105 protein-coding genes (2 of these 105 running past the window's edge) are annotated in these 114,806 nt (G+C 71.2%); 61 read left to right on the plus strand and 44 right to left on the minus strand.

The window, feature by feature from the left end; translation table 11 throughout:
• From FHX45_RS20995 to FHX45_RS21010, 4 genes are all read right to left on the minus strand, one after another.
• On the minus strand, positions 1–438 hold the 5' portion of the coding sequence (locus tag FHX45_RS20995) for an ABC transporter ATP-binding protein (RefSeq protein WP_167104681.1). The gene continues 648 nt to the left of window position 1, outside the view; the window shows 438 of its 1,086 coding nt (coding positions 1–438); its start codon is at positions 436–438; its stop codon lies off the left edge, out of view.
• The gene (locus tag FHX45_RS21000; RefSeq protein WP_167104684.1) at positions 435–1,376 is read right to left on the minus strand and encodes an ABC transporter permease; all 942 of its coding nucleotides are present in this window, start codon (positions 1,374–1,376) and stop codon (positions 435–437) included. Before FHX45_RS21000 ends, FHX45_RS20995 begins: the two co-directional genes overlap by 4 nt.
• Entirely contained in the window at positions 1,369–2,349 is a 981-nt protein-coding gene (locus FHX45_RS21005) for an ABC transporter permease (protein WP_167104687.1), read from the minus strand. The genes FHX45_RS21000 and FHX45_RS21005 overlap by 8 nt, the downstream gene beginning before the upstream one ends.
• Before the next feature lie 169 nt (positions 2,350–2,518).
• On the minus strand, positions 2,519–4,270 hold the full coding sequence (locus FHX45_RS21010) for an ABC transporter family substrate-binding protein (RefSeq protein WP_167104690.1): 1,752 nt from the start codon (positions 4,268–4,270) through the stop codon (positions 2,519–2,521).
• 385 nt (positions 4,271–4,655) lie between these two features.
• Between FHX45_RS21010 and mshB the strand changes: the two genes are divergently transcribed.
• The 3 genes from mshB to FHX45_RS21025 are packed head-to-tail and all read left to right on the plus strand — an operon-like array spanning position 4,656 to position 6,561.
• On the plus strand, positions 4,656–5,486 hold the full coding sequence (mshB, locus tag FHX45_RS21015) for an N-acetyl-1-D-myo-inositol-2-amino-2-deoxy-alpha-D-glucopyranoside deacetylase (protein WP_167104695.1): 831 nt from the start codon (positions 4,656–4,658) through the stop codon (positions 5,484–5,486).
• Complete coding sequence (locus tag FHX45_RS21020) at positions 5,487–5,858, plus strand: hypothetical protein (RefSeq protein WP_167104698.1); 372 nt, start codon at positions 5,487–5,489, stop codon at positions 5,856–5,858.
• Positions 5,851–6,561, plus strand: coding sequence for a hypothetical protein (locus tag FHX45_RS21025; RefSeq protein ID WP_341771554.1), 711 nt, complete (start codon positions 5,851–5,853; stop codon positions 6,559–6,561). The genes FHX45_RS21020 and FHX45_RS21025 overlap by 8 nt, the downstream gene beginning before the upstream one ends.
• Before the next feature lie 3 nt (positions 6,562–6,564).
• On the opposite strand, the gene FHX45_RS21030 is transcribed toward FHX45_RS21025, so the two are convergent.
• The gene (locus tag FHX45_RS21030) at positions 6,565–7,326 is read right to left on the minus strand and encodes a zinc metalloprotease (protein WP_167104704.1); all 762 of its coding nucleotides are present in this window, start codon (positions 7,324–7,326) and stop codon (positions 6,565–6,567) included.
• A 213-nt stretch (positions 7,327–7,539) separates the two neighbouring features.
• Between FHX45_RS21030 and FHX45_RS21035 the strand changes: the two genes are divergently transcribed.
• Positions 7,540–7,863: a WhiB family transcriptional regulator gene (locus FHX45_RS21035; protein ID WP_167104707.1), complete on the plus strand. Its 324-nt coding sequence runs from the start codon at positions 7,540–7,542 to the stop codon at positions 7,861–7,863.
• 134 nt (positions 7,864–7,997) lie between these two features.
• Positions 7,998–9,935: a hypothetical protein gene (locus FHX45_RS21040; RefSeq protein ID WP_167104710.1), complete on the plus strand. Its 1,938-nt coding sequence runs from the start codon at positions 7,998–8,000 to the stop codon at positions 9,933–9,935.
• A 10-nt stretch (positions 9,936–9,945) separates the two neighbouring features.
• Here FHX45_RS21040 and FHX45_RS21045 read toward each other — a convergent pair whose 3' ends face one another.
• On the minus strand, positions 9,946–10,404 hold the full coding sequence (locus FHX45_RS21045) for a metallopeptidase family protein (protein ID WP_167104713.1): 459 nt from the start codon (positions 10,402–10,404) through the stop codon (positions 9,946–9,948).
• A 96-nt stretch (positions 10,405–10,500) separates the two neighbouring features.
• On the opposite strand from FHX45_RS21045, the gene FHX45_RS21050 reads away from it, so the two are divergent.
• The 5 genes from FHX45_RS21050 (at position 10,501) to manA (ending at position 14,885) form a co-directional block, all read left to right on the plus strand.
• Complete coding sequence (locus tag FHX45_RS21050) at positions 10,501–10,857, plus strand: DUF3499 family protein (RefSeq protein WP_167104716.1); 357 nt, start codon at positions 10,501–10,503, stop codon at positions 10,855–10,857.
• A gap of 79 nt (positions 10,858–10,936) precedes the next feature.
• Positions 10,937–12,292, plus strand: coding sequence for a phosphomannomutase/phosphoglucomutase (locus FHX45_RS21055; protein WP_167104719.1), 1,356 nt, complete (start codon positions 10,937–10,939; stop codon positions 12,290–12,292).
• A gap of 12 nt (positions 12,293–12,304) precedes the next feature.
• Complete coding sequence (locus FHX45_RS21060) at positions 12,305–12,517, plus strand: Trm112 family protein (protein WP_167104722.1); 213 nt, start codon at positions 12,305–12,307, stop codon at positions 12,515–12,517.
• Positions 12,507–13,595, plus strand: a complete 1,089-nt coding sequence (locus tag FHX45_RS21065) for a hypothetical protein (RefSeq protein ID WP_167109272.1) — start codon at positions 12,507–12,509, stop codon at positions 13,593–13,595. Before FHX45_RS21060 ends, FHX45_RS21065 begins: the two co-directional genes overlap by 11 nt.
• Before the next feature lie 66 nt (positions 13,596–13,661).
• Entirely contained in the window at positions 13,662–14,885 is a 1,224-nt protein-coding gene (gene manA / locus FHX45_RS21070; RefSeq protein ID WP_167104725.1) for a mannose-6-phosphate isomerase, class I, read from the plus strand.
• Positions 14,886–14,906: 21 nt separating this feature from the next.
• Here the strand turns inward: manA and FHX45_RS21075 are convergent, their stop codons facing one another.
• A complete protein-coding gene (locus FHX45_RS21075; protein WP_167104728.1) occupies positions 14,907–15,359 on the minus strand; it encodes an Lrp/AsnC family transcriptional regulator in 453 nt (150 codons plus the stop codon).
• An 80-nt stretch (positions 15,360–15,439) separates the two neighbouring features.
• On the opposite strand from FHX45_RS21075, the gene FHX45_RS21080 reads away from it, so the two are divergent.
• The 4 genes from FHX45_RS21080 to FHX45_RS21095 all read left to right on the plus strand — a co-directional run bounded on the left by FHX45_RS21080 (position 15,440) and on the right by FHX45_RS21095 (position 19,445).
• Complete coding sequence (locus FHX45_RS21080) at positions 15,440–15,898, plus strand: DUF2000 domain-containing protein (protein WP_167104731.1); 459 nt, start codon at positions 15,440–15,442, stop codon at positions 15,896–15,898.
• 80 nt (positions 15,899–15,978) lie between these two features.
• Positions 15,979–16,905 (plus strand): cation diffusion facilitator family transporter, encoded by a 927-nt coding sequence (locus FHX45_RS21085; RefSeq protein ID WP_167104734.1) that lies wholly within the window; start codon positions 15,979–15,981, stop codon positions 16,903–16,905.
• A 71-nt stretch (positions 16,906–16,976) separates the two neighbouring features.
• Complete coding sequence (locus tag FHX45_RS21090; protein WP_167104737.1) at positions 16,977–18,512, plus strand: APC family permease; 1,536 nt, start codon at positions 16,977–16,979, stop codon at positions 18,510–18,512.
• Between the two features lie 60 nt (positions 18,513–18,572).
• Positions 18,573–19,445 carry a hypothetical protein gene (locus FHX45_RS21095; protein ID WP_167104740.1) on the plus strand — a complete coding sequence of 291 codons (873 nt, stop codon included), beginning with the start codon at positions 18,573–18,575 and terminating at the stop codon, positions 19,443–19,445.
• On the opposite strand, the gene FHX45_RS21100 is transcribed toward FHX45_RS21095, so the two are convergent.
• Positions 19,434–21,740: a hypothetical protein gene (locus FHX45_RS21100; protein WP_167104743.1), complete on the minus strand. Its 2,307-nt coding sequence runs from the start codon at positions 21,738–21,740 to the stop codon at positions 19,434–19,436. The two genes, FHX45_RS21095 and FHX45_RS21100, sit on opposite strands and share 12 nt — an antisense overlap.
• Positions 21,741–21,825: 85 nt before the next feature.
• Between FHX45_RS21100 and ahcY the strand changes: the two genes are divergently transcribed.
• The 7 genes from ahcY to FHX45_RS21135 all read left to right on the plus strand — a co-directional run bounded on the left by ahcY (position 21,826) and on the right by FHX45_RS21135 (position 28,954).
• Positions 21,826–23,298, plus strand: coding sequence for an adenosylhomocysteinase (gene ahcY, locus FHX45_RS21105; protein WP_167104745.1), 1,473 nt, complete (start codon positions 21,826–21,828; stop codon positions 23,296–23,298).
• A gap of 58 nt (positions 23,299–23,356) precedes the next feature.
• Positions 23,357–23,647 (plus strand): toxin-antitoxin system HicB family antitoxin, encoded by a 291-nt coding sequence (locus tag FHX45_RS21110; protein WP_167104748.1) that lies wholly within the window; start codon positions 23,357–23,359, stop codon positions 23,645–23,647.
• A complete protein-coding gene (locus FHX45_RS21115; RefSeq protein ID WP_341771555.1) occupies positions 23,644–24,087 on the plus strand; it encodes a type II toxin-antitoxin system VapC family toxin in 444 nt (147 codons plus the stop codon). The genes FHX45_RS21110 and FHX45_RS21115 overlap by 4 nt, the downstream gene beginning before the upstream one ends.
• Before the next feature lie 23 nt (positions 24,088–24,110).
• Positions 24,111–24,758: a dTMP kinase gene (locus tag FHX45_RS21120; RefSeq protein ID WP_167104754.1), complete on the plus strand. Its 648-nt coding sequence runs from the start codon at positions 24,111–24,113 to the stop codon at positions 24,756–24,758.
• A gap of 74 nt (positions 24,759–24,832) precedes the next feature.
• Positions 24,833–25,510, plus strand: a complete 678-nt coding sequence (gene mtrA, locus FHX45_RS21125) for an MtrAB system response regulator MtrA (RefSeq protein ID WP_167104757.1) — start codon at positions 24,833–24,835, stop codon at positions 25,508–25,510.
• 7 nt (positions 25,511–25,517) lie between these two features.
• Positions 25,518–27,212, plus strand: coding sequence for an MtrAB system histidine kinase MtrB (mtrB, locus tag FHX45_RS21130; protein ID WP_208406029.1), 1,695 nt, complete (start codon positions 25,518–25,520; stop codon positions 27,210–27,212).
• On the plus strand, positions 27,209–28,954 hold the full coding sequence (locus tag FHX45_RS21135; protein WP_167104760.1) for an LpqB family beta-propeller domain-containing protein: 1,746 nt from the start codon (positions 27,209–27,211) through the stop codon (positions 28,952–28,954). The genes mtrB and FHX45_RS21135 overlap by 4 nt, the downstream gene beginning before the upstream one ends.
• A 25-nt stretch (positions 28,955–28,979) precedes the next feature.
• Here the strand turns inward: FHX45_RS21135 and FHX45_RS21140 are convergent, their stop codons facing one another.
• The 3 genes from FHX45_RS21140 to FHX45_RS21150 are packed head-to-tail and all read right to left on the minus strand — an operon-like array spanning position 28,980 to position 32,013.
• Positions 28,980–30,194 carry a metal-dependent hydrolase family protein gene (locus FHX45_RS21140; protein ID WP_167104763.1) on the minus strand — a complete coding sequence of 405 codons (1,215 nt, stop codon included), beginning with the start codon at positions 30,192–30,194 and terminating at the stop codon, positions 28,980–28,982.
• Entirely contained in the window at positions 30,191–30,625 is a 435-nt protein-coding gene (locus FHX45_RS21145) for a GAF domain-containing protein (protein ID WP_167104766.1), read from the minus strand. The genes FHX45_RS21140 and FHX45_RS21145 overlap by 4 nt, the downstream gene beginning before the upstream one ends.
• Entirely contained in the window at positions 30,622–32,013 is a 1,392-nt protein-coding gene (locus tag FHX45_RS21150; RefSeq protein ID WP_167104768.1) for an MFS transporter, read from the minus strand. Before FHX45_RS21150 ends, FHX45_RS21145 begins: the two co-directional genes overlap by 4 nt.
• A gap of 168 nt (positions 32,014–32,181) precedes the next feature.
• Here FHX45_RS21150 and FHX45_RS21155 point away from each other — a divergent pair, with 168 nt between their 5' ends.
• Complete coding sequence (locus FHX45_RS21155; RefSeq protein WP_167109276.1) at positions 32,182–33,078, plus strand: MurR/RpiR family transcriptional regulator; 897 nt, start codon at positions 32,182–32,184, stop codon at positions 33,076–33,078.
• 328 nt (positions 33,079–33,406) lie between these two features.
• Here FHX45_RS21155 and FHX45_RS21160 read toward each other — a convergent pair whose 3' ends face one another.
• On the minus strand, positions 33,407–34,069 hold the full coding sequence (locus FHX45_RS21160; RefSeq protein WP_167104771.1) for a ComF family protein: 663 nt from the start codon (positions 34,067–34,069) through the stop codon (positions 33,407–33,409).
• Positions 34,070–34,685: 616 nt separating this feature from the next.
• Here FHX45_RS21160 and hpf point away from each other — a divergent pair.
• The gene (gene hpf / locus FHX45_RS21165) at positions 34,686–35,369 is read left to right on the plus strand and encodes a ribosome hibernation-promoting factor, HPF/YfiA family (protein ID WP_167104774.1); all 684 of its coding nucleotides are present in this window, start codon (positions 34,686–34,688) and stop codon (positions 35,367–35,369) included.
• A 201-nt stretch (positions 35,370–35,570) separates the two neighbouring features.
• The gene (gene secA, locus FHX45_RS21170) at positions 35,571–38,372 is read left to right on the plus strand and encodes a preprotein translocase subunit SecA (RefSeq protein WP_167104777.1); all 2,802 of its coding nucleotides are present in this window, start codon (positions 35,571–35,573) and stop codon (positions 38,370–38,372) included.
• 72 nt (positions 38,373–38,444) lie between these two features.
• On the opposite strand, the gene FHX45_RS21175 is transcribed toward secA, so the two are convergent.
• Positions 38,445–38,885 (minus strand): Rv3235 family protein, encoded by a 441-nt coding sequence (locus FHX45_RS21175; RefSeq protein ID WP_243869166.1) that lies wholly within the window; start codon positions 38,883–38,885, stop codon positions 38,445–38,447.
• Between the two features lie 102 nt (positions 38,886–38,987).
• On the opposite strand from FHX45_RS21175, the gene FHX45_RS21180 reads away from it, so the two are divergent.
• Complete coding sequence (locus FHX45_RS21180) at positions 38,988–39,368, plus strand: HAD-IA family hydrolase (protein ID WP_167104780.1); 381 nt, start codon at positions 38,988–38,990, stop codon at positions 39,366–39,368.
• Here the strand turns inward: FHX45_RS21180 and FHX45_RS21185 are convergent.
• Positions 39,346–40,113, minus strand: coding sequence for a TrmH family RNA methyltransferase (locus FHX45_RS21185; RefSeq protein WP_167104783.1), 768 nt, complete (start codon positions 40,111–40,113; stop codon positions 39,346–39,348). The genes FHX45_RS21180 and FHX45_RS21185 overlap by 23 nt on opposite strands.
• A gap of 79 nt (positions 40,114–40,192) precedes the next feature.
• Here FHX45_RS21185 and FHX45_RS21190 point away from each other — a divergent pair, with 79 nt between their 5' ends.
• From FHX45_RS21190 to pruA, 3 genes are read left to right on the plus strand one after another with little or no spacing between them, the layout of a single operon-like run.
• Positions 40,193–41,635 (plus strand): WS/DGAT/MGAT family O-acyltransferase, encoded by a 1,443-nt coding sequence (locus FHX45_RS21190; RefSeq protein WP_167104786.1) that lies wholly within the window; start codon positions 40,193–40,195, stop codon positions 41,633–41,635.
• Complete coding sequence (locus FHX45_RS21195; RefSeq protein WP_167104789.1) at positions 41,632–42,141, plus strand: DUF6912 family protein; 510 nt, start codon at positions 41,632–41,634, stop codon at positions 42,139–42,141. Before FHX45_RS21190 ends, FHX45_RS21195 begins: the two co-directional genes overlap by 4 nt.
• 41 nt (positions 42,142–42,182) lie before the next feature.
• Positions 42,183–43,811: an L-glutamate gamma-semialdehyde dehydrogenase gene (gene pruA / locus FHX45_RS21200; RefSeq protein WP_167104793.1), complete on the plus strand. Its 1,629-nt coding sequence runs from the start codon at positions 42,183–42,185 to the stop codon at positions 43,809–43,811.
• A 61-nt stretch (positions 43,812–43,872) separates the two neighbouring features.
• Here pruA and FHX45_RS21205 read toward each other — a convergent pair whose 3' ends face one another.
• The 3 genes from FHX45_RS21205 to rsgA form a co-directional block, all read right to left on the minus strand.
• Positions 43,873–44,700, minus strand: a complete 828-nt coding sequence (locus FHX45_RS21205) for an SCO4651 family lipoprotein (protein ID WP_167104796.1) — start codon at positions 44,698–44,700, stop codon at positions 43,873–43,875.
• An 80-nt stretch (positions 44,701–44,780) separates the two neighbouring features.
• Positions 44,781–44,975, minus strand: coding sequence for a hypothetical protein (locus FHX45_RS21210; RefSeq protein WP_167104799.1), 195 nt, complete (start codon positions 44,973–44,975; stop codon positions 44,781–44,783).
• A gap of 134 nt (positions 44,976–45,109) precedes the next feature.
• A complete protein-coding gene (rsgA, locus tag FHX45_RS21215; RefSeq protein WP_167104802.1) occupies positions 45,110–46,099 on the minus strand; it encodes a ribosome small subunit-dependent GTPase A in 990 nt (329 codons plus the stop codon).
• A gap of 108 nt (positions 46,100–46,207) precedes the next feature.
• Between rsgA and FHX45_RS21220 the strand changes: the two genes are divergently transcribed.
• Positions 46,208–46,984 carry an SOS response-associated peptidase gene (locus tag FHX45_RS21220; RefSeq protein ID WP_167104805.1) on the plus strand — a complete coding sequence of 259 codons (777 nt, stop codon included), beginning with the start codon at positions 46,208–46,210 and terminating at the stop codon, positions 46,982–46,984.
• The gene (locus FHX45_RS21225; RefSeq protein WP_167104808.1) at positions 46,981–47,598 is read left to right on the plus strand and encodes an alpha/beta hydrolase family protein; all 618 of its coding nucleotides are present in this window, start codon (positions 46,981–46,983) and stop codon (positions 47,596–47,598) included. The genes FHX45_RS21220 and FHX45_RS21225 overlap by 4 nt, the downstream gene beginning before the upstream one ends.
• Before the next feature lie 29 nt (positions 47,599–47,627).
• On the opposite strand, the gene ybaK is transcribed toward FHX45_RS21225, so the two are convergent.
• Complete coding sequence (ybaK, locus tag FHX45_RS21230) at positions 47,628–48,104, minus strand: Cys-tRNA(Pro) deacylase (protein WP_167104811.1); 477 nt, start codon at positions 48,102–48,104, stop codon at positions 47,628–47,630.
• Positions 48,105–48,346: 242 nt separating this feature from the next.
• Between ybaK and FHX45_RS21235 the strand changes: the two genes are divergently transcribed.
• Together FHX45_RS21235 and rsrA are read left to right on the plus strand one after the other, a co-directional pair.
• Positions 48,347–48,982, plus strand: a complete 636-nt coding sequence (locus tag FHX45_RS21235) for a sigma-70 family RNA polymerase sigma factor (RefSeq protein WP_167104814.1) — start codon at positions 48,347–48,349, stop codon at positions 48,980–48,982.
• Positions 48,979–49,299: a mycothiol system anti-sigma-R factor gene (rsrA, locus tag FHX45_RS21240; RefSeq protein WP_167104817.1), complete on the plus strand. Its 321-nt coding sequence runs from the start codon at positions 48,979–48,981 to the stop codon at positions 49,297–49,299. The genes FHX45_RS21235 and rsrA overlap by 4 nt, the downstream gene beginning before the upstream one ends.
• A 56-nt stretch (positions 49,300–49,355) precedes the next feature.
• On the opposite strand, the gene FHX45_RS28750 is transcribed toward rsrA, so the two are convergent.
• Positions 49,356–49,430, minus strand: a complete 75-nt coding sequence (locus FHX45_RS28750) for a 50S ribosomal protein bL37 (RefSeq protein WP_370876672.1) — start codon at positions 49,428–49,430, stop codon at positions 49,356–49,358.
• Between the two features lie 113 nt (positions 49,431–49,543).
• Between FHX45_RS28750 and FHX45_RS21245 the strand changes: the two genes are divergently transcribed.
• Positions 49,544–51,049, plus strand: a complete 1,506-nt coding sequence (locus FHX45_RS21245) for a histidine kinase N-terminal domain-containing protein (RefSeq protein WP_167104820.1) — start codon at positions 49,544–49,546, stop codon at positions 51,047–51,049.
• Between the two features lie 181 nt (positions 51,050–51,230).
• Here the strand turns inward: FHX45_RS21245 and FHX45_RS21250 are convergent, their stop codons facing one another.
• Both FHX45_RS21250 and FHX45_RS21255 read right to left on the minus strand, forming a co-directional pair.
• Positions 51,231–51,482 (minus strand): WhiB family transcriptional regulator, encoded by a 252-nt coding sequence (locus tag FHX45_RS21250; RefSeq protein WP_094008969.1) that lies wholly within the window; start codon positions 51,480–51,482, stop codon positions 51,231–51,233.
• Positions 51,483–51,747: 265 nt separating this feature from the next.
• Positions 51,748–52,659, minus strand: a complete 912-nt coding sequence (locus tag FHX45_RS21255) for a diacylglycerol/lipid kinase family protein (protein WP_167104823.1) — start codon at positions 52,657–52,659, stop codon at positions 51,748–51,750.
• Between the two features lie 266 nt (positions 52,660–52,925).
• Here FHX45_RS21255 and FHX45_RS21260 point away from each other — a divergent pair, with 266 nt between their 5' ends.
• Complete coding sequence (locus FHX45_RS21260; protein WP_208406030.1) at positions 52,926–53,396, plus strand: hypothetical protein; 471 nt, start codon at positions 52,926–52,928, stop codon at positions 53,394–53,396.
• A gap of 25 nt (positions 53,397–53,421) precedes the next feature.
• Here FHX45_RS21260 and FHX45_RS21265 read toward each other — a convergent pair whose 3' ends face one another.
• Together FHX45_RS21265 and FHX45_RS21270 are read right to left on the minus strand one after the other, a co-directional pair.
• Complete coding sequence (locus FHX45_RS21265) at positions 53,422–53,913, minus strand: GNAT family N-acetyltransferase (RefSeq protein ID WP_167104826.1); 492 nt, start codon at positions 53,911–53,913, stop codon at positions 53,422–53,424.
• Positions 53,914–53,963: 50 nt separating this feature from the next.
• Positions 53,964–55,070 carry a cobalamin-independent methionine synthase II family protein gene (locus FHX45_RS21270; RefSeq protein ID WP_167104829.1) on the minus strand — a complete coding sequence of 369 codons (1,107 nt, stop codon included), beginning with the start codon at positions 55,068–55,070 and terminating at the stop codon, positions 53,964–53,966.
• Positions 55,071–55,404: 334 nt separating this feature from the next.
• Between FHX45_RS21270 and FHX45_RS21275 the strand changes: the two genes are divergently transcribed.
• Entirely contained in the window at positions 55,405–56,289 is an 885-nt protein-coding gene (locus tag FHX45_RS21275; RefSeq protein WP_167104832.1) for a hypothetical protein, read from the plus strand.
• 80 nt (positions 56,290–56,369) lie between these two features.
• Here FHX45_RS21275 and FHX45_RS21280 read toward each other — a convergent pair whose 3' ends face one another.
• Positions 56,370–56,951: an acid phosphatase gene (locus FHX45_RS21280; RefSeq protein WP_167104834.1), complete on the minus strand. Its 582-nt coding sequence runs from the start codon at positions 56,949–56,951 to the stop codon at positions 56,370–56,372.
• Between the two features lie 58 nt (positions 56,952–57,009).
• Between FHX45_RS21280 and FHX45_RS21285 the strand changes: the two genes are divergently transcribed.
• On the plus strand, positions 57,010–57,477 hold the full coding sequence (locus tag FHX45_RS21285) for a DUF4442 domain-containing protein (RefSeq protein ID WP_167104837.1): 468 nt from the start codon (positions 57,010–57,012) through the stop codon (positions 57,475–57,477).
• On the opposite strand, the gene FHX45_RS21290 is transcribed toward FHX45_RS21285, so the two are convergent.
• A complete protein-coding gene (locus tag FHX45_RS21290; protein WP_167104840.1) occupies positions 57,471–58,121 on the minus strand; it encodes a hypothetical protein in 651 nt (216 codons plus the stop codon). The genes FHX45_RS21285 and FHX45_RS21290 overlap by 7 nt on opposite strands.
• Before the next feature lie 123 nt (positions 58,122–58,244).
• On the opposite strand from FHX45_RS21290, the gene FHX45_RS21295 reads away from it, so the two are divergent.
• Positions 58,245–59,846 (plus strand): GMC oxidoreductase, encoded by a 1,602-nt coding sequence (locus tag FHX45_RS21295; protein ID WP_167104843.1) that lies wholly within the window; start codon positions 58,245–58,247, stop codon positions 59,844–59,846.
• Here FHX45_RS21295 and FHX45_RS21300 read toward each other — a convergent pair.
• Entirely contained in the window at positions 59,843–60,445 is a 603-nt protein-coding gene (locus tag FHX45_RS21300) for a dTDP-4-dehydrorhamnose 3,5-epimerase family protein (protein WP_167104846.1), read from the minus strand. The genes FHX45_RS21295 and FHX45_RS21300 overlap by 4 nt on opposite strands.
• Before the next feature lie 448 nt (positions 60,446–60,893).
• Between FHX45_RS21300 and FHX45_RS21305 the strand changes: the two genes are divergently transcribed.
• Complete coding sequence (locus tag FHX45_RS21305) at positions 60,894–62,045, plus strand: NAD(P)-dependent malic enzyme (RefSeq protein ID WP_424923841.1); 1,152 nt, start codon at positions 60,894–60,896, stop codon at positions 62,043–62,045.
• A gap of 61 nt (positions 62,046–62,106) precedes the next feature.
• Positions 62,107–63,210 carry an ATP-binding cassette domain-containing protein gene (locus FHX45_RS21310; RefSeq protein ID WP_167104852.1) on the plus strand — a complete coding sequence of 368 codons (1,104 nt, stop codon included), beginning with the start codon at positions 62,107–62,109 and terminating at the stop codon, positions 63,208–63,210.
• 99 nt (positions 63,211–63,309) lie between these two features.
• Here FHX45_RS21310 and FHX45_RS21315 read toward each other — a convergent pair whose 3' ends face one another.
• Positions 63,310–67,023, minus strand: a complete 3,714-nt coding sequence (locus FHX45_RS21315) for a multifunctional oxoglutarate decarboxylase/oxoglutarate dehydrogenase thiamine pyrophosphate-binding subunit/dihydrolipoyllysine-residue succinyltransferase subunit (RefSeq protein ID WP_167104855.1) — start codon at positions 67,021–67,023, stop codon at positions 63,310–63,312.
• 559 nt (positions 67,024–67,582) lie between these two features.
• Between FHX45_RS21315 and FHX45_RS21320 the strand changes: the two genes are divergently transcribed.
• A complete protein-coding gene (locus tag FHX45_RS21320; RefSeq protein WP_167104858.1) occupies positions 67,583–68,962 on the plus strand; it encodes an FAD-binding oxidoreductase in 1,380 nt (459 codons plus the stop codon).
• A gap of 84 nt (positions 68,963–69,046) precedes the next feature.
• Here FHX45_RS21320 and FHX45_RS21325 read toward each other — a convergent pair whose 3' ends face one another.
• The 4 genes from FHX45_RS21325 to ald form a co-directional block, all read right to left on the minus strand.
• Complete coding sequence (locus FHX45_RS21325; protein WP_341771556.1) at positions 69,047–72,784, minus strand: ABC transporter ATP-binding protein; 3,738 nt, start codon at positions 72,782–72,784, stop codon at positions 69,047–69,049.
• A gap of 23 nt (positions 72,785–72,807) precedes the next feature.
• Positions 72,808–73,689 (minus strand): ABC transporter permease, encoded by an 882-nt coding sequence (locus tag FHX45_RS21330; protein WP_167104864.1) that lies wholly within the window; start codon positions 73,687–73,689, stop codon positions 72,808–72,810.
• Positions 73,689–74,738 carry an ABC transporter ATP-binding protein gene (locus FHX45_RS21335; RefSeq protein ID WP_167109282.1) on the minus strand — a complete coding sequence of 350 codons (1,050 nt, stop codon included), beginning with the start codon at positions 74,736–74,738 and terminating at the stop codon, positions 73,689–73,691. The genes FHX45_RS21330 and FHX45_RS21335 overlap by 1 nt, the downstream gene beginning before the upstream one ends.
• Before the next feature lie 280 nt (positions 74,739–75,018).
• Positions 75,019–76,134 (minus strand): alanine dehydrogenase, encoded by a 1,116-nt coding sequence (gene ald / locus FHX45_RS21340; protein WP_167104867.1) that lies wholly within the window; start codon positions 76,132–76,134, stop codon positions 75,019–75,021.
• Between the two features lie 156 nt (positions 76,135–76,290).
• Here ald and FHX45_RS21345 point away from each other — a divergent pair, with 156 nt between their 5' ends.
• Positions 76,291–77,223 (plus strand): zinc-binding dehydrogenase, encoded by a 933-nt coding sequence (locus tag FHX45_RS21345; RefSeq protein ID WP_167104870.1) that lies wholly within the window; start codon positions 76,291–76,293, stop codon positions 77,221–77,223.
• Positions 77,224–77,266: 43 nt separating this feature from the next.
• Here the strand turns inward: FHX45_RS21345 and FHX45_RS21350 are convergent, their stop codons facing one another.
• From FHX45_RS21350 to rdmE, 3 genes are read right to left on the minus strand one after another with little or no spacing between them, the layout of a single operon-like run.
• Positions 77,267–77,989 carry an MOSC domain-containing protein gene (locus FHX45_RS21350; RefSeq protein ID WP_167104873.1) on the minus strand — a complete coding sequence of 241 codons (723 nt, stop codon included), beginning with the start codon at positions 77,987–77,989 and terminating at the stop codon, positions 77,267–77,269.
• Positions 77,990–77,997: 8 nt separating this feature from the next.
• Entirely contained in the window at positions 77,998–79,515 is a 1,518-nt protein-coding gene (locus tag FHX45_RS21355) for a PucR family transcriptional regulator (protein WP_167104876.1), read from the minus strand.
• Positions 79,516–79,531: 16 nt separating this feature from the next.
• Positions 79,532–81,118, minus strand: a complete 1,587-nt coding sequence (rdmE, locus tag FHX45_RS21360) for an aklavinone 12-hydroxylase RdmE (protein WP_167104879.1) — start codon at positions 81,116–81,118, stop codon at positions 79,532–79,534.
• 170 nt (positions 81,119–81,288) lie between these two features.
• Here rdmE and FHX45_RS21365 point away from each other — a divergent pair, with 170 nt between their 5' ends.
• Together FHX45_RS21365 and metX are read left to right on the plus strand one after the other, a co-directional pair.
• Positions 81,289–82,593 carry a bifunctional o-acetylhomoserine/o-acetylserine sulfhydrylase gene (locus FHX45_RS21365; protein ID WP_167104882.1) on the plus strand — a complete coding sequence of 435 codons (1,305 nt, stop codon included), beginning with the start codon at positions 81,289–81,291 and terminating at the stop codon, positions 82,591–82,593.
• Between the two features lie 14 nt (positions 82,594–82,607).
• Positions 82,608–83,729, plus strand: coding sequence for a homoserine O-acetyltransferase MetX (gene metX, locus FHX45_RS21370; protein WP_167104885.1), 1,122 nt, complete (start codon positions 82,608–82,610; stop codon positions 83,727–83,729).
• Positions 83,730–83,782: 53 nt separating this feature from the next.
• Here the strand turns inward: metX and FHX45_RS21375 are convergent, their stop codons facing one another.
• Positions 83,783–84,193: a hypothetical protein gene (locus FHX45_RS21375; RefSeq protein ID WP_243870012.1), complete on the minus strand. Its 411-nt coding sequence runs from the start codon at positions 84,191–84,193 to the stop codon at positions 83,783–83,785.
• A gap of 115 nt (positions 84,194–84,308) precedes the next feature.
• Complete coding sequence (locus tag FHX45_RS21380; protein WP_167104888.1) at positions 84,309–84,899, minus strand: SACE_7040 family transcriptional regulator; 591 nt, start codon at positions 84,897–84,899, stop codon at positions 84,309–84,311.
• 151 nt (positions 84,900–85,050) lie between these two features.
• Between FHX45_RS21380 and FHX45_RS21385 the strand changes: the two genes are divergently transcribed.
• From FHX45_RS21385 to FHX45_RS21425, 9 genes are all read left to right on the plus strand, one after another.
• Positions 85,051–85,842 carry a GDSL-type esterase/lipase family protein gene (locus FHX45_RS21385; RefSeq protein WP_167104891.1) on the plus strand — a complete coding sequence of 264 codons (792 nt, stop codon included), beginning with the start codon at positions 85,051–85,053 and terminating at the stop codon, positions 85,840–85,842.
• A gap of 69 nt (positions 85,843–85,911) precedes the next feature.
• Positions 85,912–86,700, plus strand: coding sequence for a hypothetical protein (locus FHX45_RS21390; protein ID WP_167104894.1), 789 nt, complete (start codon positions 85,912–85,914; stop codon positions 86,698–86,700).
• 115 nt (positions 86,701–86,815) lie between these two features.
• Complete coding sequence (locus FHX45_RS21395; RefSeq protein ID WP_167104897.1) at positions 86,816–88,429, plus strand: carboxyl transferase domain-containing protein; 1,614 nt, start codon at positions 86,816–86,818, stop codon at positions 88,427–88,429.
• Positions 88,430–88,434: 5 nt separating this feature from the next.
• The gene (locus FHX45_RS21400; protein WP_167104900.1) at positions 88,435–90,396 is read left to right on the plus strand and encodes an acetyl-CoA carboxylase biotin carboxylase subunit; all 1,962 of its coding nucleotides are present in this window, start codon (positions 88,435–88,437) and stop codon (positions 90,394–90,396) included.
• Positions 90,393–91,547, plus strand: a complete 1,155-nt coding sequence (locus FHX45_RS21405) for an acyl-CoA dehydrogenase family protein (protein ID WP_167104903.1) — start codon at positions 90,393–90,395, stop codon at positions 91,545–91,547. Before FHX45_RS21400 ends, FHX45_RS21405 begins: the two co-directional genes overlap by 4 nt.
• A gap of 82 nt (positions 91,548–91,629) precedes the next feature.
• On the plus strand, positions 91,630–92,115 hold the full coding sequence (locus FHX45_RS21410) for a SigE family RNA polymerase sigma factor (protein ID WP_167104905.1): 486 nt from the start codon (positions 91,630–91,632) through the stop codon (positions 92,113–92,115).
• Positions 92,112–92,954: a hypothetical protein gene (locus FHX45_RS21415; RefSeq protein WP_167104907.1), complete on the plus strand. Its 843-nt coding sequence runs from the start codon at positions 92,112–92,114 to the stop codon at positions 92,952–92,954. Before FHX45_RS21410 ends, FHX45_RS21415 begins: the two co-directional genes overlap by 4 nt.
• A gap of 49 nt (positions 92,955–93,003) precedes the next feature.
• A complete protein-coding gene (locus FHX45_RS21420; protein WP_424923819.1) occupies positions 93,004–93,837 on the plus strand; it encodes an SDR family oxidoreductase in 834 nt (277 codons plus the stop codon).
• A gap of 55 nt (positions 93,838–93,892) precedes the next feature.
• Positions 93,893–94,933 carry an alpha/beta fold hydrolase gene (locus tag FHX45_RS21425; RefSeq protein ID WP_167104910.1) on the plus strand — a complete coding sequence of 347 codons (1,041 nt, stop codon included), beginning with the start codon at positions 93,893–93,895 and terminating at the stop codon, positions 94,931–94,933.
• A gap of 84 nt (positions 94,934–95,017) precedes the next feature.
• Here the strand turns inward: FHX45_RS21425 and FHX45_RS21430 are convergent, their stop codons facing one another.
• Together FHX45_RS21430 and FHX45_RS21435 are read right to left on the minus strand one after the other, a co-directional pair.
• Positions 95,018–96,226, minus strand: a complete 1,209-nt coding sequence (locus tag FHX45_RS21430; RefSeq protein WP_167104912.1) for an acyl-CoA dehydrogenase family protein — start codon at positions 96,224–96,226, stop codon at positions 95,018–95,020.
• Between the two features lie 19 nt (positions 96,227–96,245).
• Positions 96,246–97,544 (minus strand): acyl-CoA dehydrogenase family protein, encoded by a 1,299-nt coding sequence (locus FHX45_RS21435; protein ID WP_167109286.1) that lies wholly within the window; start codon positions 97,542–97,544, stop codon positions 96,246–96,248.
• 96 nt (positions 97,545–97,640) lie between these two features.
• On the opposite strand from FHX45_RS21435, the gene FHX45_RS21440 reads away from it, so the two are divergent.
• The 4 genes from FHX45_RS21440 to FHX45_RS21455 all read left to right on the plus strand — a co-directional run bounded on the left by FHX45_RS21440 (position 97,641) and on the right by FHX45_RS21455 (position 99,840).
• Positions 97,641–98,171 (plus strand): hypothetical protein, encoded by a 531-nt coding sequence (locus FHX45_RS21440; RefSeq protein WP_167104914.1) that lies wholly within the window; start codon positions 97,641–97,643, stop codon positions 98,169–98,171.
• A 70-nt stretch (positions 98,172–98,241) separates the two neighbouring features.
• Complete coding sequence (locus FHX45_RS21445) at positions 98,242–98,706, plus strand: hypothetical protein (RefSeq protein ID WP_167104916.1); 465 nt, start codon at positions 98,242–98,244, stop codon at positions 98,704–98,706.
• 6 nt (positions 98,707–98,712) lie between these two features.
• On the plus strand, positions 98,713–99,237 hold the full coding sequence (locus FHX45_RS21450) for a DUF3558 domain-containing protein (protein ID WP_167104918.1): 525 nt from the start codon (positions 98,713–98,715) through the stop codon (positions 99,235–99,237).
• 90 nt (positions 99,238–99,327) lie between these two features.
• The gene (locus FHX45_RS21455) at positions 99,328–99,840 is read left to right on the plus strand and encodes a hypothetical protein (protein ID WP_341771557.1); all 513 of its coding nucleotides are present in this window, start codon (positions 99,328–99,330) and stop codon (positions 99,838–99,840) included.
• Between the two features lie 436 nt (positions 99,841–100,276).
• On the opposite strand, the gene FHX45_RS21465 is transcribed toward FHX45_RS21455, so the two are convergent.
• A complete protein-coding gene (locus FHX45_RS21465; protein WP_167104921.1) occupies positions 100,277–101,578 on the minus strand; it encodes a glycosyltransferase 87 family protein in 1,302 nt (433 codons plus the stop codon).
• 80 nt (positions 101,579–101,658) lie between these two features.
• Positions 101,659–102,834, minus strand: a complete 1,176-nt coding sequence (locus FHX45_RS21470; protein ID WP_167104923.1) for a TetR/AcrR family transcriptional regulator — start codon at positions 102,832–102,834, stop codon at positions 101,659–101,661.
• A gap of 127 nt (positions 102,835–102,961) precedes the next feature.
• On the opposite strand from FHX45_RS21470, the gene FHX45_RS21475 reads away from it, so the two are divergent.
• Positions 102,962–104,173 carry an acetyl-CoA C-acetyltransferase gene (locus tag FHX45_RS21475; protein ID WP_167104926.1) on the plus strand — a complete coding sequence of 404 codons (1,212 nt, stop codon included), beginning with the start codon at positions 102,962–102,964 and terminating at the stop codon, positions 104,171–104,173.
• A 2-nt stretch (positions 104,174–104,175) separates the two neighbouring features.
• The gene (locus FHX45_RS21480) at positions 104,176–106,338 is read left to right on the plus strand and encodes a 3-hydroxyacyl-CoA dehydrogenase NAD-binding domain-containing protein (protein ID WP_167104929.1); all 2,163 of its coding nucleotides are present in this window, start codon (positions 104,176–104,178) and stop codon (positions 106,336–106,338) included.
• Positions 106,339–106,402: 64 nt separating this feature from the next.
• Here FHX45_RS21480 and FHX45_RS21485 read toward each other — a convergent pair whose 3' ends face one another.
• The 4 genes from FHX45_RS21485 to FHX45_RS21500 form a co-directional block, all read right to left on the minus strand.
• Positions 106,403–107,956: an acetolactate synthase large subunit gene (locus tag FHX45_RS21485; protein WP_167104932.1), complete on the minus strand. Its 1,554-nt coding sequence runs from the start codon at positions 107,954–107,956 to the stop codon at positions 106,403–106,405.
• Positions 107,953–109,338 carry an FAD-binding oxidoreductase gene (locus FHX45_RS21490; protein WP_167104935.1) on the minus strand — a complete coding sequence of 462 codons (1,386 nt, stop codon included), beginning with the start codon at positions 109,336–109,338 and terminating at the stop codon, positions 107,953–107,955. Before FHX45_RS21490 ends, FHX45_RS21485 begins: the two co-directional genes overlap by 4 nt.
• A gap of 629 nt (positions 109,339–109,967) precedes the next feature.
• Positions 109,968–110,468, minus strand: a complete 501-nt coding sequence (locus FHX45_RS21495) for a DUF3830 family protein (protein ID WP_167104938.1) — start codon at positions 110,466–110,468, stop codon at positions 109,968–109,970.
• Between the two features lie 11 nt (positions 110,469–110,479).
• Positions 110,480–111,739: an aspartate aminotransferase family protein gene (locus FHX45_RS21500; RefSeq protein WP_167104941.1), complete on the minus strand. Its 1,260-nt coding sequence runs from the start codon at positions 111,737–111,739 to the stop codon at positions 110,480–110,482.
• 95 nt (positions 111,740–111,834) lie between these two features.
• On the opposite strand from FHX45_RS21500, the gene FHX45_RS21505 reads away from it, so the two are divergent.
• The 3 genes from FHX45_RS21505 to FHX45_RS21515 all read left to right on the plus strand — a co-directional run.
• Positions 111,835–113,298 carry an NAD-dependent succinate-semialdehyde dehydrogenase gene (locus FHX45_RS21505; RefSeq protein WP_167104944.1) on the plus strand — a complete coding sequence of 488 codons (1,464 nt, stop codon included), beginning with the start codon at positions 111,835–111,837 and terminating at the stop codon, positions 113,296–113,298.
• Complete coding sequence (locus FHX45_RS21510) at positions 113,295–114,353, plus strand: tartrate dehydrogenase (RefSeq protein WP_167104947.1); 1,059 nt, start codon at positions 113,295–113,297, stop codon at positions 114,351–114,353. Before FHX45_RS21505 ends, FHX45_RS21510 begins: the two co-directional genes overlap by 4 nt.
• 234 nt (positions 114,354–114,587) lie before the next feature.
• Positions 114,588–114,806: the beginning of an HAD-IC family P-type ATPase gene (locus FHX45_RS21515; protein WP_167104950.1), read on the plus strand. It continues 4,083 nt past the right edge of the window; only the first 219 of its 4,302 coding nucleotides appear in the window; it begins with the start codon at positions 114,588–114,590; its stop codon lies off the right edge, out of view.

The following is a 114,806-nucleotide window of genomic DNA, read 5'->3' on the forward strand; positions in this document are numbered from 1 at the left end:
CAGGTCGAGCAGCTCCACGGCCTGCTTGCGGGCCCGGTCCTTGCGCACGTCGTGGTGCGCGGTGATGGCTTCGGCGATCTGGTCGCCCACCGGGTACACCGGGTTCAGCGATGTCATCGGGTCCTGGAAGACCATCGCGATACCGCTGCCGCGGACCCGGGTCATCTCCTTCTCGGAGAGCGCGAGCAGGTTCCGGCCCTTGAAGTCGATCCGGCCCTCGACCCGCGCGGTGCGGGGCAGCAGGCCCATGATCGCCATCGAGGTCACCGACTTGCCGGAACCGGACTCACCGACCACGCCCAGCACCTCACCGCGGCCGAGCTGGTAGCTCACGCCGCGGACGGCCTGCACCGGGCCGTCGTCGCTGGGGAACGTAACGGACAGGTCCTCCACCGAGAGGACGGGGTCGGCCGTCGTCCTGGAGTCGAACGAAGTCATGCGCGCACCTTCGTCTGCTGGGGGTCGAACGCGTCGCGGAGCCCGTCCCCGATGAAGTTGATCGTCAGCGCGATCAGGATGATGAACAGGCCCGGGAAGTAGAACAGCCACGGGCGGGTGTCGACCGCGGTCTGCGCGGCGCTCACGAGCAGGCCGAGCGAGGTGTCCGGCGGCCGCACGCCGAAGCCGAGGAACGACAGCGCGGTCTCCAGCAGGATGCCGATGGACACCAGGATCGTCGCGTTCACGATCACCGAGCCCAGTGCATTGGGCACGAGGTGCCGGAAGATGATCCGGGCGTCGCCGGCGCCGAGCGCGCGGGCCGCCTCGACGAACTCCTTCTCCCGCAGCGACAGCACCACGCCACGGGCGACCCGGGACACGTAGGCCCAGTACAGGCCGGCGATGACGACCGCGATCAGCCACCAGCTGCCGCCCACGTTGTGCGCGAGCACGGCGGCGACGGCGAGCAGCGGCAGCGTGAGCACCAGGTCGGAGATGCGCATCAGCACGGTGTCGATCCAGCCGCGGTAGTACCCGGCGACCGCGCCCCAGATGGTGCCGACGACCGTCGAGAAGATCGCCACCAGCACGGAGATCTGCAGCGAGATCTGGGTTCCGCGCAGGACGTTCGCGAGCATGTCCTTGCCGACCGCATCGGTGCCGAACGGGTGCGCCCCCGACGGCGGCTGCGAGTTGTCGGGTGTGATGTCGTCCGGTCCGTACTTCCACAGCCAGCCGCCGACGTAGGCCAGCAGCACGATCAGCAGCAGGAGGACGAGGCTGGCCACCGCCAGCCGGTGCTGCAGGAACCGGCGCAGGACGAGCTGGAACTGGCCGCGTTCCCGGACGGTGAACTCGCGCTCGACCTGCGGTTTCGGTGCGTTGTCCGCGAGCTGGGCGGTCGCGGCGGTCTCGGTCGTTGAGCGCTCAGGCATGGCGGATCCTCGGGTCGAGCACGCCGTACAGCAGGTCGGCGACAAGGTTGAACAGGATGACGAAGGTCGCCGAGATGAGCAGCCACGCTTCGACGGCGTACACGTCGCTCTGGGAGATGGCGTCGAGCAGGAAACTGCCCGCGCCCTGCCACTGGAACACCTTCTCGGTCACCACGGCGCCGGAGATGATGGACGCCAGGTCGAGCGCGGTGACCGTGGTCAGCGGGATGAGGGCGTTGCGGAGCGCGTGCCGCCGCATCACCACGCCACTCGGCAGGCCCTTGGCGCGGGCGAGCCGCACGTAGTCGCTGTTGAGCACCTCGAGCATGGAGCCGCGCTGGAACCGGCTCCACGACGCGTAGGAGATCAGCGCCAGCGAGATGGTCGGCAGGATCATGTGCCCCAGCACGTCGCCGAGATGGGCCCAGAAGCCACCCTGCACGTAGATCGAGCTCGCGCCGATCGTGTAGAAGACCTGGCCACCGGTGCTGTTGTTGATCGAGATCCCGGCCTGCTTGAGGAGCACCGCGAGCCAGAACGCGGGCATCGACAGGAAGAGGAAGCCGAAGAAGGTGGCGGTGTAGTCCAGCTTCGAGTACTGCTTCACGGCGCTCACGGCACCGACGACGATCGCCAGGATCAGCGCGATGATCATCGCGAGGAAGATCAGGCGGAAGGTGACGCCGAAGCGGGAGAGGATCTCGTGCCCGATGTTCATCGTGGAGTTCACGGACGGGCCGAAGTCGCCGCGGAAGATGCCGGTGATCCAGTTCCAGTAGCGCTCCATGAGCGGCTGGTCCAGGTGCAGCCGGTGGGCCTCGGCGGCGAGGGTCTGCGGTGGTGGGGGTGGGTTCCGCGTGATGAGGGGATCGAGCGGGTTGGCCGACAGCGACACCATCACGAAGACGAGGAACGTCGACAGGACGAGGATCGGCACCGACACGAGCAGCCGGCGCAAGGCGAAGGCGAGCATGGAGGTCTTCCTGCTGAAGTGCGACCAGCACGCCGCTCGTGACGGCGGAACCGGGCGGCGCGATCTGTCGAGTTGTGGTGGTTGAGTGCGGGGCGGGGGGTGGGGGAGACCGGCGCCGCCGGCCTCCCCCACGACATTACTTCTCGGTAATGTACTCCCGTCCAGGCGATCAGCCCTTCCGGATGCCCCATTCCTGCATGTTGTAGACCGGCCCGTCGAGGGTCGAGTTGTTGCGGACGTTGGCGATGTTGTCGTACAACGCGATGAAGGTCGGCTTCTGGTACAGCGGAAGCACGTAGGCGTCCTGGGTCATCAGCTGGTCGGACTGGTTGAGCTCGTCCGTCGCCTTGGCCTGGTCGGTCTCGGTGTTGGCCTGCGCGATGAGGTTGTCGACCTGCGGGCTGCTGTACTTGCCGTAGTTGCTGGCGGAGTTCGAGACCCAGTTCTGCGCGGCGTTGCCGAACGGGAACGGCGAGGCGACCCACGCGAACACGATCACGTCGAAGTCGCCGCTGCTGGTCGTCTTGCCCAGGGAGTCGGTCGGCACGATGTCGACCTTGACGCCCAGCTGGCTCGCGGCCTGCTGGAACAGCTCGCACTCGTTCTGGCGGATCTGGTTGCCCACCGTGTAGCGCATGCGCAGGGTCGGAATGGGCGCACCGCTGGGGTCGATCAGCTGGTTGCCCTGCAGCTTGTATCCGGCGCTGGTGAGGATCTGCTTCGCCTTGTTGATGTCACCGGAGCCCTGGCCGGTGGCGGACACGACGTCCTTGTAACCGTCCTGGCCCGGCACGAAGTTGTGGCTCCCCAGCGGCTTCACCTTGTTGGTGAACTGGCCGACGGTCTTGTTGATCATGGCCTGGACATCGACCGCGGTGAACAGCGCCTCGCGCAGTGGCTTGTTGGCCAGCGCCGGGTTCTTCAGGTTGAAGTCGATGTGCTCCCAGGTCAGGCCGAGGCCGATGTAGGAGGACACGTTCGGGATGTTGCGCACCTGGTTGACCAGGTCGACCTGCGGCTGCGGGTACAGGACCTGCACCTCGTGGTTCTGCAGGGCCGTCGGCTCCTGCGAGGCGTCGGTGATGATCCGGAAGATCACGCGCGACAGGTGCGGCTTGGCGCCCCACCAGGCCGGGTTCGGCACCACCGTCAGCGACACGTTGTTCTGGAAGTTGTCCACCTTCCAGGGGCCGCCGGACCACGTCGGGACGGTCTCGCCGAACCACTTGTAAGCCGCGGCCAGGCCGGCCGGGCTGTTCAGGTCACCGTGCTGGGCGGCCAGGTGCGCGGGGTACATCGCACCGCTCGAGCTCCACAGGTTCTTCCAGTCGGTGTACGGCTTGGCGAAGGTCACGGTGACCGTCTTGCCGTTGTCCGAGCCGACCACCGAGGAGATCTGCTCGTAACCGGAGGTGTTGGCGGGCGCGCAGTCCGGGCAGTCCTTGCCGTTCTGGACCTTCCAGTTGTAGATGAAGTCGTCGGCGTTGATCGGGGTGCCGTCCGACCAGACCGCCTTCGGGTTGATCTTGTAGACCACCGTCTGCGGGTTAGTGCTGGTGATGTCCGCCGAGGTCACGAAGTCCTGGTTGAGGGCCGGCTTGAGGTCCGGGGTCGTGTAGAAGGCGTAGGGCAGGAAACCCTTGGTCACCAGCCCGGTCTCGAGGACGTTGCCTTCGGCCGAGGTCACGTTCCAGTTCGCGATGTTCTTCTCGATCGCCATCGTGACGTCACCGCCGTCCTGCAACTGGTCGGCGGCGGCCGAGTTGCAGGTGTTCGGGCTGGAGTCGCACTGGGCGAAGGTCTGCCCGGTCTGCACGCCGCTGTTGCCCCCACCGCCACCGCCGCACGCGGCGAGGACCAGCGCTGCGGTCGCGGCCAGCGCGCCGATACCGGCGGCGCGTGACTTCGTCTTCCCTAACATTCATTCTCCTTGCTCGACGCCGTCGTGGGTTCCGAGGCGGCCTCGTCCTGTGGCGGCGAACTGTCGAGGTGATCGAGTTTGCTCACCGTAGTCGTGCAACGTAGGCAGAGGAACAGCTCGAGCGGCCACTCAGCGTGAGATTGTGATGGAACAGTGACGCGCGGTCTCTCACTCGAACGGGTGACGGAGGCCACCGCTCGTGGTTGCCGGACCTGCCCCCCGGAACTCGGCGCACGGCCACCCCTTCGTGGATATCCCCTGCTACGGCGCGGTGCGTAGCTCGGGGGAGAATAACCGACGGATCCCACTTTGTGGACCCCCGCGAAAGGACTAGTCACAAGCCTGTGACCACAACGCCACACAATCGCCGAATTAACCTGATCCCGTGACCGCTACTGCTGACCGCCGGCTTCTCCTCGTGCACGCCCACCCCGACGACGAGAGCATCACCACCGGTGGGACCATCGCCCGCTACGCCGCCGAAGGGGTCGACGTGACCCTGGTGACCTGCACACTTGGCGAGGAGGGGGAGATCATTCCGAAGGGTCTGGACCAGCTTGGCGCGTGGGCGGGGGACCAGCTGGGCGGCTACCGCTCCGGCGAGCTGGCGGCGGCCGGCCGGGCGCTGGGGTTGACCCGGCAGTGTTTTCTGGGGGGTATCGGCCGGTGGCGTGATTCGGGCATGGCGGGCACGCCGTCGGCGGAGCACCCGCGTGCCTTTTCCGGAGGAGATCCACATGCGCAGGCGGCCCAGTTGCGGGCCGTTCTGGACGAGGTGCGGCCCCAGGTGGTCGTCACCTACGACGCCGTCGGCGGGTACGGGCACCCGGACCACATCCGGGCACACGCAGTAACCATGATCGCGGTCGGGGATGCCCCGTACGTGCGACGCGTCTTCCACATCGCCGCCTCCCGCGAGGCGCTCGCCCGCGGCGTCGCGCGGTTGCGCGCGGAGCACGGCCTGTCGTGGCGGTTGCCGGCCGAGGGCGAGCTGCCCACCACCCCGGACGAGGAGATCACCACCGCGATCGACGTGCGCGACCACCTCGATGCCAAGATCGCCGCACTGGCGGCGCACGAGACGCAGGTCAGCGTGCGCCCGCCGGCGTTCGCGCTGTCCAACGGCATCGCGCAGCCGATCGGCGAGGTCGAGCACTACGTCCTCGTGCACGGCCCGGCCGAAGGTGCCGGGCACGACCTGTTCGGAGGGCTGTAGGTGTCCAGGCTGGTGCTCGTGCTGCTGGTGATCGACGCGGCGCTGCTGGCGGTGCTCGAGCTGTTCTTCCTGCCGCTCCGCATCGCCGGGACGATCCCGTTCCCGGTCACCGCGCTGGTCGCGGCGGTCACCACCCCGCTGCTGGTGCGGCTCGCCGGACGGCTCGTCGCGCCACGCGCGGCGTTTGCACCGCTTGTCGTGTGGGTACTGGTGGTGGTGATCGTCGGGTTGTTCGGGCCCGGCGGTGATCTCGTGCTGCTGCAGGACTGGCGGGCGTTGCTGCTCATCGCCGGCGGGGCACTCCCCGCGGCCATGAGCCTGGGCGGCGTGCTCGCCCTCCCGTCGAAGAGAGGTGCTGCCGGTCGTGGGTGAAGCGATATCCGATCGCCAGGTCGTCGCCGTACTGCGCCCGGTCGTGCGTGCGTCCGGTCCCGTGCTGCACGCGTTGCGCACGCCCGGCCGCCTGGAAGGACTGGCGTCGGTCCGGGTACCGGGATCGGCCGCGTGGGAGGCGACGGACCGCGCGGGGCACGTGGACTGGTGGGTCAACCGGCTGGGCCGGCTGACCGCGCTGGTCACCGCGATCCCCGGGCTCGGCGGCGCGCTCGCCGACCGGCTGCCGGTGCAGGACGCGCTCGGCACGGCCGCGCAGGCGCTGCTGCTCACCGCGATCGCGGAGGAGTACGGCGTGCGCGACATCGGTGACAAGGTGCGGCTGGTCGCGTGGGTGCTGTTCGGCCGGGACATCGACGCGGCGCTGGCCGCGGGCAAGCACGACGAGTACGACCCGGCCGAGGAGGACGCCGAGACCGCGAAGCTGGCCGGCGAGTTCTCGCAGATGGAGCACCGGCCGCGGCGGATCTCGCTCAAGTCGGCGGGCAAGACGCTGTGGCGGATGGGCCGCGCGCTCATGGCGATCACCGGCGAGCTGGAGAAGCGCCCGCACGGCCGGTTCTACCACCGCGCCGTGGGGATGCTGCCGGTGGTCGGTGTGGTCGGGGACTACCTGGGCGAGCGCAGCGGGCTCAAACGGGTCCGCCGCCGCGCGGACGACTGGCTGGCCCGCGCGGCCTGACGCCTACCGCCAGAACTGGAAGGTCTGGCCGCCGAGCCGTGCCATGTAGGCGTTGCCGCCGCACACCCCGTAGAGCCAGTACACGACTTCCCAGAACGTGGCGCCGACGGTGGGTACCGCGAACAGCAGGGCGAACAGGATCAGCGGAGCCCAGGGGCGGGCCTTCGCGCCGAACTCGCGCGCGTCGGGGGACAGGTAGGGCTCGATCGCGCCGTACCCGTCCAGGCCCGGCACCGGCAGGATGTTCAGCACGAACGTCGCGATCTGCAGCAGGGACAGGAACGACAGTCCGATGAACAGGGTGACCGGCATCGGCACCAGCTGCACCACCACGGCCAGCGCGATGCCGAACAGCAGGTTCGTCAGGGGGCCGGCCAGCGAGGTCCAGGACGCGAACGCGCGGTTGCGCAGTGCCCACCGGTTGATCCACACCGCGCCGCCGGGGAGCGGGATCCCGCCGATGAGGAGGAAGAGCAGCGGCAGCAGCAGGGACAGGACCGGGTCGGTGTAACGGCGGACGTCCATGTTCAGGTAGCCCTTGGAAACGACCTCGTAGTCACCCCCTTTGTAGGCCACGAAGGCGTGCCCGAACTCGTGCAGCGTGAGGGACAGCGCCCATCCGCCGACGACGAGGATGAAGACGCCCGCCACCGTCATGGTGTCGTCGGTGCGGGGCTCGCCGAACGCCGCGAGTAGGCCACCCACCACGGTGAGTGCGAGAATGCCGAAGAAGACGGGACTGGGTCGGACCGCGGATCGTTGCACGTGGTCCAGTCTCCCGCATCCCGGCGAGTTGATGTTCGGCGTGTCCGCTTGCGCACCGGGCGGGAAGCATCCCCCAACCTCGCTACTCCGCTTGACCTAGCCTCATTACACGGGTGTAATCACAGTGCTGTTATTCGTTGCTGCAAGGGGGCGACGGGTACGGCGATGCAAGACCGCCAGCCTGGGGAGTGCGTGGAAGCAGAGGAGGCGGACGTGCGGTTGGAATCCGGCGGAAGGGATTGGGGGAACGTCGTGGAGTGGCGAGAAGGCCCAGAGGTGGAGCTGGGCGAGCTCGTCGACCTCTTCGACAACGACGAGCCCCCCGAGTGGCAGGACCGCGCCCTGTGCGCGCAAACCGACCCGGAGGCGTTCTTCCCGGAGAAGGGCGGCTCGACCCGTGAGGCGAAGCGAATCTGCCAGGGCTGCGAAGTGAAGGGCGAATGCCTGGAGTACGCGCTGGCCCACGACGAGCGCTTCGGCATCTGGGGCGGTCTGTCCGAACGGGAGCGTCGCAAGCTCAAAAAGCGGGCCGTCTAAAGGGATTTCACGCCTGCTTCACAACGGGGTGGCAGGTCTGTGGCTGCTCGTGCAGTGCGCGGGGTGACTCCCGGCTCGGCTAGGCTGGCGCGGCAGAAGATCCGCATCGGTCGCCGCCGCCCACTGGAGAAGCCTTGCCCGACAACGTGAATGTCCCGGACAAGACCTCGGCGGTGGCCAGGAACGCCCCTGTGGCGGGCGTTTTCGTGGTGCTCGCCGCGCTGGCACTGTCGGTGAACGCGGGACGGCTCGGGTTGGACCTCGCCGGCGGACGGCTGTTGCCGGCCGGTTCGCTGAGCGAGGTCTGGTCGGCCTACCTCGCGAACTGGCACCCCGTCGGCGGCGGCACCGCGAGTGCGCCACCTGCCGCGCTGGCGGTGCTCGGGATCTTCGGCGCGCTCTGCACCCCGCACGGTTTCGTGTCCGTGCTGATGATCGCCGACGCTCCGCTCGCCGGGGTGTCGTCGTACTTCGCGACGCGCCGGCTGCCGGTGCAGCCGTGGGTGCGGGCGGTGGCCGCCGGTGCCTACGGGCTGCTGCCGGCCGCGACCGCCGCGGTCGCGCAGGGCCGGCTCGACGTCGTGGCGGCCCACATCCTGCTGCCGCCGGTGATCGCCGGGATCGCCGGTGTACTGGCCGGTCCGGGGCAGCGCTGGCTGCATTCGTCGTCGTTGTGCGCGCTCGGCCTCGCCGCGCTCGGCGCGTTCTCGCCGCTGGCGCACCTGCTGGCGCTCACCGGTCTGGTCGCCGGGTTCGTGGTGCTGCCCTCGGCCGCGCCGTTGGTCAAGCGGGCCGCGGCGGTGGTCATCGTGGTGCTGGTGCCGCTGGCGCTGCTGATGCCGTGGCCGACCGTGCTGGTCAACCACCCGGCGCTGGTGCTGCACGGGCTGAGCGGCCCCGGTGATCCGGTCACCGCGGGCGAACTGGCCGGGCTGGACCCGGGCGGCGCCGGGGCGTGGCCGGCCGGGCTCGCCGTGCTGCTGGCCGCCGTGATCGCGTTCGCGGTGCGGCCCGGGCGCGCGGCCGCGGCGGGTCTTGCGGTGGTGGTGCTGGGGATCGCGGGCCTGGCGCTGGTGCGGCTGGTCGCCGTGACGCCCCTGCAGGGCGGGCCGGTGTCGGCGGGGTTCGCCGGGGTGCCGCTGCTGGTCGTCGGGGCCGGGCTGCTGTGGATCGTGCTGTCCGCCTGCCGTGGCGACCTGGGTAAACCCGTGCTGGCCGGTGGGGCGGTGCTGGTCGTCGCGCTGGCCGTGGGCGTCGTGGTGGCCGGCAGCGGTGGGCCGCTGCGGTCCGGCGGTCCGGCGCTGGCCCCGGACCAGGCCGACGAGCTGGCGCGCACCGGCCGGTCGGTCCTGGTCCTCGGCGGGGGTGGGACACCCGCGATGCAGACGGGCGGCCGGATGCCCCGGTTCGGCGACGAGCAGCTGGCGGTGAGCCCGGCAACGCCCGCGCGCCTCGCGGACTGGCAGGAAGCGCTGACGGCTGCGGATCCGGGACGCATCCGGGCGGCGCTGTCCGGCGCCGCGGCGTCCGGCGCGTTGTTCGTGGTGCTCCCGGCGGGCACGGAGCCCGGCCCGATCGTGGCGAGCGCCCCCGCCCTCGCGTCCGCGGTCGCGCCGGCCAGCGACGGCCGGGCCGTGCTGCGGTTGCTGGAGCCCGCTGGCCAGGTCGTGCTGATCCCGCCCGGGGTGGCCCGGCAGGCGGTGACGTCCCAGGCCCCGGCGAGCACCCTGGGCGTGACACCGGTGGACGCGCGGCTGCCCGACGTGCGGGTGCGCGTATCGGACGGGGTGCCCGGACGGCTGCTGGTGCTGGCCGCCGAGTACGAGGACGGCTGGCGCGCCCGGGTCGACGGCCGCGCGGTGCCGGTCGTGCCGGCGTGGGGGCACCAGGTGGCGGTCGCGGTGCCGACCGCGCAGGCGGACGTGACCGTGGAGCACCCCGCCACCCTGCGGGACGTGCTGTTGCTGGTCCAGGTAGCGGCTGCGTTGTTCACCCTGCTCACCGCGGTGCCGACCGGGATCGGTGCGGCTCGCCCGCGGCGGCCGCAGCCGGTGGGGACGGCCGGATCGTGAGCGGCGGGAGCTACTCGCCCTCGATGACGTCCGGTTCGACGCCCAGGTAACCCGCCACCTGCTCGACCAGCACGTCGTGCACCAGGTCCGCCAGTTCGCCCGGGTCCTTGGCGCGCGCCTCGAGGGGCCGGCGGTACAGCACGATCCGCGCGCGCGTCGGCAGGCCCGTCCGGTCGACACCCGCCGGGACCAGCCGGGACAGCGGCACGGCCCCGTCGTGCAGCACCCCGTCGTCCTCGGGGGCACCGCCGCCGCGGATCTCCGGGACGTCGTCGACCGCGACGTCGAGCTTCGTCAGCTGGTCCCGCCACCGGGCCTCGATCGGCTCCAGCGCGTCGAGCACGAGCTGGTCGAACTTCTCCGCACGGCTGGCCGCGGCGGGCAGGCTCGCCGGGTACAGCGGCCCGCGCAGCCCGCGACCGTGCCGGTCCCGGCGGACACGCCGCCGATGCCGGGAACTTCGAGCCATGGACACATCCGGAAGGTTACGCGTTGGCCTCGGCCCGTGGCGTCCACCGGTGCGCCTGCGCGCAGTTGCCGGGGGGAAGCGCTATCGTCTGCGATCGTGTCGAGCGTACGAAAGTGTTCGCGAACGGGGTGCCTGAACCCGGCCGTCGCCACGCTTACCTACGCCTACAGCGATTCGACCGCGGTGGTCGGTCCCCTCGCGACGGCGTCCGAGCCGCATTCCTACGACCTGTGCGAGGAACACGCGCTCCGGCTGACCGCACCCCGGGGCTGGGAGGTCGTCCGGCACGAGGGCGAGTTCGCCGCGCCGGACCGCTCCGACGACGAGCTCACGGCGCTGGCCGAGGCCGTCCGTGAGGCGGGCCGGTCCGACAGACCCGCCCCACCACCGGAACCGGAGAGCTCCTCCGGTCGGCGTGGGCACCTGCGGGTGCTGCCCGACCCGATCTCGTAGGTCACGCCGCATCCGCCCCGTGTTCCCCCGGTAGGCTCTCGGGTATCCGCAGTCCATGGACAACTCCCGGGGAGAGCGCGTGTCAGACCTGTCGGCCATCGTCAAGGCCTACGACATCCGTGGCGTCGTCGGCGAGCAACTCGACGCCGGCCTGGTTCGGGACTTCGGCGCCGCCTTCGCGTTGCTGATCAAGCCCGAGTCGCCGTCGGTGGTGATCGGCCACGACATGCGCGAGTCTTCGCCGGGGCTGGCCGCCGCGTTCGCCGAGGGTGTCACCTCGCAGGGGCTCGACGTCGTGTCGATCGGCCTGTGCAGCACCGACGAGCTCTACTTCGCCTCCGGCTCGCTCAACCTGCCCGGCGCGATGTTCACGGCCAGCCACAACCCGGCCAAGTACAACGGCATCAAGCTCTGCCGCGCGGGCGCCGCCCCGGTGGGGCAGGAGTCCGGGCTCGCCGAGATCCGCGACACCGTCGAGCAGGGCGTGCCGGAGTTCGCCGGGCAGCCCGGCAGCGTCACCGAGCGGGACGTGCTGCCGGACTACGCCGCCTACCTGCGCCGGCTCGTCGACCTCTCCGGCAGCCGTCCGCTGAAGATCGCCGTGGACGCCGGCAACGGCATGGGCGGGCACACGGTTCCGACGGTCTTCGAGGGCCTGCCCATCGAGATCGTGCCGATGTACTTCGAGCTCGACGGCAGCTTCCCCAACCACGAGGCCAACCCGCTGGACCCGAAGAACCTGGTCGACCTGCAGGCCAAGGTGCGCGAGGTGGGCGCGGACGCCGGGCTGGCGTTCGACGGTGACGCCGACCGCTGCTTCGTCGTCGACGAGAACGGCGACCCGGTGTCGCCGAGCGCCATCACCGCCCTGGTCGCGGTGCGCGAGCTGGCCAAGGAGCCGGGCGCCACGATCATCCACAATCTGATCACCTCGCAGGCGGTGCCGGAGATCGTCGCCGAGAACGGCGGCAAGCCCGTGCGCACCCGGGTGGGGCACTCGTTCATCAAGCAGGAGATGGCCACGACCGGCGCGATCTTCGGCGGCGAGCACTCCGCCCACTACTACTTCCGCGACTTCTGGCGCGCCGACACCGGGATGCTAGCCGCCCTGCACGTGCTGGCCGCGCTCGGCGAGCAGGACGGGCCGCTGTCCGAGCTGACCGCGGAGTACTCGCGGTACGCGGCCTCCGGCGAGATCAACTCGACCGTGGACGACCAGGTCGCCAAGCAGCTCGCGGTCAAGGACGCGTTCGCGCGCCGTCCGGGCGCCGAGATCGACGAGATGGACGGCCTGACGGTGAAGCTGCCCGGCAAGGCGTGGTTCAACCTGCGCCCGTCCAACACCGAGCCGCTGCTGCGGCTCAACGTCGAGGCCGCCGATGCCGACGCGGTCCGCGCGCTGACCGACGAAGTCCTCGCGATCGTTCGCAGCTAGGGAGGTTCCCCCATGGCAGTCGCGCTCGATGCCCAGTTGCTGGAGATCCTGGCGTGCCCGTCGGACGACCACGCGCCGCTGCGGCCGGGAACGGCGAGCGACCCGGAGGCCGACGCGTTGACGTGCACCTCCTGCGGCCGCGAGTTCCCGGTCCGGGACGGCATCCCCGTCCTGCTGCTCGACGAGGCCACACTTCCAGGTGAGTCCCGTGCCGATGGTGCTTGACGACACGCTCCTGGACGACCCCGCGCGCCTGGCGGAGGCCGACACGGCAGGACTGCTCAGGGCCGCGGCGATGGCGGGCGCCCAGGTGCGCTCCACCGCCGAAGCCGCCGCTGACGCGGAACTGGCCGACCGGCTGGACCTGGGCCGCCCGCGCGCGCTCGTCCTCGTCGTCCGCCCCGGGGTGAGCCGCAGCGTGGCGCGTCTGCTGTACGCCCTGCTGGCGCCGGCCTGCCCGGTGCCGGTCCTCGTCAGTGAGGCGGTGCCGCCGTGGATCGGGGCGCTGGACGTCGTCTTCGCGCACACCGACGACCCGTTCGACCGGGAGCTGGCCGCCGGTATCGAGCGGGCCGCCCGCTACGGCGCCACCGTCGTGCTGTCCGGGCCCAGCGAGGGCCCGGTCGGAGCCTCGCTCGCCGGGAAGGGCATCCAGCTCGTCCCCCGGGTCGCGGTGCCGCCGGAACTGACCTTCGCCCGCGGCCTCGCCGCCGGGCTGCTCACCGCGAACGCCCTCGGCCTGCTGGTCGCCGACGTGCAGCTGCTCGCCGACCAGCTCGACTCCGAGGCGGAGCGCGCCCACCTCGGCCGCGACTCCTTCGCCAATCCCGCCAAGGCGCTCGCGCTGCGCCTCGCGGACCGGATCCCGCTGCTGTGGGGGCTGGACCCGATCGCGGTCTCGGTCGCCCAGCACGCCGGCTACGCGCTGGGTGCGTTCGCGGGGATCGTCGCCGACATCGCCGATTACCGTCAGGCGCTCACCCGTCGCGCCCTGCGTCAGGCGGCGGCCAGCAGCTCCGGCGAGCGGGACATCTTCGCCGACCCCGATTTCGACACCGACCTGCCGAACTACCGGGTGCTGCTGCTCGCGGTGCACAGCGGTCCGGCAGCCGACGCCGCGCGCCACGAGGCTTCGAATACGCTTCCCGGGGCCGGGGTGGTGGCACCCGCGGACGAGATCGTCGGTGACGAGCCCGTGCGCGCCGGGGTGCTCGCGCTACGGTTCGAGCTGGCCGCGGTCTACCTCGGGCTGGCGACCGCCACGACGGGTGGCGGCGGGCACTACGAACCCGCGTCCGCCTGACGCCGGTTCGCGCCCGATCCCGTGGATCGGGCGAGGGGTTGGAAGAGCCAAGGAGTTGAGAACACGGTGGAGCTGCTGCGCAATGCGGTGCGGCCCTACGCCTGGGGGTCCCGGACGACCATCCCCGAGCTGCTGGGCCGTCAGGTGCCCGCGCCGCATCCGGAGGCGGAGCTGTGGATGGGCGCCCACCCCGGCGACCCCTCCCGGATCCTGGGCCCGGACGGTGACGAGCGCACTCTGCTGGAACTCGTCGAGGCCGATCCACTCGGTCAGCTGGGCCGGGAGTGCGCCGAGCACTGGGGCAACCGGCTGCCGTTCCTGCTGAAGATCCTCGCGGTCGAGGAGCCGCTGTCGATGCAGGCGCATCCGTCGGCCGAGCAGTCGGCCGAGGGGTACGCCCGCGAGGAGGCCGCCGGCATTCCGCGGGACGCGCCGAACCGGAACTACCCGGATCCGACCGCCAAGCCGGAGCTGGTGTGCGCGCTGACCGAGTTCCACGCGCTGGCCGGGTTCCGCAAGCCGGAGCGCACGGTCGAGCTGCTGCGCGCCATCGAGACGCCGGGTCTGGCCAAGTACACCGAGCTGCTGGCCGCCCAGCCGGACTCGAACGGCCTGCGGGCGCTGTTCACCACCTGGATCACGCTGCCGCAGCCGGTGCTGGACGAGCTGCTGCCCGAGGTGCTCGACGCGTGCGTGCTGCACGTGAAGGACCACGGCGAGTTCGACGTCGAGTGCCGCACCATCCTGGAGCTGGGCGAGGCGCACCCGCGGGACGCGGGCGTGCTGGCCGCGTTGCTGCTCAACCGGCTCACGCTCAGCGCCGGCGAGGCCATCTACCTGCCGGCCGGGAACCTGCACCTGTACCTGCACGGCACGGCGGTGGAGATCCTGGCCAACTCGGACAACATCCTGCGCTGCGGGCTGACCCCCAAGCACGTGGACGTGCCCGAGCTGCTCCGCGTGGTCGACTTCACCTGCGCGGACATGCCGATCCTGCGTGGCGAGCCGTCCGCGTGCGGCGAGGTGTACACGACCGATGCGCCGGAGTTCGAGTTGTCCCGTTGCGAGTGGGACGCCGGCGAGACCGGCGCGGTCCGCGTCGGCAACGGCAAGCCCCAGATCCTGCTGTGCACGCAGGGCTCGGTGCGGGTCAAGGCGGAGAGCGGTCAGGAGCTGGAGCTGCGCCGCGGCCAGTCGATGTGGGTGCCGGCCTCGGACCCGGCGGTCGCGGTCCACCCGGCCGAGGCCGGCCGGACGCAGCTGTTCCGCGCCACCTCGGGCTGCCTGTAGCGATCACCGGCCGGCGCGGCCTCAGGCGGGGTCGATCACCGCGTTGCGGATGTGTTCGTAGATGACGTTGGTGCGGACGTCGGCGACCTCCTGGCGCTGGGTGAGCCGGTCGATGACGAACGCGTAGAGGCTGTCGTTGTCCGCGACGGCCACGTGCACCAGGAAGTCCTCGCCGCCGGTCACCACGAACACGCCCAGTGTCTCCGGCTGCCGCGTCACCCATTCCCGGAAGGCATCGATGACCCGGCGGGATGGCGGCCGCACCCGGATCGCGATGAGCGCCTGCACGCGGCGACCGATCTTCGCCAGGTCCAGGTCGACGTGGTAGCCGCGGATCACGCCCCGCTCACGCAGGGCGCGGACGCGTTCCAGCGACGTGGAGGGGGAGACGCCGGTGGCGGCGGCCAGTTCCCGGTTGGTTCGCCGTCCGTCGCGCTGCAGTTCCCGCAGCAATGCCTGATCAAGTTCGTCCAACCCGGCCAATACCGGCCTCCTGTCGAATTTAGTTCGGCGATGCTGGACTAGTGTCGCATCTCTACCTAGCGTGCCGCACTATGACCACAGATGATCAGGTAGAGGTCCAGCTCGACGCCACCACTCGCACCGCCAAGGTGAAGTGGGTGATCGTCGCCGACCCGTCGCTCGGCCCGGGTCTCGTCGCCAACGCGACCGCCTGCCTCGGCGCCGCGGTCGGCAAGGTCCTGCCGTCGCTGGTCGGCCCCGAGGTCGCCGACGCCTCGGGCCGTCGGCACGCCGGGCTGCCGTGGACCGGCTGCTCGATCCTCGCGGCCGACGCGGCCAAGCTGCTGGAGATCCGCACCAAGGCGGCGAACCGCGAGGGCATCTTCGTCGCCGACATGTCCAAGCACGCTCAGGCCAGCCGCTCCCACGACGAGTACACGGCCGCGATGGCCGGCACCGACGAGGCGGCCTTCGAGTACCACGCCGTCGGTCTGGTGGGCCCGCGCAACAAGATCGACAAGCTGGTCGGGGGGCTGCCGTTGCTGCGCTGAACGGGCGGTGCGCGCGGGGCGCCGGACCGGGGGATCTAGGCTCACTCCCGGCAAAACGGAAGACTCAGCAGGGGGTCAGCGTGTCGGCAAGTGGCGGAACCAAGGCGATCCTCGCGGCACTGGGCGCCAACGCCGGGATCGCCGTGGCGAAGTTCGCCGGATTCCTGGTCACCGGATCGTCGTCGATGCTCGCCGAGTCGGTGCACTCGCTCGCCGACACGTCCAACCAGGGCCTGCTCCTGCTGGGGCAGCGCCAGTCCCGCCGTCGCGCCACCCGGGAGCACCCGTTCGGCTTCGGGCGGGAGCGGTACTTCTACTCGTTCGTGGTCGCCCTGATGCTGTTCACGCTCGGCTCGGTGTTCGCGCTCTACGAGGGCATCCACAAGATCGAGCACCCGGAGCCGCTGACCAGCCCGCTGGTCGCGGTGATCATCCTGGTGGTCGCGATCTGCCTGGAGGGCTACTCCTTCCTCACCGCGATGAGGGAGTCGCGCACGATCAAGGGGGAGGCGACCTGGTGGCGGTTCATCCGCCAGTCCCGCACCCCGGAGCTGCCGGTGGTGTTGCTGGAGGACAGTGGCGCGCTGCTCGGCCTGGTGTTCGCGCTGGCCGGTGTCGGGCTGTCCGAGCTGACCGGCGACCCGGTGTGGGACGGCATCGGCACCGTGATGATCGGTGCCCTGCTCGGGATCATCGCGATCATCCTCATCGTCGAGATGAAGAGCCTGCTGATCGGCGAGGGTGCCACCGACCGCGAGCTGGACAGCATCTGCGGCGCGCTGGCCGGCGGGCGGGTCGAACGGGTGATCCACATCCGCACCCAGTACCTGGGACCCGACGAGCTGCTCGTCGCCGCGAAGCTGGCGCTCGCGCCGCGGCTGGAGTTGTCGGAGGTGGCGAGCGAGATCGACGCCGCGGAGGCCAGGGTGCGTGAGCGGGTGCCCGCGGCGCGGCTCATCTACCTGGAACCGGACCTGGATCGGGCAGCTGGTGTGACCTACGGCTAGCTCCGATCACCCGATCGCGTTAGGGTGACCAACCGTACCTGAGATCCAGGACACGGCGGGAGGAGACACCCTTGCCAGGTAACGGGCTGTGGCGCACTAAGTCCATCGAGCAGTCCATTCAGGACACCGACGAGCCGGGCACCAGGTTGCGACGCAACCTGTCGGCCTGGGACCTCACGGTGTTCGGGGTGGCGGTGGTGATCGGCGCCGGCATCTTCACGCTGACCGCACGCACCGCCGGCGACTACGCGGGACCGTCGGTGTCGCTGGCGTTCGTGTTCGCCGCGATCGCCTGCGGCCTGGCCGCGCTGTGTTATGCCGAGTTCGCCTCGACCGTGCCGGTCGCGGGCAGTGCGTACACGTTCTCGTACGCCACCTTCGGCGAGTTCGTGGCCTGGATCATCGGCTGGGACCTGGTGCTGGAACTGGCCGTGGGTGCGGCCGCGGTGGCCAAGGGCTGGTCGGTGTACCTGGAGACGGTGCTCGGCTACATCTTCGGCAAGGGCACCAAGACCACCTTCGAGATCGGTTCGCTCACCATCGACTGGGGAGCGCTCGTCCTGGTGGCCGTGCTGGCGATGGTGCTCGCGTTCGGCACGAAGCTGTCCTCGCGCGTCTCGATGGTGATCACCGCGATCAAGGTCGGCATCGTGCTGTTCGTCATCGTGCTCGGGCTGTTCTACATCAAGGGTGCCAACTACTCGCCCTACGTCCCGCCGGCCTCCACGGGCGGGTCCGGGCAGAGTGGTGTGGACCAGTCGCTGTTCTCGCTGATCGCGGGCGGGGCGAACAGCTCGTTCGGCTGGTTCGGCCTGCTGGCCGCTGCCTCACTGGTGTTCTTCGCGTTCATCGGGTTCGACATCGTGGCCACCACCGCGGAGGAGACGAAGAACCCGCAGCGCTCGGTGCCGCGCGGCATCTTCGGCGCGCTGGCGATCGTCACCGTGCTGTACGTGGCGGTGTCGCTGGTGGTCGTCGGCATGGTGCCCTACGGCGACCTGGCCACCGCCGCGGGCGACGGCAGCCACAAGACGCTGGCGACCGCGTTCGCCGCCAACGGGGTGAACTGGGCGGCGAACATCATCTCGATCGGCGCCCTGGCCGGTCTGACCACCGTGGTGATGGTGCTGATCCTCGGCCAGACCCGGGTGCTGTACGCGATGTCGCGGGACGGTCTGCTGCCGCGGTCGCTGGCCCGCACGAGCGAGCGCGGCACCCCGGCCCGGGCGACGGTGCTGGTCGCGGTGATGATCGGGGTGGCGGCGACGTTCTTCCCGGCGGACAAGCTGGAGGAGATGGTCAACGTCGGGACGCTGTTCGCGTTCATCCTGGTCTCGGCGGGCGTGCTGGTGCTGCGGCGGACCCGCCCGGACCTGCCGCGCGCGTTCCGGGTGCCGGGCGTGCCGGTGGTGCCGATCCTCGCGATCCTGGCCTGCCTGTGGCTGATGCTGAACCTGACTGTGCTGACCTGGCTGCGGTTCCTGGCCTGGATGGTCGTCGGCGTCGTCATCTACTTCACCTACAGCCGCCGGAACTCGCTGCTCGGCAAGCGTGGAGCGACGGAGCCCCCGCTGGCGGTGGGAGGCGCCGATCCGACGCGGCCCTGAGGGCCTGATCGGGGAAAGTCCCGGATCCCGCCGGCCCGGCGCTCGGCTAGCGTCGGGCCGGTGATCCGGAGATTGCTACTCGTCTTCCTGGGGGCTGCGGCGGTCTGCCTGGTGCCCTGGGTCCTCTACCTCGCCAACACGTTGCCCGACCAGTTCGACACCGCGCAGTGGCGGGTGGCGTGGGTGGGGTTCGACGTGGCGCTGGTGTGGTGTTTCGCCGCCGCCACCTGGCTGGGGCTGCGCCGGCACCGGGCGGCGGTGCCGCTGCTGGCGGCCACCGCGGCCCTGCTGGTGTGTGACGCCTGGTTCGACGTCGTGCTCGACTGGGCGTCCGCCGACCGGACCGCGAGCCTGGCGCTCGCCCTGTGCGCCGAGCTGCCGATCGCCGTGCTGCTCGTGCTGACCGCGCGCAAGCTGCTGAGCGGCGACATGCGGCCGCGCCCGCTCACGCTCCGCGACATCGAGATCCGCAGCGACCCGGGCTACGAGCGGGTGCTGCGCGAGCTGCCCGCCACCGCGGGCGAACTGACGCGCCGCCTCGGTGCCGAGGCAGTCGTGCGCGTCGCCGTGCTGACCGAAGCCGGGTACGTCCGGCGGCGGTGGGACGGCCGGTGGCACGCGCTCCCGCAGAACACGAGGGAGCCGCGGCCCGCGGAATTCACCGGGACCCACCAGCAGCAGGTCACCGAGTACCTCGAGGCCAAGTACGACCGTGAGCTCGAACTGCTGTCCTGGGCCGCGCGCAACCGGGACGAGTTCGGCTCGTGGGCCACGGCCTGGCGGGGCCAGGCCTGGTTGACCGAACCGGAGCTGCGCCGTCTGGAGGCGGAGTACCAGGACCTGGTGGCCCGGTACTGCCGGATGCGCCCCGCCCCGGCACCCGGGTCGCGAGAGCTCGCGGTACGGCTCTACACGTTCCCGCTACCCGGCTGACGGAGCCTTCAGGTGGAACCGGGGCAAATCGGGGAACAGCGGGACCTGCTCCGCCTCGTCGCCAGCAGGCCGGCCGGGCGTCTCCAGGCCGGCGGCGATCGCCACCGCCTGGTCCCACTCCGGATCCACCAGGTAGTCCGCCTGCCCGAGCACCCCGGCGCGCCACCGGTGCGCGCCCGGGGACGGGTGCACCGGATCGGGGAGCCAGTGGTCACCGCCGAGCACCAGCGCACCGGTCGCGCCCTGGGCCGCCGGTGGGAGCGCGCCCCAGCCGCCCTCGGGCAGGAAGCCTTCGCCGGTCAGCTTGCCGCCGTCCACCCGGTGCCGCCAGGTCGTGACGCCACCGCCGAAGATGTCCGTCCCGCGGGCCAGCCCGCGCCACCGGCCCCCCAGCGACTCGTGCAGCGCGGTGAGGGCGCTGTGCGGCAGGACGGCCGGGAACGCGCGCTGGTATCCCCACTGCAAGGGTGACCCGGCGCTGAGCAGGCCCACGCGTTCGCGGTCGGCCGGCGACAGGGTGTGCACCAGCCGCGCGGCCGCGATCACCGTCAGCACGCTGCCCAGCTTCTCCCCGCTCAGTACGACCCGCGTGTTCGGCTCGGCCAGGTGCTCCCGCGCGCGGGCCGCTAGGTCCGGCACCACCTTCAGCGCGTAGCACGGCGGGATCGCTGGGTGCGCCGCGCGCGGCCAGAAGCACACCAGATCCGCCAGTGCGCCGAGGTGCCGGTTGCGGCCCGGCTTGGTCGCCGCGGTGTAGACCACGCGCAGCAGCCCCACGGCCAGGAAGCCGAGCCCGAGCACCCCGGCCGCGGACAACGGGTCGAGCCAGCCCGGCAGCGTGTGGAAGCCGTACCGGGCGACCAGGAGCGCGGCCGCGCCCAGCGACAGCCCGGCGACGACCCCGAGCGCGAGGTGGTGCAGGTGCCGTCGTTCCCAGGCCGACCGCGCCCACGCGGCGGCCGCGGCCCGCTCGTCCGGCGGCGACTGGAGCATCCGCACGATCTCCGGCACCCCGCGTGCGCGGCGCCGCAGCGGCACCCCGACGGCGAACCCGAGCACGCCGAGCACTACCGCCAGCACCAGGCCGCCGCCCCACAGCGCGGTCACCAGGCGGTAGCTGTCCGGCAGGCGGAGGTCGCCGGCCCCGGCCAGCCGCCGCAGCCCGATCGCCAGCCCTGCCCCGAACCCGCCGCCGAGCAGCACGGCGAGCGCCAGCACGGGCGCGGCCGCCCAGCCGCCGGCCCACGGGCGCAGCCGAGTGGGCAACTCCCGCCAGGTGCGGCGGGCCAGCAGCGCCGCCGGGATCAGCAGCAGCGCGAACAGCAGCCACGCGCCGAGCAGGGCCGCGCCGATGGCTTCCACGGCCGGGTCCGACCCGGCCGGCACCCCGCCCCGGACGGCGGTCGCGACCAGCAGCGCGACCGCCACGGACAGCAGCCCGGCGCGTGCCCACCGCGGCAGGTGCCGCGCGCCGGACGCCGAGGTGACCAGCGCGACGCCGGTCAGCACCAGCGCGGCGGCCCAGAGCAGCCGCCCGGGGACGTCGGCCGGCACGTCCAGCGGGCCGCCCACGGCGACCAGGACCACCGTGCCCAGCGCGGCGACCGCGTGCACGCACCGCAGCACGGGCGAATCCGTGTCGCCGCGCAGGACGTCGCCCGGGAGCGCGTCGCCGGGCGGGGGTGGCGGGTGCGCGCGGACGGTCCAGTTCGTCCCGGACACCCGGTGCAGCACGAAGACCACCGCGGCGACCGGAACCAGCCCGGCGGTCAGCCGGAGCTGCCCGACGTCCCGCAGCCGGTCCGGCAGCCCGGGCAGGCAGTGCCGGCCGGGCGCCAGGCACTGGGCGGCGAACAGGTCGAGCGTGACGACCGCGATCTGCGCGACGAGCAGCATCGTCAGCACCAGCGCGGCGATGCGCAGCACACCCCGGCAGAGCGCGCCCAGCACGGCGGCGGTGCGGCTGCCGTCCGGCACCGGCGGTAGCATCCAGTGCGCCACGTTGGCCAGCGAGAACGGGAAGAGCAACGCCCACGTGGCCTTCGCCGCGCCACCGGAGGTCATGCCGCCCCACAGGTAACCCTCCAGCGTGCGGGGCACCGAGCGGCCGAGCGCCGGCAGCACCGGGCCGGGCGCCGGGCGCCGCAGCCGGTCGGCGGGGCGGACGACCCGGCCCACCCCGTCCCCGGCGACCTCCACCGTGCCGGCCGCGTCCAGCAGGTCCTCGCCGGTTGTGCCGGACAGGCCGGGTACGCGTAGTTCGACCACTCGGGTGTCGGGACCAGGAAGCGGCACGTGGCTGTCTCCTTTTCCGGGTGTTCCGCGATGAACGGACAACGGTACTGTTCAGGTGGAGTCGATCGTTGGAGGAAATGCCGCTATGACCCCCGAAAGCGTTGCGAAGTGGCACGACACCCGCAACGGGGTGGAATTCGCCGTCGCGGATCTCGAGCTGGCCGAATTCGGCCGCAAGGAGATCCGGCTGGCCGAGCACGAGATGCCGGGGCTGATGGCGCTGCGCCGTGAGTACGCGGAGGCGTACCCGCTGCGCGGGGCGCGGGTGTCGGGCTCGCTGCACATGACCGTGCAGACGGCGGTGCTCATCGAGACCCTGGTGGCGCTCGGGGCGGAGGTGCGCTGGGCCTCCTGCAACATCTTCTCCACCCAGGACCACGCGGCGGCGGCCGTCGTGGTCGGCCCGCACGGGACGCCGGAGGCGCCGCAGGGGGTGCCGGTGTTCGCCTGGAAGGGCGAGACGCTGGAGGAGTACTGGTGGTGCACCGAGCGCATGCTGACCTGGGACGGTGCTGGTCCCAACATGATCCTCGACGACGGCGGCGACGCGACGATGCTGGTGCACAAGGGCACCCAGTACGAGGCCGCCGGGGTGGTGCCGCAACCCGACGACAACGACTCCGACGAGTGGAAGGTCGTGCTCGGGCTGCTCCGGGAGTCGCTGGCCGCCGACGGGCAGAAGTGGACGCGCATCGGCCAGGGCGTCCGCGGCGTGACCGAGGAGACCACCACCGGCGTGCTGCGGCTGTACCAGCTGGCGGCGGCCGGTGACCTGCTGTTCCCGGCGATCAACGTCAACGACTCGGTGACGAAGTCCAAGTTCGACAACCGCTACGGCATCCGGCACTCGCTGATCGACGGCATCAACCGCGGCACCGACGTGCTGATCGGCGGCAAGGTCGCGGTGGTCTGCGGCTACGGCGACGTCGGCAAGGGCGCGGCGGAGTCGCTGTCCGGGCAGGGCGCGCGGGTGATCGTCACCGAGATCGACCCGATCTGCGCACTGCAGGCGGCCATGGACGGCTACCAGGTCAAGACGCTGGAGAACGCGCTGCCGGAAGCCGACATCGTGATCACCACGACCGGCAACAAGGACGTGGTGATGGCCGAGCACATGGCCCGCATGAAGCACCAGACGATCGTGGGCAACATCGGCCACTTCGACAACGAGATCGACATGGCCGGGCTCGCCCGCTATCCCGGTGTCCGGCGCATCAACATCAAGCCGCAGGTCGACGAGTGGGTGTTCCCGGACGGCCACTCGATCATCGTGCTGAGCGAGGGCCGGCTGCTGAACCTGGGCAACGCGACCGGGCACCCGAGCTTCGTGATGTCCAACAGCTTCTCCAACCAGGTCATCGCGCAGGTCGAGTTGTTCACCAAGCACGAGGAGTACGACAACGAGGTCTACCGCCTGCCCAAGAAGCTGGACGAGAAGGTGGCCCGCATCCACCTGCAGGCACTGGGCGGGGAGCTGACCAAGCTGACCAAGGACCAGGCCGAGTACATCGACGTCGACGTCGAGGGCCCGTTCAAGTCGGAGCACTACCGCTACTGACCCCGCCCGGCCGCTCCGTGGTGCTATCATCGGTTTCATCCTGTGATAGCATCACGGGGTGAAACAGCAGCTGATCCTTCGCATCGACCGGGAGCTGCACGCCCGGTTGAAGGCGCGGGCGGAGGTGGAGGGGCGGAGCGTCAACGAGCTCGCCACCGAGTGGCTTCGCGCCGGGGTCGGGCACGAAGAAACGCCGCAGGAGTGGCACCGGCGGCTGATGGCCGACGGCCGGCTCGTCGCGTTCGAACCCGACGGACCCGCGCCGGGACACGACGAACTCGAGCGCATTTCGGCAGGCTGGGGTACCGCGGTGAGCGAAGCGCTGGACTGTACGCGTGGTGAGTGGTGACCGTCCTCTACGCGGACACGAGCGCCGCCGTCGGCGCGTACCTGGCGGACGAGCCCGATCACGCCGGACTCCGGGAGTTGCTGTTGTCCGGACGGTGCCGGGTGCTGACGAGCGAGCTCACGCGGGTCGAGTTCGCCAGCGCGATGACAGCCGCCAAGCGGGTGGGCCGCATCCCGGATGGACGTCAGTTCCTGAACCAGTTCGACGAGGACGCCCGGAACGGGTTGCTGGGCATGATCCCGCTGGCACCCGCGCGGATCCTGCCCGCGGCGCGGCGGCTGGTGACCGAGAACCATCCGTTGCGGACCCTCGAGGCGATTCACCTCGCGGTTGCCTTGACCGACACCGCGGCTCTCACCGGTGGCGAGCCCGTCGTGATGGTGACCCGCGACCAGCGCCAGGCCGAGGCCGCCAAGGCGCACGGCCTGGAGGTGCGCTGACCACCGCCGGATAGCCTGTGCCCGTGGGACGGCTGGTGGTCATCGAGGGGCTGGACGGCGCGGGCAAGCGCACGCTGACCGACGGCCTCACCAAGGCACTGCACGACCAGGGCCGCACGGTCGCCACGCACGCGTTCCCGCGCTACGGCCGCAGCGTCCACGCCGACCTGGTACGCGAGGGCCTGCACCGCCGCCACGGCGACCTCACCGACTCCGTCTACGGCATGGGCCTGCTCTACGCCCTCGACCGCCGGGGCGCGGCCGGCGACATCCGCCGCGACCTGGCCGCCCACGACGTCGTCCTGCTGGACCGGTACGTCGCCTCCAACGCCGCCTACGGCGCGGCCCGCCTCCGGCAGCACGCCGACGGCGCGTTCGTGCGCTGGGTGCGGGAGATCGAGATCGACCGGTTCGGGCTGCCGCTGCCGGACGCCCAGATCCTGCTGCGCGTCCCGCCCGCCGTGGCCGCCGAGCGGGCCGACCGGCGCGCCTCCGCCGACGCCGGCCGTGCCAAGGACGCGTTCGAGTCCGACGACGATCTGCAGGCCCGCTGCGCCGCGGTCTACGACGAGCTGGCGGCGATGTCGTGGTTGTCCGGTTGGCACGTGGTGGACGGCGCGGCGGGTGTCGACCACGCCGAGCTCGTCGCCCGGCTGGTCCATCCGGGCTAACGTGCCTGGTCACTTCCCGGGGCGTTCGCAGGGTCGCGCGTCACGAACGGTCTCCGTAGTGCGAATATGTGGTCATGAAGGCACGTGTGTTGGTCGTCGACGACGACCCCGCTCTTGCGGAGATGCTCACCATCGTGCTGCGCGGCGAGGGGTTCGACACCGCGGTGGTGGCGGACGGCTCCCGGGCGCTCCCCGCGCTGCGGGAGCTCAAGCCCGATCTCGTGCTGCTCGACCTGATGCTGCCCGGCATGAACGGCATCGACGTCTGCAAGGCGATCCGGGCCGAGTCGGGTGTGCCGATCGTCATGCTCACCGCGAAGAGCGACACGGTCGACATCGTGCTGGGCCTGGAGTCCGGCGCCGACGACTACGTGGTCAAGCCGTTCAAGCCGAAGGAGCTCGTCGCGCGCGTGCGGGCGCGGCTGCGGCGCACCGAGGCCGAGCCCGCCGAGACGCTCACCATCGGTGACCTGGCCATCGACGTGCCCGGCCACGAGGTGACCCGGGACGGCAAGGCCATCCCGCTCACCCCGCTGGAGTTCGACCTGCTGGTCGCCCTGGCCCGGAAACCGCGCCAGGTGTTCACCCGCGAGGTCCTGCTCGAGCAGGTGTGGGGGTACCGGCACGCGGCCGACACCCGCCTGGTCAACGTGCACGTCCAGCGGTTGCGCTCGAAGGTCGAGAAGGACCCCGAGCACCCCGAGGTCGTCCTGACCGTCCGCGGCGTCGGCTACAAGGCGGGTCCGCCGTAACAGTCACATGAAGCGAAGAGTTCCGGCCTTCGTCCGCGCGGTGCTGCGGCTGGCCCCCCGCGCGGGCGCCTACCTGCGCGGCCGTGTGGTCGCGTTCGGCGTGTTGTGGCGGCGGTCGCTGCAGTTCAAGGTGACCGTCTCGACGCTCGCGTTGTCCTCGGCGGTCGGGCTGGTCCTGGGCATGGTGCTGCAGAACCAGATCACCCAGCGCCTCACCGACACCAAACGGCAGGCCGCCGTCGCGCAGACCCTGCAGGTCGTGCGCACGGCCGAGAACGAGCTGATTGGCATCAGCGACCAGGACGCGCTGGCCGACCGGCTGCAGAACGCCCTGAAGAAGATCACCAGCAGTTCCTCGGAGGACCAGGGCACGGCCGCGTCGGCGGCCGGCGCGTTCGAACCCGTGCTGACCGCGGGCGGCGACGACTCCACCGACTCCGCCGGACCCATCACCAAGGTGCCCGAGGGCCTGCAACGGTTCGTGGAGAGCAACCAGGTCGCCTGGCAGATCAACACCGACACCGACCCGGACGGCACCCGCACCACGCACCTGATCGTCGGCGCCCCGGTCACCAGCACCGGTCGTCCCGTCCAGCTGTACCTGCTGTTCCCGATGACCGCGGAGCAGAACACCGTCCAGACCGTGCAGAACACGCTGCTGGTGGGTGGTCTCGTGCTGCTCGTGCTGCTGGCCGGCATCACGAACCTGGTCACCCGGCAGGTGGTGCGCCCGGTGCGGCAGGCGGCGGCCGCCGCGGCCCGGTTCGCCGGGGGTGAGCTGGACGAGCGCCTGCCGGTCACCGGCGAGGACGACCTGTCCAAGCTGGCCGTGTCGTACAACGAGATGGCCGCGAGCATCCAGCACCAGATCCGGCAGCTGGAGGAGTTCGGCACGCTGCAGCGCCGGTTCACCTCGGACGTCTCGCACGAGCTGCGCACCCCGCTGACCACCGTCCGGATGGCCGCGGACGTGCTGCACGCCTCGCGCGAGCAGTTCCCGGCCGGGCTGGCGCGGTCCACCGAGCTGCTGGTCGACGAGCTGGACCGGTTCGAGGCGCTGCTCGGCGACCTGCTGGAGATCAGCAGGCTGGACGCCGGGGTGGAGGAGCTGGCGGCCGAGTTCATCGACGTCTCCTCCATCGCCCGCCGGGCGGTCGAGCAGGTGCGGGTCATCGCGGGCAACGCCGAGACCGAGATCGAGCTGGACCTGCCGGAGGAGGAGACGCTCGCCGAGATCGACGCGCGGCGCGTCGAGCGGATCCTGCGCAACCTGCTGGCCAACGCGGTCGACCACAGCGAGGGCAACCCGATCCGGCTCACGCTGGCCGCGAACGAGCACGCGGTCGCGATCACGGTCCGGGACCACGGTGTCGGCCTGCGCCCGGGTGAGGCCGATCTGGTGTTCAACCGGTTCTGGCGCGCCGACCCGTCCCGCAACCGCCGCACCGGCGGCACCGGGCTGGGGCTGGCGATCAGCCACGAGGACGCCCGGCTGCACGGCGGGCAGCTGGAAGCGTGGGGTGCGCCCGGGCACGGTGCGTGCTTCCGCCTGACGCTGCCGCGCACCCAGGGCGAGCCGATCGAGGAGAGCCCGCTGCCGCTGGTGCCCGACGACGCCCCGGCCACCAACGGGCACCTGCAGATCGGCCTGCCCACCGAGTACACGCTCACGATAGGTGAGATGCGCAAGGAGGACGCGTGAAGCTCCTGGCGCGACTGTGCGCGTTGCTGTCCTGCCTGGTGTTCGCGGTGGGCTGCGCGAACGTGCCCGAGGAATCGCAACCGGTCGCCGTTCCGCAGCAGGAGCTGGGGCAGCCGGTCAACCCGGACGTGCCGCAGCCGGCGAAGGACCTGGACGCGCTGACCGTCGTCCGCGATTTCGTGCGGGCGAGCGCCCAGCCGATCAGCAACAACGCGGCCGCCCGCATGTACCTCGACGACGCGGCCGGCAAGGCGTGGACCCCGGGCAAGGTCATCACGATCATCGACGACGTGTTCGCGACCGTGCCGGCGACGGGCGCCGACACCACGGCCAACCCGAACGAGGTCAACGTCGTGTTGCGCGGCGTGAGCGTGGGTTCGCTGCGCGAGGACGGCGCGTTCATCTCGCTACGGGCGCCGGTGGAGCTGAAGCTGCTGGTGCGGCGTCAGTCGGACGGGCAGTGGCGGGTCACCAACCCGCCACCGAACCTGGTGATGCCCTACAGCGACTTCACCGCGAACTACGTGCGGGTGCAGGCGTTCTTCTTCGCGCAGGACTCGAACACGGTGGTGCCGGACCTGCGGTACGTGGCCGGGAAACCGCAGTCCGGCCTGGCCGGGCGCGTGGTGGGGTTGCTGCTCGCCGGACCGTCGACGAGCCTGGTCGGCGCGGTGCGGAACCTCCTCCCCGAGGGCGCGAACACCGAGGGCAACGTGACGACCGCGCCGGATGGCGCGCTGGTGGTGCCGCTGACCGGGGTGGCGGACCAGACGGCGGACGTGCGGCGGTTGATCGCGGCGCAGATCGTGCTGTCGTTGCAGTCGGTGACGACGAACCGGGTGCGGCTGCTGTCCGACGGCGCGCCGCTGGTGGACGGGCACGAGGACTGGGTGCCGAGTGACCTGCCGTCCTACACCACGCTGGCCTCGCCGAGCGCGGACCAGCCGGGACTGCTGACGGTGAACGGCCGGGTGCGCTCGCTGGGCGACGGATCGCTGATCGCCGGCCCGGCCGGCCAGAGCGGCGGGTACCAGGTGGCCAGCGCGGCGCAGTCGATCGACGGCAAGCAGCTGGCGATCGTGGAGTTCGCCGACGGGCGGCAGCGGTTGCGGGTCGGCCCGTTCGGCAAGGACGCGGCCCCGGTGGACCTGGCCGGCGCGACGATGACCCGGCCGACCTGGCGGCCGACCGCGACCGCGGACGGTTCCGGCGAGGTGTGGACCGTCGTGGACGGGCAGACGGTGGTGCGGACGCTGCGCACACCGGACGGCGGCTGGGTGCCGCAGGTGGTCAACGCCGACGAGATCCTGCAGGTCGGGGCGATCAGCGTGCTCCGGTTGTCCCGGGACGGCGCGCGGGCCGCGGTGGTGGCCGGCGGTCAGCTGCTGGTGGCGTCGGTGGTGCGTGCCCAGGACTCGGTGACGCTGCGTGCGCCGCGGATCCTGCAGGGCGGCACGCTCGGCGGTGTGGTGGACGTGGACTGGCTCAGCCAGGACACACTGGTCGCCGCGACGACCATGCCGTCGCAACCGGTGGTGAAGATCCCGATCGACGGCCTGCGGCTGGACCCGTTCAACATCTCCAACCTGACGCTGCCGGTGCACGCGATCACCGCCGCGCCCGGCCGGTCGATCGTCGTGGCGGACGACGGTGGATTGTGGACCGCTGCCGACGTGGGCGAGGTGTGGCGGCCGCACCCGCACAGCTTCGGCGGCAACGCGTCGCCGTTCTACCCGGGCTGAGCAGCACGGGTAGCACGGCCGGCGCTCAGCCCGCGACGACCTCGCCGCTCTGCACGACGTACCGGAAGCGCCCGGGCTCGGCCAGCACGCCGACGTCGGCGAGCGGGTCACCGTCGACCACCAGCAGGTCGGCGTGCGCACCCGGCCGGAGCGTGCCGATCTCGCCCGCCAGGTTCACCAGCTCGGCGGCGACCGTGGTGGCGGACCGGATGATCTCCAGCGGCGGCTGCACCTCGGCCCGCAGGCGGAACTCATGGTTCTGGTGCCGGTGCATCCCGCCCAGCAGGTCGGTGCCGTACACGATCCGCACGCCGCCGCGCGCGGCCCGTTCCAGCGCCGCCAGCCCGGCGCCGAGCACCTCGTCGACCTTGCGCCAGCTCGCCTCCGGCAACCCGAACTCGCGGCCCTCCTGCTTGAGCGCCCAGTACGTCACCAGCGTCGGCACCAGGAACGCGTCGTGCTCGCGGAAGAGCTCCACACTGCGATCGTCGATCAGGTTGCCGTGCTCGATCGACCGCACCCCCAGCTCCAGCGCCCGGTTGACGGCCCGTGCCGTGTAGGCGTGGGCGGCGACGTACCGGTTCGCCGCCTCCGCCTCCTCCACGATGGCCCGCAGCTCGTCCGCCGAGTACTGGGTCGAGTCGATGCGATCGGTGGGCGAGGCGACCCCGCCGGAGGCCATCACCTTGATGTGGTGCGCACCCTTGCGCAGCTCGTCGCGCGCGGCCTCGCGCACCGCGTCCACACCGTCGGCGATCCGGCCGAGGCCGGCGCAGCACGGGTGGTCGTCGTGCACGCGGGTGCCGCGGTTGCGGTTGTCGCCGTGGCCGCCGGTCTGGCTCAGCGCCCGCCCGCAGAACAGCAGCCGCGGCCCGCGGAACAGGCCCTCCGCCTGCGCGTCGGCCAGGCCGTAGTCGGCGCCGGAGGCGTCCCGGACCGTGGTGAACCCGCGGGCCAGCATCCGGCTCATGGTCCGCGCGCTGCGCAGGGCCACGTAGGACGGTGCGGTGGACGGCAGCGACCCCAGGTCCGCGGTCGATGCGGTGACGTGCACGTGCGCGTCGATCAGACCTGGCATCACCACGGCGCCGCGCACGTCCTCGACCCGGCCGTCGCCGGCGGCCAGGCCGCGGCCGGTCTCCACGATCCGCCCGTCCGCGCACCGCAGATCGCCCTCGCTGTACTCGCCGGTCTCCGGGTCGAGCAGGGTCGCGTTGCGCAGCACCAGGTCGCCGCTCATCGGGCGTCCACCACCTTCCGCAGGGCCGGAACGGCCAGCGGCGCCAGCTCCACCGCTGCGGCCACCGACGTGTCGTCGTAACTGCCTTCCGCGTCGAGGATGTTCAGCGCGCCCAGCGTGCGGCCGTCGTCGACCACGGGCACGTTGATCACCGCGCCGCAGCCGAGTGAGCCGATCAGCTCGGCGTCGGCGAACACCGCACGCACCGCCTCCCGGTCCGCGCCCAGGTAGGGCTGTTGTTTCTCGATGCACTGCTCGAGCCAGCCGGCGGCGATCTCGACGGTCTTCTCGCCGCCCACCGGGTACTGCTCCGGGTGACTGCTGTACACGCGGCGCATCGCGCGGCGCTCCGGGATCCAGGCGAGCACGGTGAACAGCCGGACCCCGATCGCCGCGGACACCTTCGATTCCACTTCGGACAGGTCGGTCACGTGGTCATCTCCTTGGTGGCGGCGACGGGAGCGCCGTTCTCGGTCAGTTCCTCCAGCGAGCGCCCGGCCGTGGACAGGCCGAACACCAGCACGCACAGCACCCCGATCGCGAGCACCGCGGTGGTCAGGCCGAACACGCCGGCGAAACCGAGGCTCGCCGCGAACACGCCGATGATCGTCGGGGCGAGGATGCTGCCGACGCGGCCGAACGCGCTCGACAGTCCGGTGCCGGTGGCACGGATCCAGGTCGGGAACACCTCGGGGGTGTAGGAGTAGACGCCCGCGTAGGTGCCGTTGAGGAAGAAGGACAGCACGGCGCCGGCGAGCGTGATCGACCACGGCGCGTTCATCTGGCTGAGCCAGAACGCGCTCACCGCCGAGCCGGTCAGGTACAGCGCGATGGTGTGCTTGCGGTCCAGCCGCTCGGACAGCCAGGCCGCGGAGAAGTACCCCGGCACCTGGGCGAGGTAGATGATGATCGAGAACTCGAAGCTCTTGGTCACCGTGATGCCGCGTTCGATCAGCAGTGTCGGGATCCACGAGAAGAAGCCGTAGTACGAGAACGTGATCACGAACCACACCGCCCAGATGACCGCGGTGCGGCGGGCCATCTTGCGGCTCCACAGGAATTTCAGTGCGGTGAGCAGTCCGACCTTCGGGGTCCTGGTCAGTGGTTCGGTCACCGATTCCGGGACCGGCGGCAGCGGCCGGCCGGTCGCCCTCTCGACGTCCCGCTCGATCTTCGCCACCACGCGTTCGGCCTCGTCCCGGCGGCCCTGGGTGAGCAGGAACCGCGGTGACTCGGGCAGTGAGCGGCGCCACCACAGCAGCAGCACGATCGGCAGTGCCGTGAGCACCTGCGCGATCCGCCAGCCTTCGGGCAGGGCGGACACCACGAACCGGCCGAGGAGCGCCGCCGCCACGAACCCGAAGGAGAAGAACCCGGCGAGGGCGCCGACGAACCAGCCGCGCCGCTTGGCCGGCACGAACTCGGACAGGAACGGCGCGATGATCGCGCTCTCCGCGCCCGCGCCGGCCCCGGCGAGGACCCGTGCGCCCAGGAAGACCTCGTAGTTGGGGGCGAACGCGGCCACCACGGAGAAGAGCGCGTAGAAGGCGAGTGCGTACATCATGACCTTCTTGCGGCCGATGCGGTCGCCGAGCAGCCCGGCCGCGATCGCGCCGAAGAGGAACCCGAACGGGGTGGCCGAGCCGATGAGGCCGAGCTGGCCGTTGGTCAGGCCCCAGACGGTCTTCGCGCTGGGCAGGAGGAACGCGACGACGGCGGAGTCCATGCCGTCGAAGGTGTAGCCGAGGCCGCCGATCAGGAGGAGGAGGTAGTGCGGCCGGCTCAGCGGGAGCCGGTCGAGTCGTGCCAGGAGGGTCATGACACGCCTTCCGTCGAGGAGGGGAATGGTTCGGTCAACATAAACTGCAAATCGGCGCAACTGCAATACGCTTTGCATGTCTGTGACACGAGGCCGTGGGATACGGTGAGCGCGGCAGGAGGGCGTGCGGTGGCGGACGAGGGTTTCGAGGAGTGGCTGCGCGAGCGGATGCCGGCGCGGGGGTTGCGGCCCAAGTCGGCGGCGGTGGTCGACGTGCTGGTCTCGCAGCCCCGGCAGGCTTCGTTCGGTTCGACGGGTGACCTGGCCCGTCTCGCGGGCGTGAACGTCGCGACCGTGACCCGGACGGCGCAGGCGCTCGGGTTCGCCGGGTGGCCCGCGTTGCAACAGGAGCTGCGGGCCCGGTACCTGTCGTCGCTGAGCGCGCCGCAGGTCGCCGAGGAGCACCACAGCGCGGGGTCGCCGGCGTCCGCGTCGTTGCGGCGGGATCTGGACAGCCTGGCACTGGTGAACCGGCGGTTCGACGAGGCCGAGGTGCGGGCCGTGGCCGAGGCCGTGGCTGCGGCCCGCCGGACGACCGTCATCGCCGACGGCAGCTACGCCGCCGTCGGGATCGCCTTCGCCCACAATGCGCGCCTGGCCGGCTACGACGTCCACGCGGTCACCGCGGGGGACGCCGAACTGGCGAACGCCACGGCGAAGATCACCGGGGACGACGTCCTGGTGGCGATCAGCTTCTGGCGGCTGTACGAGAGCACGGTGCGCGCCGCGAACGAGGCGCACTCCCGGGGTGCGCGGGTGTTCGCGATCAGCGATGCCGCGAGCCCGGCGCTGGCGGGTGCCGCGGAGCGGGTGCTGATGGTTCCGGCCGAGGGCGTCACCTTCTTTCCGTCGTTGACCGCCGGGATGGCGCTGGTCCAGGCGATCGTGGCGCAGCTCGCCGCGGTCGACCCCGTGCGCACGAACCGGTCCATCGAGGCCGCCGAGGCCATGTGGTCCCGGTTCGAGCTGCTCCACCGCCGCCCCACCGGCTCGGCCGCCCGGGGGCGGACCGAGTCCGGATCGGCCGGGGCGGGCCTGGGCGGCGAGGGGCCGGGCGAGCCCTGACTCGAGCGTCGGCCTTGCTGAGTGGTGTTGCGCCGAACCGAGCAGGGCTGCGCCGGGGTGGGTCGGCCGTCCCGGCCCGGCTGCGTGCGGTCGTTCGGGTGCGGTCGCGTTCGGACTGACTGGCGGGTGCGGGCGTGCGGGGCCCGGGTCCGGGCCTGGGTGGCCTGGGCGCCGCTGAACCGGGCGCAGCTCTCCGCAGCCTGGGTCCGCGGTCCGCGCGTGGCCTCGGCCGAGGTTTGCCCAGGCGTTCGGCACACGGCCAAGCCCGCGCGGATCTCTCCGGTGCCCGCCACCAACGGCGAAGCGAGCGCCGGGCGGGGTGCGGTGATCAGCCCGCCGCGGTCAGCACCAGCGCTGCGCTCACCTCCCATCCCGCTCCGGCGAGCGTCCGGGTGCAGGCGGCGATCGTCGCGCCGGTGGTGATCACGTCGTCGAGCAGGACGACGGGGCTGCCGGACGGTGGGTGGCCGCGGAGGTCGAGCCGGAGCCGGCCGGCGAGGTTCGCGGCTCGCTGGTCGCGGTCGAGGCCCACCGCGTCCCGGGCGCGGGACGACAGCGCCAGCGCCGGGGCGACCGCCGCCGCGTGACCGGCCCGGGCGAGGTGGACGGCGCAGCGCCGGGCCAGCCGCTGAAGGTGCGCCCCGCCACGCCGCCGCGATGCCGCTCGGCGCGACGGCGCGGGCACCAGCCACCACGTCCCGTCCGGCGCCGCTCGGGCCTCCGGCAGGTGGAGCACGGCGGTGGCCAGCGCGCGGCCCAGCGGATCCGCCAGGTCGCGCCGGCCGCGTTCCTTGTAGGCCAGCACCAGGCGGCGCGCGGTGCCGTCGTAGCGGGCCAGCGCGTGCACGGGCACGTCGACCGCCGCGCGGGGCGCCGGGTGCGGCCGGGCCAGTTCCAGCAGGCAGGCCGTGCAGCAGGCGGCGCCGGCCGCGCCGCAGCCTGCGCACCGGGCGGGCAGGAGCAGGTCCAGGGAGAGCGATCCGAGGTTCATGCGAAGAGTGTGCGGACGGGCACCGACAGTTTCGGGTGTCCGGCCGGCCGGGGTGCCGCTCGTTTAGATCAGATGGAGCAGCGGCCTACCGCTCGGGCTCGGATCTAGCCGCCGGACACCGTCCGAAGCCTGTCACCCATCCGGGCGCATCTTCCCGGGAACGCGAGTGAGTCCGCGGCCGTTGTCCGGACATGAGGCCCTGGAACGCCGGAGCGGGTCGCCCGCAAACACCCAGGGGAGTGCTGCGGCTGTCGCGGTGTCCCGTCACCCAGGGACCGGCACGCCGGATAACGCCGGAATGTCAAGGTGAAAACCAGCCTGGTGCCTTGATCCGAACGGAGCAGCAGGTCACCGGGTCTGGACCCGTTCAGACGCGCACCGTCACCGGTTCCCAGCCCGTGACATCCCCCGGCCCGGGGGGTTTTGTGATCCGGATTACCGCGCTAGCGTGCTGCGCTATAGCAAGTCCCGCCGGCAGGGAGGTGAACAGCCGATGACCCTGGCGCCGACGGAAGATTGACCCCCCGGTTTGCGATCAGACCGGTTCGGGCGGGAGCGGCGTCGGCGCCGATCCATGAGAGCTCTCGAACTCATTCCGCAATGAGGGAGGTCGTGTATGGAAATCGTCGTCAAAGGCCGTAACGTCGAGGTGCCGGATCACTACCGCACACACGTCGGTGACAAGCTCGAGCGCCTGGAGCGCTACGACAAGAAGGTCTTCCGCTACGAGGTCGAGCTGTTCCACGAGCCCAACCGCCGGCAGCTGAAGAACTGCCAGCGCGTGGAGATCACCGGCCGCGGCAAGGGTCCGGTCGTGCGCGCCGAGGCCTGTGCGGGGGACTTCTACGCCGCTCTCGACACCGCCCTGAGCAAGATCGAGAGCCGCCTGCGCAAGATGCACGACCGCCGGCGCGTCCACTACGGACGCCGCTGCCCGGAATCCGTCGCGGAAGCGACGTCGAGCGCCCTCGCGGCGGGAGCGACGCCGGCCACCAGCCGCGCGTCGACCGCGGTGATCGAGGCGCCCGCTCCCGCGGCCGAAGAGGTCGGGACTGCCCTTCCGGAGGACATCGAGCTGCCCACCCAGCAGCGCGGGGACGACGAGGCCGAACACCTCCCCGGCCAGATCGTCCGGGAGAAGCACCACTCCGCCAAACCCATGACCATCGACCAGGCCCTCTCCGAGATGGAGCTGGTCGGACACGACTTCTACCTCTTCAACGACGTCGAGGCCGGCGTCCCGAGCGTCGTTTACCGGCGCAAGGGCTTCGCCTACGGCGTCATCCGCCTCGACCAGTAGCGGCGTCCGCGAACGGCCCGCGCGCCACCCGCGCGCGGGCCGTTTCGCGCGCGTATGCACGGTGCGTGCGCGCACGCGGGCTCCTTCCCTACGATGGAGGGTGCGCAACGACCCGCACCCACGGGTCGGACAGGGTTCGGACATGGCGCGGTCCCGGGACAGAGCCTGGGTGCGTCCCAAACAGCTAGTGAGGTCGACCGGATGGTTCTCAACCGCCTGCTGCGCGCGGGCGAGGGCAAGATGATCAAGCGGCTGCGCAACATCGCCGATCACATCAACACCCTCGAAGACGAGGTGAAGGACCTCACCGACGACGAGCTGCGCGCCAAGACCGCCGAGTTCCGCAAGCGGCACGACGGTGGCGACGGCGAGTCGCTGGACGACCTGCTGCCCGAGGCGTTCGCCGTCGCCCGCGAAGCGGCCCTGCGCGTGCTCGGCCAGCGCCCCTACGACGTCCAGCTGATGGGTGGCGCGGCCCTGCACCTCGGCCAGGTCGCCGAGATGAAGACCGGTGAGGGCAAGACCCTGACCTCGGTCCTGCCGGTGTACCTGAACGCGATCTCCGGCAAGGGTGTCCACGTCGTCACCACGAACGACTACCTGGCCAAGCGCGACTCGGAGTGGATGGGCCGGATCCACCGCTTCCTGGGCCTCGAGGTCGGCGCGATCCTGTCCGAGATGACCCCGGTGGAGCGCCGCAAGGCGTACCACGCCGACATCACCTACGGCACGAACAACGAGTTCGGCTTCGACTACCTGCGCGACAACATGGCGTGGACCCTGGAGGACTGCGTCCAGCGCGGCCACAACTACGCCATGGTCGACGAGGTCGACTCGATCCTGATCGACGAGGCGCGGACACCGCTGATCATCTCCGGCCCCGCCGAGCAGTCGGCCCGCTGGTACGTCGAGTTCGCGCGCATGGCGCCGCTGATGAAGCGCGACACCCACTACGAGGTCGACGAGCGCAAGCGCACCGTCGGTGTCACCGAGAAGGGCGTCGCGTTCATCGAGGACCAGCTCGGCATCGACAACCTGTACGAGTCGGCGAACACGCCCCTGGTCGGTTACCTGAACAACGCGCTCAAGGCCAAGGAGCTGTACAAGCGCGACAAGGACTACATCGTCCGCGGCGGCGAGGTCCTCATCGTCGACGAGTTCACCGGCCGGATCCTGGCCGGCCGCCGGTACAACGAGGGCATGCACCAGGCGATCGAGGCCAAGGAAGGCGTCGAGATCAAGGCCGAGAACCAGACGCTGGCCACGATCACGCTGCAGAACTACTTCCGCCTCTACGACCGGCTGGCCGGCATGACCGGTACCGCCGAGACCGAGGCCGCGGAGTTCCACCAGACCTACAAGCTGGGTGTGGTGCCGATCCCGACCAACCGCCCGATGGTCCGCAGGGACCAGCCGGACCTGATCTACAAGACCGAGGAGGCGAAGTTCGAGGCGGTCGCCGAGGACATCGCCGAGCGGCACGCCAAGGGCCAGCCGGTGCTGGTCGGCACCACCAGCGTCGAGAAGTCCGAGTACCTGTCGAAGCTGCTGGTCAAGCTGAAGGTCCCGCACGAGGTGCTGAACGCCAAGTACCACGACCGCGAGGCGCTGATCGTGGCGCGCGCGGGCCGCAAGGGCGCGGTCACGGTCGCCACGAACATGGCCGGCCGTGGTACCGACATCGTCCTGGGCGGCAACCCGGACATCATCGCCGACGAGCGGCTGCGGGAGCGCGGCCTGGACCCGGTGGAGAACTCCGCGGAGTACGAGGCCCTGTGGCCGAAGGTGCTCGAGGAGGTCAAGGCCGAGGCCAAGGCGGAGGCCGAGGAGGTCCGCGAGGCCGGTGGCCTGTACGTGCTGGGCACCGAGCGGCACGAGTCGCGCCGCATCGACAACCAGCTGCGTGGTCGCTCGGGCCGCCAGGGCGACCCCGGCGAGTCGCGGTTCTACCTGTCGCTCGGTGACGAGCTGATGCGCCGGTTCAACGCCGTGATGGTCGAGCGGGTCATGACCACCATGCGCCTGCCGGACGACATGCCGATCGAGCACAAGATGGTCTCGCGGGCCATCAAGAGCGCTCAGACGCAGGTCGAGCAGCAGAACATGGAGATCCGCAAGAACGTCCTCAAGTACGACGAGGTGATGAACCAGCAGCGCAAGGTCATCTACGCCGAGCGCCGCCGGGTCCTCGAGGGCGAGGATCTGTCCGAGCAGATGCAGCACATGCTGGTCGACGTGCTCACCGCCTACGTGGACGGTGCCACCTCGGAGGGCTACGCCGAGGACTGGGACCACGAGAAGCTGTGGACCGCGCTCAAGCAGCTCTACCCGGTGTCGATCACCTGGGAGGAGCTGTTCGAGGAGCACGAGGACCTCAGCCCCGAGGTCCTGCGCGACGCGTTGATCGAGGACGCGAAGGAGGCCTACGCCCGGCGCGAGGCCGAGATCGACGGCCGGGTCGGCGAGGGCGCGATGCGGCAGCTGGAGCGGCAGGTGCTGCTGTCGGTGCTGGACCGGAAGTGGCGCGAGCACCTCTACGAGATGGACTACCTCAAGGAGGGCATCGGCCTGCGGGCCATGGCGCAGCGCGACCCGCTGATCGAGTACCAGCGCGAGGGCTTCGACATGTTCAACGCGATGCTGGACTCGTTGAAGGAGGAGGCCGTCGGCTTCCTGTTCAACCTGCAGGTCGAGGCTGCGCAACCGCAGGAGGAGGCCGCGCCCGCGGCCGCCGCGCCGGCGCCCAACGGCCGGCACGCCCAGCCGGTGCCGGACCAGCCGGAGCCGGAGCGGCCGGCGGTGCCGAACGCGCTGCGCGGCAAGGGGCTGGGTGGCGACGGCGAGCAGCAGGGCCTGACGTTCTCCGGCCCGGCGGAGCAGGGCGGCGTGCAGTCGCGTGGCACGACCGCGACGTCGGCCGGGGACGGAGCGGCCGGCGGTACGCGGCGGGAACGCCGGGCGGCGGCGCGGACGCAGGCGAAGCAGTCGAAGAAGCGTCGCTGAGGTGAGCTCGTGCAGGGCCGGCGCCGGGTGGCGCCGGCCCTGCGGCTTTGGACGGGTCGCGGTCGGTCCGGGTCAGCGCCGTGGTTGTGGCTGCACGAGTACGAAGAACCCGCACCGCCAGCCGGTCTCGGAGTGGTCGAAGCGCGCCATCACCGCGGACGCCCGCTGGTGCGCGTGGGCGGTGCCGCAGATTTCGATCGTGCGCGGACCGCTCCGGCTCGCCCGGACCGACCTGACGGTGTACCGCGGGCCGGGTGTGGCCGGTGCGGTTCGCAGGTGGTGGTACATCCGCGGGGTGAGGACCGGGCGCAGCTGGCTCGGCGACCGCCGGCCCGAGCGGACCTCCAGGATGGCCGTCAGGACGGCTCGCGCGTGCCGCAGTTCGAGCGGCTCGCCGGGGCGTCCGCGCAGCCGGGTGAGCGGCGAACCGCCCTGTTCCGGGATGGGCACCGGCGGTTCCGCGCCCCGGTTCGGTTCGCTGGGGTGCAGCGCTTGCAGAAAGGTGTCGGTCAAGGTTCCCCCTCGTCGAGTTGTACCGCTCCCTAGAGCGGTCCTCCCCGCCGGTCCGGACAGCGGGCGCCCGATGGAGTGATCCGGGCGGATAGGGTCACCACCGTGCTGCGCGGGCTGGTATTCGACTACGCCGGAGTGCTCACCGATCCGGACGCCGGTGACCTGCTCACCGCCGTCGGCCGGCTGCGCGCACGTGGCATCCGCACCGCGCTCCTGTCCAATGCGGACGGTGGCGCGGGCCGGGGACGGCTCGCCCGGTACTTCGACGTGTTCGTGTTCTCCGGGGAGGTCGGCCTCGCCAAGCCGGACCCCCGCGTCTTCCACCTCACCGCCGGACGACTGGGCCTGCCCGCGTCCGCGTGCGTCATGGTGGACGACTCGCGCCGGAACATCGACGGCGCCACCGCCGCCGGCATGACCGGTGTCCACCACACCTCGGTGGCGGACACCCTGGCCGAGCTCAGCGCGTTGTTCCCCGCCTGACCAGTTCGAAGCACAACACCGCGGCGGCCGCCGAGACGTTCAACGACTCGACCTCGCCGGGCATCGGGATCGACAACCACCCGGTCACCAGCTCGGCGACCTCGTCGCTCACGCCCGCCGTCTCGCCGCCGAGCACGAATGCCGCGCGCTCCGGCAGCGGCGCTTCGAACAGCGACGGACCACCCTGGGCACCCAGTGCGTACAGCCCGTACCCCGCATCGGCCAGCATCGAGGCGGCTTCGGCCGCGGTCGCGCAGCGCAGCACCGGTGCGCGGAACGCCACCCCCGCCGACGCCTTCACCACCAGCGGGTCCAGCGCGGCCACGCCGCGCCGGGGCACCACGATCCCGCCCAGCCCGGCCGCCGTGGCCGTGCGCAGGATCATGCCGACGTTCGCCGGGGTCGTGATGCCGTCCAGCAGCAGCACCCGGGCAGGTGGTTCGGCCAGCGCGGCGCTCAGCGGGCGCATCCGGGGCGCCACGACGTCCGCGAGCACCCCCTGGTCCTGCTTGCCGTTGCCGGCCAGCACCTTCACCCGGTGCGCGCTCGCGCGCTGCACGGGCACGCCTGCCGCCCGCGCCGCGCGCTCGATCTCGGCGGCCGCCGGGCCGCGCGCGGTGTCGGCGAGGATGACCTTGTCCACCCGCAGCTCCGGGTCGTCCAGCGCTTCCAGGACCGGTTTGCGCCCGTAGACGGTCAGGAACCGGTCCTTCGGGGAGACGGTGGTGTCAGTGGCGTCACGCACCCGGCAAGCCTAGTTTCCGGCGCGGGGGGCGGTGGGCCGGCGGGTGGGGTAGCGGAGGTGTTTGTGTCAGGATCGCGTCATGCCCGACCGTCTTTCCGCCCTCGACGCGTCGTTCCTCTACCTGGAGGACGCGACGACGCCGATGCACGTGGGCGGCGTCGCGGTCTTCGAGCGGCCCCGGGACGGGTTCGGCCACGAGCAGGTCCGGTGCCTGATCCGGCAGCGGCTGGCCTACCTGCCGCGCTACCGGCAGCGGGTCCGCAACGTGCCCGGTCACCTGGCGCGACCGGTCTGGGTGGACGACGTCGACTTCGATCTCAACTACCACGTCCGCCGGTCGGCGCTGCCCGCGCCGGGCACCGACGGCCAGCTGTACGAGCTCGTCGCCCGCCTGATGGCCCGCCCGATGGACCACGAGCGGCCGCTGTGGGAGGCGTACTTCGTCGAGGGGCTGGAGGGTGACCGCTTCGCGCTGGTGACCAAGACGCACCAGTCCGTCGTGGACGGCAGCGGAACCGTCGAGCTGGGACAGCTCATCCTCGACCCCGAGCCGCAGCCGTGCACGGACACCGACGGCACCGGGGACGCCGAAGGCGCCGGGGAGGCTGCCGACCCCTGGGTGCCGCGCCCCCTGCCCAGCGCCGCGCAGCTGGTGCTGGACGCTGTCGGCGAGACCGTCCGCCGGCCGGGCGAACTGCTCGAGAACGTGCGCGACGTGCTGAGCGACGTCACGGCGACCGCGGACAAGGTCACCGACGCGCTCGGCGGGGTCGCCGCCGCGCTGCACCGGGTGGTCTCGCCCGCGCCGTCCGGGCCGCTGAACCGGCACGTCTCCGGTGGCCGGGTGTTCGCCGTGGTCCGCACGCGCCTGGCGGACTACCGGAAGGTCCGTGCCGAGCACGGCGTCACGGTCAACGACATCGTGCTCGCGGCGATCACCGGCGCGCTGCGGGATTGGCTGCTCTCCCGCGGCGAGGGGGTGTCCGAGGCGACCAGCGTGCGCGCGCTGGTGCCGCTGGCCGTGCTCGAACCGGACACGGTCGAGTTCTCCCCGGCCGGACTGGTCAACAACCGGGTGGAGCCGTACCTGGTGGACCTGCCCGTCGGGGAGCCGAACCCGGCGCTGCGGCTGCACCACATCAGCCACACGCTGCGCGCGCACGCCGACGCCGGTCGCTCGGTCGCCGCGCGCGCCATGCTGAGGGTGGGCGGGTTCGCCCCCGCGACGATGCACGCGCTCGCCGCGCGCGCGGCGGGGTCGTTCTCCGGCCGGATCTTCAACCTGCTGGTCATCAACTCACCGGGGCCGCAGGTGCCGCTGTACGCCGGGCAGGCGAGGATGACCGAGATGTACCCGGTGATCCCGCTGGCGCGCAACCAGGCGCTGGCCATCGGGGTGACGTCGTACGACGGTGGCGTCTACTTCGGACTGAACGGCGATCGCAAGGCGCTGTCCGATGTGGACGTGCTCGCCGGCATGATCGAGGATTCACTGGAAGAGCTGAAGGGTGCGAGCTGGTGAGGGTCTACCTTCCGGGCACGATCGGAATGTTGCGCAGGCTGGTGGCGGACGGCAGTCTGCGACCGCCCGGCGGGACGGGGTTCGCGCTCACCCCGGCGCTGCGCGAGTCCTACGTCAGCGGTGACACCGAGGAGCTGGAGTACGCCGCACTGCTGGACGCCGCACGCGCGTCGCTGCGGCTCCTCGGTGCGGCCGAACACGACGCGGGCGATGGCAAGGAGCCGTGGCGCCGCGTGGTGATCGCGGTCGACGTCGAGGACGCGAAGCCGCGCCCGGACCTGGACGCGCCGGTGGTGAAGCTGTCCGGGCCGATCAGCTACGAGGACGTGGCCGCGGTGCACGTGGACACGGAGGAGGCGGAGGAGGCCGTGCGCGCGGCCGCCCGCGTCATCGACGCCGCCGATCTGGGTGATCCGGACGCGGAGTTCGTGCTCGGGGAGGCCGAGGACCACGAACTGGCCTGGTACGCGCCTGGCGAGCTGCCGTTCCTCCTCGACCTGCTCTAGCGTGGGGGACAGGCCACGAGCCCTGTCTGGAGGAGGTAGGCATGGACGCCATCACGAACGTGCCCGTCCCGGTCAACGAGCCCGTCCGGACCTACGCGCCGGGCAGCGCCGAGCGGGAATCCCTGCAACGGCGGATCGCCGAGCTGGAAGGCGACAAGCACGAGCTGCCGCAGACGATCGGCGGCCGGAAGCGGCTCGCCGGCGGCGACACCTTCGACGTGGTCCAGCCGCACGACCACGCCCACGTGCTGGGCACGTCCGCGCAGGCCACGCCCGCGGACGTCGCCGACGCGGTGACGGCGGCGAAACAGGCCGCGCGGGAGTGGCGGGAGACGCCGTTCGACGAGCGCGCCGCGGTGTTCCTGCGCGCTGCGGACCTGATGGCCGGCCGGTACCGGGACACGCTCAACGCGGCGACCATCCTCGGGCAGTCGAAGTCGGTGCAGCAGGCCGAGATCGACGCCGCGTGCGAGCTGATCGACTTCCTGCGCTTCAACGTGCACTACGCGCGCCGGATCCTCGCCGAGCAGCCGAACTCGGTGCCGGGTGCGTGGAACCGGATGGACTACCGGCCGCTGGACGGGTTCGTCGTGGCGATCACCCCGTTCAACTTCACCGCGATCGCCGGGAACCTGCCCAGCGCGCCCGCGCTGATGGGCAACACGGTCGTGTGGAAGCCCACGCCGACGCAGCAGCTGGCCGCGCACTACACGATGGAGGTGTTCGAGGAGGCCGGCCTGCCGCCGGGCGTGATCAACCTGGTCACCGGCGACGGGCACGCGGTCAGCGAGGTCGCGCTGGCCGATCCCGGGTTCGCCGGCCTGCACTTCACCGGGTCGACCGCGACGTTCAAGTTCCTGTGGCGGCGGATCGCGGAGAACCTCGACTCCTACGGCAGCTACCCGCGGATCGTGGGCGAGACGGGCGGCAAGGACTTCCTCGTCGCGCACGCCTCGGCGAACCGGGAGAAGCTGGTGGCCGCCCTGGTGCGGGGCGCGTTCGAGTACCAGGGGCAGAAGTGCTCGGCCGCCTCTCGTGCGTACCTGCCGCGGTCCTTGTGGGAGAGCGGTCTGCGCGACGACCTGGCCGACCTGACGCGCACCGTGAAGTACGGCGACGTCACGGACTTCTCGGTGTTCGGCGGCGCCGTGATCGACGCGCGCGCGTTCGCCAAGCACCGGGAGCTGCTGGACAGCGTCAGCGGAGACACCGAGCTGGACGTCCTGGTCGGCGGCCACTGCGACGACTCGATCGGGTACTTCGTGGAGCCGACCGTGCTGGTGTCCGGCGACCCGGCGCACACCGCGTTCGCGACGGAGTACTTCGGGCCGATCCTGGCGGTGCACGTCTACGACGACGCCGCCTACGGCGAGATCCTGGAGCTGGTCGACCGCACCTCGCCGTACGGGCTGACGGGCGCGGTCTTCGCCGACGACCGCGCGGCGGTGCAGCAGGCGCACCAGGCGCTGCGGTTCGCGGCGGGAAACTTCTACGTCAACGACAAGCCGACCGGGTCGATCGTGAGCCAGCAGCCCTTCGGCGGCTCGCGTGGCTCGGGGACCAACGACAAGGCCGGCTCGATGTTCAACCTGCTGCGCTGGACCAGCCCCCGGTCGATCAAGGAGACCTTCGACGCGCCCACCGGAATCGCCTACCCGCACATGGGGTAGCGGACGCGGAACGGCGCGGCCCCGGAAGCCGGGACCGCGCCGCTGCCGTGCCGTTGGGGAATCAGCCGTTGAGCTTGAGCTCGCCCACCTGGTCGGCGGGCGGGGCGGTGACGGTGACCGGGGCACCCCAGTCGGTGTACTTCATCTTGACGGTGGCCTGCTGGCTTTCCGCCGGGGCACCCACGGCCTTCATCATCGGGCTCAGGTCCTCGGTGACCTGCACCGGCAGCTGGTCGTTGTTGAGCCACAGCTCCAGCGGGAACGTGACGCCGTTCATCGACTTGAGCCGGTCGAGCGTCTCCGCGGGCATGCCCGTGCCGGCCAGCTGGTCAGCGGCCTTCGCCACGTCGATGTTCACCCAGTAGTGGCTGACCTGCTGGCCGTCCAGCACGGTCTGCTCGCTGCGGGTGATGGTGCCGGCCTTCTGGATCTGCTCCAGCGACTGCGCCGGGTTGTTCGACTCGGCCTGGTCCAGGCTCGCGCCGAGCGCCTTCGCCGCCTCGCTGCCCTGCGGGAGCTTGGCCCACGGCTTGCCACCGGTGGCGGCCTGCGCGTTGCTCGGCAGCTTGAGGTACATGACCTTGTCGACGATCCGCATCTCCTGCGTCCGCCCGCCGGCGTTCATCGTCATGGCCATCGTGGTGTCCGGGCCGGCGAACCGGCCCTCACCGGACCCGGTGATCTCCTGGCCGCCCATCGACATCGTCATGGTGAACTTCGCCGACTGCGCCTGGCTGGTCTTGGCCGAGGCCGCGCGGACGAGGTCCTGTGCGTTGCCGAACAACGACGGGCCGGCGGCGTTCCCGCCGCCGGTGGCCGCCTGCCCGCCACACGCGGACAGGCCGACCACGAGCGCCAGGGCGCCGGAGACCAGAGCGGTCTTCTTCATGCGGGAGGTCCCCCTCGAATCGGTTCACCCTGACGGGTGAGTACTAACACATGTCCGAACGGGACCCCCGCATTACGGCGTCAGCGCCCCGACTTGAGCACACCCAGCTGATCCGCGGGTGGCGCGGCGACGCCGACCGGGTCGCCCCAGTCGGTGTATTTCATGGTCATGCTAGCGTTCTGCGCTTCGGCGGCGGCGTCGGCTGCCTCCATGAGCAGGCCGAGGTCCTGCGTGACCGGGACCGGGAGCTGGGCGCGGTCGAGTGACAGCTCCATCGGGATGACCCCCCGGAGCTCCTCGGTCTGTCGAGCACGTCACCCGGTAGTGGCTGACCTGCTGCCTGTCGAGCGCGGACTGTTCACTGCGGGTGATCGTCACGGCCTGCTTGATCGCGCGCACCGCGCGGAGATCACACCTCGAGCCCGGCGCGTGAGGCCAGCAGGCGGCGCAGTGACGCCAGCCGGCGCTGGTCGGGGACCTCGTCCAGCATGCAGTCCGGGTCCTCCGGCGGACCGAGGTGGCCGCATCCGGGCGGGCACTCCTCGGCGGCCTCGGCGAACTCGTCGAAGGAGGCGACGATGTCGTTCGCGGTGACGTGGGCCAGGCCGAACGAGCGCACGCCGGGCGTGTCGATGACCCAGCCGCCCCCGGGCAGCGGCAACGCGACGGCCGCGACCGAGGTGTGCCGTCCCTTGCCGATCGCGCTGACCTCGCCGGTGGCCAGCTCCGCGTCCGGCACCAGCCGGTTCACCAGTGTCGACTTGCCGACCCCGGAATGGCCGACGAGCGCGGACACCCGGCCGCGCACGGTACCGGCCAGCGGCAGCGAATCCTCGTCGTGGCGGGTCACCACGGACGGCACGTCCAGCTCGGCGTAGCGCGCCAGCAGCTCGTCCGGGCTCGCCAGGTCCGCCTTCGTCAGGCACAGCACCGGCTGCAGGCCCCCCGCGAAGCAGGCCACCAGGCACCGGTCGATGAACCCGGTACGCGGTGGCGGATCGGCCAGCGCGGTGACGATGAGCAGCTGCTCGGCGTTCGCCACGACCACCCGCTCGTACGGATCGGTGTCGTCCGCCGTGCGGCGCAGCAGGCTGGAGCGGTCGTCGACGCGGACGATGCGCGCGAGCGTGCCGGGCTCCCCGCTGGTGTCACCCACCAGCCCCACCTGGTCGCCGACGACGACCGGCGTGCGCCCCAGCTCCCGCGCGCGCATGGCGGTGACCAGCCGGTCCGGGTCGCTGTCGATCGCGCAGGTCCAGCGGCCGCGGTCCACCGCGATGACCATGGCCTGGGTGGCGTCGGCATGGGTCGGCCGGCGCTTGCTGCGCGGGCGCGAACCCTTCCCCGGGCGCACGCGGACATCACTTTCGTCCAGATCGCGCCAGTTCCTGCCGGCCAAGCTCACGCCTCCTTCCGAGCACAGATGATCCCCCATCCCGCTCGCCAGCGGCGCGTCACCCGTGTCACGATGGGTTCACCGGCAGCCGGTTCGAAGGAGTTGGGCGACATGTGCGGCCGTTACGCCGCGAAGAAGAACCCGGCCGATCTGGCCCAGGAGTTCGACGCCGTGGACGAGACCGACGGCAAGGCCCGCGAGGCCGACTACAACGTCGCGCCGACGAAGAACGTGGTGACCGTCGTGCAGCGGCACCCGCGGGACGCCGAGGGGCAGGTCCTGGAGGACGAGCCGAGCGTGCGCAGCCTGCGGGTCATGCGCTGGGGGCTGGTGCCGTTCTGGGCCAAGGACATCTCGGTCGGCAACCGGATGATCAACACGCGCGCCGAGACCGCATCGGAGAAGCCGGCGTTCAAAAAGCCCCTCGCGCGGCGGCGCTGCCTGGTGCCCGCCGACGGCTGGTTCGAGTGGCGGCGCACGGGCAAGCAGAAGGAACCGTTCTTCATGACCCGCCCGGACGGCCGTTCGCTGTCCCTCGCCGGGATTTGGGACACCTGGCGCGACCCGAAGAACCCGGACGAACCCCAGCTGATCACGTTCTCGATCATCACGACGAACGCCGCCGGGCGGCTCACCGAGGTGCACGACCGGATGCCGCTGGTCATCGACGAGCGCAACTGGGCGGACTGGCTCGACCCGGACCGCACCGACGTCGGGGACCTGCTCGCGCCGCCGCTGGACCTGATGGACACGATCGAGCTGCGTCCGGTGTCGGACCGCGTCAACAACGTCCGCAACAACGGGCCGGAGCTGATCGAGCGGGTCGAGCAGGCGACCGACCTCGACCGCGCCGGCAGTGCGGCACTGTTCGACCTGCCCCAGCCATGACCCGCATCGAGATCCCGACACCGCACGGCCCGGCCAGGGCGGAGCTGCACTGCGCCCCGGACGGCACGGCGGTGCTGATGCTCGGCCACGGTGCCGGCGGCGGGATCGCGGCGAAGGACCTGGTGGCCGCCGCCCGCGCCGCCCAGGCGGCCGGTGTGCACGTCGCCCTGGTCGAACAGCCCTACCGGGTGGCCGGCCGCCGCGCACCCGCGCCGGCGAAGCAGCTGGACACGGCGTGGCTCGCGGTCGCCGAGGAACTGTGCGTCCGCTTCGACGAGCTGCCCGTGGTGTTCGGCGGGCGTTCGTCCGGAGCGCGGGTCGCGTGCCGGACCGCGGCCGCCGGGCAGGCGGTGGGCGTGCTGTGCCTCGCGTTCCCCGAGCACCCCCCGGGGAGGCCGGAGAAGAGCCGGCAGGCCGAGCTGGACGCCGTGCAGGTGCCGACACTGGTCGTGCAGGGCGAGACCGACCCGTTCGGCTGCCCGAAGGCGGGTCCGCACCACGAGGTGGTCGTGATCCGCGGCACGCACTCCCTGGACGCCGACCTGGAGTCGCTGCACCGGACCGTGCACGAGTGGCTGGCGAAGGTGCTGCGGCCGCTGACCTTGAGTGAGTGACCGGCCCTGCGCGGGTGGTCCCGGCTCGGTCAGCCCCGGATCGGTGCGACCGTCGCGGACGTGAGACGCACCAGGTCGGCCGGGGCCAGCTCGACCTCCAGACCGCGCCGGCCCGCCGAACAGTAGATCGTGTCGAACTTCTCCGCGGACGCGTCGATGACCACGGGCAGCCGGGAGCGCTGCCCCAGCGGTGAGATGCCGCCCAGGACGTATCCCGTGGCGCGCTGGGCGGCGGCTGCCTCGGCCATCCTCGCGCGTTTGCCGCCGGCCGCCGCGGCCAGTGCCTTGAGGTCGAGCTGCCCGGTGACCGGCACCACGCCCACGGTCAGCTTCCCGTCCACCTCGGCCACGAGCGTCTTGAACACCCGGTCCGGTTCGACGCCCAGCGCCTCGGCCGCTTCCAGCCCGTACGAGTCGTGCTTCGGGTCGTGGTCGTAGGCGTGCAGCTGGTGCGCGACCTTCTGCTTGGTGAGCAGCGCGGTCGCCGGCGTTCCCTTCCCGGCCATGGCCAGCACCGTAACCGCAGGGCGCAAGTGCTTTTCCGGCAGCGGGGAATGCGCGTGGATCGTGGGGTGTTGTCAGGAGCGTGCCGTCAAAGCTTGCTGATCGCCGAGCCCGAGTGCAGGCCGTCACCCGCCCGGCCGGTGTGCCCGGCCCGGGCAAGCCCGCCCGCGTATCCTCGAAGCTGTCGCATGCGTACCCGGCCACGGGTGCGGACCGCTTCGACGCGGATGGGAAAGGGAACGGTTTGCCGAGCACGCAGAACTCCGCGGTGCCCGAATCCGGCTCCGAGCAGGAGCCGGTCGAAGAGCGCGCCGAGCGCTTCGAGCGCGACGCGATGCCGTTGCTGGACCAGTTGTACTCGGCCGCACTGCGTATGACGAGGAACCCGGCGGATGCCGAGGACCTCGTCCAGGAGACCTACCTCAAGGCCTACGGTGCGTTCGCCTCCTTCAAGGCGGGCACCAACCTCAAGGCCTGGATGTACCGGATCCTCACCAACACCTACATCAACGGGTACCGGAAGCGCCAGCGCCAGCCGGTGCAGCAGCCCACCGAGGAGATCACCGACTGGCAGATCGCCCAGGCGGAGAGCCACACCTCGAGCGGACTGCGGTCGGCCGAGGTCGAAGCGATGGACCGGCTGCCGGACAGCGACGTCAAGGACGCGCTGCAGCAGCTGCCCGAGGAGTTCCGGCTCGCCGTGTACCTCGCCGACGTCGAGGGCTTCGCCTACAAGGAAATCGCCGAGATCATGGACACGCCGATCGGGACCGTGATGTCCCGCCTGCACCGTGGCCGCGCCCAGCTGCGCAACCTGCTCGCCGGCGTCGCGCGTGAGCGCGGCTTCATCCGCGGTGCTCAGCAGGAGGCAGTGCGATGACCACCGGTCGTGAGCCGCAGAAGGACGACGTCCGCTGTTCCGAGGCGCTCGCCGAGATCTTCCTGTTGCTGGATCGCGAGTGCAGCCCGGAGCGCGACGCGCAGCTGCGCAAGCACATCGAGGAGTGCCCGCCGTGCCTCGAGGAGTACGGCATCGACGAGCAGCTCAAGAAGCTGCTGCACCGCAAGTGCGGCGGCGACACCGCCCCGGACGAGTTCAAGCAGAAGCTGCGTGCCTCGATCTACAAGACCGTGCAGCAGCACGGCGACCTGACGGTCGAGCACACCCAGGTCCGGCTCGAGCAGAACGCGGAATAGGCGCGGCTACGACGAAGGCCCCGGTGCTCGCGCACCGGGGCCTTTTCGTGCCCTGCTCAGCAGTTGGGCTTCTTGCCGTGGTTCGCGCCGTTCTTCCGGCGGTCGCGGCGCTTGCGGGCTCGCTTCGACATGCCTGCTCCTTCCCGTGTCGCGATCTGCCCACCAGTGTCTCAGGCCCGGCCCGGCGGGTGCCGGGAAGGTCCCGCTCTGGTTCACTTGAGCTGCCCCGAGGAGGAGTACGAGCGTGACGACACTTTCCGACCTGCTGGCCGAGAACACCGGCCTGTCCGGCGAAGCCGCCGACCACCTGCAGGCCGTGGTGGCCGAATGGCAGCTGCTCGCCGACCTGTCCTTCGCCGACTTCCTGCTGTGGGTGCCGGTCTCCCCCGAGCACAACGACAAGGGCGGCGACTTCGTGTGCGTCGCGCAGGCCCGCCCGACCACCGCTCCGACCGCGCACCCGGAGGACGTGGTCGGCGCCCGGTTCACGGTGGCGGAACACCCGCAGCTCGCGCGCGCGATGCGGGAGGTGCGGATCTGCCGCGAGGAGGACCCGCACTGGTACCGCGACCTGCCGATGCGGCGCGAGGCGATCCCCGTCACGTTCGGCTCGACCGTCATCGCCGCGCTGTCCCGCGAGACGAACCTGGCCGCGCCGCGGGTGCCGAGCCCGCTCGAGGTCGCCTACCTCGGCAGTGCCGGCGACCTGTGCCAGATGATCGTGGACGGCACCTTCCCGCACGTCGACAGCCAGACCGACGTGCACACCAGCCCGCGGGTGGGGGACGGGCTGATCCGCCTGGACGCGGCGGGCAACGTCGTGTTCGCCAGCCCGAACGGGCTGTCCGCGTACCACCGCATGGGGCACGAGGCGGACCTGGTGGGTACCAGGCTGGCGCCGTTGACACGGTCGCTGATCCGGGACCCGTTCGACGCGACCGAGGTCGCCCACCGCATCCTCGACGCGCTGGACGGCAAGCCCGGCAGCCGCACCGAGGCGGAGTCGCGGCGCGGCGCGGTGGTGCTGTTCCGGGCGTTGCCGCTGCGGCCGCACGGTCAGCCGGCGGGGGCGCTGGTGCTGTGCCGGGACGTGACCGAGGTCAAACGACGGGACCGCGCGCTGCTGTCGAAGGACGCGACGATCCGGGAGATCCACCACCGGGTCAAGAACAACCTGCAGACGGTCGCCGCGTTGCTGCGGTTGCAGTCGCGGCGCACGTCGAACGCGGAGGCACGGCAGGCGCTGACGGAGTCGGTGCGGCGCGTCGCGTCGATCGCGATGGTGCACGAGGCGTTGTCGGTGTCGGTCGACGAGCGGGTGGATCTGGACAAACTGCTCGACAACGTGCTGCCCATGGTCGGCGAAGTGGCCACCGCGGAGTCGCGGGTGGGCATCAGCCGGTCCGGTTCGTTCGGGATCGTGGTCGCGGAGATCGCGACGCCGCTGGTGATGGTGCTGGCGGAGCTGGTGCAGAACGCCGTGGAACACGCTTTCCCCGACGGCCGGCCCGGCAAGGTGGAGATCGTGGTGAGCCGTTCGGCGCGCTGGCTGGACGTGCTCATCCGCGACAACGGGCGCGGTTTGCCGTCCGGTTTCTCCCTGGAGCGCGCCGACGGGCTCGGGCTGCAGATCGTGCGCACCCTGGTGGAGTCCGAGCTGCGGGGATCGCTGTCACTGCGCAAGCCCCGGGACGGCGCGGGCCACGGCACGGAGGCCGCGCTGAGGTTGCCACTCGGACGGCGGCCCTGAGCCCGCCCCGGGGCGGAGGCCGGTGGCTGAAAAGACCAGCTCAAGACGTTCAAAGGCCCGGTACCCGCGGGAGGTGGGTACCGGGCCTTCGAACGTTAGGTGGGGGCGTGTGAACCCCTGCGTCAGGTCCCGCGTACTCTCGTAAGAGACGCGTTAAGCGACGCCGCAGCGCGTAGGAAGGTCAGGCGGTGCGCATGCCGATGTGAGCACGACGGCGCTTGAGGGCGCGTCGCTCGTCCTCGCTCATTCCGCCCCAGACACCGGCGTCCTGGCCGCTGGCCAAAGCCCAGGCCAGGCACTCGGACGCCACGGTGCAGCGGTGGCATACGGCTTTCGCCTCGGCGATCTGCAGCACCGCAGGACCGCTGTTCCCGACAGGGAAGAACAGCTCGGGGTCCTCGTCGCGGCAGGCAGCGTCGTGGCGCCAGTCCATTTCTGTGAGCTCCTTCTCGGGGCGCAGAGCATGCTGCGCCACAGGTCGTCATGGCGGATCGTTTCTTGGGGTGCTTGTGAATGCTTTCACGAAGCACCGCTTTCGACAAGTGTTTTCGCGACATCGGTGAGTCAGCTCACCTGGTCAGGCGACCCCGCTGACCTGCGGTTTCTCTCCGAAACGGCCTTCCTGACGGAAGGGCGATGCGGTGAGTGGACCGTGTGCGTCGACGAGCGGCACGGTGCAGATCGCCGGGACTGATCACTCACGCCAGCACGGTCAGCACGTCGGGCACGCTCGTGAAATCCACCTGCGTCCGACGGCCGATCAGGTCGCCGTCCACCTGGAAGTTTACCGGCTCCGCGGCCGACACGCTCAGTTTTGCCAGGTCGTCGTACCGGACGAGGGCCTTGCCGTGGTGCTCGGCCTCCGCGCGCAGGGCCTGGCGCGCGTGCCGGAAGACGACCGGCAACGTCAGCTTGCGCAGGGCGAACAACCCGAGACCGCGTTCGAACGAGCTGCCGGTGTTCAGCCGCACCGGTCGTTCTCCCAGGTAGCTCCACGGATCGGTGTTGGAGACGAACGCCATCCGCACCTCGGCCGGCTCCTCGCCGGGCACGTGCACGGTGAGCGGCAGGCGCGGTGACCGCGGTCGGAAGTAACACGTCACCGCCGCCCGCATGTACAGCAGCGCGTTCGTCTGCTTGCCGCGCCGGTCCGCCACCGTCGCGACCACGTCGGCGTCCCAGCCGAGGCCGGCGTTGAAGGTGAACCAGTGCCCGTCGGCGAGACCGAGCCCCACCCGCCGGCTCCGTCCGGCCTCGATGGCCGACAACAACTGGTGCGTGGCCTCCACCGGGTCCCGGGAGACGCCCAGCGCGCGGGCGAACACGTTGGCCGACCCGCCGGGCACGACACCGAGCGCGGGCAGCGAACCGCCGGGACCGTCCGCGAGCAAGCCGTTGACGACCTCGTTGACCGTGCCGTCACCGCCGTGGGCGACCAGCAGGTCGACCCCGTCGCGAGCCGCGTCCCGCGCCACCGCCAGCGCGTGCCCGCGGTAGTCGGTCTCCACGACCTCCAGCTTCACCTGGCTGGCCAGCGCGTGCGCGAGCACGTCCCGCCCACCGGCCGTGGTGGACGTGGCCTGTGGGTTGACCACCAGTATCGCGCGCATGCTCGCAGGGTAGGCCACGGAACGGCCTCCCCGCGGCGAGCGCGAACCTCGTCACTCCCGAAACGACTGCCGCTTGACCTCCCGTCGTCCGGCGTGGTCCGTTCGTCGTGACAAGTGCACCCCGGGCATCCGCCGGCTCATCGACGACAATCGAATCTTGGCCCCGGCGGCGGCCGTTCGAAAACGGCCGACCGGGTGGCTTAGTATCGAAGGCGTTCACGTACGGTCACCCGTGCCGCATATCCGCTGGTGGAAGGCCCTTCGCGATGCCGCTCGCCGACAAGATTTCACCCGCTCCGCGCGAGGTCAGGGCGGCGGGCGCGCTGACCGTCCTGCCGGGGGCCGGGCTGCTGGTCTTCGGTGTCCTGCTGTTCACCTCGCCCGGCGACAGCATGCCGCTGACCAGCGTGCTCGCCGAGGCCGCGTTCTACGTGCTGTTCGCACTGGCGGTCGCCGGTTGCGGCGTCGGGCTGCTGTTCGGGCACACCTGGGCGCGCTCGCCGGGCCTGGTGCTGGCGCTCATCACCGCCGGGGTCGGCTGGTACCTGGCCGGACCGTCCGGACGGCCCGGGTTCGGGGTGCCGGTCATCATCCTCGGGGTGGTGATCATCGTGCTGCTGTTCCGCCAGCCGTCGCGGGCGTGGGCGCTCGGGCAGCACGAGGACGAGACCGAGGAGGAGGCCGCCGAACGCGGCGGCATGGCGGGCCGCCGCCGCGAGCGCGGCGAGGACGACTGAGGCCAGGTCCCTCAGCCGCTCGCGCCTAGCCGAGCTTGGCGAGGTTGTCCAGCGCGGTGTCGGTCAGCCGGTAGACCGTCCACTCGTCCATCGGGATCGCGCCGAGCGACTTGTAGAAGCCGGTCGCGGGGTTCCAGTCCAGAACCGACCACTCCAGCCGCGCGAACCCGCGGTCGACGCACTCCTTCGCGAGCGTCGCCAGCAGCGCCTTGCCCAGCCCGGACCCGCGCAGCTCGGCCTTCACGAACAGGTCTTCCAGGTAGATGCCGTGCACCCCGCGCCAGGTGGAGAAGTTCAGGAACCACAGCGCGAAGCCGACGATCTCGCCGTCCTGCTCGGCGACGTGCCCGAACACGGCGGGCTCGTCGGCGAACAACGCGGCACGCAGCCGCCCGGCCGTCAGGTGGCACTCCTGTGGCGCCTTCTCGTAGGCGGCCAGCTCGTGCACCAGCTGCGCGACCTCGTCCACGTCGGACTCGCGGATTCGGCGGATACGGCGGATACGGCTGTCAGGCATGGGGGACCCCCGGGGATCGAGCGGGTGAGCTGTCCCCGATCCTGCCAGAGTCAGACCGTGCCCCAGACCCGCTCCGCCACGGTGGCGGTCAGGTCGAGCTTGCGCCGCTGCTCGTCCCAGGTCAGCGGGTTGCCCTGAACCTCGGAGGCGAACCCGCACTGGGGGCTGACCGCCAGTGAGTCCAGCGGCACGATCCGCGCCGCCTCGTCCACCCGGCGCGCCAGCTCGTCCGGGTCCTCCAGCTCGCCGGTCTTGGTCGTGATGAGCCCGAGCACCACACCGGTACCGGCCGGCACGTGCTGCAGCGGTTCGAACGTCCCGGCCCGTTCGGTGTCGTACTCCAGCAGCCAGTGGTCCACCGGCACGCCGCCGAAGACGTCCGCCGCGATGTCGTCGTAGAAACCCTCGTTGAACCACTGGCCGCGGTAGTTGCCGCGGCAGATGTGCATGCCGACGCGGACCCCGCGCTCGGTCAGCAGCCGGACGACGGCGGCGTCGGCCTCGATGCACCGCCGCAGCAGCTCCCGCGGGTCGATGCCCTCCGACTCCAGTAGCGCGAGGATCCGCGGGTTGGCGAAGGCGATGAAGCACGGGGCATCGATCTGCACGTGCTGGACGCCGTCCGCGGCGAGCGCCGCCGCCTCCTGCTGCAGGACGGCCGAGAGGTCCTCGACGATGTCGCCGCGGGTCGGGTAGTGCGGGCCGCTGACCTGCGCGTCCCAGTTCGCGACCACGAAGTTGGTGACCTCGGGCAGGCTGATCTTGTACGGGCCGGGCGCGTGCGTGGCGAGCAGTGCGGCCTCGCGGTCGGTGAACCGCTCGCGGTAGGTCAGTTTGCCGCCGATCAGCCGGAGGATGCTGCTGTCCTCCTCGGCCTGGTCGCCGGACTGCCACTCCAGCGACGGCGCCTGCTCGGCGAACCCGTCCACGTGCTCGGTGAGCCGGCTCATGAAGTCCGTGCGGAGGTACTCGCCGTCGGTGTACGGGCCGATGCCGCTGTCCCGCTGCACCGCCAGCGCCTCGAGGATCGACTCCTGCTCGATGACCCGCAGTTCCGGTTCGGTGAGCCGGCCCGCGGCGTGCTCGGCCCGCGCCTGGAGCAACCGGGGCGGCCGCAGGAGGCTGCCGACGTGGGTGGCCCGCGCGAAGGTCGTCATGGTGATCACGCTAGGGCGGGCGGATGACCACCCGCTGTCCTCGTTGACCCGCTTTTCCGGTGATCAGCGTTGTGCGGTGCGGGAGCGGTACGGCCCGACTCCCCGTTACGCCCGCACCTCGTCCTCTTCCCGCTCACGGGCCTCGCGGGTGCACACGTCGCCGTGCGCGGCACCCCTCCTGCTGTTGCCGGCCTGACCGGGAACCGTAGCTGTTCCGGACCGGGACGGCCGGCCGGGAAGCCGGCTCCTCGTGCGGGCACGGGATCGTCAGCGCGCGCGGGTAAGGTCACCGCGCGTGGATGGGACTACCCGCGTGAACGCTGTCGTCTTCCAGGTGAACGGCGACGAGGATGATCTGCTCCGTGGAACGGCGCCGGCCGAGGCCGAGGACGCCATCCGGCAGGCCTGGCGCCAGGTGCAGGGGGAGCGGCAGGTCCAGGCGTCCGACATCACCCGCGTGCACAGCGTCTGGCAACCCTCCCGGGTGGACCGGGTCTTCCTCGCCGCCACGTTCCGTGGCGCCGAGATCACCTACGAATTCGACCGTCCCGCCGACGGCGACTGGAGCGCGGCCTTCGAAGCCGTCACCGAGTCGATCACGAAGGCCGAGGCCGAGCACCTGCGCGACGTGTTCGTGCAGGCCGAATCCGAGGGGGAGTGGCTGCCCACCCTCCACACCTACGACGGTCCGCTGAAGCTCTATGCCTCCCTGCCAGTGGTGGGCGACCGGCTGCATCTCGGCTTTGCCAAGGTAACCTTCACGCCCGAGGGTCGGATCTACATGTCCCACCTGCTGAAGAACCAGCTCGACGCCCTGAGTGAGGACGAGTTCGACGTGCTGGCCGGGGAAGCGTTCGGCAACCTCCGGCGCGGGCTCATGGTCAAGGTCCACCCGCACCCGGACAACGGCGCCCTTGTCGTGCTGGAGCGAGGTGGCAACAGCTTGTGCGCTGCATCCGCGGTCGTGATGGATGACTTCGCCGAGTCCATCGGTGCGCACACCGGCGACGACGAGCTGCTCGTCGCGCTGGTCAGCCCGGACCACGTCTACGTCGCCGGCCGGAACTCCGGCTGGGCTGAGCAACTCGCCGACTGGGTGCGCACCTCGCCCGACACGAGCGGCGACCTCGTGCCCTCCCTCCTGCTGGTCGACAGCTCCGGCATCCGGGAGATCATCGCCGAGCGGCCCACCGGACGGGTCCCGGCCGCGCCCGCCTGACCCGCCCCGCGCCTGCCCGGTGGTGTGCACGCCGCTTGTGCCGAAGTGTCGCCGGTCGGCGTCGAGGAGCGCCGCGACGATCAGGACGGCGGGATGTTCAGGTGCTCGATCTTGGGTTCGCCCCGTTCCTCACCCAGTACGGTGACGCCGGCCGGATCCAGTCCGAAGTGGACGCCGGCGGTGGCGGGCAGCCCGATCCAGCGGGCGATCAGCACCCGGCTGAAGTGGCCGTGGCCGACCAGGATCACCTCGGTGTCGGCCAGCGCCGCGCGGACCCGCTCGAGCAGGGCGTCCGCCCGCGCGCCCACCTGCTCGGCACTCTCGCCGCCGGGCATCTCGTGGGTCCAGACGGTCCACCCCGGCACCGACTTGCGGATGTCGGCGGTGGTGACGCCCTCGTAGTCGCCGTAGTCCCACTCAGCCAGGTCCTCGGTCCGCTCGTCGATGCGCAGGCCGGCGAGCTCGGCGGTGCGCACCGCGCGCTGCCGTGGGCTGGTCAGCACCAGCGCGGGTCCCTTGCGCAGCGACTGGAGGGTCAGCCCGGCGGCGCGCGCCTGGTTCTCGCCGGCCGGGGTGAGCGGGATGTCGGTGCGGCCGGTGTGCCTGCCGTTCACCGACCACTCGGTCTGGCCGTGGCGGAAGAGGAAGAGCTCGTGGTCCACGTTTGCGAATATAACCACCGATCTGGTTTGCTACTCGCCGGTAACATTGGAGGTACCGGTGGTTTCGACCTACTCCCTGTGGCAGCGCCTGAGCGGGCTGCCCGGCGGCAAGCGGCTGTTCTCGGCCGCGATCTGCCTGCGTGTGCCCTATTTCGGCTCGGTGCTGCCGACCGTCGAGGAGCTGCGCCCCGGCTTCTGCGCGGTGCGCGCGCCGAAGTGGTGGGGTGTTCACAACCACATCGGCACGGTGCACGCGATCGCGGCCTGCAACCTCGCGGAGATCGCGATGGGCATGCTCGCCGAGTCGACGCTGCCGGCCACGCACCGCTGGTTGCCCAAGGGCATGACCGTCCGGTACGTGGCCAAGGCGGAGACGGGCCTGCGCGCGGTCGCCGAGCTGCCGGAGATCCCGGAGTTCGGTGACGGGGGCGCGGAGCTGCCGGTGCCGGTCGTCGTCTCCGACCGGGCCGGCAAGCCCGTCGTCACGGCAACCATCACCATCTGGGTGACGCGCCGGCGTCAGTAGTCGCGCAGGCGGACCGTGGTGGTCTGGGCGTAGGAGTTCGTGCCCGCCGCGGCGGGCAGACCCAGCCTGCGGTTGGTCAGGCGTGCCTGCGGCCCGCAGTTCTCCGTCGCCGGCACGGCGAATTCGTCGTCCCGGGTGGCGAACTCCAGCGTCAGCGGATCGGTGGACACGACCTTCGTCGGACCGTCGGCCCGCAGGACCGTGTGGATGACTCCGGTCGCGCAGTCGCGCGGCAGATAGGGCGCGTCGAACTTGGCGACGAGGTCCATCTCGCCCTTGCGCCGCGCGTCCGAGTGGAAGTCGGAGTAGCCGCCGTAGCCGAACCGGACCGTGCCGTGCGGAAGCCCGGGCACGGCGACCGGTTGGGATCTCAGCGCTCCGAACACCTGCGCGTACTGCCCGTCGAGCTTCCCTTCGGCGAAGGTCAGGCGCATCGGTCCCAGCGGCAGGTCGCGCACCGTGCCGAAGGACATCGTGGCGGTCGAGTCGAGCACCTCGCAGCGCCACTGGCCCGGGTCCGCTCCGGCCGGCAGCGCGGGACAGTCGGCGAAGGTGTTCTCGGCCGCGGAGGCCGGCTGGGCGGCGGCGGTGACGGCGGTCAGGGCGACGGCGGCGACGGCGGCCGCGGCGAGTGCGATCTTCATGATCGAATCCTGTCCGCCCTGCGACCTCGGCACCATCGGGGAACACCCGGAGGCGACCCTGGCATCTGACCCGGGGAATTAACACCGTTTACAAGAACGGTGTACCCGAATATCGTTCGGGTTATGTCTTCCCTGTCACGACGCAGGTTCCTCGGCCTGACCGCGCTCGGTTCCGCCGCCACCCTGGGACTGACCACCATCTCGACGCGGACCTCCGCCTCGGCGGCCCCCGACTACTCGCCGGCCGTCGTCGTCGGCACCGGCTACGGCGCGGCCGTCACGGCGCTGCGTCTCGGCGCGGCCGGCATCCCCACCCTCATGCTGGAGATGGGCCAGCTGTGGAACACCCCGGCCGCGGACGGCAAGATCTTCCCGGACATGCTGAACCCGGACCGGCGGGCGATGTGGTTCAAGAAGCGCACCGAGGCGCCGCTGGCCTCGTTCCTGTGGCTCGACGCGGCGAACCGGAACATCGACCCGTACGCGGGCGTGCTGGACCGGGTGCACTTCGGCGAGATGTCGGTCTACGTGGGCCGGGGCGTGGGCGGCGGCTCGCTCGTCAACGGCGCGATGGCGGTGACGCCGAAGCGCGGGTACTTCGAGGAGATCCTGCCCGAGGTCGACGCCGACGAGATGTACGGCAGGTACTACCCGCTGGCCAACTCGATGCTGGGCACCAACAGCATCGACCGGGCCTGGTTCGAGACGTGCGCCAGCTACCAGTTCGCCCGGGTGTCCCGCAAGCACGCGCAGAAGGCCGGGCTGACGACCACCTTCGTGCCCAGCGTGTACGACTTCGGCTACATGCGCCGCGAGGAGGCCGGGGAGGTGCCCCGGTCCGCCCTGGCGTCCGAGGTCATCTACGGCAACAACCACGGCAAGCGGTCGCTGGACAAGAGCTACCTGGCCGCCGCGCTGGGCACCGGCAACGTGACCATCCAGACGCTGACCGAGGTGCGCGACATCACCCAGCAGCAGGACGGCACCTACACGCTCACCGTGCGGCAGATCGATGCCGGCGGCAACGTGCTGGGCGTGCGGCAGCTCGGCGCCAAGTACCTCTTCCTCGGCGCGGGCAGCCTGGGGTCGACCGAGCTGCTGGTGCGGGCGCGGGACACCGGCAAGCTGCCGGACCTGGGCGAGGAGGTCGGCCGGGGCTGGGGCACCAACGGCAACGTGATGCTGGGCCGCGCCAACCACGTGTGGGACCCGGTCGGTGCGGTCGAGTCCGGCATGCCGGCGATGGGCATCGACGCCTGGGACGACCCGGTCAACCCGGTGTTCGCCGAGATCGCGCCGGTGCCCGCCGGGCTGGAAACCTGGGCGAGCCTGTACCTGGCGATCACGAAGAACCCCGAGCGCGGGTACTTCGCCTACGACCCCGGCGCGGACCGGGCGGTCCTGCGGTGGGACGTCGCACAGGGCCAGCCCTCGATCGACGCGGCGAAGAGTCTGTTCGACAAGATCAACGCGGCGAACGGGACGATCTACCGGTACGACCTGTTCGGCGACACCCGGGCGTTCGAGAACCGGTTCACCTACCACCCGCTCGGCGGGCTGGTGCTGGGCAAGGCGACCGACCTGTACGGGCGGGTGAAGGGCTACCGCAACCTCTACGTCACCGACGGCTCACTGATCCCGGGCAGCACCGGCGTGAACCCGTTCGTGACGATCACCGCGCTGGCCGAGCGCAACATCGCCCGCGTGCTCGCGGAGGACTTCTAACCCGCGCGCAGTTTTTCGTAGTGGGCCAGGCAGTCGGCGTAGCGCGGCAGCAGCCCGGCCGCGGCGGCCTCGGCGAGAGCCGGGGCCGCCGCGTCCTTTTCGGACAGGATTGGGGCCGGCTGCGACGGCCACGGCAGGTCCAGCTCCGGGTCCAGCGGGGTGATCCCGTGCTCGGCCGACGGGTTGTACCCGGTCGAGCACAGGTAGGCCATCACGGTGTCGTCCTCCAGCGCGACGAACGCGTGCCCGAGCCCCTCCGCCACGTACACCGCGCGGTACCCGGCCGAGTCCAGCCGCACCGCGTCCCAGGTACCGAAGGCCGGGGAGCCGACTCGCAGGTCCACCACCACGTCCAGCAGCGCGCCCCGCGGGCAGTACACGTACTTCGCCTGACCCGGCGGCGTGTCCGCGAAGTGGACCCCGCGGATCGTGCCGCGCCGCGACACGCTGTGGTTCGTCTGCGCCACGTGCAGCGGGTGCCCGATCGCCTCCACCAGCGCCGCCTCCTGGAACGGTGCGACGAACAGGCCGCGGTGGTCCGGGAACGACCGGGGCGTGAACTCGTAGGCGTCCGGGACGGCGAGCTGGCGAACCTCCATGGGTTCTGAACATAGAGGCAGCGAAGTGCTCGCGGTACGAGGGGGAGGGCTGCCGGCGGGGACGAACCAAGCCGGACGGACGTCTTGCTATCAGGCCCGTGACCTCACCTTTTTGTGACATCAGCCGCACCTCGGCATCGCAACCGGTACCTGTCCTGCAACACTGGGGGGACCGCCGCGTTCGCGGCCGTCGCCTCACCAAGGGCTTCGCACGGCCGAGACGGACGCCGAGCCGGCTGCCGGCGCCACCGCGCCCTGGCTCCCGCGCTGCGAGATCAACCACGCCACTGGGGGTGGGGGCAGTGTCCCTGCACACGGTCCCGGGAGGGATTTCTTTTCCATGACTTACGCTCAGACCTTCCACACGAGGGCGGGAACACCGATGGACGAGGTCAGTAAGAGCACGGCGGCCGAGGCGGCGCCGCCGACGATCACCGGCGTGTCGCCGGTGACCGACGACGAGATCTTCCGCGGCCACGAGGGCGGCAAGCTCTCGGTGGCGGCCACCCGGCCGATCTCGCAGGCCCGCGACCTCTCCATCGCCTACACGCCGGGCGTGGCCAAGGCCAGCCGGGCCATCGCCGAGAACGCTGAGCTGGCCGAGCGCTACACGTGGGCGCACCGGCTCGTGGTCGTCGTCAGCGACGGCACCGCCGTGCTCGGGCTGGGTGACATCGGCGCCAGTGCGTCCCTGCCGGTCATGGAGGGCAAGTCCGTGCTCTTCAAGACCTTCGGCGGGCTGGACTCGATCCCGCTCGTGCTCGACACCAAGGACGTCGACGAGATCGTCGAGACGCTGGTGCGGTTGCGCCCCTCGTTCGGCGCGGTCAACCTCGAAGACATCTCCGCCCCGCGCTGCTTCGAGCTGGAGGACAAGCTCAAGGAGGCGCTGGACTGCCCGGTCATGCACGACGACCAGCACGGCACGGCGATCGTGACGCTGGCCGCGCTGCGGGGCGCGAACCTGGTGCTCGACCGGGACATCGCGCACCAGCGGGTCGTCATCTCCGGGGCCGGTGCGGCGGGCGTGGCGTGCGCGAAGATCCTGCAGGAGGCCGGCGTCGCGGACGTCACGGTGCTGGACTCGCGTGGCATCATCCACGCCGGCCGGGACGGGCTGAACCCGGTCAAGGAAAAGCTCGCCGAGACCACCAACAAGTCCGGTCTGCGCGGCGGGCTGGCCGAGGCGCTGCGCGGCGCGGACGTCTTCCTGGGACTGTCCGGCGCCACCATCGAGCCGGAGCTGCTGGCCGGGATGGCCGCCGACCCGATCGTGTTCGCGCTGTCCAATCCGGACCCGGAGGTGCATCCCGATGCGGCCGCCCGGTACGCCGCGATCGTGGCCACCGGCCGCAGCGACTTCCCGAACCAGATCAACAACGTGCTGGCCTTCCCGGGTGTGTTCCGGGGCGCGCTGGACGCCGGTGCGCGGAAGATCACCGAGAACATGAAGCTGGCCGCCGCGGAGGCGATCGTCGCGGTCGCGCAGGAGGACCTGGGCCCGGACCGCATCGTGCCGAGCCCGCTGGACCCCCGCGTCGCGCCCGAGGTCGCCGCCGCGGTGGCGAAAGCGGCCGTCCAGGACGGCGTTACCGGCTAAGCTGGGTCTTCCCGGGGGTGCTCTCGTTTCCGCGCCCCCGGGACGGGCTGCACGGGAGGGCGTGTTGATCGAGTTCGACGGCGTGACCAAGCGCTATCCGGACGGCACGCTCGCCGTCGACGACCTCAGCCTGACGGTCGAGGAGGGCACCATCACGGTGTTCGTCGGACCGTCGGGGTGCGGGAAGACGACGTCGCTGCGGATGATCAACCGCATGGTCGAGCCGACCTCGGGGCGGGTCCTGCTCGACGGCAAGGACATCCGCGAGTCGGACCCCCCGGTGCTGCGGCGCGGCATCGGCTATGTGATCCAGAACGCCGGGCTGTTCCCGCACCGGACGGTGCTGGACAACGTCGCCACCGTCCCGGTGCTGTCCGGATGGGGCAAGCGGAAGGCCCGCGACCGCGCGGCCGAGCTGCTGGAGATCGTCGGCCTGCCGCCCGAGCTGGGCAAGCGTTATCCCGCGCAGTTGTCCGGCGGTCAGCGGCAGCGGGTCGGCGTCGCCAGGGCGCTCGCGGCGGACTCGCCCGTGCTGCTGATGGACGAGCCGTTCTCCGCCGTCGACCCCATCGTCCGCGAAGGCCTGCAGGACGAGTTGCTGCGCCTGCAATCACAGCTGGGCAAGACGATCGTGTTCGTCACGCACGACATCGACGAGGCCGTGCGGCTGGGTGACAAGGTGGCCGTGATGCGGGTCGGCGGGCAGCTGGCCCAGTACGGCACCCCGGCCGACGTGCTGCGGCACCCGGTCGACGACTTCGTGGCCTCGTTCGTCGGCCGGGACCGCGGCTACCGTGGACTGTCCTTCGTGGACTCCTCCGGTGTGGAGGTGCGCGACCTCGTCACCGTCCCGCTGGGCGAGCGGGTGCCCGGTCCGACCGAGGACTGGCTGCTGGCGGTGAACGACGCGGGCGAGCCACGCGGCTGGCTCACCCCAGGTTCCACTGTGGACGGCCCGCTCGCCGAGGCCGACCTGGTGGCCGGCGGGTCGCTCTACCGCCGCGGCACCCCGGTGCGCGGCGCCCTGGACGCGGCGCTGTCGTCGCCGGCCGGACTCGGCGTGGTGGTGGACGAAACCGGCAAGGCCGTGGGCGCGGTCACCGCGCGGCAAGTGCTCGATGTGATCGAGGCGCCCAGCGCAGCCCCGGCCGCCGGACACGAGTGAGCTGATCGTCGTCCCCGGGCCCGCCCCTCCCGGCGGTCCGGAGCCTGAAGAAAAGCGCCCTCCCCACGACTCGTGGGGAGGGCGCTTTCGCTTACCGGATCAGCTGAAGGCCTTGGCGATCAGCGCCTTCTGCTCGACCTCGTGCACCTTGGACGAGCCGGCCGACGGGGCGGCCATCGGGCGGCGCGAGACCACGTCGAGCTTGCCGAGGACGTCCGGGAACAGCCGCGGCAGGTGGAGGCCGAAGAACGGCCACGCGCCCTGGTTCTCGGGCTCCTCCTGGACCCACACCACCTCGGCGCCGGTGTAGCGCTCCAGGGCGGCCAGCAGCTTCTTCTTCGGCAGCGGGTAGTACTGCTCGATCCGCACGATGGCGACGTCGTTCGCCTCGCGCTTGGCCCGCTCGGCCGCCAGCTCCCAGTACAGCTTGCCGGAGGTCAGCAGCACCTTCCGCACCTTGCCGGGCTCGACCTGTGCGTCGTCGATGACCGACATGAACTTCGAGTCGCCGGTGAAGTCCTCGAGCGGGGACGTGGCGGCCTTGTTCCGCAGCATCGACTTCGGGGTGAACACGATCAGCGGGCGCTGGATGCCGTCCAGCGCGTGCCGGCGCAGCAGGTGGAAGTAGTTCGCCGGCGTGGACGGCACCGCCACCGTCATCGAGCCCTCCGCGCACAGCGACAGGAACCGCTCGATGCGCCCGGACGTGTGGTCCGGACCCTGGCCCTCGTGACCGTGCGGCAGCAGCAGCACGACGTCCGACCGCTGACCCCACTTGGCCTCACCGGACGAGATGTACTCGTCGATGACGGTCTGCGCGCCGTTGACGAAGTCACCGAACTGCGCTTCCCACAGCACGAGCGCGTCGTTGTTGGCCACCGAGTAGCCGTACTCGAACCCGACCGCCGCGTACTCCGACAGCGCCGAGTCGTAGATCATCACCCGGCCCTGCTCCTCCGCCAGGTTCTGCAGCGGGGCGTACTCGCGGCCGGTCTTGCGATCGATCAGCACCGAGTGGCGCTGGGTGAACGTGCCGCGGCGGGAGTCCTGACCGGACAGCCGCACCAGGCGGCCCTCCATGGCCAGCGACCCGAACGCGAGCAGCTCGCCAAAGGCCCAGTCGACGCCGCCCTCGCGGGACATCTTGTGCCGCCGCTCCATGACCGGCTTGACGCGCGGGTGCGGGGTGAAGCCCTCGGGGACGTCGACGAACGCGTCGCCGATCCGCTCGATGACCTCGGCCGGCACCGCCGTCGGGACCTTCGCCGGGACCTGCTGCTCCTCCTCCACCGACGGGCTCGGCGCGATCGGGTGCTTCTCCAGCTCGCGGACCTCGTTGAAGACGTGCTCCAGCTGGCTCGAGAAGTCCCGCAGCGCGGCCTCGGCCTCCTCGACCGAGATGTCGCCACGGCCGATCAGCGACTCGGTGTAGGTCTTGCGGACCGAGCGCTTGGTGTCGATGATGTCGTACATCGCCGGCTGCGTCATCGACGGGTCGTCGCCCTCGTTGTGGCCGCGGCGGCGGTAGCAGATCATGTCGATGATGACGTCCTTGTTGAACGCCTGGCGGTAGTCGACGGCCAGCTTCGCCACCCAGTGCGCGGCCTCCGGGTCGTCGCCGTTGACGTGGAAGATCGGGGCGCCGATCATCTTCGCCACGTCGGTCGCGTACTGCGAGGAGCGGGCGTGCTCCGGCGCGGTCGTGAAGCCCACCTGGTTGTTGATGACGATGTGCACGGTGCCGCCGGTGCGGTACCCGCGCAGCAGCGCCAGGTTCAGCGTCTCCGCCACCACACCCTGCCCGGCGAACGCCGCGTCACCGTGCAGCAGCACGGGCAGCACCGAGAAGCCGCCGGTGTCGCTGTCGCCCTTGTCGAGGATGTCCTGCTTGGCGCGGACGATGCCCTCGAGCACCGGGTCGACCGTCTCCAGGTGCGACGGGTTCGACGCCAGCGACACCTTGGTCTCGCCGTCGCCGAACATGCGGAAGTACTTGCCCTCCGCGCCCAGGTGGTACTTCACGTCACCGGAGCCGTGCGCCTGGCCCGGGTCCAGGTTGCCCTCGAACTCCTGGAAGATCTGCGAGATCGGCTTGCCGACGATGTTGGCCAGCACGTTGAGCCGGCCACGGTGCGGCATGCCGATGACGACCTCGTCGAGCTCGTGCTCGGCGGCCTTGTCCAGGACGGTGTCCAGCAGCGGGATCACCGTCTCCCCGCCCTCCAGCGAGAACCGCTTCTGGCCGACGTACTTCGTCTGCAGGAACGTCTCGAACGCCTCGGCGGCGTTGAGCTTCGACAGGATGTACTTCTGCACGTTGGGGTCCGGCTTGGCGTGCGGGACCTCCACCCGGTCCTGGATCCAGCGGCGCTCCTCCGGGTCCAGGATGTGGGTGTACTCGACGCCGACCGTGCGGCAGTAGGAGTCGCGCAGCACGCCCAGCACGTCGCGCAGCTTCATCCGCTCCTGGCCGGCGAACCCGCCGACCGCGAACTCGCGGTCGAGGTCCCACAGCGTCAGGCCGTGCGAGAGGACGTCGAGGTCCTCGTGGCGGCGCTGGCGGTAGTTCAGCGGGTCGGTGTCGGCCATCAGGTGGCCGCGCATCCGGTAGGCGTCGATCAGCTCGAGCACCCGGGCGGTCTTGTCGATCTCGCCCTCGGGGATGTCCTCCACCCAGCGGATCGGCTCGTACGGCAGCCGCAGGGAGGTGAAGATGTCGTCGTAGAAGCCGTCGCCGCCCAGCAGCAGCTCGTGGATGCGCTTGAGGAACTCGCCCGACTCCGCGCCCTGGATGATGCGGTGGTCGTAGGTCGAGGTCAGCGTCATGATTTTGGAGACGCCCAGGCCGACCAGCGTCTTCTCGCTGGTGCCCTCGAAGTGCGCCGGGTACTGCATGGCCCCGACACCGATGATCGCGCCCTGGCCGGCCTGCAGGCGCGGCACCGAGTGGTTGGTGCCGATGCCGCCGGGGTTGGTCAGCGAGATGGTGGTGCCGGCGAAGTCGTCGGCGGTCAGCTTGTTGTTGCGGGCCTTCTTGACGATGTCCTCGTAGGCCTGCCAGAACTGGCGGAACGTCATGTTCTCGCAGTTCTTGATCGAGGCGACGACCAGCGTGCGGGCGCCGTCCTTGCCCTTCATGTCGATGGCGAGGCCGAGGTTGACGTGCTCCGGCGTGACGGCGTGCGGCTTGCCGTCGACGAGCGCGTAGTGCCGGTTCATGTTCGGGAAGTCCTGCAGCGCCCGCACCATGGCGTAGCCGATGAGGTGCGTGAACGAGATCTTCCCGCCGCGGGTCCGCTTGAGGTGGTTGTTGATGACGATGCGGTTGTCGGCCATCAGCTTGGCCGGGACGGCGCGCACGCTGGTGGCCGTCGGCACGGCCAGCGAGGCGTCCATGTTCTTCGCGATCGCGGCGGCGGCACCCCGCAGCTGCTTGCTCTCCGCCTCGGCGGCGGCCGGCTTGGCGGCGGCGGGCTTCGCCGGCTGGGCGGCGGCCGGCTTCGCGGCGGCCGGCTGGGCGGCGGGCTTCGCGGGCTGTTCGGCCGGCTTCGCGGCGGGCTTCGGCTGGGCGGGTGCGGCCGGAGCAGTCGCAGCCTGGTCGACCTGGCCGTTGCCCGCCTTCGCGGGCTGCTCACGGACGGGCGCGGGCGCGTCCGCCGGCTTCGACTCGCTGGTCTGCGTCGGCTTGAAGTCCGAGAAGAACTCGTGCCATGCGGCGTCTACTGAATCGGGGTCGGCGAGGAACTGGTCGTACATCTCCTCGACGAGCCATTCGTTGGGGCCGAACTGTGACGCAGGGCTGCTGCTGGACACGGCAGGGACTCGCCTCTATCCATATCTCGATCTTGTTGTCCGCTTGATGCGCCTACCAGGCTAACCCCCTCACGTTCACCGATGTGATCGAAGTGGCCCAAGTCCCGGCACGGAGGTTTGGGATTCCTCACTTAATCGGTCCAGCGCTCATCTGGCGGAGTAAGGGGCTGCCATGGCGTGGTGCGGGACCGGTACGGGAACCGGTCCTGCCCGGCGCCGGCGGCACCGGCCCTGGCCGAAGTATCCGCAGGTCATCGCGGAGCCGCCGGGGGAGCCCGAGCCGCCCGTTCCGGGCAGCGGCAGCGCTGGCACAACGCTGGCAGATCGCTGTCGGCGTGGCCCCGCCGGATGAGCATGTTTGCCGATGCGGCCGGACTGTTCACACAGCATCGGCATCCGGGCGGTGGAGTGCGTGGGCGGCCCGGCGGGCGCACCTGGTCTGAGCCATCGGCCGGCCGGACGCGACGGGCCACGCGGTGCGGCCGCCCGGATCGCGGCGGCGGTTCAACCGGCCCGGCTGGCGTCGTCGCGCCGGTAGCCTCGACGGCGGGAGGTGGCGATGGATTCCGCGACACTGCTGGCCGCCCTGCGGCGGGTCGTTCCAGCCGACCGGGTGGTGGACGATCCCGCCGTGGTCGAGTCCTATCTGCAGGACCACGCGGAGTGGGCCGACTACGGGCGGGCCGCCGCGGTGGTCCGCCCGCGCGGGACCGGCGAGGTCCGCGAGGTGGTCCGGTTCGCGGGCGAGCACCGGATCCCGGTGGTGCCGCGCGGCGCCGGCACGGGCCTGTCCGGCGGCGCGAACGCGCTCGACGGCTGCCTGGTGATCTCCTTCGAAGCGATGAACTCCGTGCTGGAGATCGACCGCGCGGAGCGGCTCGCGGTCGTGCAGCCAGGCGTCGTCAACGACGATCTGCGGGCGATCTGCGCCGAGCACGGGCTGTGGTACCCGCCGGACCCGGCGAGCGCCCCGTGGTCGACGATCGGCGGGAACGTGGCCACCAACGCGGGCGGGCTGTGCTGCGTGAAGTACGGCGTCACCAGGGACTACGTGCTCGCGCTCGAGGTCGTCACCGGGCGCGGCGACGTGGTGCGGCTGGGGCGGCGCACCGCGAAGGGTGTCGCCGGCTACGACCTGTGCGGGCTGATGGTCGGCTCGGAGGGCACGCTCGGGGTGATCACCGAGGTGACCGTGCGGCTGCGGCCGCAGCGGGAGCCGGAGCGCACCATCGCCGGCTACTTCGATTCGGTCGTCGCCGCGGGAGAAGCGGTCAGCGCGGTGTCCGCGTCCGGCGTGATCCCGTCGGCGCTGGAGCTGGTCGACCGGCACTGCCTGGAAGCGGTCGACGCCTGGAAGAACATGGGCCTGTCCACCGAGGCGAACGTGGTTCTGCTGGGCCGCGTCGACACGCCGGGGCACGCGGGTGAACAGGAGGCCCGCACGATCCTGCGGTGCTTCGAGCAGGCCGGCGCGACCTGGGCGGCGCTGTCCACGGACGAGCAGGAAGCCGAGGCGTTGTTCGACGCGCGCCGCCTGGCGTACCCGGCGCTGGAACGGCTCGGCCCGGTGCTGACCGAAGACGTGTGCGTGCCCCGCGCGCTGGTGCCCGAGATGCTGGCCCGCATCGAGAAGGCCGCCGCGGCGCACGACACGCTGATCGCGAACATCGCCCACGCCGGTGACGGGAACCTGCACCCGCTGCTCATCACCCCGATCGGAGACGACGCGGCCCGGCGGCGGGCGCAGGCCGCGTTCGAGGACATCATCGCCGACGCCGTGGAGCTGGGCGGAACGGTGACCGGGGAGCACGGAATCGGCCTGCTGAAACGCGGCGGCCTGCGACGCGAGGTGAGCCCCGAAGTGCTGGCGATGCACCGCGCCGTGAAGGACGCGCTGGACCCGTTGGGAATCCTGAACCCGGGCAAGGTTTTCGCTTAGCCGCAAGGTTTCCAGCGGCGCCGCACCCGGGCCGCTTCCGCGTCAACCCGGCTCCGGGGTGGTCAACACGGCGACCGGTGGGGGCTAGTTGCCGGTTCGCCACAGTTGGGCGTAGTGGCCGTTCGCCGCGAGGAGTTCGTCGTGCGTGCCCTGCTCGACGATGCGGCCGTGGTCGAGCACCACGATGCGGTCGGCCCGGGACGCGGTCGCCAGGCGGTGCGCCACGACGAACGTCGTGCGGCGGTTGGCGAGTGTCTCGGTCGCCGCGAGGACCGCGGATTCCGTCGACGGATCCAGTGCGGCCGTGGCCTCGTCGAGCAACAGGACGTCCGGGTCCACCAGCTCCGCCCGGGCCAGCGCCACCAGCTGCCGCTGACCGGCCGACAACGACCGGCCCCGCTCGCCCACCGGCTGGTGGAACCCCTGCGGCAGGGCGGCCACCGCGTCGATCGCGCCCACGGCTCGCACCGCCGCCTCGACCTGGGCGTCGGAGGCGGACGGCGCGCCGTACCGGACGTTGTCGGCGACCGTGCCGGAGAACAGGTGCGCCTCCTGCGGCACGACACCCATCCGCCGGTGCAGGCCGGCCGGGTCGTAGTCCCGCACGTCGACGCCGTCGATGCTCACCTTGCCGCTCGTCGCGTCGTAGAAGCGCGCCGCCAGTTTGACCACAGTGGACTTACCGGCACCGGTCGCGCCGACCAGGGCGACCGTCTCGCCCGGCGGCACCTTCAGCGAGATGTCCGTCAGGGCCAGCGCGTCCGTGCCCGCGTAGGAGAAGTCGACCGCGTCGAACGCGACCTCGCCCCGCAGCCGTTCGGGCACGGGCACCGGGTCGGTGGGTGGCGGCACCGAGGTCGGCGTCCGCAGCAGCTCGCCGATCCGGTGCAACCCGACCTTCGCCTGCTGGTAGCCGTCGAACACCGACGACAACTGCTGGATGGGGGAGAAAAACAGGTTCAGGTACAGCAGGAACGCCAGCAGCACCCCGATCGCGAGCGTGCCGTGCGCGACCCGGTTCGCCCCCGCGATCAGCACCACGGCCTCCGCGATCCCGGACAGCAGCGTGACGAACGGGAAGTACGTCGCCACGTACCGCTGGGCCCGCAGCCGCGACCGCCGGTAGGCGTCGCTGCGCGAGGCGAAGTCCTCGGCCGACCGCTCCTCGCGGCTGTAGGCCTGCGCCACCCGCAGGCCGCTCACGTTCTCCTGCATGTCGGCGTTCACCGCGCTGACCTTCTCGCGCGCCTCGGTGTAGGCCGCGCTGGACAACCGGCGGAAGATCACGGTCGCGATCACCAGCACCGGCATCACGGACAGCGCGTACAGCGCCAGGGAGACATCGGTGATCAGCAGCGCACCGGTGATGCCGATCAGCGTCAGAGCGCTGATCACGGCCTGCGCGACCCCGGTCTGGAGGAAGGTCGACAACGCGTCCACGTCCGTGGTCATCCGCGTCATGATCTTGCCGGACAGCTCGCGCTCGTAGTAGTCCAGCCCGAGCCGCTGCAGGTGCGCGTAGCTGCGGACCCGCAGCGAGTACAGGACCGTTTCCCCGGCGCGCGCGGTGATCCGGGTCTGCGCCGCGATCACGAACCAGTCCGCCGCGATGATGACCGCGCCGATCCCGGCGCACAGCCACACCACCCACGCCAGGCCGGTCCGCACGCCGTGGTCGACGCCCTGCTGGTACAGCGCGGGCAACGCGATCGACGCGGCCGCGTCCAGCCCGACCAGCAGCACCGCGGTGATCAGCAACGCGCGCACCGGGCGCAATGCCCTGCCGAGCCGGAACCGGGGGTCGGGCTGGGTCACCGAGTCCGGGTCCAGCGGCGGCCGGTCCACGGCGGGCGGCAGCTTCCGCACACCTTCCAGCAGCTCGGCCGTCGGTGGGGCGTTCAGCGCGCCGCCCATGCCGCCACCGCCGGGCACCGGCGCGGGCGCGTTGCGCCGCTTCGCCGACTCGGCCAGCTCGTCGACCGCGTCGCGTTCGTCGCGGTCCGGCCACAGCGCGGGCGTGGTCCCGGTCGCCGGGCTCGCCACGCAGTCGCGCTTGTGCACCTGTTCCACCCCTTCGCCGGGGCCGGCGATCAGTTCGCGGAACAGCTCGCAGCGCTCCTCCAGCTCGGCCGCGGTCCCGACGTCGACCACCTGGCCCCCGTCCAGCACGGCGATCCGGTCGGCCAGTGCCAGCGTGGACTTGCGGTGCGCGATCAGCAGGGTCGTGCGGGTCGCGGTGACCGAGCGCAGCGTCTCGTAGATGGCGGCCTCGGTCACGGTGTCCACGGCGGAGGTGGCGTCGTCGAGGATCAGCACCCGCGGATCGGTCAGCAGGGCCCGCGCCAGGCCCAGCCGCTGCCGCTGGCCGCCGGACAGCGTCAGCCCGCGCTCCCCGACCTGGGTGTCGTAGCCGTCCGGCAGCTCGGAGATGAACTCGTGTGCCTCGGCCGCCTTCGCCGCGGCGATCACCTCTTCGTCGCCGGCATCCGGGCGGCCGTAGGCGATGTTGTCGCGGATGGAGGTGGAGAACAGGAACGCTTCCTCGAACACCACGCCGATGGCCTGCCGCAGGTCGGCTGTCCGCACGTCCCGCACGTCGCGATCGCCCAGCCGGACGCTGCCCGAATGCGCGTCGTAGAACCGGGGCAGCAGCAGCGAGATCGTCGACTTGCCGGATCCGGCCGTGCCGACCAGCGCCAGCGTCTCGCCGGGTTCGGCGCGCAGGCTCAGCCCGTCCAGCACCGGTTCCGACCGCGTGTAGCCGAACCGCACGTCGTCCAGCTCGATGCTCAGCGGGCCGTCCGGCAGCGGCTTCGGGTCGGCCGGGTCGGTCACCTCGGGCTGCGCGTCGACCAGCTCGTACACGCGCTCCGCCCCGGCCCGGGTCAGCTGGGCCTGCACCACCAGTGCGGACATCATGCGGGCCGGGCCGATCAGGCCGGACACGTAGCTGGCGAACGCGAGGAACGTGCCGAGGCTGACCTGCCCGTTGAGCGCCAGGATGCCGCCGAAGGCCAGCACGGCGACCTGCCCGGCGGCCGGCAGTGCGGACGTCGTCGCGGTGGGCACCGCGGCCAGCCGGGCCGCGCGCAACCGCTCGGCGAACAGCCGCCGCGCGGTCTTCTCCAGCCGCGCGACCTCCCGGGCCTCCTGCCCGAAGCCCTTGACGACCCGCACGCCGGTGACGGTTTCCTCGACGTGCTGCGCCACGTCCGCGGCCCGCTGCTGCGCCGACCAGGTGGCGGGGAACAGGCGCTTGCGGGCCGTTCCCGCGACGATCGCCACCGCGGGCACCACGATCAGCGCGATCACGGTCAGGCCCGGCGACATCCACAGCATCGCGGCGACGGAGAACACCGCGAACACCACCGAGCCCGCCGACAACGGCACCACGAACAGCAGCGACACGACCAGTTGCAGGTCCGTGATGGCGCGGGACACCACCTGCCCGGTGCGCAGCGAGTCCTGCTTGCCGCCGTCCAGCCTGGACACCGCGTCGAACACCCGCCGGCGCAGGTCGTGCTGCACGTCCAGGGCCAGCCGCCCGCCGACGTACCGCCGCACGAACGCGGTGCCGAACATGAGCAGCTGGACACCGACCAGGCCGGCGACGAGCAGGCCCAGCCGGTCGGTCTGCCGCAGCACCGCGTCGTCCACGGCGACCTTCACCAGCAGCGGGCTCGCGGCCTGCAGGCCGACGCTGAGCACCGCCGCGGCCATCGCCGCCACGACCAGAACCGGATGCCGCCAGCAGGCCGCGGCCAGCCGGCGGATCCAGCCGTTCGGTTCGTCCCCGGAGTCGCGTAGTGGTCGTGCGGTCACCACGCCAGGTTATGCGTGCCCGGTCAGGTGATGTCGCGGCGCTGGTTCGAGGCCCAGCCGGCGGCGAAGAACATCACGGTCCAGGCGAGGAACACCAGCGCGGCGGCCCACCACGAGATCACGCCGGGCGCGCCGGCCGCGAGCTGGAGGCCCAGCTTGTCCCAGTGCTCGACGTCACCCGGCAGGTTGAGCGAGCTGATCCCGAACGCGTCCGCGGCGATGCCGCCGACGATCCCGTTCGCGGCGCCGTTCGGCAGGATCGCGCCGAAGATGTCGCTGGTGTTCCACAGCGCCACCAGCAGCACGTTCTCCACCAGCAGGAACCAGCCGATCAGCAGGATGACGGCCAGCACGACCCGGTTCAGCACCGCGCCGAACCCGATGCCGAACAACGTCACCAGGGCGTAGGCCAGCACGGTCCCGCCGAGCGCGGCGAGCCACTCGCCGCCGCTGGGCAGCCGGTCGCCGTTGACGGTGACGACGGTCGCCAGCGCCGCGACCGCGAAGCTGAGCAGCCCGTACAAGGCGCCCCACAGCAGGTAGGTGATCATCTTCGCGGTCAGCGCGGACACCCGGTTCGGCGCGGTGAGGAACGTGGTGGTGATCGTCCGGCTGCTGTATTCGCCGGCCAGCGCGAAGACGCCGAAGATCGCCGGGATCAGCTGGGCGATGTTCACACCGTGCGCGATGCTCAGCAGCCCGACGGGCAGCGCGTCGGCCGACACCCCGGCCTGCCCGGCGATGATGCGCGCGGTCCCGCTGCCGATGTAGTCGGCGAAGTCGTTGGTGATCCGGCCCCACACGAACGACATCCAGAACGCGACCAGCACCAGCGGGATGATCAGGATCCACCAGGTGTTGAGGCTCAGGGTCTTGCGGAACTCCGCCTTGATCAACCGGCCCATCAGCCCTGACCTCCCCAGCCGCCGTTGCCCTGCTGCTGTCCCGGCGGTACTTGCTGGTACTGCTGCTGCGGCGGGTAACCGGGTGGCGGCGGGCCCCATCCGCCCTGCGGTGGCGGGCCGTAGGGCTGCGGCGGCATCCCCGCGTACTGCGGGGTGGTCAGCTGGAAGAACAGCCGCTCCAGATCGGCCCGCTCCTCCTCGATCCCGTAGACGGCGAGGCCGGCCTTCGCGACCAGGTCACCGATCTGCTGACGGGTCGCGCCGACCACCGCGACCCGGCCGTCGGGGGTCGGCTCCACCTGCGTGAACCCGCCTTCCTGAAGCGCTTTCACCAGCGCGTTCGGATCCGCGGCCTGCACCAGCACGCGGGACTGCTGGCTGCTGCGCAACTGCTCCAGCGGACCGTAGTAGCGCGTCACGCCGTGGCTGATGATGACCACCTGGTCGATCGTCTGCTCCACCTCGGACAGCAGGTGGCTGGACACCAGCACGGTGCGGCCCTCGCGGGCGTAGGCGCGCAGGAAGTTGCGCAGCCACACGATGCCTTCCGGGTCGAGTCCGTTCGCCGGCTCGTCCAGCACCAGGACCTGCGGGTTGCCCAGCAGCGCGGTGGCCAGCGCGAGCCGCTGCCGCATGCCGAGCGAGAACCCGCCCGCGCGGCGATCCGCGACCCCGGAGAGCCCGACCAGTCCCAGCACCTCCTCGACCCGCTGGTCCGGCACACCGATCGCCGCGGCGTACACCTTCAGGTGATTTCGCGCGCTGCGCTTGGGGTGGAAGCCCTCGTTCTCCAGCACCGCGCCAACGACCTGCGCCGGATTGCCCAGCTGCTGGTAGGGGCGGCCGTTGATGGTCGCGACACCGGCCGACGGCGTCACCAGGCCGAGCACCATGCGCAGGGTCGTCGTCTTGCCCGCGCCGTTGGGGCCGAGGAAGCCCGTCACCGAACCGGGGCGGACCTCGAAGCTCAGGTTCTGCACCGCGGCGACCGGACCGAAGTGTTTGCTCAGGTTCTGCACGACAATCCGGCCGCTGCCGTCGTGGTGCATGTGCGCCCCTCCCCGCCCGGTGAACATGATCGCGGGGCACATAGTGCCCTACTCGCGACCGGATGAACCGATCCGGCACCGCGTGTCGGGCGGGCGGGCGGACAAAAAGGGGCGACCCGCTCAACCAGCCTGGGGGTCACTGGGAGCGGGCCGCCACTGACCAGCTTAGGTGGTATCCCGGGACTTCGCTTACGCGGGGGGCCAAGTTCCCCGGGAAAAATTCTTCACGGACCACGCCGGGAGGTGGGCGGTCCCTGACCCGCGGGACCGCCCGTTCCGCTCAGCCGAGGGCTTCGGCCAGCGGTGTGTGCGCCAGGTCGTGGGCCTGCGCGACGGCCGCGTTGGTCAGGGCGCCCGCGTGGGCGTTCAGGCCCAGCGACAGCGGCTGGTTGCCGCGCAGCGCCGCCTGCCAGCCGCGGTCGGCCAGCTGGATCGCGTAGGGGAGCGTGACGTTGGTCAGCGCGTAGGTGCTGGTGCGCGGGACCGCGCCGGGCATGTTCGCCACGCAGTAGAACACCGACTCGTGCACGGTGTAGGTCGGGTCGTCGTGCGTCGTCGGGTGCGAATCGGCGAAGCAGCCGCCCTGGTCGATCGCGATGTCGACCAGCACGCTGCCCGGCTGCATGCGTGCGACCAGATCGTTCGACACCAGCTTCGGTGCTCGCGCGCCCGGCACCAGCACGGCGCCGATCACCAGGTCGGCCTCCAGCACGGCCTGCTCCACCGCGAAGGCGTTGGAGGTGACGGTGCGGATCCGGCCGCCGAAGTCGTGGTCGATCTGCCGCAGCCGGTCCACATTGGTGTCCAGGATCTCGACGTCGGAGCCGAGGCCGAGCGCGATGCGCGCGGCGTTCAGGCCGGCGACGCCGCCACCGATGACCACCACGCGGGCCGGGTGCACGCCGGGCACACCGCCGGGCAGCACGCCGCGGCCACCGCTGGGCTTGAGCAGGGAGTGCGCGCCGACCTGCGGCGCGAGCCGCCCCGCGACCTCGGACATCGGCGCGAGCAGCGGCAACGCTCCGGTCGGCAGCTGCACGGTCTCGTACGCGATCGCGGTGGTGCCGGCGTCCAGCAGAGCCTGCGTCAGCGGGCGGTCGGCCGCGAGGTGGAGGTAGGTGAACAGGACCTGGTCGCGCCGCAGCCGCGAGTACTCCTCGGCAACCGGTTCCTTGACCTTGAGGACCAGCTCGCCCTCGGCCCACACGTCGTCGGCGGTGGCGAGGATCTTCGCCCCGGCGGCGACGTACTCGTCGTCGCTGATCGCGGACCCGGTTCCGGCGCCGGCCTCGATGACGACCTCGTGGCCTCGGGTGGTCAGCTCGTGCACCCCGGCGGGGGTCACGGCGACCCGGTACTCGTGCTTCTTGACCTCGCGGGGGACGGCGATGCGCACTGCTTCCTCCTGCTGGTGGTGAACGTGGTGGTGCCCACGGTGAGCCACCCGGATGGTGGTGTCATCGTGCTCCGCCGACAATTCTTCGGCGCATGGCTGGTTCCGGCGCGACAAGGTGTTGACCTCCAGCATGGTGGAGATCGCAGGATGATCTCCATGAGAGCAGTGTGGTTGACCGAGTTCGGCGGACCCGACGTGCTGGTGGCCGGGGACGCACCGGATCCGGTGCCCGGTCCCGGCCAGGTGCTGATCGGTGTGACGTTCGCCAACATCACGTTCGTGGAGACGCAGTTCCGGTCGGGCCTGCCCGGGCCGTTCCGGGCGGAGCCGCCGGTCATCCCGGGCAACGGGGTCGGCGGGGTGGTGCTGGCCGGCCCGGACGACCTGGTCGGTGCGGCGGTGGTGACCAGCCTGACCGGGTCGGGCGGTTACGCGGAGCGCGCCGTGGTGGACGCGACCGCGCCGTTCCGGGTGCCGGACGGCCTGGCACTGGACGACGCGGTCGCGCTGCTGGCCGACGGCCGGACCGCCATGGCACTGATCCGCGCGGCCGGGGTGTCCGCGGGGGAGCGGGTGCTGGTGCTGGCCGCCGCCGGCGGGGTGGGCAGCATTCTCGTGCAACTGGCGCGCAACGCCGGGGCAACGGTGGTCGCCGCGGCCGGTGGTGCCCGGAAGACGGCGGTGGCGCTCGACCTCGGCGCGGAGACGGCCGTGGACTACACCCGGCCGGACTGGGCAGGTGAGGCCGGCCCGGTGGACGTCGTGTTCGACGGCGTCGGCGGCGCGATCGGAGCGGCCGCGTTCGGCCTGGTGCGGCGTGGTGGCCGGCACTTCAGCTACGGACTGGCCAGCGGCGGGTGGACGGAGGTGTCCGAGGAGGAGGCGTCCACGCGTGGTGTCCGGTTGCACCGCGGTGCGCTGGGCAGCCCGGCGGACCTGCGGGACGCCACCGAGTCGGTCCTGGCCGAGGCGGCCGCCGGACGGGTGAAACCCCTGATCGGGCAACGTTTCCCGCTCGCGCGGGCCGCCGATGCCCACCGCGCCATCGAGTCCCGCGGGACGATCGGCAAGACGCTGCTCGAAGTCTGATCCGGACTCGCGCCCGTGCGCCGGGCCGCGAGTTCCACCTTCCTCAGGCGGTGTCCGCCCGGGCGGCATCGCCGGTGGCGATCACCCCGGCACGCGTCACGCGCATGATCACGCCGAACTTGTTGTCGTGCCGCCGGATCAGGTGGGATTGCAGCTCCGGCCACCGCGCGCGGCCGGACGGGTCCCAGCTGGGCACCGCGCAGCGGATGCACGGCCCGGCGCGTTCGCCGGTCACCTCGAGCGTCACGTCACCGGCCCGGAGCACCGTGCCGGCCGTCCAGTCCTCCTCGGCGAACGGCGGTGCGTCGAGCGTCAGGTGCAGGTTCGGCCGGAACCGGTCGAGTTCGACCGGCCTGCCGAGTTCCGCCGCGAGCGCCGCCAGCGACGCGGCGAACGTGACCAGCACCGTCGGCCCGCGATCCTGCTGCCCGTCGGCCGCGCGGAGTTCCACCGGCATCCCGAACGAGTCCGCCAGCGCGTCCGCCAGCCCGGGCTCGTCCCAGTGCCACGCCCGGCCGTCCGGGGCGTGCAGCACCGGCGGTTTCGGCGGGTCGATCACCGCCCCGTACTCCGCGCTCCAGGTGAGCATCGCCGGGTTCTGGCGCACCGTCAGCAGGTTGCCGCGGCGCCGGTCCCGGCCGTCGACGAGCGCGTGCGCCCGGTCGCCCGCCACGCCCCGTTCGTCGAAACGCGCGGCCTCGATCTCCTCGCCCCGCAACGACTTCACCGGCCAGCGGTGCACCGCGGCAACAGACCCGTCGAACACGAACCCTCCTACGACCATCGCACGGTCACCAGTTGTACCAGCAGCGCCAGGCGGACATCGGCCTCGTCCAGGTCGAGCGGTACGAGGTCGAGCACCCGGCGCATCCGGTACCGGAACGTGTTGGGATGGATCCGCAACGCCTGCGCGGCGGAGCGCGGGTCGCCGGGGTGGCGCAGCCATTCATAGAGCGTCTCGACGTACTCGGTGCGGTTGGCCCGGTCGTACTCGCGCAAGGTGTCCAGCGGCCCGAGTTCCACGACACCCGCCGCGGCCGCGGCCGTCGCCGTGCGGTGCAACGCCAGCGCGGTCCACAACCCGTCGAAACTGCCGGACGACGCCTCGACCACTCCGGCGCGCAGCAGGCTCAGCGTCTCCTCGGCCTCCGCACGGGACCGGGGCAGCTCGCCCAGCTTCACCGCGCTCCCGGCCGCCACCCGGGGCGCGCCCCGCGCCGGGTCGGCCAGGGCGGACCAGTTCGCCCCGTCCGGCACCACCGTGTACAGCAGCCCGCCCAGCTCCGTCGCGATCGGACGGTGCCCGATGCCCTGCGACATCCGTTCCAGCAACGCCAGCCGCAGTCCCTCGTCGTCGCCGGGGGTGTCGATCACCACCACGCGGTGCGGCTCGTCGGTCAGCTCCAGCTCCGCGACCGCCGCGCGCGGCCCGGCCTTCCCCTCCAGCACCGCGCGCAGCAACTCGGCCGAGGCCCGCCGCTGCGCGTCCGCGTGGGCGCGGCGCCGCAACAGGTGCAACGCCACGACCGGCGCGGTGTCCGCGAAGGCCGCCGCCCGTTCGTCCGACACCGGCCCGCGCACCACCGCCCACATCGACCCGAGCAGTTCGCCGCCCATCCGGATCGGCACGATCAGCCGCGGCAGCGTGCCGTCCCGCTGCGCGGGCACGAAGATCGTCTGCCGCCCGCGGGACAGTTCCCGGAACACCCCGCGGGAGCGGAACTTGGCGAGCACGTCGTCCGGGATGCGCCGGCCCATGATCGTCGACACCCGCGCCGGGTCGGTGATGTCCTGCCGCGCCGAGTAGGCCAGCACCCGCGAGTTCGTGTCCTCGATCGTCACCGGCGCGTCCACCACCGCCGCGACCGCGTCCGCGAGCCGGAACAGGTCGCCCGACCCGGGATCGCCCTCCAGCGACTCGGGTTCCTCGGCGGCCGCGTCCAGCACCGTCCGCAGCAGCCACACCAGCTGCGCCCACGCCGTCGCCGCGTGCACCTCGATCAGCGCGATGCCCGCCGTCCGCGCCGCCCGCCGGACCGGCGGCTTGCGGGCGACCGGCGGTTTCAGCAGGACCGCCGCCGCGCCGGCCGCGGCGCTGTTGCGCACCAGCTCGACCGCCGCGTCCGGGCCGGTCGTGGCGACGCCGAGCACCAGGTCACCCGCCGCGAGTTGCGCGGGCGCCCCGGGCTCGGCGATCACCACGTCCGCCACGGCCGGGCAGGGATCCGGCAGCTGCACGGCGTGCAGCAGGGTCGGCCCCACCCGGTCGACGACGCTGCGGACGGACACCATTTCCGCAGGATACGGTCTACCTGCTCAGGACACGGGCCAGGACGTCCCGCAAGGTGGCGGCCGGGTCCGCGGTGCCGCCGGCCGAGCGCCACGCCACGATCCCGTCCGGCCGCACCAGGCTGGCGCCGCCCTCGCGCAGGCCGAACCGCGCGCCGAACACGCCCCGCGGGTCGTCGAAATCGCGGCCGGCTTCCCGGTAGTCCAGGTCGAGACCGGTCTCCGCGCGGACCGCGTCAACCGCGTCGCGCCATCCGCCGGTGGCGAACAGCACCCAGCCGTGGCCCAGGAAGTCCCAGGTGGAGCCGGTCGTGGTGGGCACGGTCGGTGCGCGGAACCCGGGCCGCCCGGACGGTTCCACCGGGTTCTCCAGCCGGTCGGTGTCGCCGGTGTCTTCGGTGTTCTCGCTGTCTTCGGTGAGCACGGCGCCGGACCGGTAGCGGAACCCGAGGGTGAGGGCCATCTGGTCGACCGGTTCCGGTGCCCCGGTCAGGTCGAGCTCGGGGAACATCCGCTCCTTGGCGTTGTGCAGCGAGGTGCCGACCACCATCTCCGCGATCGGCCTGCGCTCGGCGTCGTAGCTGTCCAGCAGGCCCGGACCGGCGTCGCCGCGGATCACCGCGGCGAGTTTCCACGCGATGTCGTGCCCGTCGCCGACCGCGGTGTTGCCGCCCATGCCGCCGGTGGGCGGGGTGACCTTGGCGGCGTCGCCGACCAGGAACACCCGCCCGGCGGAGAACCGGTCGGCGACCCGCGCGGCCATCTCCCAGGCGCCCGTCCACTGGATCTTCGGTTGCAGATCGGGCAGGTCGGTGGCGAGCCGGATCAGGTGGACCAGCCGCTCCTCCGGGAAGTCCGCGGCGGTTTCCCCGCGCTCGGGGTGCAGGTCGACGGCGAAGACGTAGCGGCCGGGGGTGTCGGTGTTGGTCAGCGCGCCGGTGAACTCCGCGTTCTGCAGGTAGTAGAGGTCGGTGACGTCGCGGTCCAGGCGGTCCCCGAGGTCGGTGTCGAACACGACCCCGATCGAGTGCGCGATCGCGCCGATCCCGGTGGTCCCGATGCCGAGGGTGTTGCGGATCCGTCCGCGGCCGCCGTCCGCGGCGACCAGGTAGGACGCGCGCACGGTGGTCTCCTTGCCGCTGTCCCGCGAACGCAGGACCGCCGTCACCCCGTCCGCGTCCTGCTCGAACGACACCATCTCGGTGGAGAACCGCACGTCCGCACCGGCGGTGCGAGCCCGCGCGAGCAGGATCGGCTCCACCACGTCCTGGCCCGCCATGCCCCACGGCGCCGCGGTCGCCGCGCTCAGGTCGATCTCGCCGAGGTCCTCGACGAGCCGGTGGAACACCGGGCCGCCGAGGCTCGCCGCGACCGTGATCTTCAGGCCCTGTGAAGCCCGCTTGCTGACGCCGAGCACCTCGTGGTCGATCCCGGCGAACCGGTACAGCTCCATCGTGCGCGGCGTCTGGCCACTGGCTCGCGGGTGCAGTGCGGTGCCCGGATGCCGGTCCACCGTCAGCACCTGCACGCCCTCGATGGCGAGGAACATGCTCGCGGACAGGCCACCCAGTCCGGCCCCCACGACCAGGACGTCGACGTTTTCCATGATCTCTCCTTGCTGTGGAAATCCCTGTTGCCGAGTATCTTAGCGACTGAGAGATTTAGTTTGCAAGGTGGCTTCCCATGTGCTGGGAACCGTTGGGCGCGGCTGTCCGGTTTGGCTAACTTCGGTCCCGGCGCCCTTGCTCCGACAGCCACGCACCGAGGAGAACGACGATGACCCAGTCGCAGGCCTGGTCCTTCGAGACGAAGCAGATCCACGCCGGCGCGAGCCCTGATCCGGCCACGGGCGCCCGGGCCACGCCGATCTACCAGACCACGTCCTTCGTGTTCCGGGACAGCCAGCACGGCGCCGACCTGTTCAGCCTCGCCGAGCCCGGCAACATCTACACGCGGATCATGAACCCGACGCAGGACGTGCTCGAGCAGCGCGTCGCCGCGCTCGAGGGCGGCGTGGCCGCGCTGGCCTTCGCGTCCGGCACCGCCGCGACCAACGCCGCGATCCTGAACGTCGCCAACGCCGGCGACCACATCGTGGCCAGCCCGAAGCTCTACGGCGGCACCTACAACCTCTTCAACTACACGCTGCCCAAGCTCGGTGTCGAGGTGTCCTTCGTCGAGGACCAGAACGACCTGGAGCAGTGGCGGGCCGCGATCCGCCCGAACACCAAGGCCTTCTTCGCGGAGAGCCTGGCCAACCCGGGCAGCGACGTGCTCGACATCCGCGCGGTCGCGGACGTCGCGCACGCGGCCGGGCTGCCGCTGATCGTCGACAACACGATCCCGACGCCGTACCTGCTGCGCCCGATCGAGCACGGTGCCGACGTCGTGGTCCACTCGGCGACCAAGTACCTGGGCGGGCACGGCACCACCATCGCCGGCGTCCTGGTGGACGGCGGCACCTTCGACTTCGGCGCATATCCGGAGCGCTTCCCCGGCTTCACCGAGCCGGACCCGAGCTACCACGGTCTCAAGTACTGGGAGGCTCTCGGCCCCGGCGCGTTCGCCGCCAAGGCGCGCGTCCAGTTGCTGCGCGACACCGGTGCGGCCATCGCGCCGCTGAACAGCTTCCTGATCCTGCAGGGCATCGAGACGCTGTCGCTGCGGGTCGAGCGCCACGTCGGCAACGCCAGGGCGCTGGCCGAGTGGCTGGAGCAGCGCGACGAGGTCGAGCGCGTCTACTACGCGAGCCTGCCGTCCAGCCCGCACTACGAGCTGGCCCGGAAGTACCTGCCGCAGGGCGCCGGCGCCGTGCTGTCGTTCGACCTGCGTGGCGGCGTCGAGGCCGGGCGGAGGTTCGTCGACGGGACCGAGCTGCACAGCCAGCTCGTGAACATCGGCGACGTGCGCAGCCTCATCGTCCACCCCGCCAGCACCACCCACAGCCAGCTCACGCCCGACGAGCAGCTGGCCAGCGGCGTGACCCCGGGCCTGGTGCGGCTCGCGGTCGGGCTGGAGGGCCTGGAGGACCTCAAGGCCGACCTCGAGGCCGGGTTCCGGGCGGCCAAGGCGGCCCTGTGACACAACCGTCCACTGTGGATCTTCCGCCGGCGACCGGTGCGTGGCGCGCGGGAGATCCACCTGGACGGCGGCAGTGGTCCGCCGGCGGACGGCTACGGCTGGACGCCGGCGGCACCCTGCCGGAGTACTCGATCGCGTACGAGACGTGGGGGCGGCTCAACTCCGACGCCTCGAACGCCGTCCTGGTCGAACACGCCCTCACCGGCGACAGCCACGCCGCCGGCACGGCCGGCCCGGGTCACCCCACCGCGGGCTGGTGGGACGGCCTGATCGGGCCGGGCCGCGCGCTGGACACCGACGAGCTGTTCGTGGTGGTGCCGAACGTGCTCGGCGGCTGCCAGGGATCGACCGGGCCGTCGTCGCCCGGTCCGGACGGGCGGCCGTGGGGGAGCCGGTTCCCCCGGATCACCATCCGCGACCAGGTGCGCGCGGAGGCCGTGGTGGCCGACGAACTGGGCATCGACCGCTGGGCCGCGGTGCTCGGCGGGTCGATGGGCGGGATGCGGGCGCTGGAATGGGCGGCGACCTTCCCCGGCCGGGTCGCCGGGCTGCTCGTGCTCGCCGCACCGGCCGCCTCCTCGGCCGACCAGGTCGCCTGGGCCTCGCCCCAGCTGCACGCGATCACCGCCGACCCCGGGTGGCGTGACGGTGACTACTACGACGCGCCGCCCGGTGCGGGGCCGCATCGCGGGCTCGGGGTGGCGCGGCGGATCGCCCACGTGACGTACCGCAGCGGGCTGGAGCTCGACCAGCGGTTCGGCCGCCGGCCGCAAGGCGCCGAGGACCCGCTCGGCGACGGCCGGTATGCCGTGGAGTCCTATCTCGATCACCACGCGGACAAACTGGTGCGGCGTTTCGACGCGGGCTCCTACGTGCTGCTGACCCGGTCGATGAACACCCACGACGTCGGCCGCGACCGCGGCGGTGTGGGCGCCGCGCTGGCCCGGGTGACCGCGCGGAGCGTGATCGCGGGGGTGGACAGCGACCGCCTCTACCCGATGCGGCAGGCACACGAGCTGGCCGCCGGGATCCCGGGCGCGGGCGAGGCGGCGGAGATCAACTCACCTTACGGGCACGACTCGTTCCTGATCGAGACCGAGCAGGTGGCGAACCTGGTGAAGGCGCTGCTGCACTGAGCCCGGCCGGGACCGGTGCCCCAGCGGCGCTCCGGTCTGGTTCGGAGGCGGTCTCAGGCCAGCGCCTCGGAGATCCAGTCGGTCACCGGCAGGTCCCGGTCGAGGCATTCGGTGGACAGCCGGACCGTCCAGCGCAGCGCTTGCAGCGTGAGGCTGTTCACCTCCGCGCGGTTCGCGCTCGCCAGTGCGATCTCCACCTGTTCGGCCGCGGCCTCGGTGTTGCCGTGCACCTCGGCCAGCAGGGTGCGGACCGCCGTGCGCACCGGCGGGTCGGCCTGGTCGATCGAGACCTCCGCGCCCGTCTCGTCGAACACCTGCACCTTCACCGGCGCGCTGCCGCCATCACCGAGGGTGGTCACCATCGTGCTGCACTCCTCGAACAGCAGCAGCATCAGCTCCCGCGTCTCGTCGTGGCTCGACGGGGCCACCTCGTCGAGCGCGTCGTCGTCACGGCCGAGCTGCATCGCGACGAGGGCGCGCTGCGCTCGCGAGATCAGCTGCTGCCGGTCGGAGGTCACGGGGTCTATCAAAGCCGGGGAAAGCCGTTCAAGGTAGTGGGAAAAACGAGTGACGTGCCGATCACGCGGCGGCCTGCAGCGCGCCGAGCGCGAGGCGCCGCAGGAGGACGGCCAGATCCTCGTCGTCGAGATGGCGGTTGTACGGCGTGGAGTTGATCAGCCCGAACACGGCGTGTGCCGCCGAACGAGCCTGGCGTTCCCCCACTCCGGGGACGGCGTCGCGGATCACCTTCACCCACACCTCGACGTAACGCCGCTGCAGCGCGCGCACCTGCTTGCGGTCGGCATCGGTGAGGTTGGCGAGGTTGCGCTCCTGGACCGTGATCAGCGACGGGTGGGTGAGCGCGAAGTCGACGTGGAACTCGACCAGCTCGGTGAGCGCCTGCCCGGGGTCGGAGGTCTGCTCGACGCGGGCGGTGCCGCCGTCGAGGAGGTAGTGGCTGATCGAGTTCAGCATCTCCCCGAGCATCGCGTCCTTGCTGCGGAAGTGCCGGTACAGCGCCGGGCCGGAGATGCCGACCGCCGCGCCGATGTCGTCGATGCCGACGCCGTGGAAGCCGTGCCGGGCGAACAGCTCGGCCGCCGCGCTCAGGATCTCCTCACGGCGCGTGGCCTTCTCACCGGTGACCAGCGGGGTGGGACTCGTCGACACGTGACCATCCTATCGAGTCAGGTTAGCGAGCGCTAACGTCGGCTCGTTGTCACCTGTTGGTAGACGGAATGCCTCCCAACGGGGGTCCCTTCCGGGCACCGCACCTGGTAATCGTTCAGTAGTGCTTCGCTCACGGAAGGTGGTCACCGTTGTGCTGAGAACGCTTGCCGTCGCCGCCGTCGCGGCCCTCACCGCGATCGGCCTGAACTGGGGGGTTGCCGGTGCGGACACCCTCGACTACGTCGCCCTCGGTGACTCCTACTCCTCCGGGGTGGGTGCCGGGAGCTACCTCGACTCCTCCAGTTGCAAACGCAGCTCGAACGCCTACCCGGAGCTCTACGCCAGGCAGACGTCGGCTGCGCTCGACTTCCGGGCGTGCTCCGGTGCCAAGACCTCCGACGTGCTGTCCAAGCAGGTCGGCGCACTGTCCGCCGGCACCGACCTGGTGACGATCAGCGTCGGCGGCAACGACGCCGGCTTCGCGAGCGTGATGCAGGACTGCATCCTCGGCGGGGACGCGGGCTGCAAGACGGCGATCGACAACGCGAAGGCGTTCGTGACCGGGACCCTGCCGGGGCTGCTGGACAAGACCTACCGGGAGATCCGGTCGCGCGCCCCGGAGGCGAAGGTGGTCGTGCTGGGGTACCCGCACTTCTACAAGATCGGCGGCTCGTGCTCGGTCGGGTTGTCCGACACGTCGCGCGGTTACATCGACAGCGGGGCGGACGCGCTGGACTCGGTCATCCAGAAGGAGGCGTCGGAGGCGGGTTTCGCCTTCGCGGACGTGCGCCCGGCCTTCGCCGGGCACGAGATCTGTTCCGGCGCGTCCTGGCTGCACAGCCTGACCTACCCGGTCGACGAGTCCTACCACCCGACGGCGACCGGCCAGGCGCGGGGCTACTACCCGTCACTGGTGGCCGCGGTGCGGGAGCTCCGGGTGTGACCCCGCGGCCGGGCGGCCGGCCCGCGCCGCTTCGGTAACGCGTGGCGCGGGCACGGCGACGATCATCGTGTGCAGGCGGAGACGAGCTGGCTCCCCCCGTGGAGCACGGACCCGGCCACGTTCGCCGCCTGGGGCCAGTGGGCCGGCGCGCTGGGCAGCATGGCGGCGGTGATCGTCGCACTGGCGCTCGCGGCGGTGGATGGACGTCGGCGGCGACGCGAACTGGCGGACCGGCAAGCGGCACAGGCCCGCACCGTGACCTGCACCGTCACGCGCAGCATCGGCCAGGACGGCGACCGGGACGAGTTGTCCGTCGTCGTCCACAACCACGGGCAGCTGCCGGTCACCGATGTCTACCTCCGGGACGTCCGGATGCACTTCGGGGACACCACGCTGCAGGATTGGGATTTCGCGGCGCCTCGTCAGCGCGACGAGGGGCGGGCATACCCGTTGGACACGGTGATCGGTCCACAGGATCACTCCAGCTCCCCCCGATTGATCTTCCGGGACGAGCCGGCGGAGGGTGCACCCCCCGGCCGAGGCGAGGCGACCACGCGGTTCGCCTTCCTCGATGCGAGTGGACTCTGCTGGGAACGCATCAACAACGGCCCGCCCAGGCGGATCTACACAAGGCAGGAGAAGAACCGGATCGAGAGGCGGGCGTTCCGGCGGCTCATCGTCAACGTCACGGTCGTGTGCCTGCTGATCGGCATCGGTGTCGGCACACTCACGGCGACGCTGGACATCAACTTCGTCAGTTCTCTGCTGCTCGATCTCACCGTGTGGGCCGGTGCCGCGTACGTCATCGTCCGCAAGGTCGACGGCAAGCCGCTGCTCCCCGTCCGCCCGGGGAAGTGAGCGGGCGGCCGCGAGAAGCAGTGCCGCCGCGCTGGACAGCGCACGTTAGCCGTGGTTAACATCGACCCGTGCGTTAACGCCTGCTAACCATGTTCGGCGTCGGATGAGGAGGGTCATGGACTTCCCGGTGCTCGGCACCTCCGCGGACCCGCGAAGCGAGCAATACGCCCGGAACGCGACCGCTCACGCGGAGCTCACCGAGGATCTGCGCAAGCGTCTGGCCGCCGCCCGCACCGGCGGCCCCGAGAAGGCGCGTGCCCGGCATGTGGAACGCGGCAAGCTCCTGCCCCGCGACCGCGTCGACGCCCTGCTCGACCCGGGCTCGCCGTTCCTCGAACTCTCGCCGCTGGCCGCGAACGGCCTCTACGACGACGAGGCTCCCGCGGCGGGCATCATCACCGGGATCGGCCGCGTCTCCGGGCGTGAGTGCGTCGTCGTCGCCAACGACGCGACCGTCAAGGGTGGCACGTACTACCCGATGACGGTCAAGAAGCACCTGCGAGCGCAGGAAGTCGCCCTGCACAACAACCTGCCGTGCATCTACCTGGTCGACTCCGGTGGCGCCTTCCTGCCGAGGCAGGACGACGTGTTCCCCGACCGCGAGCACTTCGGCCGCATCTTCTACAACCAGGCGACCATGTCCGCGCGCGGTATCCCGCAGATCGCGGCCGTCCTGGGCTCGTGCACGGCCGGTGGCGCGTACGTGCCGGCGATGAGCGACGAGGCGGTCATCGTCCGCAACCAGGGCACCATCTTCCTCGGCGGCCCGCCGCTGGTGAAGGCCGCGACCGGGGAGGTGGTCACCGCCGAAGAACTCGGCGGCGGCGACGTCCACGCCCGTCAGTCCGGCGTCACCGACCACCTCGCCACCGACGACGCGCACGCCCTGTCCATCGTGCGCAACATCGTCGCCACCCTCGGCCCGCGCAGCCCGCGCCCGTGGGAAACCCGCCAGGTCGAGGCTCCCGTCGTCGACCCGGAGCAGCTCTACGGCGTCGTGCCCACCGACCCCCGCACCCCCTACGACGTGCGCGAGGTCATCGCGCGGATCGTCGACGGCAGCCGCTTCGCGGAGTTCAAGAAGGAGTACGGCGCCACCCTCGTCACCGGTTTCGCGCACATCCACGGCCACCCGGTCGGCATCATCGCCAACAACGGCGTGCTGTTCGCCGAGTCCGCGATGAAGGGCGCGCACTTCATCGAGCTGTGCGACCAGCGGTCGATCCCGCTGGTCTTCCTGCAGAACATCAGCGGCTTCATGGTCGGCAGGGCCTACGAGGCCGGCGGCATCGCCAAGCACGGCGCCAAGATGGTCACCGCGGTCGCCTGCGCCCGGGTGCCCAAGTTCACCGTCATCATCGGCGGCTCGTTCGGCGCCGGCAACTACTCGATGTGCGGGCGGGCGTACTCGCCCCGCTTCCTGTGGATGTGGCCCAACGCGCGCATCTCCGTGATGGGCGGTGAGCAGGCCGCCTCGGTGCTGGCGACCGTCCGCCGCGACTCGATCGAGAGCCGTGGCGGCGAGTGGCCCGCCGACGAGGAGGAGGCGTTCAAGGAACCCATCCGCCGCCAGTACGAGGAGCAGGGCAGCCCCTACTACTCGACGGCGCGGCTGTGGGACGACGGCGTGATCGACCCGGCGGACACCCGCATGGTGCTCGGCCTCGCGCTGTCGGTGGCGGCGAACGCGCCGCTGGAACCGGTCAGCTACGGCGTCTTCCGGATGTGAGGGGCATGTTCGACACCGTCCTCATCGCCAACCGCGGCGAGATCGCGGTTCGCGTCATCAGCACCCTGCGGCGCCTGGGTATCCGCTCGGTCGCGGTCTACAGCGACGCCGACGCGGACGCGCGGCACGTGCACGAGGCCGACACCGCGATCCGCATCGGACCCGCTGAGGCCACCCACAGCTACCTGTCCATCCCGGACATCGTCCGGGCCGCCGTGGACTCCGGCGCGCAGGCCGTCCACCCCGGATACGGCTTCCTCGCCGAGAACGCCGAGTTCGCCGCCGCGTGCGAGAAGGCCGGGCTCACGTTCATCGGGCCGCCGCCGGGCGCGATCGACGCCATGGGCGACAAGATCCGCGCCAAGGCCACGGTCTCCGCGGCCGGTGTCCCCGTCGTGCCCGGTCTGTCCGATGTGGACGACTTCGCGAAGGCGGCCGACGAGGTCGGCTACCCGTTGCTGCTCAAGCCGTCCGCGGGCGGTGGCGGCAAGGGCATGCGGCTGGTACACGAGCCCGGTGAACTCGCCGCCGCGGTCGAGTCCGCGCAGCGCGAGGCCCGCGCCGCGTTCGGCGACGACCGCCTGCTGCTGGAACGGTTCGTCACCACGCCGCGGCACATCGAGATCCAGGTGCTCGCCGACGCCCACGGCACGGTCCTGCACCTCGGTGAGCGCGAGTGCAGCCTGCAGCGCCGGCACCAGAAAATCATCGAGGAGGCGCCGTCGGTGCTGCTCGACGAGCGGACCCGGGCGCGGATGGGCGCCGCCGCCGTGGAAGCGGCCCGCTCGGTCGGGTACGTCGGCGCCGGCACCGTCGAGTTCATCGTCTCGGCGCGCAAGCCGGACGAGTTCTTCTTCATGGAGATGAACACGCGGCTGCAGGTCGAGCACCCGGTGACGGAGCTGGTGACCGGGCTGGACCTGGTCGAGTGGCAGGTGCGCGTCGCCGCGGGCGAGCCGCTCACGCTGACCCAGGACGACATCCGGCTCGACGGTCACGCCATCGAGGCCCGCGTCTACGCCGAGGACCCGGCCCGCGGGTTCGTGCCGACCGGCGGCACCGTGCTGGCGCTCGACGAGCCGCGCGGCCAGGGTGTCCGCGTGGACTCCTCGCTCGCGGAGGGGTCGGTCGTCGGGTCGAACTACGACCCGATGCTCGCCAAGGTGATCGCGTGGGGCCCGGACCGGGCCGCCGCGCTGCACCGGCTCGACCGCGCCCTGGCGGGCACGGCCGTGCTGGGCGTGCCGACCAACGTGACCTTCCTGCGTGCGCTGCTGGGCGACCCCGACGTGCGGGCCGGGAACCTGGACACCGGGCTCGTCGAGCGCCGGCTCGACGAGCTGGTCGGCTCGGCGGTGCCCGCGGAGTTCTTCGTCGCGGCCGCGATGGACCGGCTGCTCGGTCTGGTGCCGGCCGGCACCTCCGATCCGTGGGCAGTGCCCAGCGGGTGGCGGCTGGGCGGCCCGGGCGGGGTCCGGTTCCGGTTGCGTGCCGGGGACACCGAGGCGCTGGTCACGGTCGAGGGCTCGCCGGACGACGCCCGGGTCACTGTGGACGGTGGCGAGCCGGTGCCGGTGTCCGCCCGGCGCACGGGCAACCGGCTCGAGGTGCACTACGACGGCGAGTTCCGGCGGTACCTGCGCGCCGACGCACCGCGGGACCGGGTGTGGCTCGGCCGGGACGGGCACGGCGTCGTCGTCGGGGAACGGCCCAACCTGCTCGCCACGCACGGCGAGGCGAACGAGGCGGGACCGGTGACGAGCCCGATGCCGGGCACGGTCCTGGTGGTCAAGGTCGCGCAGGGCGACGTGGTGCGCGCGGGCGCGCCGCTGCTGGTCGTCGAGGCGATGAAGATGGAACACACGCTGGTCGCCCCGGTCGACGGCGTGGTCGACGAACTCCGCGTCCAGGTGGGCCAGCAGGTGGCCCTCGACGAGACGCTCGCGGTGGTCAAGGAGCAGAAATGATCGACTTCCGGCTCGGCGAAGAGTACGAGGCGCTGCGCAAGACCGTGCAGGACTTCGCGCAGTCCGAGGTGGCCCCCGTGATCGGCGGCTTCTACGAGCGGGAGGAGTTCCCGTACGAGATCGTCCGCGGCATGGCGCGGATGGGCCTGTTCGGACTGCCGTTCCCGGAGGAGTACGGCGGGATGGGCGGCGACTACTTCGCGCTGTGCCTCGCGCTGGAGGAACTGGCCCGGGTCGACTCGTCGGTGGCGATCACCCTGGAGGCGGGCGTGTCGCTGGGCGCGATGCCGCTCTACCGGTTCGGCTCCGCCGAGCAGAAGGCGAAGTGGCTGCCCGCGCTGTGCGCCGGTGACGCGCTGGGCGCGTTCGGCCTGACCGAGCCCGGTGGCGGTTCCGACGCCGGCGCGACCCGCACGAGCGCGAAGCTGGACGGCGGCGAGTGGGTGATCAACGGCAGCAAGTCGTTCATCACCAACTCCGGCACCGACATCACCCAGCTGGTCACCGTCACCGCGGTGACCGGCGAGAAACCCGGTGGTGGCAAGGAGATCTCGGCGATCATCGTGCCGTCCGGCACGCCCGGGTTCACGGTGGCGCCGAAGTACTCGAAGGTCGGCTGGAACGCCTCGGACACCCACGAGCTGTCCTTCACCGACTGCCGGGTGCCCGCGGAGAACCTGCTCGGCGAACGCGGCCGCGGGTACGCCCAGTTCCTGTCCATCCTGGACGAGGGCCGGGTCGCGATCGCGGCGCTGAGCGTGGGGCTCGCGCAGGGTTGTGTCGACGAGTGCCTGCGTTACGCGGGGGAGCGGGAGGCGTTCGGCCACCGCATCGGCGAGTACCAGGCGATCCAGTTCAAGATCGCCGACATGGAGGTCCGCGCCCACACCGCCCGGCTGGCCTACTACGCGGCCGCGTCGAAGATGCTGCGCGGTGAGCCGTTCAAGAAGGAGGCCTCGATCGCCAAGCTGGTCGCCTCGAACGCGGCGATGGACAACGCGCGGGACGCGACGCAGATCTTCGGCGGTTACGGCTTCATGAACGAGTTCCCCGTCGGCCGGTTCTACCGGGACGCGAAGATCCTCGAGGTGGGGGAGGGCACCAGCGAGGTGCAGCGCATGCTGATCGCCCGCGAGCTGGGTCTTCGCTGAACCGGGCGAACTGAGGCAACCTGCCGCGCCCCTTGCGCGTGTATCCCCGGGACGAACTGGGACGGTCTGTGCAGGGGGCGCGGTGGACGAGGATTTCGCGGAGTTCGTGCGGGCGGCATTGCCCGGGCTGCTCCGCTACGGGCACCTGCTCACCGGCAACCCGCACGACGCGGCCGACCTGGTGCAGATCGTCCTGGAGAAGATCGGCGCCCGCTGGGGCGCGTTGCGCAGCGGTGAGAGCCCGCTGCCGTACGTGAAGCGGGCCATGGCGAACACGAACATCAGCCGGTGGCGCGGCAGGCGGCGGGAGAACCTGGTGGCCGACATCCCGGAACCGCCACCGTTCATGCAGCCCGACCGTCTCGAGAACGAGCCGTTGTGGCAGGCTCTCGCCGCACTGCCACCGAGGCAGCGGACAGTTCTGGTACTGCGGTACTACGAGGGGTTGTCCGAGGCCGAGATCGCGGACGCGATGCGGATCAGCCGGGGGACGGTGAAGAGTCAGGCCAGCAAGGCGCTGGCCAGCCTGCGCGGAAGGTTGGGGAGCCTGGTGGGGGCCGAGTTGTGAACGTCGAGGACGAGCTGAACCGGCTGTTCCAGGACGAGCGCCTGGACGTCGCGGTGCGGCCGGATGCCGAGCAGCGGGTGGTCGCGGGTGCCCGGCGGCGGCGGCGGCACCGGCGGACCGCGGCGGCCGTCTCCGGTGGGGCGCTGACGATGGTCGCGCTGACCGCGATCGGCATCGCGCTGGCCGGTGTGGGCGCCGGCCGGACGGAGACCCTGCCCGCGACGAACCCGCCGGTCCCGGCGGTTCCGACGACCGCGGCCCCGGTGTCCGGGGAGCCGGTGCCCGGTGGGCCGGTGCTCCCGCCACCGTCGGGCAACGCGGTGCCGCCCTCCGCGTCCGGCGGGGCGATGTCGTCGAGCGCGACGGTCCCGGGCAGCGGTTCCCGCACACCGCCGCCGAGTTCGTCCTCGGCGCCGGCATCGAAGCAGCGCCCGGCCTCCACCGACCCGACGATCGGCCCGAGCGGCTGGGGCCGGCTGGTGCTCGGGATGAGCGAGGCCCAGGCGGTGGCGACGGACGAGTTCGACATGTCGGAGGGCGTGTCGGGCAGTCCCTGCCACCGGTACTGGTTGCGCAACGGTGGCAGCAGCCCGGTCGACATATCGCCCAGCTACGGGGTGGCGCGCATCTCGGCGAAGCCCGGGGTGACCACGCCGGAGGGAATCGGGGTGGGCTCGACGGACGATGAGGTCATGGCGGCTTACCCGAGCGCGACGAAGACCGGCTACGTGATCACCGCACCGGTCCCGGGCAACTCGCGCGCGGTGTACATCTTCACCACGGACCCGTCGCAGAAGATCTTCAGCCTCCGCCTGGAGCTGGCCACGCAGAACTGCTGACCGCCACCACCTGTGACACCTCTGGTCAAGAGGTAAGTTACCCGGCAGTATGTTCGGCATGGCAACGATGCAAGGCAAGGTCATCGTGATCACCGGCGGCGCGCAGGGCATCGGCGCCACCACGGCCGCCGCCCTGGTGCGGCTGGGTGCGCGGGTCGCGATCGGTGACCTGGACCCGGTCCTCGCCGAGAAGACCGCGAGCGAACTGGGCGGCGGCACGATCGCCCTGCCGCTGGACGTCACCGACCACGCGGGCTTCACCGCGTTCCTGGACGAGGTCGAGCGCCGCCTCGGCCCGATCGACGTCCTGATCAACAACGCCGGTGTCATGCTGCTCTCGCCGCTGGCGGACGAGGACGACGCGGCCACCACCCGGCAGATCGACGTCAACCTCGGCGCGGTCATCCACGGCACCCGCGAGGCGGTCCGGCGGATGCGGCCGCGCGGCCGGGGCCACATCGTCAACGTCGCCTCCATGGCGGGCAAGGCCGGGTTCCCCGGCGCGGCGACCTACTGCGCGACCAAGCACGCGGTGGTCGGTCTGTCCGAAGCGGTACGACAGGAGCTGCGCGGGTCGGGAGTGGACATTTCGTGCGTGATGCCCGCGGTCGTCCGCACCCACCTCGCCGACGGGCTGCCGGAGACGAAGCTGTTCCCGTCGCTGCGGCCGGAAGACGTGGCCGCGGCGATCGTGGCGACGGTGCGCAAGCCGCGCTTCGACGTGTTCGTCCCGAAGTCGCTCGACCTGACCGGCCGGGTCAGCCGGCTGGTGCCGCGCGCGGCCGCCGAGTGGTTCATGCGCGCGATCGGCGCGGACAAGGTGTTCACGCAGGCCCACGCGGGCGCGCGGGCGGAGTACGAGGCCAGGGTGCGGCGGGCGTGAAGTACCGTCGATCCGGCAAGCAGGATCCCGGGCTGTGAACGGAGTTTCGAGGTAGATGGTGGTTCCCGGAGTGGCCGCGCTGGCCGCCAACGCGCTCGGCGTGCTGCGCGGCGGTCTCGCCGACCTGCGACCGGTGCCGCGGGTGCTGGTCGACCAGGGCCCGAACCGGTCGCTGTACCGGATGACGCCGTCCGCGGACGGCGACCCGGTCCTGCTGGTGCCGCCGCTGGCCGCGCCCGCGCTGTGCTTCGACCTCCGCCGCGGTTGCAGCCTCGCCGAGCACCTGGTCGAGCGGGGCCGGCGCACGTACCTCGTGGACTACGGCACGGTCGCCTTCGCCGACCGGCGACTGGGTATCGAGCACTGGATCGACGAGGTGCTGCCGCGAGCGATCCGGAAGGTCAGCGAGGACTCCGGCGGCCGCCGCGTGCACCTGGTCGCCTGGTGCCTGGGCGGGCTGTTCGCCCTGCTGACCACCGCGGACCGGCCCGACCTGCCGGTGCAGTCGATCACCACGGTGGCCTCGCCGGTCGATTTCACCGCGATCCCGCTGGTCGCGCCGTTCCGGCCGTTGGTGGACATCACCGGCGGCTATCTGCTGACCCCGCTGTACCGGATGCTCGGCGGCGCACCGTCCTATGTGGTGGAGCGCGTGTTCTGGGCGACGGGCATCGACAAGCAGCTCACCAAGCCGCTGGCGATCCTGCAGAACCTGGGTGACCGGGACTACCTCGCGCAGATCGAGGCGGTCGACCACTTCATGGACAACATGATCGCCTACCCGGGCCGCACGTTCGGGCAGATGTACCACCGGTTCTTCCGGGCGAACGACCTCGTCGAGGGCGGGCTGGACCTCAACGGGCGGATCATTTCGCTGTCCGGCGTGAAGGTGCCGACGCTGGTGATCGCGGGCCGCAACGACACGATCGCCCCACGGCGCGCCGTGGAGCGCCTGGTGACGTTGCTGGAGAACGCGCCGGAGGTCCGGTTCGAGTCCGCGCCCGGCGGGCACCTGGGCGTGCTGACCGGCCGCCGCGCCCGGGACACGACGTGGCGGCACATCGACACGTTCCTGGACGAGCAGCTGTCGTCCTAGCGCACCACGTGCGGGTGACGTCCCGAGCGGGCGCGCGGTGACCGCCGGGTTCCCCGGTGCACCCGGCGGTGTTCCCGCACCGTGCTACTTCAGCTCCGCGCTCGTCTTCCCCAGCAACCGGCGCGCGACGATGAGCTGCTGGATCTGCTGGGTGCCCTCGAAGATGTCGAGGATCTTCGAGTCCCGCGCCCACTTCTCGAGGAGCATCTCCTCCGTGTAACCGAGGGTGCCGGCCAGCTCCACGCACTTCAGGGTGATGTCCACGACGGACCGGCCGGCCTTCGCCTTCGCCATGGACGCCTGGAGCGAGTTCGGCTTGCGGTTGTCGGCCATCCACGCCGACTCCAGGGTCAGCAGGTACGCCGCCTCGTAGTCGGCCTCCAGCTCCAGGTAAGCGGCCGCCGCGGCGTGCTGGTGGTGGGCGGGGCGGTCGTAGTCGACGACCACGCCGGCCTCCGCCAGGATTCGCGCCGTCTCCTCCAATGCCGCACGTGCCAGGCCGACCGCCATCGCCGCGACCAGGGGACGCGTGTTGTCGAAGGTCTGCATGACCCCCGCGAACCCCTTGGACGTGTTGATCTCCGGCGACCCCAGCAGGTTCTCCTTGGGCACGCGGCAGTTGTCGAACCGCAGCACCGCCGTGTCCGACGCGCGGATCCCGAGCTTGTGCTCCAGCCGCACCACCTCGAAACCCGGCGTGCCCTTCTCCACCACGAACGACTTGATCGCCGCGCGGCCGACGCTTCTGTCCAAAGTGGCCCAGACGACCACGGCGTCGGCGCGGGCACCGGAGGTCACGAAGATCTTCTCGCCGTTGAGGACGTAGCTGTCGCCGTCCTCGGTGGCCGTCGTGGTGATGTTCGCCGAGTCCGAACCGGTGCCCGGCTCGGTGATCGCCATCGCGGCCCACACCTTCGCGAACCGCTTGAGCTGCTCGTCGTTGGCCACCGAGGCGATCGCCGCGTTGCCCAGCCCCTGCCGCGGCATCGACAGCAGCAGGCCGACGTCACCCCAGCACATCTCGATCGTGCCGAGCACGGTCGCCAGGTTGCCGCCGTTGCGGTTCCCGGTCTCCTTCTCCTTCTCGTTGCGCCGCACGCCCGCGGCGCCGGCGCCGCCCTCGCCGGAGGAGTTCAGCCCGTCCAGCACCGCGGCGAACATGTCCAGCTCGACCGGGTACTCGTGCTCCGCGCGGTCGTACTTGCGGGAGATGGGGCGCAGCACTTCCGACGCCGCCTGGTACGCCTGGTTGATCAGCGCCCGGGCCTTCTTCGGGGTTTCCAGATTGATCATGATGACCTTCCCAGGCTTGTCAGAGGAGGACGACGCCTTCGAGCACACCGATCGCACGCAGGTCGCGGTACCACCGCTCGACCGGGTGCTCCTTCACGAACCCGTGCCCGCCGAGCAGTTGCACCCCCGCGCTGCCGATGCGCATGCCCTTGTCGGTGGCCAGCTTGCGGGCGAGCGCGACCTCGCGGGCGAACGGCTTGCCCTGCTCGGCCCGTGCCGCGGCACGCAGCACGACCAGGCGCATGCCCTCCAGTTCGATCGCGATGTCCGCGACCGAGAACGCCACGGCCTGCCGGTGGCTGATCGGCTCGCCGAACGCGGTGCGCTCGTTCACGTACGGGATCACGTAGTCCAGCACGGCCTTCGCGGTGCCCGTGGCCAGCGCGGCCCAGCCCAGCCGGGACAGGCGGACGGCTTCGGCGAACACCTCCGGCGAGCCGCCGCCCAGCAGCGCGCCCGCGGGCAACGGCACCTGCTCCAGGTGCAGCTTGCCGGTCGCCGCGCCACGCAGGCCCATGGCCGGCTCGGGCTCCACGGACACGCCCGCGGTCGACGACTCGACCAGGAACAGCGCCGGTCCGCGCCCTTCCAGGTCGGCCGACACGACGAACAGCTCGGCCTGGGCGGCGCGCGGGACCAGCGACTTGACGCCGTCGAGCTGATAACCGCCGGGGGTGCGGCGGGCCTTGGTGGCGGGCCTGAAGGGGTCGAACAGCGGCTTGCCCTCCAGCAGGGCCAGCGCCGCGGCCGGCACGTTCTCGCCGACGAACTCGGGCAGGTAGTCCGCCTGCTGCTGCGCGTCGCCCCACAGCACGAGTGCGTTGCTGACCGCCGACGGCGCGAGCACCGCGACGGCCAGGCCCAGGTCGCCGTGCGCGAGAGCCTGGGCGACCAGCGCGTTGGTGACCACCGACCGCTCGCTGCCGGCGCCGCCCAGCTCCTCCGGGATGCCGATCTGCGTCACGCCCAGCTCGGCGGCCCTGGTGAGCAGGCCGTCCGGCGGGCTGAGCTTCTCGTCGGCCCCGGCGGCGGCGGGCCGCAGCTGCTCGGCCGCGAACTCGCCCACCGTCTCGACGATCATCCGCTGGTCTTCGGTCGGGGTGAGGTCGAACAGGCCCTGGTCCTCGGCCGGGGCGGGGCGGGTCCCGGCACCACGGTGCCGGCGGGCCGAGGTGAACGTCCGGCTCGCCGCGCCCGCGACCTTGAAGCCGTTCCTCGTCGCCGCCGCGACCAGGTTCTGCACCGGTTCGCGCAGCCCGGCGCGTTCCAGGGTCCTGCTGCCCGCGAGCCGGGAGAGGGCGGCCAGGCCAAGGCCCATCACGTCCCGTTTCCGGCCGCCGTTCTGCCTGAGCGCTGCCACGTGGCACTCCCATCGCCGTTACCTACTCGTGAGTAGGTTAACGCATCCCCGTGCGTGATCGCCACCCCGGCCGGTCCGTCACGCAGGCCGAAGCGGTCGTGCCAGCGCCGCAGCCGCTCCGGTGCCCACCAGTTCGCCGCACCCAGCAGCTTGAGCACGCTCAGCTCGGAGGTGGCGACGGCCACCAGGACGACGGCCACGACGAGTGCGGCAGCCGAAGCGATGGCCGCGCCGCCCGCCGCGCAGCTGCGGCTGATGGTGACCGGCGCGGCGGCGATCTTCGCCCGCGTCGCCCCGGTCCTGGAGGTCGTGCGGTCGGTCGCGGCGGTGGATCCGGAGATCGCCGAGATGTGGCGGGCCAACCTGGACCAGCGGCGCACCGTGATACAGGCCTTCGCCGCCTCCCTCGTGGCGAAGACCCCGCTGCGGGGTGACATCTCCGCGCGGCGCGCGGCGGACATCGCGCTCGCGACCCTGTCGCCCGAGGTCTACCACCTGCTGGTGCACGAGAGCGGCTGGAGCACCGAGGACTGGACGGAGTGGGCCGCGGACGCACTGGTGCGCCAGCTCCTGCCCAGCTCGTGATCACCCCGCACCGTTGTGCAGTTGGCGGGAAGCCGGCCGCAGCCGGTGCGCCCCGTTGTACCGTGCGTGAGTGACAGGTGACCAGGGGGACGGCGTGAGTTCGAGCGAGAGCCCGGTCCAGTCGGTGGCATCCGCGATCACCAGCGCCATCGGCGGCCCGGAACAGGCGAGGTCCTTCGCCGACGGCGCGAAACACATGCTGGCGGAAGCGCAAGCCGGCCAGTGGGCGGTCGACGAGGAAACCGGCACCCACCTGCGGAACGCGATCGCGAATGCGAAGAGGCAGTTCGAGGGGCTCGAACTGCGGGTCAGCTACCTCCAGCGTGCTCCGAATCTTGGCGACGACGCATACGCGCGCCGCGTGGCCGAGCACTTGCGCGAAGCCATGGACTCGGACGAGCGTTCGTTGGTGCCCGTCTTCCGCGCTCTCATGCAGGGTCTGGACAACCTTCTGACTGCGCTGGATGTGGCGATGCGCAACTACGATGCCGCGGATACCGCTGCACGAGAGCAGCTCCGGCAGTTCAGGGATTGAGGACACGTGACCCGTATGGTGCGCTTCGCTGGCGTTGTGGCCGGCATGGCGGTGGCATTGGTGACGGCGGGTTGCTCGACGGTGGTGAGCGGATCGCCAGCACCAGCAGCAGGATCGGCGTCGCGGAACAGTGTCGACCCGCAGGAAGCGCTTCGCAAGCTGGATGCGTGCGCGCTCCTCGACCGATTGCTGACCGGTGAGGGGTTCGATCCGGGGGAGCGCAAAACTACGCGGAACGAGTGCGTCACAACGAAGATCGACTACGGCGCGCGAGGTATCGCGCTGGACCCGGTGCAGGGTTTGGCGGACTACCAGGCACAGGTGCCCGCCGCGACTCCCGTCGAGATCAACGGACGGAGAGCCGTCCAGGGGAAGCCGACAGGTCAGGGATCGTGTGAGTTCGCACTCGAAGTCGGTGAGCATGCGCGTGCCATGGCGACGGCGGTGATCTCGGGTACGGATGAGTCACGGGTGTGCACGGTGGCGCAGGAGCTCGCCACGAAGCTCGAGCCGCTGTTGCCAAGGGGCTAGTTCAGGTCCAGGACCGGGGGTACCGAAGCCCGCAGCTCGGCCGCGAACGGTCAGGCAGTATCTCGGGCGCGTCAAGGATTGGGGGAACCGGTGATCCGTAGCGCAGGCATGGTTGGCCTCCTGGCGGGTCTCGCCGTGGGACTGACCGCCTGCACCGCCACCGTGAACGGCAGCCCGTCGCCGGCTCCCGGACCGCCGACGACCAGCACCCGGGATGCGCTGGGCTCGCTGGATGCCTGCGCCGTGCTCGATCAGCTGCTCGCCGGTCAGGGTTTCCAGCCCGGCGAACGCAAGACCGTCCGGAACGAGTGCGTGGCGTCGAAGAGCGAATACGGCGCCCTCGCGCTCGCAATCGATCCGGTCCAGGGTCTGGCCGAGCTCCAAGCTCAGGGACCGGGAGCGGCTTCCCTGCAGATCAACGGTCGACAGGCGTTGCGGACAGGGTCCGCGGCCAATGGCATGTGCGAGGTCGCTCTGGCGGTCGGTGAGCACGCCCGTGCACTGGTCGTCGCGTCGATCACGCGGTCCGAAGTCCGGGCCCAGGTGTGCACCGCGGCGCAGGAGCTCGCCACGAAGCTCGAGCCGCTGCTCCCCAGGGGCTAGCCCAGCTCCAGGCCGCGGCCATCATGGGCGTGGAGCTGGGCCGCGAACAGGGACGCGGTGTCTCGGGCGTTTCCAGGACTGTGTGCCTGGCGCACAGAGCGCCCACGGACCGAAAACAGCGCACCGCGGTCACGCAGGTCGGCAGCGCCTGGTCCAGCCCGGCCCGGTTGGTGCGGGTGGTGCCGGAGAACCCGCGGTCGAGGTGGATCCGCTCCGGCTCGACCCCCCGGCGCCGGCAACTGCTCGGTCTGCACCGACCACGTCCTGCTCGTCGGTCGAGCAGCACGCATACCCGGCTCGTGTCCCGTTCACCCCGGCTCCCGTTCCGGATGGCTCCCCTCAGCGACACGACACGCCGAACACTCCTGCGGAACAGTGCCGGCCGCGGCGCCCTGGGCCCGAGCCCGATCCGGGCCAGTGCCTGCTCGACGCCTGATCACCCGACCGCAGGCGCGTGGTCGCTGACCGGTTCGGCCGGCGGCTGTCCGAGGAACTCACTGTCGATGCGGGAGGCTCGGCCCCGGTCGCGGCGTCCGCCGAACGGGCTCGCGGCAGACTCGTGGTCGGCTCGCGGCCACGCGGCGAGCACCAGCGTTACCCCCGCGTACAGCACGAACGGGCTGATGCGTAAGACCGCGTTGGTGACCGCGTCGATCGAGGGTGCTACCGCGACCAGCGCGCCGGCCAGAGCCAGCCGGATCATCGTCCGGTCACCGCCGCGCAGACCGAGGACCGCGTGCACCACGATCGCCGGCGTGAACCACACCCAGTGGTGGGACCACGAGATCGGCGACACCAGTAGGGCGGCGAACGCGTTGAGCACCACCGCCTGGGCCGGTTGGCCCTGTGCGAGTACGCGTCTCATCCCGAGCACCGCCACGACGAGCACGGCAAGGCAGGCCAGCAGCCACACGGTGCTGTCCAGCCACACCAGGCCGGTGCCCGGCCGCGCGATGGTTCCGCGCAGGGACTGGTTGCCCGCGATGTCGACGGGGCCGATGTGGTCGGTGCGGAAGATCGCCGAGGTCCAGTAGGACATCGAGTCGACCGGCAGGACGAGGTACCCGGCGACCGCACCGGCCGCGAAGGTCAGCCCGGCCACGAGTGCCGCCCTGCGGTCCCGGTTGAGCAGGAAGAACAGCAGGAACGCCAGCGGGGTCAGCTTGATCGCCGCGGCGATGCCGACCAGCAGGCCGCGCGGCCACCACGGCTGCTTGGCCAGGCAGTCGAGAAGCACGAGAGCCATCAGCACCATGTTGATCTGGCCGTAACCGAGGGTGTAGCGCATGGGCTGGAGGAACAGCAGCGCCGGCGCGAACACGATCCCGGTCAGCAACCACGCATACCGGTCGAGGCCGAGGGCCCGGAACACCATCAGCAGGCAGAGCGGGAGCGGCGCCACTATCAGCAGGGCGGTGAACAGCAGGCTCGCCACCGGGTAGGGCACCAGCGCGAGGGGAGTGAACGCCAGGCTCGCGAACGGGGTGTAGGTGAACCACAACTCGTTCACCAGCGTGTCGGCATACAGGGGGCCGTGGTTGAGCACGGTCCGCCCGGCCTCCTGGTAGACCGCGAGGTCCCCCTGGTTGCCCGGGTCGGTGGTCAGCACCTGCAGTACGGCGAGCACGTCCACGGCGACGACCGCGGCGACCAGCACCCGCCTGGCGGCCAGCAGCTCCGCGAGTAACCAGATCCCCCGTACCGAGGGATGCGCCCCTCGGACCCCAGCTTCGTTCACGGCCCCTACGACGCCGGGCGGCGGTCACTGTTGCGCGACAGTGATCATCCTCCCAAAAATCCCGCGCTGCGAGCTCGCCACTAGCCCAGGTCCAGCACCGCGGCCATCAGGGCCCGCAGCTCGCCCGCCAGACAGGGGCGCTGGTTGACCCGGCGGGTGCGGGACAGGTCGTTGGCGATGGTCAGCGCGGCGTGCACGGTGATTTTCGCTTCGCGGGGGTTCAGCGACGGCTGCGCCGCGCCCAGCAGGCCGACCCACTGGGCGACGTAGTCCCGCTGGATGCGCCGCAGCTCGGCGCTCTCCTCCTCGGCGTAGGTGACCGCGTCGGCGGAGAACGACACCGCCAGCTCGGCCGAACCGGTCAGCACCCGCACGTACGAGTCGATCAGCCCGCGCAGCGCTTCCGTCTCGTCGGCGCTGCCCAGCCGCACCCGCTCGGCGTCCAGCAGCAGCCGGTCGGCCGCACGGCGCGCGATCGCCCCCAGCAGGGCCGCCTTGCTGGAGAAGTGCCGGTACACGCTCGGTCCCGCGATGCCCGCCGCCGCCCCGATGTCCTCCATGCTCACCGCGTGGAAACCCGCGCGCTGGAACAGCTCCGCGGCCGCGGACAGGATCTGCTCGCGCCGCGAGACCACACCGACCCCCGGTGACGCGGCCGTGGGCGGATCCAGCACGTCCGGCAGCCGCACGTCCAGCACGCGGCGCGCCAGTGCCGCCAGCAGTTCGGCGAACCGTTTGCGCGCCACCGACGTCCGGTGCACCGAAACGCTGCCGAACACGCTCATCGCCGCCCAGCACAGCAGCTCCGCGTCCGCCGGTTCCAGGTCGTCGCGCACGTTCATGAGCTCCTTGGCCCACGCCGCCAGCAACGCCGCCGACCGCCGCCCGATCTCGCGCTGGTCCGCCGGCGCCAGGTGGCGGCCCTCCCACCGCCACAGCGCCGCCACGTCCCGCCGCTCCACCGACGCCTCCGCGATGCCCCGCAGCAGCCGGTCCACCTGCGCGCCGTCCGGCCGGCGCAGGCTGGACAGGGCGGCCGCGGTCGCCTCCTCCATCTCCCGCACGCCGCCGAGCAGCACATGCGCGAGGATCGCCTGCTTGTCCGCGAAGTGCCGGTACACGGCGGGCCCGGTGATGCCGGCGGCCGCCGCGATGTCGTTGATGCCCACGCCGTGGTAGCCGCGGGCGCGGAACAGCTCGGCCGCGAGGCCGGCGAGCTGGTCCTTGCGGTCGGGACGGCGGCGTGTACTCGACATGGTGATGCCACTCTAGCCGGAGTGAGAAGCGGCGCAAGCGGTTGACACCAGGGGATTCAGTAGGACTATGTTAGTGGCCATTAGCGTCAGACCCAGACGGATGCAGTAAGCAGGAAGGACCGTCGGTGTGAGCAACGAGGCATACATCTACGAGGCGATCCGGACGCCCCGTGGCAAGAACAAGGGCGGATCCCTGCACGGGGTCAAGCCGATCGACCTCGTGACCGGACTCATTCACGAGCTCCAGGCGCGGCACCCGGGCCTGGACCCGGCCGCGATCAACGACATCATCCTCGGTGTCGTCGCGCCGGTCGGCGACCAGGGCGGCGACATCGCCCGCGCTGCCGCGATGGCCGCCGGCCTGCCCGACACCGTCGCCGGTGTCCAGCTCAACCGCTTCTGCTCCTCGGGACTGGAGGCCGTCAACCAGGCCGCGGCCCGGGTGCGCTCCGGCTGGGAGAACCTGATCATCGCCGGAGGCGTCGAGTCGATGTCGCGCGTGCCGATGGGTTCCGACGGCGGCGCGATGTTCACCGACCCGGCCACCAACTACGACACCTACTTCGTGCCGCAGGGCATCGGCGCGGACCTCATCGCCACCATGGAGGGCTTCAGCCGCGAGGACGTCGACCGGTTCGCGGTCCGTTCGCAGGAGAAGGCCGAGGCGGCCTGGTCCGGCGGCTACTTCGCCAAGTCCGTGGTGCCGGTCAAGGACGTCAACGGCGTCACGATCCTCGACCACGACGAGCACCGCCGGCCCGGCACCACGCTGGAGAGCCTGGCCAAGCTCAAGCCGGCCTTCGAGGGGATCGGCGAGTTCGGCGGGTTCGACGCGGTCGCGCTGCAGAAGTACCACTGGGTCGAGAAGATCAACCACGTGCACACCGGCGGCAACTCCTCGGGCATCGTCGACGGGGCCGCACTGGTGCTGATCGGCGACGAGCAGGTCGGCAAGGACCTGGGCCTGACCCCGCGTGCCCGCATCACCGCGGCCGCGATCACCGGCTCCGACCCGACGATCATGCTGACCGGTCCGACCCCGGCCACCCGTAAGGTGCTCGACCTGGCCGGCCTCACCACCGACGACATCGACCTGTTCGAGCTGAACGAGGCGTTCGCGTCGGTCGTGCTCAAGTGGATGAAGGACCTGAAGCTGCCGGAGGAGAAGGTCAACGTCAACGGCGGGGCGATCGCGATGGGCCATCCGCTCGGCGCGACCGGTGCGATGATCCTCGGCACCATGGTCGACGAGCTGGAGCGGCGCCAGGCGCGGCGCGCGCTGCTGTCGCTGTGCGTCGGCGGCGGAATGGGTATCGCGACGATCATCGAGCGGGTGTGATCATGACCAACACTATTCGCTGGGACCAGGATTCCGACGGCATCGTCGTGCTCACCCTGGACGACCCCAACCAGTCGGCCAACACCATGAACGCCGACTTCCGCGAGTCCTTCGCGAACGCCGTCGAGCGTCTGGAGTCCGAACAGGACTCCATCAGCGGTGTGGTGCTGACCTCCGCGAAGAAGACCTTCTTCGCCGGTGGTGACCTGCGCGACCTGATCCAGGCCACGCCCGAGCAGGCGGCCGAGATCACCGAGCGCACCAACGAGATGAAGGCCCAGCTGCGCAAGCTGGAGACCCTCGGCAAGCCGGTCGTCGCGGCCATCAACGGTGCCGCGCTGGGTGGTGGCCTGGAGATCGCGCTGGCCGCGCACCACCGGATCGTCGCGGACGTGCCGGGCGCCGTCGTCGGCCTGCCCGAGGTGACCCTGGGCCTGCTTCCCGGTGGTGGCGGCATCGTGCGCACCGTACGGCTGCTCGGCATCCAGAGCGCGGTGCTGAACGTGCTGGTGCAGGGCCAGCGGCACAAGCCGGCCAAGGCGCTGGAGATCGGTCTCGTGCACGAGGTCGTGTCCACTGTGGACGAGCTGCTGCCCAGGGCCAAGGAGTGGATCAAGGCCAACCCCGGGGCCCAGCAGCCGTGGGACGTCAAGGGCTACAAGATGCCCGGCGGCACGCCGTCCAACCCGAAGTTCGCGGCCAACCTGCCGGCGTTCCCGGCGAACCTGCGCAAGCAGATCAAGGGCGCGCCGATGCCCGCGCCGCGTGCCATCCTGGCCGCCGCGGTCGAGGGCGCGCAGGTGGACGTCGAGACGGCGACGCGGATCGAGACCCGGTACTTCGTCAGCCTGGTCACCGGCCAGGTGGCGAAGAACATGACGAAGGCGTTCTTCTTCGACCTGCAGCACATCAACTCCGGCGGCTCCCGGCCCGACGGGTACGACAAGTACCAGGCGCGGAAGGTCGGTGTGCTCGGCGCGGGCATGATGGGCGCCGCGATCGCGTACGTGTCGGCCAAGGCCGGTATCGACGTCGTGCTCAAGGACGTGTCGCAGGAGGCGGCCGAGAAGGGCAAGGGCTACGCGGTCAAGCTCGAGGAAAAGGCCCTGTCCCGCGGCAAGACCACCAAGGAGAAGTCCGACGCGCTGCTGGCCCGCATCAAGCCGACGGCCGACCCGGCGGACTTCGCGGGTGTCGACTTCGTGATCGAGGCGGTGTTCGAAAGCCAGGAACTCAAGCACAAGGTCTTCGGCGAGATCGAGAACATCGTCGACCCGGACGCCGTGCTCGGCTCGAACACGTCCACGCTGCCCATCACCGGCCTCGCGCAGGGCGTGCAGCGGCAGGAGGACTTCATCGGCATCCACTTCTTCTCGCCGGTGGACAAGATGCCGCTGGTGGAGATCATCCGCGGGGAGAAGACCTCGGACGCCACCCTGGCGAAGGTCTTCGACTACACGCTGCAGATCAAGAAGACGCCGATCGTGGTCAACGACAGCCGTGGCTTCTTCACCAGCCGGGTGATCGGCACGTTCCTCAACGAGGCGGTCGCGGCGGTGGGTGAGGGTGTCGAGCCGGCGTCGATCGAGCAGGCGGGTTCCCAGGCCGGCTACCCGGCGCCGCCGTTGCAGCTGATGGACGAGCTGACGCTGACCCTGCCGCGCAAGATCCGGGAGGAGACGCGGGCGGCGATCGAGGCGGCCGGTGGTACCTGGCGGTCGCACGCGTCCGAAGCGGTCATCAACAGGATGATCGACGAGTTCGACCGCAAGGGCCGCTCCAGCGGTGCCGGTTTCTACGACTACGACGAGAACGGCAAGCGCGCCGGCCTGTGGCCCGGGCTGCGCGACGCGTTCAAGTCCGGCAGCGGCAACGTGTCGTTCAAGGACCTGCAGGAACGCATGCTGTTCGCGGAAGCCCTGGAAACGGTCCGGTGCTTCGACGAGGGCGTGCTGACCTCGGTGCAGGACGCCAACATCGGCTCGATCTTCGGCATCGGATTCCCGGCGTGGACCGGCGGTGTCATCCAGTACATCAACCAGTACGAGGGCGGCCTGCCCGGTTTCGTGGCGCGGGCACGCGAGCTGGCCGAGCGCTACGGTGACCACTTCCAGCCGCCGGAATCGCTCGTGAAGAAGGCCGAAGCCGGCGAGAAGTTCGAATAGGACGGACGACGAGGCGCCCTCCCCGCAACGGGGAGGGCGCCGTTGTCTTCTGCGCTTCGCACCGCTAGAGCAGGGGTGGCACCGCCGCGTCGATGAGGTGTGGGCCGGGTTCGGCGAGCGCGTGGCGGAACTGGTCGGCGAGTTCCTCGGCGGTGGTGGCCCTGGACGCGGGCACGCCCATGCCTTCCGAGATCCGCACGAAGTCGATGCCGGGCCGGGCGAGGTCGAGCAGGTCCTGCGCCTTCGGCCCGGCGGCCTCCGCGCCGACGCGCTGTAGTTCCATGCGCAGGATGGCGTACGCCTGGTTGTTCAGGATCACCGTCGTGACGTTCAGGTTCTCCCGTGCCATCGTCCACAGTGCCGAGATCGTGTACAGCGCGCTGCCGTCGGACTGGAGTGCGATGACGGGGCGGCCGGAGGCGGCGATGGCGGCACCCGTGGCGACCGGGAGTCCTTGCCCGATCGCACCGCCGGTCAGGGTGAGCACGTCGTGACGCGGGGCGCCCGCCGTGGCGCCCGGCAGCAGCAGCCCGGACGTGTTGGCCTCGTCGGAGATGATCGCGCCCTCCGGCAGCAGGGCGCCGATCACCTCGACCCAGTTCTGCACGGTGAGCGGGCCGCTCGGCAGGGCCGGGCGGGCCGGCTCCTGCAGGACCGGTTCGGTGCCGGGCGCGACCTCGTCCGCCAGTGCCTCCAGCGCCGCCACCACGTCCTGGTCCAGCTCCGCGAGGGTGTGCACCTGCGCGCCCTCCGGGACCAGGTCGCTCGGCTTGCCCGGGTAGGCGAAGAACGACACCGGAGCCCTGGTCCCGGCCACGATGACGTGCCGCACACCGTCCAGCTGCCACTGCACCTGCTCGGCCAGGTACGCCAGGCGCTCGATCGCGGGCAACCCGGCACCGCGCTCCAGCCGCGCCGGGAAGGTCTCCACGAACGGCTTCGCACCCGTCGCGGTCGCGATCCGGCTCAGCGCGCGCAGGCCGGCCTCGCGGCAGGCCGGGCCGCCCACCAGCACCGCCACCGGTTCTCCGGATCGCAGCACCTCCGCGACCGCCTGCACCGTGGTGTCACCGACGCGCTGGGGCGTGCGCGGCGGGACCGGTTTCACGGCGACCCCACCGTCGCCCCAGGACACGTCCGCGGGCAGGATCAGCGTGGCCACCTTGCCCGGCGCCTCCTGCGCCGCGGCCACGGCGAACGCCGCGTCCGCGCCCACGTCCGCCGAGTCGGCCGAGCGGCGCACCCAGCCCTCGAGCGAACCGGCGATCGCGTCGATGTCCGATTCCAGCGGCGCGTCGTACTTCTTGTGGTACGTCGCGTGGTCGCCGATCACGTTCACCACCGGCACGTGCCCGCGGCGGGCGTTGTGCAGGTTCGCCAGACCGTTGCCCAGGCCCGGCCCGAGGTGCAGCAGCGTCGCGGCCGGCTTGCCCGCGATCCGCGCGTAGCCGTCCGCCGCGCCGGTGACGACGCCCTCGAACAGGCCGAGCACGCCCCGCATCTCCGGCACGGAGTCGAGCGCGGCGACGAAATGCATCTCCGACGTGCCCGGGTTGGCGAAGCAGACGTCGACACCCGCGTCGACGAGCGTGCGGATCAGGGACTGCGCGCCGTTCATTCCACTCCTCGGTCGAACAGGACATCCGGGTTCAGGATGCCCTTCGGGTCGAACGCCTGCTTGATCCGGCGCAGCAACGCCACCTTGGCCGGGTCCTCGAGCGCGCGGAAGTGGTCCTTCTTCGCCTGCCCGATGCCGTGCTCACCGGAGATCGCCCCGCCCATCGCGATCGCCGCGGTGAAGATGTCGTGCAGCAACCGGTGCCGCTTCCCCGGGTCCTTGCAGAAGATTCCCATGTGGACGTTGCCGTCCCCGGCGTGCCCGCAGCCGAGTGCGCCCGCCTCGGCGGCGGTCGCGAGCTCCCGGACCTTCGCGAGGAAACCGGGCATCTCCGAGCGTGGCACGACGACGTCGATCACGTCGTCCGCACCGGCCGCCTTGGCCGTCCAGAACGCCTTCTCGCGCGCCTGGATGAGTTTGCGGGCCGAACCGCCGTCGAGCACGTAGACCTCCGAGGCACCCAGCTCGGCGAGCAACTCCGCGGCCAGTCCGACGTCGCCGTCCAGGCGATCGCCATCGCGGTTTTCCAGGCCGACCACCAGATACGCCTGCGTCGCGTCGCGGACCTCCGCGGGCACGCCCAGCTCCAGCTTCTCCGTGTAGCTGATCGCGGCCATCGTGAGGTTGTCGATGTATTCGAGGATGTTCGGTGTCAGGCCGCGCGCGATGACCTCCGGCACGGCGCGCATGACCTGGTCGAGGTCACCGAACGGGGCGAGCAGCGTCGCGGCGTGGGCCGGGCGCGGGTGGAGCTTGACGATCACCTCGGTGACCAGCGCGAGCGTGCCCTCGGAGCCGATGATCAGCTGGGTCAGGTCGTAGCCACTGGAGATCTTCGACGTCCTGCCGCCGGTGCGGATGATCTCACCGGTGGGCAGGACCGCTTGCAGGCCCACGATGTTGTGCCGGGCGACGCCGTACTTCACCGCGCGCATGCCGCCGGCGTTGGTGGCGGCGGTGCCGCCGACGCTCGCGCTGAGCTCGCCGGGGTGGACGGTGTAGGCGAGGCCGGCTCCGGCGGTCTTCTCGTCCAGTTCGGCGAGCGTGACGCCCGGCTGGACGACGGCGACCTGGTTGGCGGCGTCGACCTCGAGCACCGCGTTCATCCGCTCGAACGAGACGAGCAGGCCGCCCTCCCGCGGACGGGCCGCGCCGGACAGCCCGGTGCCGGCGCCGCGCGCCGTGACCGGAAGGTCGTGCTCGGCGGCGAGGGTCAGCAGCGCGGCGACCTCCTCGGCGGTGGCGGGTTTGGCCACGTACGCCGGTTTCGCCGGCTCGACGGTGAGGGATTCGTCCTTCGCGTAGTCGTCCGGGACGGCGTCCCCGGTGAGGAGGTTGCGTTCGCCGACGATCTCGGCGATCCGCCCGGTGACGTCGCCCATGACGTACCTCGTCCTTTCCTGCGCCTGCCGTTGCCCGCAGCGTAGTACGGGAGGACACCGAGCCGGAAGCGAAGACGATTCATGTTTCTTTACCCGGGGAACCCGGGCCGACGGGGGCGCGGGTGCGGGGCCGGTCCGCGCCAACGTCACCGGCCCCGCATCGTGAGACTGTCCCGGGTCAGACCAGCCAGCCGAGAACGTGCGCGAGACCGGCCAGGATGTTGGTGATGACGTCGTGGCCGTGGTGAACGTGCGCGGCAAACATTCTGAGGGGCTCCTTAGCGAAATCGAACTGTGAATCTGACTGCTTTCGAAAGCGTCGAAAGATTTTCAGCTTCGCCAGGGGGCTGTCAAACCGCGTGAAAGGCCAGGGGTCCCACCGGAAATCGTCGCGGAAAATCCGCCCAGCCTAAACATGTAACTCTTTCGGGTTTCACGGTGGGGGGTGAAAACGCTTGCCGTAGCACGGCCGGACGGGGCCACCTGGGCCGACGCTGATCTTGATCGGCGGCCCGGGTAGCGCCCGCCCGATCGGGTGAAGCTGTTGCCACGTAAGGTAATCCCCTAATGATCACGCTAACGAGTGACGGGGACCAGGGGATCAACCCCTAACGGCCGCAGGTCGCGGCTCACTCCGCGCGGGCGAAGGAAAGGGTTTCGCCCTCCACGCCGCGCAGCCACAGATCCTGGGCCGCCGCCGCCATCTCCGGCAGGCCTTCCACGATCGTGGCGAACACGTTGCCCGGAACCCAGCCCGCGTCCCCGTTGATCAGCAGGTTGTTCCGGCCGTAGAAGATGGCGAGATCGGTCGCACCCTGATCGCTGTGCGCCTCGCTGCTCTCCTCGTACCCGTATGCCGGGTTGCCGATTTCCCACGCCTCGAACCCGAAATAGACGACGTCGCCCGGGATCGGGGTGATGGTCGGGTTCTCCCGTCCCGGCTTCGGGTCGGCGAACGGCGGCACCAGCGTGTAGACCTCGTTGCGGGCGTACTTCGCGTGGTAGGCCGATCCGCTCTGCGGCAACGCGTCCCACACCGCCTGGCAGGTCCGCGGAGCCTCCGCGTCCAGCAGCACGGCTCGGCAGGACACGCCGCGCTTGTCGAGCGAGATGGTGATGTAACGGGCCAACGTGCCTCTCCCTACTTGGAACCGGTGACGGTCGCGACGGTCTCGGCCCAGATCGCGAGCGCGTCGTCGATCTGCTCGGCGGTGACCACGAGCGGCGGGATCATCCGCACGACGTTGGAGTAGGCGCCACAGGTGAGCAGCAGCAGCCCGCGCCGCGCCGCCTCCTGCTGCGCGGCCGCGGCCGTCGCGGTGTCCGGCGTTCCGTCCGCCTTGGTGAACTCCGACCCGACCAGCAGGCCCAGCCCGCGCACCTCGCCGATCTCCGGCGTCTTGTCGGCGATCAGCCGGGCGCCCTCGAGCAGCTGCGTGCCGCGTGCCGCCGCGTTCTCGACCAGGTTCTCCTCCTCGATCACGTCGAGGGTGGCCAGCGCCGCCGCGCACGACACCGCGTTGCCGCCGTAGGTGCCGCCCTGGGAACCGGGGAACGCCTTGCTCATCAGCTCCTTCGACGCCGCGATACCGGACAGCGGGAACCCGCTCGCCAGGCCCTTCGCGATCAGCACCACGTCCGGCCGCACCCCGAAGTGGTCGTGGCCCCAGAACCGGCCGGTGCGCCCGAACCCGGTCTGGATCTCGTCGACGACCAGCAGGATGCCGTGCTGGTCGGCGCGCTCCCGCAGCCCGGCCATGAACTCGGAGTTGGCCGGCACGTAGCCGCCCTCGCCGAGCATCGGCTCGATGAAGAACGCGGCCGTCTCGTGCGGCGCGCTGATGGTCTGGAAGAGGTAGTCCAGCTCGCGCAGCGCGAACTTCGTCGCCGTCTGCTCGTCCCAGCCGTAGTGGTAGGCGTAGGGGAAGGGTGCCACGTGCACGCCGCCCATGAGCGGCGAGATGCCCGCGCTGAACCGGGTGCCGGAGGTGGTCATGGTGGCCGCGGCGACCGTGCGGCCGTGGAACCCGCCCTGGAAGACGATCACGTTCGGGCGCCCGGTCGCCTGCCGGGACAGCCGCAGCGCCGCCTCGACGGCTTCGCTGCCCGAGTTGGCGAAGAACAACGAGTCCAAACCGGACGGCAGCACGTCGCCGAGCCGCTCGGTCAGCTTCAGCAGCGGCTGGTGCATCACGGTGGTGTACTGGCCGTGGATCAGCTTGCCGACCTGCTCCTGTGCCGCCTTGACCACCTTCGGGTGGCAGTGGCCGGTGCTGGTCACGCCGATTCCGGCGGTGAAGTCGAGGTGACGGTTGCCGTCGGTGTCGTAGAGGTAGGCGCCTTCGCCGTGCTCGACGACGACCGGAGTGGCCTGCTTGAGCAGGGGGGAGAGCTGGGCCATGACGGCGGAACTCCTAACGCGGAGTGAGCTTGTAGATTGTTGACAATCTGTCTAGCATGGCCCGTGGACAGGCGCAAGGTTGATCAGGAGGACTGATGGGCGAGCTGACCGAAACGGGTGTCGTGGAGGCCGTCGGCAAGGAGCTGTTCATCGGCGGGAAGTGGGTCCCGTCGAGCACCGGCCGGACCTTCGCGGTCGAGGACCCCGCCACCGGCCAGGTGCTCTGCGAGGTGGCCGACGCCTCGCCGGAGGACGGCAAGGCCGCCCTCGACGCCGCGGTCGCCGCCCAGGCCGACTGGGCGAAGACGGCGCCGCGTGAGCGCAGCGAGATCCTGCGCCGCGCCTACGAACTGCTCAATGCGCGCGTCGACGAGCTGGCGCTGCTGATGACCCTGGAGATGGGCAAGCCGCTCGCCGAGGCGAAGGGCGAGGTCGCCTACGCCGCCGAGTTCTTCCGCTGGTTCTCCGAGGAGGCCGTGCGCATCGACGGCGGCTACCAGGTCGCACCCAACGGAGCGGGCCGGTTCCTCGTCACCAAGCAGCCGGTCGGTCCGTGCCTGCTGATCACGCCGTGGAACTTCCCGATGGCGATGGGTGGCCGCAAGATCGGCCCGGCCATCGCCGCCGGCTGCACCATGGTGATCAAGCCCGCCGAGCAGACCCCGCTGTCGATGCTCGCGCTGGCCGCGATCCTGACCGAGGCGGGGCTGCCCGCGGGTGTCCTCAACGTCGTCACCACCAGCGACCCCGGTGGCGTGGTGGAGCCGATGATCAAGGACGGCCGCGCGCGCAAGCTGTCGTTCACCGGTTCCACCGCGGTGGGCCGCAAGCTGCTCGAACAGTGCGCCGACAAGGTGCTGCGCACGTCGATGGAGCTGGGTGGCAACGCGCCGTTCCTGGTCTTCGACGACGCCGATCTGGACGCGGCCGTCGAGGGTGCGATGCAGGCCAAGATGCGCAACATCGGCGAGGCGTGCACCGCGGCCAACCGGTTCTACGTGCAGCGCGGGGTGGCCGGGGAGTTCGCGCGCAGGCTGACCGAGCGGATGTCCGCGCTGCCGCTGGGCCGCGGCACCGAGCCGGGCGTGGTGGTCGGCCCGCTGATCGACCGGGACGCGGTCGCCAAGGTGACCGAGCTGGTGACCGACGCCGCGCAGCGCGGCGCGAAGGTGCTCACCGGCGGAGCCACTGTGGACGGTCCCGGCAACTTCTACCAGGCCACGGTGCTGACCGACGTGCCACGGGACGCCCGCATGGCGAGCGAGGAGATCTTCGGGCCGGTCGCGCCGATCAGCGTGTTCGACGACGAGGACGAGGCGGTCGCGGCCGCGAACGACACCGAGTACGGCCTGGTCAGCTACGTCTACACCAACGACCTCAAGCGGGCGCTGCGCGTGTCCGAGGCGCTCGAGGCCGGCATGATCGGGCTCAACCAGGGCATCGTGTCCAACCCGGCAGCGCCGTTCGGCGGGGTCAAGCAGTCCGGGCTCGGCCGCGAGGGCGGCACCGTCGGCATCGACGAGTTCCTCGAGACCAAGTACATCGCGGTGAGCCTGTGAGCACCTACCGGATCGCGAGCATCCCCGGGGACGGCATCGGGGTCGACGTCACCGCCGAGGCGCGCCGGGTCCTGGACCGGGCGGGCGAGCTGCACGGGTTCCGTCTGGAGTGGACGGAGTTCGACTGGAGCTGCGAGCGCTATCTGGCCACCGGCAGCATGATGCCCGACGACGGGATCGAGCAGCTGCGGCCGTTCGACGGGATCCTGCTCGGCGCGGTCGGGTTCCCCGGCGTGCCCGACCACGTGTCCCTGTGGGGGCTGCTGATCCCCATCCGGCGCGCGTTCGCCCAGTACGTGAACCTGCGGCCGGTGCGGTTGCTGCCCGGCACGCGGTCGGTGCTCGCCGGCCGGGAGGCCGACGAGCTGGAGATGGTGATCGTCCGGGAGAACACCGAGGGCGAGTACTCGCAGATCGGCGGGCGGCACAACGCCGGCCAGCCGGGCGAGTTCGCGGTGCAGCAGTCGATCTTCACGCGGGCCGGGGTCGAGCGGATCATCCGGTTCGCGTTCGAGCTGGCGCGGACCCGCACCGGCCGGGTCACGTCGGCGACGAAGTCCAACGGGATCATCCACACGATGCCGTTCTGGGACGAGGTGTTCGCCGAGGTCGCCGCCGGGTACCCGGACGTCCACAGTGAACAGACGCACATCGACGCGCTGGCCGCGCGCATGGTGCAGCACCCGGACCGCCTGGACGTCGTGGTCGGCTCGAACCTGTTCGGCGACATCCTCAGCGATCTGGCCGCCGCCGTGACCGGCGGGCTGGGCATGGCGCCGTCCGGCAACGTCAACCCGCCGGGCGAGTTCCCGTCCATGTTCGAGGCGGTGCACGGCAGCGCGCCGGACATCGCCGGTCAGGGCATCGCCAACCCGGTGGCGCAGATCCTCGCGGGTGCGATGATGCTCGACCACCTGGGCGAGACGACCGCGGCCGCCGCGGTGCACGCCGCGGTCGAGCGGGTGCTGTCGGCCGGCGAGGTGGCGACCCCGGACCTCGGCGGGAAGTCCACGACCACCGAGCTGGGTGCCGCGGTCACCAACGCCGTCACCTGACCCTCCCGCCCCAGCCAACCCACCGCCCGGAGCGGCGAACACGCCGCCGGGAGCGGCCAACCCGCCGCCGCCGTCGTGTTCGCCGTTCGTGGCGCCGTGTTGGCCGTCGAAGGTGACGTCCAGGGTGACGGCGAGGGCGGTGAAAAGACCGGGCCGAGCTGCGGGAGCAGGCATATCTTCACCCGGAATGGGCACACCACTGGCACCGGTGGAGTCGAGGTGCGGGAGTGGTTCATGGAGTTGCTGGGTGTCCGGGTGCCCGGTCCGGCGTCGGTGGTCAAGGGGCTGGCCGGGGCGGTGCTGTCACCGCTGAGCAGGTCCCGCCGCCGGGTCTGGTCCTGCCCCGGGCGGCTGCACATCGAGGCGCACGGCGTCCACGGCCCGGGCGGTGAAGCGGTTGCGCAGCGGATCGAACAGGCCCTCCAGCAGCACCCGGGTGTCGCGTGGGCCCGG

Origin of the sequence: Amycolatopsis granulosa, assembly GCF_011758745.1 — a bacterium.
In the GTDB taxonomy this organism is placed as follows: Bacteria; Actinomycetota; Actinomycetes; order Mycobacteriales; family Pseudonocardiaceae; genus Amycolatopsis_E; species Amycolatopsis_E granulosa.

Bases quoted from the DNA above. Each gene is read 5' to 3' on its own strand.
- mtrA (WP_167104757.1), top strand. From the start codon at position 24,833: ATGAAGGCACGTGTGTTGGTCGTCGACGACGACCCCGCTCTTGCGGAG.
- FHX45_RS21255 (WP_167104823.1), bottom strand. From the start codon at position 52,659: ATGCGCGCGATACTGGTGGTCAACCCACAGGCCACGTCCACCACGGCC.
- ahcY (WP_167104745.1), top strand. From the start codon at position 21,826: ATGACCCCCGAAAGCGTTGCGAAGTGGCACGACACCCGCAACGGGGTG.
- FHX45_RS21000 (WP_167104684.1), bottom strand. From the start codon at position 1,376: ATGCCTGAGCGCTCAACGACCGAGACCGCCGCGACCGCCCAGCTCGCG.
- rsrA (WP_167104817.1), top strand. From the start codon at position 48,979: ATGACCACCGGTCGTGAGCCGCAGAAGGACGACGTCCGCTGTTCCGAG.
- FHX45_RS21480 (WP_167104929.1), top strand. From the start codon at position 104,176: ATGACCAACACTATTCGCTGGGACCAGGATTCCGACGGCATCGTCGTG.
- FHX45_RS21485 (WP_167104932.1), bottom strand. From the start codon at position 107,956: ATGAACGGCGCGCAGTCCCTGATCCGCACGCTCGTCGACGCGGGTGTC.
- FHX45_RS21400 (WP_167104900.1), top strand. From the start codon at position 88,435: ATGTTCGACACCGTCCTCATCGCCAACCGCGGCGAGATCGCGGTTCGC.
- FHX45_RS21330 (WP_167104864.1), bottom strand. From the start codon at position 73,689: ATGGGCCGGTTGATCAAGGCGGAGTTCCGCAAGACCCTGAGCCTCAAC.
- hpf (WP_167104774.1), top strand. From the start codon at position 34,686: ATGGAAATCGTCGTCAAAGGCCGTAACGTCGAGGTGCCGGATCACTAC.
- FHX45_RS21005 (WP_167104687.1), bottom strand. From the start codon at position 2,349: ATGCTCGCCTTCGCCTTGCGCCGGCTGCTCGTGTCGGTGCCGATCCTC.
- FHX45_RS21395 (WP_167104897.1), top strand. From the start codon at position 86,816: ATGGACTTCCCGGTGCTCGGCACCTCCGCGGACCCGCGAAGCGAGCAA.
- FHX45_RS21420 (WP_424923819.1), top strand. From the start codon at position 93,004: ATGTTCGGCATGGCAACGATGCAAGGCAAGGTCATCGTGATCACCGGC.
- FHX45_RS21320 (WP_167104858.1), top strand. From the start codon at position 67,583: ATGGATTCCGCGACACTGCTGGCCGCCCTGCGGCGGGTCGTTCCAGCC.
- FHX45_RS21190 (WP_167104786.1), top strand. From the start codon at position 40,193: ATGCCCGACCGTCTTTCCGCCCTCGACGCGTCGTTCCTCTACCTGGAG.
- FHX45_RS21345 (WP_167104870.1), top strand. From the start codon at position 76,291: ATGAGAGCAGTGTGGTTGACCGAGTTCGGCGGACCCGACGTGCTGGTG.
- FHX45_RS21490 (WP_167104935.1), bottom strand. From the start codon at position 109,338: ATGGGCGACGTCACCGGGCGGATCGCCGAGATCGTCGGCGAACGCAAC.
- ybaK (WP_167104811.1), bottom strand. From the start codon at position 48,104: ATGGCCGGGAAGGGAACGCCGGCGACCGCGCTGCTCACCAAGCAGAAG.
- FHX45_RS21140 (WP_167104763.1), bottom strand. From the start codon at position 30,194: ATGAGCGGCGACCTGGTGCTGCGCAACGCGACCCTGCTCGACCCGGAG.
- FHX45_RS21010 (WP_167104690.1), bottom strand. From the start codon at position 4,270: ATGTTAGGGAAGACGAAGTCACGCGCCGCCGGTATCGGCGCGCTGGCC.
- FHX45_RS21270 (WP_167104829.1), bottom strand. From the start codon at position 55,070: ATGACGACCTTCGCGCGGGCCACCCACGTCGGCAGCCTCCTGCGGCCG.
- pruA (WP_167104793.1), top strand. From the start codon at position 42,183: ATGGACGCCATCACGAACGTGCCCGTCCCGGTCAACGAGCCCGTCCGG.
- rdmE (WP_167104879.1), bottom strand. From the start codon at position 81,118: ATGGAAAACGTCGACGTCCTGGTCGTGGGGGCCGGACTGGGTGGCCTG.
- FHX45_RS21060 (WP_167104722.1), top strand. From the start codon at position 12,305: ATGGCAGTCGCGCTCGATGCCCAGTTGCTGGAGATCCTGGCGTGCCCG.
- FHX45_RS21260 (WP_208406030.1), top strand. From the start codon at position 52,926: ATGCCGCTCGCCGACAAGATTTCACCCGCTCCGCGCGAGGTCAGGGCG.
- FHX45_RS21225 (WP_167104808.1), top strand. From the start codon at position 46,981: ATGACCCGCATCGAGATCCCGACACCGCACGGCCCGGCCAGGGCGGAG.
- FHX45_RS21080 (WP_167104731.1), top strand. From the start codon at position 15,440: ATGACCACAGATGATCAGGTAGAGGTCCAGCTCGACGCCACCACTCGC.
- FHX45_RS21300 (WP_167104846.1), bottom strand. From the start codon at position 60,445: ATGGAGGTTCGCCAGCTCGCCGTCCCGGACGCCTACGAGTTCACGCCC.
- FHX45_RS21220 (WP_167104805.1), top strand. From the start codon at position 46,208: ATGTGCGGCCGTTACGCCGCGAAGAAGAACCCGGCCGATCTGGCCCAG.
- FHX45_RS21435 (WP_167109286.1), bottom strand. From the start codon at position 97,544: ATGGGCCTTGGCCTGGCCGCCCTCTCCCGGCTCGCGGGCAGCAGGACC.
- FHX45_RS21470 (WP_167104923.1), bottom strand. From the start codon at position 102,834: ATGTCGAGTACACGCCGCCGTCCCGACCGCAAGGACCAGCTCGCCGGC.
- FHX45_RS21335 (WP_167109282.1), bottom strand. From the start codon at position 74,738: ATGCACCACGACGGCAGCGGCCGGATTGTCGTGCAGAACCTGAGCAAA.
- FHX45_RS21250 (WP_094008969.1), bottom strand. From the start codon at position 51,482: ATGGACTGGCGCCACGACGCTGCCTGCCGCGACGAGGACCCCGAGCTG.
- FHX45_RS21500 (WP_167104941.1), bottom strand. From the start codon at position 111,739: ATGGCCCAGCTCTCCCCCCTGCTCAAGCAGGCCACTCCGGTCGTCGTC.
- FHX45_RS21430 (WP_167104912.1), bottom strand. From the start codon at position 96,226: ATGATCAATCTGGAAACCCCGAAGAAGGCCCGGGCGCTGATCAACCAG.
- secA (WP_167104777.1), top strand. From the start codon at position 35,571: ATGGTTCTCAACCGCCTGCTGCGCGCGGGCGAGGGCAAGATGATCAAG.
- FHX45_RS21425 (WP_167104910.1), top strand. From the start codon at position 93,893: ATGGTGGTTCCCGGAGTGGCCGCGCTGGCCGCCAACGCGCTCGGCGTG.
- FHX45_RS21505 (WP_167104944.1), top strand. From the start codon at position 111,835: ATGGGCGAGCTGACCGAAACGGGTGTCGTGGAGGCCGTCGGCAAGGAG.
- FHX45_RS21205 (WP_167104796.1), bottom strand. From the start codon at position 44,700: ATGAAGAAGACCGCTCTGGTCTCCGGCGCCCTGGCGCTCGTGGTCGGC.
- FHX45_RS21375 (WP_243870012.1), bottom strand. From the start codon at position 84,193: ATGCAGCTCGGCCGTGACGACGACGCGCTCGACGAGGTGGCCCCGTCG.
- FHX45_RS21355 (WP_167104876.1), bottom strand. From the start codon at position 79,515: ATGGTGTCCGTCCGCAGCGTCGTCGACCGGGTGGGGCCGACCCTGCTG.
- FHX45_RS21295 (WP_167104843.1), top strand. From the start codon at position 58,245: ATGTCTTCCCTGTCACGACGCAGGTTCCTCGGCCTGACCGCGCTCGGT.
- FHX45_RS21405 (WP_167104903.1), top strand. From the start codon at position 90,393: ATGATCGACTTCCGGCTCGGCGAAGAGTACGAGGCGCTGCGCAAGACC.
- FHX45_RS21210 (WP_167104799.1), bottom strand. From the start codon at position 44,975: ATGGAGCTGTCACTCGACCGCGCCCAGCTCCCGGTCCCGGTCACGCAG.
- FHX45_RS21150 (WP_167104768.1), bottom strand. From the start codon at position 32,013: ATGACCCTCCTGGCACGACTCGACCGGCTCCCGCTGAGCCGGCCGCAC.
- FHX45_RS21290 (WP_167104840.1), bottom strand. From the start codon at position 58,121: ATGAAGATCGCACTCGCCGCGGCCGCCGTCGCCGCCGTCGCCCTGACC.
- FHX45_RS21155 (WP_167109276.1), top strand. From the start codon at position 32,182: ATGCCGGCGCGGGGGTTGCGGCCCAAGTCGGCGGCGGTGGTCGACGTG.
- FHX45_RS21045 (WP_167104713.1), bottom strand. From the start codon at position 10,404: ATGGCTCGAAGTTCCCGGCATCGGCGGCGTGTCCGCCGGGACCGGCAC.
- mtrB (WP_208406029.1), top strand. From the start codon at position 25,518: ATGAAGCGAAGAGTTCCGGCCTTCGTCCGCGCGGTGCTGCGGCTGGCC.
- FHX45_RS21065 (WP_167109272.1), top strand. From the start codon at position 12,507: ATGGTGCTTGACGACACGCTCCTGGACGACCCCGCGCGCCTGGCGGAG.
- FHX45_RS21265 (WP_167104826.1), bottom strand. From the start codon at position 53,913: ATGCCTGACAGCCGTATCCGCCGTATCCGCCGAATCCGCGAGTCCGAC.
- FHX45_RS21160 (WP_167104771.1), bottom strand. From the start codon at position 34,069: ATGAACCTCGGATCGCTCTCCCTGGACCTGCTCCTGCCCGCCCGGTGC.
- FHX45_RS21365 (WP_167104882.1), top strand. From the start codon at position 81,289: ATGACCCAGTCGCAGGCCTGGTCCTTCGAGACGAAGCAGATCCACGCC.